Source organism: Streptomyces sp. NPDC002076, assembly GCF_053593835.1.
In genome coordinates, this window is record NZ_JBSFDI010000014.1 from 56058 (window position 1) to 170034 (window position 113977).

Genomic DNA, 113977 nt, shown 5'->3' on the forward strand with positions numbered 1-113977 from the left:
GGCCGCAAAACCGATCCGGTCATAGATCTCGCTGAACTTGTGCAGCGCACGGGACGGGTTCTCACCGACGAACACAATGCCGTCGGCATACTGCAGCACGACCAGGCTACGGCCACGGGCGATGCCCTTCCGGGCATACTCCGCCCGGTCGGCCATGGCCTGCTGGGGTGAGACATAGAACGGCGTCGACACCGGTTATCCGTCCCTTTCTGTCATGGTCACTGGATCACCTTGATAAGAACCGCGGCCCGCACTCAGAGCAGGGCGGCCTTCGGGCCGTCCGGCTCCTCCAGGCGCTTCTGCAGCACCGCACGAGCGATCTCGGAGGACTCGTCCTCCGTCAGCCGACGGAAACCGTCCTCGGTGATCACGGTGACGATCGGGTAGATCCGGCGGGCGACATCGGGACCACCGGTCGCCGAGTCGTCGTCAGCCGCGTCATACAGAGCCTGCACCACCAACGTGGTCGCCTGCTCCTCGGTCAGGTCGTCACGGAACAACTTCTTCATCGCACCACGAGCGAAGATCGAGCCGGAACCCGTCGCCGCGAAGTTCTGCTCCTCGCTGCGGCCACCCGTGACGTCGTAGGAGAAGATCCGCCCCTTCTCCCGGTCCAGGTCATACCCCGCGAACAGCGGCACGACCGCCAGCCCCTGCATCGCCATGCCCAGGTTCGACCGGATCATCGTCGACAGCCGGTTCGCCTTGCCCTCCAGCGACAGCTGCGCACCCTCGACCTTCTCGAAGTGCTCCAGCTCCAGCTGGAAGAGCTTGACCATCTCCACGGCGAGACCGGCGGTGCCGGCGATACCGACGGCCGAGTACTCGTCCGCCGGGAACACCTTCTCGATGTCCCGCTGAGCGATCACGTTGCCCATGGTGGCCCGACGGTCACCGGCCAGCACCACGCCGCCCGGGAAGGTCGTGGCGACGATGGTGGTGCCGTGCGGCGCCTCGATCACACCCTGCGTGGGCGGCAGCTGCCGGTTGCCGGGCAGCATCTCGGGCTGGTGCTCGGACAGGAAGTCCATGAAGGAGGAGGACCCAGGCGTCAGGAAGGCAGCTGGTAGACGCCCGGTGCCACGAGAGTTGGCTTCCACAAGTTTCCTTCCAGATAAGCGGCGGCTCGGCGTGCGGCCTCGGGGTCGTCACGCAACTTGCCGATGGCCGAATTGCAGTTGAAGCACAGTACGCCACGGACCCTACCCGTGTTGTGGCAGTGATCCACATGCACGGGCGGGGCAGCCAGACAGATCGCGCAGAGGCCGTACTGGGCGGCGATCATCGCGTCACGCTGGGCCTCGGTTAGGCCGTACTTACGCTTGAGGTGGTCTTGGCGCAGTAGAACCGCACGACACGCCTTGCAGCGGGTGGCCAGACCATCTGGCGCGCTGCGCTTGCGATGCCACTCGCTGTGCGGTTTGACCTCGCCACATGCCCGGCAGAGCTTGTGCCCCTCCGGAACGTCCACCTTCTCGCGGACCGTCTTCCCCTCAGCCTCCCGGCGGCGCCGGTAACGCGTGGCGCTGTACCCCGCCACACACTCCCGGCACCACACCTGGAGGCCGTCGCACCGGTTCTTGTCCCGCGCGAAGGCCGAAAGAGGCAGACCCCGCCTGCACTTCCGGCATTCCTTGGCCTTAGGCTCCTCAGCCACCCGACTCCCCCGCCAACCTTCACTTCGAAGGTAAAGTGACCAATTCGCCTTTACTCGCCACCTTTCTGCACGAACGAGCGCACGAAGTCCTCGGCGTTTTCCTCGAGTACGTCATCAATCTCGTCCAGGACGGAGTCCACGTCGTCGCTCAGCTTCTCGTGCCGCTCCTTGAGGTCCTCCGAAGCCTGCGCGTCCTGCGCCTGCTCCTCGACCTCTTCGGTCGCTCGCGTGGCCTTCTGCTGGCCGCCGCCGGTGTCCTTGGTTGCCATAACCCTCACCCCGCTCAGTTCGCCTGCCGATCGGTGATGATCAGACCCTACAAGCCGGGTCCGACATCGGCCCCGCAGTTTCTCCAACGTACGGGGGCCACCTCGATGATTCCCGGGCGGTCGGGGTTTCCACCCTGCCCGCCCGGGCCGCACCGAGTACCCCCTGGCCCGCTCACCCGCCTGACAGGACCCTGACCAGGTCTTCTGCGGTGCGGCAGCGGTCCAGCAGTTCCTTGACGTGATTTCGCGTTCCGCGTAGCGGTTCCAGGGTTGGAACGCGCTGGAGGGAGTCGCGGCCGGGGAGGTCGAAGATGACCGAGTCCCAGCTCGCCGCGGCGACGTCGTCGGCGTACTGCTCCAGGCAGCGGCCGCGGAAGTAGGCGCGGGTGTCCTCCGGTGGCTTGGTGCGGGCCTTCTCGACCTCGGACTCGTCCAGGAGGCGCTTGATGCGGCCGCGGGCGGCGAGGCGGTTGTAGAGGCCTTTCTCGGCGCGTACGTCGGCGTACTGGAGGTCGACGAGGTGGAGGCGTGCGGCGTCCCAGTCGAGGTTGTCGCGGCGGCGGTAGCCCTCCATGAGTTCGCGTTTGGCGACCCAGTCGAGTTCGCCGGCGAGGCTCATGGGGTCGTTCTCCAGCCGGGTGAGGGTGTCCTCCCAGCGGGTCAGGACGTCCTTGGTCTGGTCGTCGGCGTCGGCCCCGTAGCGTTCCTCCACGTATTTGCGTGACAGCTCGTAGTACTCCATCTGGAGCTGGACGGCTGTGAGGGTGCGTCCGCTGCGCAGTGTGATCAGGCGCTTGAGGGACGGGTCGTGGGAGACCTGGTGCAGGGTCCGTACCGGCTGGTCGACGGCCAGGTCGACCGCGATGAAGCCGTCCTCGATCATGGACAGGACCAGGGAGGTCGTGCCCAGCTTGAGGTAGGTGGAGATTTCGGAGAGGTTGGCGTCGCCGATGATCACGTGGAGGCGGCGGTATTTCTCCGCGTCGGCGTGGGGTTCGTCGCGCGTGTTGATGATGGGGCGCTTCAGGGTGGTCTCCAGGCCGACCTCGACTTCGAAGTAGTCGGCGCGCTGGCTGATCTGGAAGCCGTGTTCGTGGCCGTCCTGGCCGATGCCGACGCGGCCGGCGCCGGCGAAGACCTGGCGGGAGACGAAGAAGGGGGTCAGGTGGCGCACGATGTCGGAGAAGGGGGTTTCCCGCTTCATCAGGTAGTTCTCGTGCGTGCCGTAGCTGGCGCCCTTGTTGTCGGTGTTGTTCTTGTAGAGGTGGATGGGCTGGGCGCCGGGGAGCTGGGCGGCTCGTTCGGCGGCCTCGGCCATGATGCGTTCGCCGGCCTTGTCCCAGAGGACGGCGTCGCGGGGGTTGGTGACCTCGGGGGCGCTGTATTCGGGGTGGGCGTGGTCGACGTAGAGGCGCGCACCGTTGGTGAGGATGACGTTGGCGAGGCCGATGTCCTCGTCGGTGAGCTGGCTGGCGTCGGCGGCCTCGCGGGCGAGGTCGAAGCCTCGCGCGTCCCGTAGCGGGTTTTCTTCCTCGAAGTCCCAGCGGGCCCGGCGGGCCCGGTGCATCGCCGCCGCGTAGGCGTTGACGATCTGGGACGAGGTGAGCATGGCATTGGCGTTCGGGTGGCCGGGGACGGAGATCCCGTACTCCGTCTCGATGCCCATTACTCGCCGTACGGTCATGCGGCCCTCCTTGCCCGGCGGCACCCTCGGTCGTGGGGCCGCTCACGTACCGCTGGAGCTCCGGTGCGTGTGCGGTGCCCGTCCCCGCACTGCGCGACTCGGCGGTAGGAACGAGCCTAGAACGCCTTTGCGCTGGTGGGGAGATCATTTGCGTCATTGGCTGCTCCGGTCGTGGCCTGAAAAAGCGAGGGCTGCGGGTACCCGGTGAGGGCACCCGCAGCCGCCCTGCTGTTACAGGTACTGACCGGTGTTCGCCACCGTGTCGATGGAGCGTCCGGTGTCTGCGCCCTGCTTTCCGGTGATGAGGGTACGGATGTAGACGATCCGTTCGCCCTTCTTTCCGGAGATGCGGGCCCAGTCGTCGGGGTTGGTGGTGTTGGGGAGGTCTTCGTTCTCCTTGAACTCGTCCACGCAGGCCTGGAGGAGGTGGGAGACGCGGAGGCCCTTCTGGTTCTTTTCGAGGAAGTCCTTGATCGCCATTTTCTTGGCGCGGCCGACGATGTTTTCGATCATGGCGCCGGAGTTGAAGTCCTTGAAGTAGAGGACTTCCTTGTCGCCGTTGGCGTAGGTGACTTCCAGGAAGCGGTTCTCCTCGGATTCGGCGTACATCTGCTCGACCGCCGTCTGGATCATGCTCTGGACGGTGGTGGTCTTGTCGCCGCCGTGTTCGCCGAGGTCGTCGGCGTGCAGCGGGAGGCGTTCGGTGAGGTACTTGCCGAAGATGTCCTTGGCGGCCTCGGCGTCGGGGCGCTCGATCTTGATCTTCACGTCGAGCCGGCCGGGGCGGAGGATGGCGGGGTCGATCATGTCCTCGCGGTTGGAGGCGCCGATCACGACCACGTTCTCCAGGCCCTCGACACCGTCGATCTCGGCGAGCAGCTGGGGGACGATGGTGTTCTCCACGTCCGAGCTGACGCCGGAGCCTCGGGTGCGGAAGAGGGATTCCATCTCGTCGAAGAAGACGATGACGGGGGTGCCCTCGCTGGCCTTCTCTCGGGCACGCTGGAAGACGAGGCGGATCTGCCGCTCGGTCTCGCCGACGTACTTGTTGAGCAGCTCGGGGCCCTTGATGTTGAGGAAGAAGCTCTTGCCGGCGGCCTGGCCTGTGACCTCGGCGACCTTCTTGGCGAGCGAGTTCGCGACGGCCTTGGCGATGAGTGTCTTGCCGCAGCCGGGGGGGCCGTAGAGCAGGACGCCCTTGGGCGGGCGCAGCTCGTGCTCCTTGAACAGGTCCGGGTAGAGGTAGGGCAGCTCGACCGCGTCGCGGATGGCCTCGATCTGGTTGCCGAGTCCGCCGATGGCCTCGTAGCCGATGTCCGGGACCTCTTCGAGGACGAGTTCTTCGACCTCGCTCTTGGGGACGACCTCGTAGACGTAGCCGGAGCGGGGTTCGAGCAGCAGGGCGTCGCCGGCGCGGATGGTGACGTCCAGCAGCGGCTCGGCGAGCCGTACCACCCGTTCTTCGTCGGTGTGCCCCAGCACGAGGGCGCGCTCGCCGTCCTCGAGGATCTCCTTGAGGGTGACGATGTCGCCGACGCGCTCGAACTCCATGGCTTCGACCACGTTGAGTGCTTCGTTGAGCATGACCTCCTGGCCGCGCCGCAGGTCGTCGAGGTCGACGCTTGGGCTGACGTTCACCCGGAGTTTGCGGCCGCCGGTGAAGATGTCGGCGGTGCCGTCCTCGTTGGCCTGCAGGAAGACGCCGAAGCCGGCGGGCGGCTGGGCGAGCCTGTCGACCTCTTCCTTGAGGGCCACGATCTGGTCGCGGGCCTCGCGGAGGGTGTTGGCCAGCCGTTCGTTCTGGGCGGACACGCCGGCCAGGTTGGTCTGCAGCTCGACGATCCGCTCTTCGAGAATCCTCGTGTGTCGCGGAGAGTCGGCGAGCTTGCGTCGCAGGACGGCGATCTCCTGCTCAAGGTAGGCGATCTGCCCGGCCGGGTCGTCGGACCCTCGTCCCGGGCGGATGCCGCGGTTCATGTCGTCGTCGTGGGCTGCCACGGTCCTCACCTCCTCCAAGGGGAGCTGGACGCTTCCAGACCCTACCTGGGTGGGTGTCGATTGAAACCCCTAGATCACAGAGACTGTCAAGGTGTGTCGTCGGTCACCCGTTGCGCTCTCCCTCGCACGGAGGGGATACCCACTCAACGTGATACGGAAGCGGCTTGTTCCAGGCATCGCGTGGTCAAAACCCTTCAAGAGTGGCCGGAGTTGTCCGATCCGGGCGGGTGGGCCCGGAGGTGGGCAGACGACAGCGCGCTTGCGTGTTTCATCACGCAGAGCGACGGTGCGGGCGGAGGGTGTCACGGCCGGCCTGGCCTGAAGTGGTGGGTGTCATAGCCGGGGGTGTGTCTGTCCTGATCGAGCGCTGGTACCCGAGGGGGCGGGGGTGGAAACCCGGGGCCGGTGGAACGTGGCCGGAATGCGGGCGGGGGTAGGGTCGGGGTGTTCAACAGCCGCTGGTGCGGACCCGGCTGGCCCTGGTGGTGCCGGTTCCGCGCGGCGTACCGACGGCAGGAGAGGTGACCGTGCAGCAGGAGGCCCCGGGCGGGGAGGCGCTGGAGGTCTGGATCGACCAGGATCTGTGTACCGGTGACGGGATCTGCGCCCAGTACGCCCCTGAGGTGTTCGAGCTGGACATCGACGGGCTGGCCTATGTGAAGGGCGCGGACGAGGAGCTGTTGCAGGCGGTGGGTGCGACGGTGCCGGTGCCGTTGCCGCTGCTGGCGGATGTGGTGGATTCGGCGCGGGAGTGTCCCGGCGAGTGCATTCATGTGCGCCGGGTTTCGGACAGGGTCGAGGTGTACGGGCCCGACGCGGAGTGAGTCCGGGCCGGGCCGGGTGTCAGACGCTGTGGGCGTCGGCGGGGGTGGAGCGGATGAACGCGGTGCCGTTCCAGTGCCACTTGGTCGGGGTTTTCAGGTCGGGGCAGCAGTTGGGGACGGCGTCGGAGGAGTAGCCGAGCAGGGTGGCTGCGACGGTGCCCGCGCGTATCGAGAAGTCGGTGACGGTGAGCCGGTCCTTGGGGTCGACGAGGGTGGCGACGACGCGTGGTTGGTCGCCGTCGGTGGAGCGGGTCAGGACGTAGACGGCGTCGGGTGGTGTGCCCATGGCGGAGTCGCAGTGCAGTACTGCGACGGTTTCCGGTCTGCCGTCGCCGTCGAGGTCGCCGGTGGCTTTCTTGGCGACCACGGCTTTCACGGGTCCGCACTGCAGGGGGAAGTCCACGCCGGTGGTGCTGGGTGGTGCGACGGCGGCGGGGGCGGACTTGGTGTGTGTGCCGGTGGCGGACTGGGCGGCCGTGGCCGATCCGGGCTGGACGAACGAGGAGAGGGCCACGACGCCGGCGACGGCCGTGGCGGTGGCGACCCAGTGGATGGGTCGGGTCTGGGCGTGAGCGAGCTCCGGAACGGCGGATTGCTGCACTAGGAGTGTCTCCTGTGAGGGCTGTGCCGGTGGGGGTGGCCAGCATGGTGCCACACGTCACAGTGCGGGGGAACGGCGGGGTCGGGGATTCCCGCGGTGGGGCCGGCGCAAGTGCCGGGCGTCCGCGCTGTGGGGGCCGGGGAATCTCCTGGTGCCCTGTCAACGAAGGGGCGCCGTGCCGGAGTTCCCGTCGGTCTGCAGGAACTCCGGCACGGCGCCGTTGCGTTGTGCTGTGTGCGGGTGGGTCAGCGGCCGGAGCCGTCGGCGTTGGGTCCGGCGTAGTCCTCGCCGTAGGCGCCCTTGGCGGGGCGGCGGCGGCGCATGGGGGGCTCGACGCCGTCGGCGAGGCGGCGGGCGGTGAGCAGGAAGCCGGTGTGGCCGATCATGCGGTGGTCGGGGCGGACGGCGAGGCCCTCGATGTGCCAGTTGCGGATCATGGTCTCCCAGGCGGTCGGCTCGTTGAAGCAGCCGATCTCCCGGATGGACTCCACGGTCCGGGCGAGCTGGGTGGTGGTGGCCACGTAGCAGCAGAGGATGCCGCCGGGGACGAGTGCCTTGGAGACGGCTTCCAGGCATTCCCAGGGGGCGAGCATGTCGAGGATGACGCGGTCGACGTCGGTGTCGGACAGGTTGTCCTGGAGGTCGCCGACGGTGAGCTGCCAGGCGGGGTGGGGGCCGCCGAAGTAGCGCTCGACGTTCTGCTTGGCGATCTCGGCGAAGTCCTCGCGGCGCTCGTAGGAGTGCAGCATGCCCTGGTCGCCGATGGCGCGCAGCAGGAAGCTGCTGAGCGAGCCGGAGCCGACGCCGGCCTCGACGACGCGTGCGCCGGGGAAGATGTCGGCGAAGGCGAGGATCTGCCCCGCGTCCTTGGGGTAGACGACGGCTGCCCCGCGGGGCATGGACAGGACGTAGTCGGGGAGCAGGGGGCGCAGCGCGAGGTAGGCGACGTTGCCGGTGGTGCGGACAACGCTGCCCTCGGGAGCGCCGATCAGTTCGTCGTGCGGGAAGGAACCCTTGTGGGTGTGGAAGTTCTTCCCGGCTTCGAGCGTGAACGTGTAGTGGCGGCCCTTGGGGTCGGTCAGCTGTACCTGGTCCCCGACCTTGAAGGGCCCGCGCCTGCGGGCGGCACCGGTCGGTTCGGACATGTGACCAGCCTACCGGGTCCCGTCCGGGGGTTTGGCCGACGGAGAGGTGGGGGGCGGCGGTCCGTTCCGCACGGCGTTATGTGGCGGGCCTTGCCATCGCCCTGACGAAGGCCCGCTCCACGTCCGCCGCTGACAGGACGCCGTAGATCTCGCCGGTCTCCTCGACGACGAGGTATTCGGTGGCGGGGGTGGCGCGCAGGACGTCGAGGAGTTCTTCGCCGGCGAGCTCGGCGGAGACGCGCATGCCGTCGGTGAGGTCCTGGGCGAGGCCGCTGACGGCGACCCAGGGGCGGCGATGTTCGGGTACGCCGACGATGGCGGACTCGCGGACCAGGGAGAGGGGGTTGCCGTGGGCGTCGACGACGACGAGGGCGCGGGCGCCGGCGGCGTTGGCGCGGCGCAGGGCCTCCGAGAGCGGGGTGTCGGTCTCGACGGGGACGGCCCGCCGGGTGAGGGTGCGGGCGCGTAGTTCGGGGAGGTGTTCGCGCAGGCGGGCCATGCGCAGGCTGTTGCCGGCGCCGGTCCAGATGATGGCGGCGAGGATGGCGGCGAGCAGGGCGTCGGTGACGGTGTCCATGCCGCCCGTGTTCTCGCTGTTGCCGCCGAGGGCGCCGGACTGGTTGAGCAGCGGCAGGCCGATCAGGACGGCGACGGCGAGGGCGCGGCCGACCCAGGCGGCGGCGACGGTGCCGCTCATGGGTTTGCCGGTGATGGCCCAGACGACGGCGCGGAGCATGCGGCCGCCGTCGAGGGGGAGGCCGGGGAGGAGGTTGAAGATCGCCACGATGAGGTTGGAGATCATCAGGCCGGCCAGCAGGACGCCGGGTACGGTGCCGGGCTGGACGGGTTTCATGGCGAGGTAGAACAGTCCGGCGAGGACGAGGGAGAGCAGCGGGCCGACGAAGGCCAGGACGAATTCCCGGCCGGGAGTCTCGGCCTCCTTCTCGATCTCGGAGACGCCGCCGAAGAACTGCAGCTGGATGCGGCGGACCGGGAGCTTGAAGCGGATCGCGGCGACCGTGTGGGCCAGCTCGTGGACCAGCACGGAGGCGTAGAAGGCGACGGCGAAGAACAGGGAGACCAGGTAGCGGAGGGCGCCCAGCTCGGGCAGCACGCGGTCGAGCTGGCCGCCGAAGACCCAGGTGATGAGCGCGGCGACGAGGAACCAGCTCGGCGCGACGTAGACCGGTACGCCGAAGGGGCGGCCCATGAGGATGCCGCCACCGGGCTCTTTGGGCCGTGGCTGGGGCGGTTCGCCCTTGGCGATTCCGGAGTGGGCGAGGGTCCGGTGCTGCTCGGGCTGCCTGTCCGGCCGGCTGCCGGAGGCGTTTTCGGGTCCGGCGGAGGTGTCGGGGGTGTGGGGCTGGACGGTCGTTTCGCGGGACGGGGTCTGCGAGCCGCCGGTGTCGCCGGTGGTGGCGCTGGTGCCGATGTCCTCCGAGCCACCGGTGCGCCCCTCGGCGCCCGCCCCACCACCGGTGCCGGTGGCCTCGGGGCGGCCTTCTGCACCGGCCGCGCCCCATCCGCTGGCGCCGGTCCCGCTGGTGTCACCCGTCGCGCCGCCGGTGACGGCCGGGCCACCGGAGGTCCCCTCGGCATCCCAGCCACCGCCGGTGCCGCCCGTACCGGCCGGAGTCACAGCGGTGCCCGGAACGCCACCTGCGCTGTCCATGCCCTGCGCAGGAGCCGCGGCATCCGGACGGGCGTCGGCGCTGTCCGTGCGCTCGGGGTTCGCGGTGGTGTCCGTGTCGGGCTGGGCGGGTTGTGGGGTGGCCGGGCGGGCGGGCGCGTCTGCTTTGTCGTCGGTCTCGGCCCGGCGGTGGTCCGCGGTGGGCGTCCCGGGCTGCGGCTCCGGGCCCGCATGGTCGGTGCGGTCGGTCGTCGGGGCCGTTGGACCTGCGGGGTGCTCGGCCGGCTTTTCGTTGCCGGACCGCGGCTGCCCGCTCCCGCCGCTCACGTCCACGGTGTCCCCTCGTTCGAAGCGTCTCCCGTACCTGCCGGACGGAAGGGTCTCTGGTCGATGGTATGCGGCCTTGGTGACGCGTTCCGCCCCGGCACCCCTTGTGTTTGCCCCGCGGACGCGGGCCGGACTCGGGCGGCGGCTGGGTCACTGTCAGTGGTGGGCCGTAAGGTCTGTGGACATGGACAGCAGCATCGAGGACGCGGGAGCCCTGTCGGGCGGCGCCGAGCAGACGGATCCGGCCGAGGCGCCGCAACCGACGCCTGTGGCGGCTTCGGTGCCGGGGCCCTCGACAGCTGTGGAGGCCGCCGAGCCGGACTCGGCCGTGCCGGCTCCGCCGGAGGCCGGTGCCGAGCGCGTCGCCATCCCGCCCACCTCCCTGTCCCCGTCCCGGGCCAGTGATTTCATGCAGTGCCCGCTGCTGTACCGGTTCCGGGTGATCGACCGGCTGCCGGAGAAGCCAAGCGCGGCGGCGACCCGGGGCACCCTGGTGCACGCGGTGCTGGAGCGGCTGTTCGACGCGCCGGCGGCGGAGCGGACCGCGCCGCGGGCGAAGTCGCTGATCCCGGGGCAGTGGGACCGGCTGCGGGAGAGCAGGCCGGAGCTCGTGGAGCTGTTCGCGGACGATCCGGACGGGGAGCTGCTCGCGGGCTGGCTCACCGAGGCCGAGCGGCTGGTCGAGCGCTGGTTCACGCTGGAGGATCCGACGCGGTTGGAGCCGGCGGAGCGCGAGCTGTTCGTGGAGGCCGAACTGGACTCGGGGCTGCGGCTGCGCGGGATCATCGACCGGGTGGATGTGGCGCCGACCGGTGAGGTGCGGATCGTCGACTACAAGACGGGGAAGGCACCGCGGCCGGAGTACTCCGAGGGCGCGCTGTTCCAGATGAAGTTCTACGCCCTGGTGGTGTGGCGGCTGAAGGGGGTCGTGCCGCGGCGGCTGCAGCTGGTCTATCTCGGTAGCGGGGACGTGCTGACGTACGACCCGGTCCTCGCCGATCTGGAGCGGGTGGAGCGCAAGCTGCACGCGCTGTGGGAGGCCATCAGGCAGGCCACGGAGACCGGGGAGTGGCGGCCGCGGCCGACGAAGCTGTGCGGTTGGTGCGACCACCAGGCGCACTGCCCGGAGTTCGGCGGCACTCCCCCGCCGTATCCGTTGCCGGTGAGGGCGCGCGAGTCCGGGGGCGTGTCGCAGGGCAGAATGGGCCCGGACTAGCGAAGGAGTGTCAGGTGGCCATCCGTGTCCTACTGGTCGACGACCAGCCCCTGCTGCGTACGGGTTTCCGGATGATCCTGGAGGCCGAGCAGGACATCGCGGTCGTGGGCGAGGCCGGTGACGGCCTGCAGGCCCTCGATCAGGTGCGGGCCCTGCAGCCGGACGTCGTGCTGATGGACATCCGTATGCCGCGGATGGACGGGGTGGAGGCGACCCGGCAGATCACCGGGCCTGACCGGTCCGGTCCGGCGAAGGTGCTGGTGCTCACGACGTTCGATCTGGACGAGTATGTCGTCGAGGCGCTGCGCGCCGGGGCGAGCGGCTTTCTGCTGAAGGACGCGCCGGCCAATGAACTGGTGCAGGCGATCCGGGTGGTGGCGGCGGGTGAGGCGATGCTGGCGCCGAGCATCACGCGCCGCCTGCTGGACAAGTACGCCACGCATCTGCCCTCCGGTGAGGAGCCGGTGCCGGACACTCTGAACACCCTCACCGACCGTGAGGTGGAGGTGCTGAAGCTGGTGGCGCGGGGTCTGTCCAATGCGGAGATCGCCGCCGACCTGTTCGTCAGCGAGACCACCGTGAAGACGCACGTGGGGCATGTGCTGACCAAGCTGGGTCTCAGGGACCGGGTGCAGGCGGCGGTGTACGCGTACGAGAGCGGTCTGGTGCGTCCCGGCGCTCAGTGAGCGCGGACGTGTCCGGTAGGACGGCGAAGGGCGCCCCTCCCGCGTGGAGACGGGCGCCCTCGGTGCCAGCGGGCGTCAGCTCTTGCTGAGTTCCCAGAACCGGAACACCGTGGAGGCGTCCAGGCAGTACTCCAGGCCGTAGACGCCGTCGCGGACGACCGCGTACTGCTTGGCCTGCCAGACGGGCAGGACGGGCAGTTCGGTGGCGACGATGTTCTGCAGCTGCCCGAAGTCCTTGTCGGTGGCGGCCCGGTCGCTCTGTGCGGCGGTGTCGGGGATGAGGGTGCCGGTGATGGTGCGGTTGCTGTAGTTGTTGTCCAGCACGTTGCCCTTGCCGAAGAAGGGTGCGGTGAAGTTGTCGGCGTCCGGGTAGTCCGGCACCCAGCCCTTGACGTACACGCCGTACTTGCCGGCCGCGATGTCCTTCTCGTACTGGCCGAAGGCGACGGACTTGACGTCGGCGTCGAACAGGCCGCTGGCGTTGAGCTGTCCGGCGATGGCCTTCAGTTCCTCGTCGGTGGCGGGGCCGTAGCGCGACGGCGTGGACCACAGGGTGAGCCTGACCTTGCCGGTGATGCCGGCGGCGCGCAGTGCGGCGGCGGCCTTGGCCTGGGAGGGGCGGGCGCCGTAGGTGTCGAAGAAGGCCGTGTTGTGGCCGACGATGCCCGCCGGGATGATCGAGTACAGCGGGGTGGCGGTGCCCTGGTAGACGTTCTTGATGAGGGCGTCTCGGTCGATGAGGTAGGCCATGGCCTTGCGGACGCCGAGTTTTCCGGCGACCGGGTCGTTCATGTTGAAGACCAGGTGCTGGACTTCGGCGCTGCTGCCCTCGATGACGTCGACGCCCTTGCCCTCCTGCTGGTCGAGGCCGGCGACGTCGGAGGCGGACAGGCCTCGGTAGGCGATGTCGACCTTGCCGTCGAGGAGGGCCTTCTTCAGGGCGGCGCGGTCGCCGTGGAAGAACTTCAGGGTGACGCCGGAGTTCTTGACCTTGGCGGTGCCCTGGTAGTTGCCGTTGACGGAGAAGACGGCCTGGTCCTTGTCGAAGGAGTCCAGCTTGTAGGGGCCGGAGCCGATGGCCTTGTGGTCGGTGCGCAGGCCGTTCGCGTCGTACTGGCGGTGGTCGACGATGGAGCCGGCGCCGGAGGCGATCTTGCTGGGGAAGGTGGCGTCGGAGGACTTCAGGTGGAAGACGACCGTCTTCGCGTCGGGGGTGTCGACGCTGCCCAGCATCGGGAACATGATCGCGGGCCCCGAGGGGTCGTTGATCTTCAGCATGCGGTCGAAGGAGAACTTCACGTCCTTCGAGGTGAGCGGGTCACCGTTGCTGAACTTCAGGCCGTCCTTGAGCGTGCACTGGTAGACGGTGGCCCGGGAGTCGGCGAAGGTGCATTCCTTGGCCAGTTCCGGCTGGGGCTCGGTCCCGCCTTTGGGGAAGCTGAGCAGCGACTGGAAGACGTTGTCGAACAACAGCCAGGAGCCGGGGTCGTAGCCGGAGGCCGGGTCCGTGGCGAGGACGTCGTCGGACATCCCCATCACCATGGCGGAGCCGGTACCCCCGGAGTCACCGGATCCCGAGCCGCAGCCGGTCAACAGGCCGGAGGCCAGCCCCGCCACGATGGGCAGGACTGGCCACTGGTTGCGCATGTTCACTTGAAATGTGCCTTGTCGTCGGTTCGTCACCCCGGGGCCGCCGTCCTGGTCCCGGGCAGTCCGGGGCAGCCGTCCCTGGCCCCCGGACGAGAGAGCCGTCAGCCGCTCACACCGCGGCCGAGCTCCCACAGCTGAAGCGTCGAGGAGGAGTTGAGGGCGTAGGCGACGCCCGTGATGTCGTCCCGTGCGGCGACGTACTGCTTGCCCTGCCACAGCGGCAGGACCGGGACGTCCTCGGCGACGATGTCCTGGATCTCCGTGAGGCTCTTGGCGGCGTTGAGCCGGTCGGCCTCGCGGCGGGAATCCGGGATCAGGGTGCGCTGGATGGTGCTGTTGGAGTACGGCGAGCCGAGGAAGTTGTCCTTGTCCAGGAAGGGCGCGAGGAAGTTGTCGGCGTCCGGGAAGTCAGGGAACCAGCCCATGCCGTAGACGTCGTACTGGCCCTTCTGCTCGGCGGGCCGGAAGGTGTCCCAGGGGTGGCCCTGGATGGACGCGTCGAACAGGCCGCTGTCGTTGAGCTGCTTCTGCAGGACCTCGAACTCCTTCTTCGTGGCGGAGCCGTAGTGGTCGGTGGTGTAGTGCAGGGTCAGCTTGACCGGCGCGGTGATGCCGGCCCCGGTCAGCAGGGCCTTGGCCTTGGCGACGCTGGGGTTGCCGTACTTGTTGAAGAACGAGTTGGAGTGGCCGGTGACGGTGGCCGGGACGAGCGAGTACAGCGGCTCGGCCTGGGTGCCGTAGACCTTGGAGAGGATTTCCGCGCGGTCGATGAGCTGGGCCATGGCCTGGCGTACGGCCTTGGACTTCACGCTGGGCGCGTTGGTGTTGAAGGCGAGGTAGCGGATTTCCAGGCCCGGCATGTCGACGAGGTCGACCTTGTTGGTGCCGCCGGCGTCCAGCTTCTGGATCTGGTCGGGCGACATGGTGCGGGTCATGACGTCGATGTCACCCTTGTCGATGGCGGCGCCCATGGCGTCGGCGTCGGTGAAGGAGCGCAGTTCGACCTTGTCGTTGTTCACCTTCACGGCCCCCTTGTAGTTGGGGTTCTTGGTGAAGGTCATGGCGGTCATCGCGTTGCCGCTGACGTCGCCCTGGAAGGTGTAGGGGCCCGACCCGTCGACCTCGAAGCCGTCGCGCAGCTTGTCCTTCTGGTAGTCCTTCGGGTTGATGATGCCCGCGACCGGGGTGGACAGCTTGTACGGGAAGGTGGCGTCGGCGGTCTTGAGGTGGAAGATGACCTCGCGGTCGCCCTGGGTCTCGACGGTGTCGATGGTGTTCAGCAGGGAGGACACGCCACTGCTGGACTTGAGGCGCAGAGCGCGCTCGATGGAGTACTTGACGTCCTGGGCGGTCACCGGGTCGCCGCTCGCGAACTTCAGGCCGTCGCGGAGCTTGCAGGCGTAGCGCTCGCTGCCGCTGTCGGTGAAGGAGCAGCTCTCGGCGGCGTCCGGGACGGGGTCGCCCTCGCCCTTGGGCTGGGCCATCAGGGTCTGCACGGTCTGGCGCAGGATGTTCCAGGTGCCGACGTCGTAGGCGTAGGCGGGGTCGAGGGGCGCCGGGGCGTCGCTGGTGGTCGTGAACCGGTCCGTGGTACCGACGACGATGGCGTCACCGCTCTTGCTCCCGCTGCCGGATCCGCCACACGCGGCGAGAACCGGGGTGAGCAGGCCGGCCACCGCCGGCAGCACCAAAGTCTTGCGGTTCATGCGGGAGTTTCTCCAGAGCTGTTCGGGTCCGTGTATCCGGCATGCAGGGGTGGTGCGGCGGATCACGGGGGGTTGCGGCGATGTTCTCGCGATGAGATTAGTCCGCGCCCGCAGGAGGGTTCACGGCCCCGTGAGTTGACCCCCCATCACGCAGTGGAACCAGGTGCGGACACACCGAAAACCCGACAGCGGCAGGATTAGTGCAGCATCCCATCAATCGGGACACAAAGACCCGTCGTTCCGGGCCGAACAGGGCCGTTCAGCACACTTGACCCGGGTTGTCGAGGGTGGCCGGAGTGGGGAACGTCACACTTTCAACTGTGCCGTGAGTCAGTGGAATTCGGCCGGACGACCGGCCGTGAATTCCACTCGGGTGTACTTCCCCGGAAATTTGTCCAACCGGGCCAATGGACTTTTCACGCTGGGTGAACGGCTAGGGCATTTCCGTCATCAGGCCGCGCAGAAATGCCAGGTCGACCTCTTCCAGGGAGGTCACCACGGTGCGTCCGGCGGCCGGGCTGATGGGAGCGACGGAGGGTACGGCGACGACGCGGCAGCCCGCTGCCTCGGCGGCGGCGACACCGGTTGCGGTGTCCTCGACCACCGCGCATCTGTCCGGCCGGGCGTCGAGCCCCGCCGCGGCGAGCAGATAGGGGTCGGGGAAGGGCTTGGTGCGCGAGACCTCGTCACCGGCGATGGACAGGGCGAAGTGGTGCGCGCCGAGGATGCTCAGCACGCGGTCGATGATGCGCCGGTGGGAGGCGGAGACCAGGGCGGTGGGGATGCCGTGCTCGTGGAGTTCGGCGAGCAGGCGGGCGGCGCCCGGCATGAGCGGCAGGGCCCGGTCGATGCGGTCCTCGAAGCCCTCGTTGAGCAGCACGGTGAGTTCGGCGAGGGTGATGTCGGCGCCGGTGGCCTCGATGAGGAAGCCGGCGCTGCGGGTCATGGGTCCGCCGACCACGACGTGCCGCCAGGACTGGTCCAGGGTGTGGCCGAGGGCGGCGAAGACCTCGACCTCGACGTCCCACCAGAAACCCTCGGTGTCCACCAGGGTGCCGTCCATGTCGAGGAGCACCGCCTGCAGGGCGGAGCCTTCGGCCGTAAGGGTTCCGAGCGCGGGGACCGTGCTGGTCATCCGGGCGCACCTCCTTGAGGGACGATCAGGCCGGTTCCCGGACAGGGAACCGGCCTGGTGGACCGACCAGTGTACGTCTCCGGTGCGCAAAACGCCTCGTTTATCACTCGCGCCCGGGGGTATGCCGAAAATCACCCTCTGCGCAGGCCGGAGGGCCGTTGGTGTGTACCGTGAAGCCGCCGGCGCCGCTGCTCCGGCAGAACCCCCGGAAGGCTCAGCGGGCGTTGAAGTACTTCGCCTCCGGATGGTGGATCACGATGGCGTCCGTGGACTGCTCGGGGTGCAGCTGGAACTCCTCGGACAGGTGGACGCCGATCCGCTCCGGCCGGAGCAGGTCCGCGATCTTGGCGCGGTCCTCCAGGTCGGGGCAGGCGCCGTAGCCGAGGGAGAAGCGGGCGCCCCGGTACTTCAGGGCGAACATGTCCTCCATGTCGGCCGGGTCTTCGCCGCCGAAGCCGAGTTCGGCGCGGACGCGTGCGTGCCAGTACTCGGCGAGCGCCTCCGCCAACTGGACGGAGAGGCCGTGCAGTTCGAGGTAGTCGCGGTAGGCGTTGGCCTCGAAGAGCTTCGCGGTCTCCTCGCCGATGCGCGAGCCGACGGTGACGACCTGGAGGCCGACGACATCGGTCTCGCCGGACTCCTCCGGGCGGAAGAAGTCGGCCAGGCACAGGCGCCGGCCGCGGCGCTGGCGCGGGAAGGTGAACCGGGTGCGCTCGTTGCCCTGCTCGTCCAGGATGATCAGGTCGTCGTCCTTGGACACGCAGGGGAAGTAGCCGTAGACGACGGCGGCTTCCAGCAGGTTCTCCGTCTGGAGCCGGTCCAGCAGTCCGCGCAGCCGGGGGCGGCCCTCGCTCTCCACGAGCTCCTCGTACGACGGTCCCTCGCCGGTGCGGGCCTGCTTCAGGCCCCACTGGCCCTTGAACAGCGCGCCCTCGTCGAGCCAGCTCGCGTACTCCTTGAGCTGGATGCCCTTGACGATCCGGGTGTCCCAGAACGGCGGGGTCGGCACGGGGTTGTCGGTGGCGACGTCGGAGCGGACGTGGCCTTCCTCGGGGCGTTCGGCGACCTCGACGGCGGCGGTGGCCCGCACCCTGCGCTGGCGCAGCTCGGGCAGCTTGGCGCCCGGCACGCCGCGCTTGACCCCGATGAGGGCGTCCATCAGGCGCAGGCCCTCGAAGGCGTCGCGGGCGTAGCGGACCTCGCCCTCGTAGATCTCGTGCAGGTCCTGCTCCACATAGGCGCGGGTGAGGGCGGCGCCGCCGAGGATGACCGGGAACCGGGCGGCGAGGCCGCGCTGGTTCAGCTCCTCCAGGTTCTCCTTCATGATCACCGTGGACTTCACCAGCAGCCCGGACATGCCGATGACGTCGGCCCGGTGCTCCTCGGCGGCCTCCAGGATCGCGGAGACCGGCTGCTTGATGCCCAGGTTGACGACGTTGTAGCCGTTGTTGGACAGGATGATGTCGACCAGGTTCTTGCCGATGTCGTGGACGTCGCCGCGTACGGTCGCGAGGACGATGGTGCCCTTGCCCTCGGCGTCGGACTTCTCCATGTGCGGTTCGAGGTAGGCGACGGCGGCCTTCATGACCTCGGCGGACTGCAGCACGAACGGCAGCTGCATCTGCCCGGAGCCGAACAGGTCGCCGACGACCTTCATTCCGTCCAGCAGGGTCTCGTTGACGATGTCGAGCGCCGGGCGGTCCCGCAGGGCCTCGTCCAGGTCGGCTTCCAGGCCGTTGCGCTCGCCGTCGATGATGCGCCGCTTGAGGCGCTCCTCCAGCGGCAGCGCGGCCAGTTCCTCGGCCTTGCCGGCCTTCAGGGACTTGGCCGTTGCGCCCTCGAAGAGCTGCATCAGCTTCTGCAGGGGGTCGTAGCCCTCGCGGCGGCGGTCGTGGATCAGGTCCAGGGCCGTGGTGACCTGCTCCTCGTCGAAGCGGGCGATCGGCAGGATCTTGGACGCGTGCACGATCGCCGAGTCCAGGCCCGCCTTCACGCACTCGTCGAGGAAGACGGAGTTCAGCAGGATGCGGGCGGCCGGGTTCAGACCGAAGGAGATGTTCGACAGGCCGAGCGTGGTCTGGACGGCCGGGTGGCGCCTCTTCAGCTCGCGGATCGCCTCGATGGTGGCGAGGCCGTCCTTGCGGGACTCCTCCTGACCGGTGCAGATGGTGAAGGTCAGGGTGTCGATGAGGATGTCGTCCTCGCGGATGCCCCAGTTCCCGGTCAGGTCGTCGATGAGCCGTTCGGCGATCTCGACCTTCTTCTCGGGGGTGCGGGCCTGGCCCTCCTCGTCGATGGTGAGCGCGATCAGCGCGGCGCCGTGCTCCTGGGCGAGCTTGGTGACCTTCGCGAACCGGGAGTCGGGGCCGTCGCCGTCCTCGTAGTTCACGGAGTTGATCACAGCGCGGCCGCCGAGCTTCTCCAGGCCCGCCTGGATGACGTCGACCTCGGTGGAGTCCAGCACGATCGGCAGGGTGGAGGCGGTGGCGAAGCGGCCGGCGAGTTCCTCCATGTCGGCGACGCCGTCGCGGCCGACGTAGTCCACGCACAGGTCGAGCATGTGCGCGCCCTCGCGGATCTGCTCCCGGGCCATCTCCACACAGTCGTCCCAGCGGCCTTCCAGCATGGCCTCGCGGAACTTCTTGGAGCCGTTGGCGTTGGTGCGCTCGCCGATGGCCAGGTAGGAGGTGTCCTGGCGGAAGGGGACCGTCTGGTAGAGGGAGGCGGCGCCGGGCTCGGGGCGCGGGTCGCGGGCGGGCGGGGTGAGGCCCTGGACGCGTTCGACGACCTGGCGCAGGTGCTCGGGGGTCGTACCGCAGCAGCCGCCGACGAGGGAGAGGCCGTACTCGCGGACGAAGGTCTCCTGGGCGTCGGCCAGCTCGGGCGCGGTCAGCGGGTAGTGGGCGCCGTCCTTGCCGAGGACGGGCAGGCCCGCGTTGGGCATGCAGGACAGCGGGATGCGGGCGTTGCGGGCGAGGTAGCGCAGGTGCTCGCTCATCTCGGCCGGGCCGGTGGCGCAGTTCAGGCCGATCATGTCGATGCCGAGCGGCTCCAGCGCGGTGAGCGCGGCGCCGATCTCGGAGCCGAGGAGCATGGTGCCGGTGGTCTCGACGGTCACGGAGACGATCACCGGCAGGTCCAGGCCGAGGGCTTCCAGGCCGCGCCGGGCACCCAGGACGGCGGCCTTGGTCTGCAGCAGGTCCTGGGTGGTCTCCACGAGCAGCGCGTCGGCGCCGCCGGTGACCAGGCCCTCGGCGTTGCGCTGGTAGGCGTCGCGCAGGGTGGTGTAGGGGGCGTGGCCGAGGGTGGGCAGCTTGGTGCCGGGGCCCATGGAGCCGAGGACCCAGCGGGTACGGCCGTCCTTGGCGCTGAACTCGTCGGCGACCTCGCGGGCCACGCGGGCGCCGGCCTCGGACAGCTCGTGGACGCGCTCGGAGATGTCGTACTCGCCGAGGGCGGAGTGGTTGGCCCCGAAGGTGTTGGTCTCGACGCAGTCGACGCCCACGGCGAAGTACGCCTCGTGGACGGAGCGGACGATGTCGGGGCGGGTGAGGTTGAGGATCTCGTTGCAGCCCTCGAGCTGCTGGAAGTCCTCGAGGGTGGGGTCCTGGGCCTGGAGCATGGTGCCCATGGCTCCGTCGGCGACCACCACACGGGTGGCGAGTGCCTCTCGGAGCGCGGACACACGGGTCCGGCTGTCGGCGGAAGGGGACGGTGGCAACGAGGCCATGAAGGGGCTCCCTAGGTGCGACGGCTGTCGGCTTTGCGGTGTCCCGGACAGGCGGGGAGGCCGCACGGCGCCAGAGTAACCGGGAGTCGGCTTGGATGGGCACCGGCGTCCACGAGGCGGACGCCGGTGGCCCGTGCACCACGGGCAGGTCACATGTGATGTAACAAGTGCCGACCGACCGTTAGCGGGAGGTCGTCATGGACCGGTAGTGTTCGACATTGCCGAACGGTGTTGAATGCCGTGCGGTAGTCGAAGGGACGGAGGCAGGACGGCGATGGCACGGAACATCCAGTCGCTCGAACGGGCGGCCGCGATGCTGCGCTTGCTCGCGGGTGGGGAGCGGCGGCTCGGTCTGTCGGACATCGCCTCCTCCCTGGGCCTCGCCAAGGGCACCGCCCACGGCATTCTGCGCACCCTCCAGCAGGAGGGCTTCGTGGAGCAGGACGACGCCTCCGGGCGCTATCAGCTGGGCGCTGAGCTGCTGCGCCTGGGGACCACCTACCTGGACGTGCACGAACTGCGCGCCAGGGCCCTGGTGTGGACCGACGACCTGGCCCGTTCCAGCGGGGAGAGCGTGTATCTGGGCGTCCTGCACCAGCAGGGCGTGCTGATCGTGCACCACGTCTTCCGGCCGGACGACAGCCGGCAGGTGCTGGAGATCGGCGCCATGCAGCCGCTGCACTCCACCGCGCTGGGCAAGGTGCTGTCCGCCTACGACCCGGTGGCGCACAGCGAGGCGCTGGAGGCCGACCGGAAGCCCTTCACCGACCGCACGGTGTACGACATCGAGGACTTCGAGCACCTTCTCGACATCACACGCGCGCGTGGCTACGCGGCCGACGTCGAGGAGACCTGGGAGGGCGTGGCGTCGATCGCCGCGCCCATCCACGACCGGCGCCGTATGCCCGTGGGCGCGGTCGGCATCACCGGGGCCGTGGAACGGCTGCGCCGGGACGGGGAGCTGCGTCCCGAGCTGATCGCGGCGGTGCGCGACTGCGCCCGCGCGGTGTCGAGGGACCTGGGCGCGGGACGGTTCTGACCGCTGCCCCGAGGGCATGCCTGGATTCCCCCAGGGGCGACCGGAACGCCGGGCGGCGTTCCGGTCCTCGCCCTACCCTGAAACCGACATATCAGGCTAATGCCCACGTCAGCGTGCGAAGAGTGATAACCCGCAGCGATCAATAACGATCCTGTTTTCGACAACAGAACCCTTGACGCATGCGTAACGCCGAAGCAAGACTCCCGTCCATCGGTCGGCATTGTCGAACACCTACCGGCAATACGCGCTAGAGTGTGACAACGCCAAGGGCCGGCATCGCTCTCACCCCCGAGGGCGCCAGAACCCCGGCGGGACCCGGGGTTCGGCCCCTGGACGAAGGACAAAGGAGTCGCGGGTGTCCAGCTCCGACATCTTCATCGGCGAGACCATCGGTACCGCCACACTCATCCTGCTCGGCGGCGGCGTCTGCGCTGCCGTCACGCTGAAGGCCTCCAAGGCCCGTAACGCCGGTTGGCTCGCCATCACCTTCGGGTGGGGCTTCGCCGTCCTGACGGCTGTGTACATCTCCGGACCGCTCTCCGGTGCGCACCTCAACCCGGCCGTCACCGTCGCCCTTGCCATCAAGAACAGCGACTGGAGCAACGTTCCGGTCTACTTCGCCGGCCAGCTGCTCGGCGCGATGATCGGCGCGACCCTGGTGTGGATCGCCTACTACGGCCAGTTCCACGCTCACCTGACCGACAAGGAGATCGTCGGCGGTCCGGGCGCGCAGGCCACCGCGGCCAAGGCGGTCGAGGCCCAGGAGAAGGGCGCCGGCCCGGTCCTCGGCATCTTCTCCACCGGCCCCGAGATCCGGAACGCGGCGCAGAACCTCGCCACCGAGATCATCGGCACGGTCGTGCTGATCCTCGCGGTCCTCACGCAGGGTCTGAACGACAAGGGCAACGGCCTCGGTGTCCTCGGCGGTCTGATCACCGCGTTCGTGGTGGTGTCGATCGGTCTCTCCCTCGGCGGCCCGACGGGCTACGCCATCAACCCGGCCCGTGACCTGGGCCCGCGCATCGTGCACGCCCTGCTGCCGCTGCCCAACAAGGGCGGTTCCGACTGGGCGTACGCCTGGATTCCCGTGGTCGGTCCGCTGATCGGCGGCGCGATCGCCGCAGGCATATACAACGTCGCCTTCGCCTAGAAATCACTTCGAAGCACGCGCCGTACGCACCGCCCTATCACCACGGATCTTTTGGAGCACACAGTGACCGACGCCCACACCGCAGGCCCGTTCATCGCCGCGATCGACCAGGGCACCACGTCCAGCCGCTGCATCGTCTTCGACCGGGACGGCCGGATCGTCTCCGTCGACCAGAAGGAGCACGAGCAGATCTTCCCCAAGCCGGGCTGGGTCGAGCACAACGCCAACGAGATCTGGACCAACGTCCAGGAAGTCGTCGCCGGGGCCATCGCCAAGGCGGGCATCACTCGTGACGACATCAAGGCCATCGGCATCACCAACCAGCGCGAGACCACCGTGCTGTGGGACAAGAACACCGGCGAGCCCGTCCACAACGCCCTCGTCTGGCAGGACACCCGCACCGACGCCCTGTGCAAGGAACTGGGCCGCAACGTCGGCCAGGACCGCTTCCGCCGCGAGACCGGCCTGCCGCTGGCCTCGTACTTCTCCGGTCCCAAGGCCCGCTGGCTGCTCGACAACGTCGACGGCCTGAAGGAGCGCGCCGAGGCCGGTGACATCCTCTTCGGCACCATGGACACCTGGGTCATCTGGAACCTGACCGGTGGTGTCAACGGCGGCAAGCACGTCACCGACGTCACCAACGCCTCCCGCACCATGCTGATGAACCTGCACACCACGCAGTGGGACGAGAAGATCGCCGAGTCCATCGGCGTGCCGCTGCAGATCCTGCCCGAGATCCGCTCCTCCGCCGAGGTCTACGGCGAGGTCACCGGCGGCAAGCTCGGCGAGCTGCTCGGCGGCATTCCGGTGGCCTCCGCGCTCGGCGACCAGCAGGCGGCCCTGTTCGGCCAGACCTGTTTCTCCGAGGGCGAGACCAAGTCGACCTACGGCACCGGCACCTTCATGGTGATGAACACCGGTGACAAGATCATCAACTCCTACGCCGGTCTGCTGACCACGGTCGGCTACAAGATCGGCGACCAGCCGACGGTCTACGCCCTGGAGGGCTCGATCGCCGTCACCGGCTCGCTGGTGCAGTGGATGCGCGACCAGATGGGCCTGATCTCCACCGCCGCCGAGATCGAGACGCTCGCGCTCTCGGTCGAGGACAACGGCGGCGCCTACTTCGTGCCGGCGTTCTCCGGTCTGTTCGCCCCGCACTGGCGCTCCGACGCCCGCGGTGTGATCGCCGGCCTGACCCGGTACGTCACCAAGGCGCACCTCGCGCGCGCCGTCCTGGAGGCCACCGCCTGGCAGACCCGGGAGATCGCCGACGCCATGGTCAAGGACTCCGGCGACGAGCTGGTGGCCCTGAAGGTCGACGGCGGCATGACCTCCAACAACCTGCTGATGCAGACCCTCGCCGACGTTCTGGACGCACCGGTGGTGCGCCCGATGGTCGCCGAGACCACCTGCCTCGGCGCCGCCTACGCCGCCGGCCTGGCCGTCGGCTTCTGGTCCAGCACCGACGAACTGCGCGCCAACTGGCGCCGGGCCGCCGAGTGGACCCCCCAGATGGACGCGGACACCCGCGACCGTGAGTACAAGAACTGGCTCAAGGCCGTCGACCGGACCATGGGCTGGATCGAGGACGAGAACTGAGCCGCCCGACACAGCTCAGACATCTCTGACGAGGAGTAAGTACCCGACATGACCAGTCAGTCCACCCTGAGTTCCGTGCCTGCCCTGGGGACGCACCCGGCCTCCGGCTCCAACCCGAGCCGGGCCGAGACCAGGGAGCAACTCTCCAAGGCGTCGTACGACCTTCTGGTGATCGGCGGCGGCATCCTGGGCATCTCCACCGCCTGGCACGCCGCGCAGTCCGGCCTGAGGGTGGCTCTGGTCGACGCCGGCGACTTCGCCGGTGCCACCTCCTCCGCCTCCTCCAAGCTGCTCCACGGCGGTCTGCGCTACCTGCAGACCGGCGCGGTGAAGCTGGTGGCGGAGAACCACTTCGAGCGCCGTGCGGTCTCCCGCCAGGTGGCCCCCCACCTGGCGAACCCGCTCACCTTCTACCTCCCCGTGTACAAGGGCGGGCCGCACGGCGCGGCGAAGCTCGGCGCGGGCGTCTTCGCCTACTCCGCGCTGTCCGCGTTCGGTGACGGCGTCGGCCATCTGCTCTCGCCCGCCAAGGCGGCGCAGGACGTGCCCGAGCTGCGCACCGAGAACCTCAAGGCCGTGGCCGTGTACGGCGACGACCAGATGAACGACGCGCGCATGGCGCTGATGACGGTCCGCGCGGCCGTCGAGTCGGGCGCGGTCGTCCTCAACCACGCCGAGGTCACCGGCCTGCGCTTCACCAACGGCCGGGTCACCGGTGCCGACCTCAAGGACCGGCTGTCCGGCGAGGAGTTCGGCGTCAACGCCCGCCTGGTGCTGAACGCGACCGGCCCCTGGGTCGATCACCTGCGCAGGATGGAGGACCCGAACGCGGCGCCGTCGATCCGTCTGTCGAAGGGCGCGCATCTGGTCCTGAAGCGGACGTCGCCGTGGAAGGCCGCGCTGGCGACTCCCATCGACAAGTACCGCATCACCTTCGCCCTCCCGTGGGAGGACATGCTGCTGCTCGGCACCACCGACGAGGAGTACGAGGGCGACCCGGCGGACGTGTCCGTCAATGACAAGGACATAGCGCAGATCCTGGACGAGGCCGCGTTCTCCGTGCGCGACCAGCAGCTGCAGCGCGACCTGATCACCTACGCCTTCGCCGGACTGCGGGTGCTGCCGGGCGGCCCCGGCGACACCGCCAAGGCCAAGCGCGAGACCGTGGTGACCGAGGGCAAGGGCGGCATGCTGTCCGTCGCGGGCGGCAAGTGGACCACCTTCCGGCACATCGGCCGTACGGTGATGCAGAAGCTGGAGGCGCTGCCGGGTCACCCGCTCGGCGACGACTTCGAGCCGATCTCCTCGCTGCCGAAGAAGCTGCCGCTGCCCGGTGTCGCCAACCCGCGCGCGGTCGCCCACCGGCTGCTCGTGGACCGGCCGGCTCCGGGTCCGCGGATGGCCGCCGACACCGCCAGGCACCTGGCCACCCACTACGGCTCCCTGGCCTTCGACATCGCCCGCCTGGCGAACGAGAACCCGGAGCTGGCCGAGCGCGTCCACCCCGACGCGCCGGAGATCTGGGCGCAGGTGGTCTGGGCCCGTGACCACGAGTGGGCCGAGACCGCGGACGACGTCCTGCGCCGCCGTACGACGCTGACGATCCGGGGCCTGGCCACGGACGAGGTCCGCGCGGGGGTGCAGGACCTGCTCGACAAGAAGTAGGCCCCGGTGACGGCCGGTCCGCTCCCCTGACCGGGACCGGCCGCCACCGCAGCGCCGGACCGCCGCACCGGGTCCGGACGACCGAGAGGGGCGGCCCCACGCCGATGGGGCCGCCCCTTTCGGCTGCCCTGGGGGCGTTGTCAGTGCCGGGTGCTTCCATGGGGACATGAACGACGATCAAGCGGATCCCGGCGAACTCGCGGCGCTGCGGGAGGCCTTCGCGGTGGACGACGGCGGCGAGTCCGCTCTCGGCTGGGCGGCGGTGCGCGCGTTCGAGACGGAGCACGGGGTGGTGCTGCCGGAGCCGTACCGGACGTTCGTGGCGGAGGTGACGGACGGGTCGTACCAGGGGCCGCCGGAGTACGGGCTGGTGGGACTGGTCGCGGGCGGCGCGAAGCAGGACCTGGCCGAGCCGTTCCCGCTCTCCGGCGCATGGCTGTGGGAGGAGGACGAGGGGCCTTACGAGGATCCGGACGCAGTGATCGAGCGGGTCGGCCGCGACGGCTCGCTCATGCTCGGCACGGACGGCTGCGGCATGGACTGGCATCTGATCGTCACCGGGCCCCATCGGGGCCACATATGGCAGATCACCGGTGAGGGCGCGTTCCCCTTCGGGGCCGAGTTCGGGTGCACCACCGCCGAGTCCGGTTTCGCCGGCTGGGTGCGGCACTGGGCGGCGGGCAGGGAGTGGTTCGACGCGCCGCCCGCATAATGGCCGCTGAGACATCCGATGTCTGGGCGACCAGGGAGGCCGGTCATGGCAGTCACCGATGAGGCGATCGAGAAGATCAAGGGCATGATCGTCTCCGGTGCGCTGCGGCCCGGGGACCGGTTGCCCAAGGAGAGCGAGCTGGCCGCCGAGCTGGGGCTGTCGCGGAACTCGCTGCGGGAGGCCGTGCGGGCGCTGTCGCTGATCCGGATCCTGGACGTGCGGCAGGGCGACGGCACGTACGTCACCAGCCTCGATCCACAACTGCTGCTGGAGGCGCTGAGCTTCGTCGTGGACTTCCACCGCGACGACACCGTCCTGGAGTTCCTCGCCGTGCGCCGGATCCTGGAGCCGACCGCGACCGCGATGGCGGCCTTCCGGATCGGCGAACAGCAACTGGACGCGTTGTCCGCCCAGTTGGACGCCCTGGGTGACGAACCCTCGGTGGAGGAACTGGTCGCCGCGGACCTGGAGTTCCATCGCGGCATCGTGCGCGGCGCGGGCAACTCGGTGCTGTGCTCGCTGCTGGACGGCCTGTCGGGGCCGACCACGCGGGCCCGGATCTGGCGGGGCCTCACCCAGGAGGACGCGGTCGGCCGCACCCTGCGCGAGCACCGGGCGATCCTGGCCGCGCTGCGCGACCGGGACGCGGAGGCGGCCCGCTCCTGGGCGACCGTGCACATCGCGAGCGTGGAACAGTGGCTGCGCAGCACCCTGTGAGAGGGGGGCAGACGCCCGTGCGGATCCGGTCGGGCTCCGGGTTGACGGCGGGTGTTCGACGGTGGCGAACGGGGCAGTGATCCGGTCACTGGCCCACGCAAAGGGGCTGCGGGCGCCCCCGCCGGACGCCGTAAGGTTGGTGAGTCAAGCGAGGGCACGTCGGAAGGAGGCACTGGGTGATCGAGCTGGAGGGGGTTCCCGAGCTGATCGACCCAGTCATGGTGGCCGCGTTCGAGGGCTGGAACGATGCCGGCGACGCCGCCTCCACGGCGGTCGCGCATCTGGAACGCGAGTGGAAGGGCGAGGTCTTCGCGGCGCTCGACGCCGAGGACTACTACGACTTCCAGGTGAACCGGCCCACGGTGTTCATGGACGCCGGTGTGCGCAAGATCACCTGGCCGACGACGAGGTTGTCGGTGGTGCGGGTCGGCGGCGAGAAGCCGCGCGACCTGGTGCTGGTCCGCGGCATCGAGCCGTCCATGCGCTGGCGCTCGTTCTGCAACGAACTGCTCGGCTTCGCGCACGAGCTGGGCGTGGAGCTGGTGGTCATCCTGGGCGCCCTGCTCGGTGACACCCCGCACACGCGTCCCGTGCCGGTCAGCGGGGTGACGTCCGACCCGGACCTGGCCCAGCGGATGGACCTGGAGGAGACCAAGTACGAGGGCCCGACGGGCATCGTCGGCGTCCTGCAGGAGGCGTGCACGCACGCCGGCGTCCCGGCGGTGTCGCTGTGGGCGGCCGTACCGCACTACGTCTCCCAGCCGCCCAACCCGAAGGCCACGCTGGCGCTGCTCAACCGGCTGGAGGACCTGCTGGACCTGCGCATCCCGCAGGGCGAGCTGCCGGAGGACGCGCGCGCCTGGCAGGTGGGCGTGGACCAGCTGGCCGCAGAGGACAGCGAGGTCGCCGAGTACGTCCAGACGCTGGAGGAGGCCCGGGACACCGCCGAGCTGCCGGAGGCGTCGGGTGAGGCGATCGCCCGCGAGTTCGAGCGGTATCTGCGGCGCCGGGATGTCAGCCCGCCGGGCGGCCACGCGACGGCCGACGGCGGGGACGGTGGCTCCTTCCGCAGGGACAGTCCCGGCGGAAAGAACCGGCCGCCGAAACCGCCCAGGCCGGATGCGGCCGAGGGGGACGACGAAGACGGCTCGGAGGAGTGAGGACACCGGAAGGGGCGGTTCCCAAGGAGGGAACCGCCCCTTCCCGCCTCCATCGGAGGTGCGGGAACTAGAGCGCCACTCCCAGCAGCGCGTCCACCGCACGCGTGACCACGCCGGGCGCGCCCGTGTCAGTGCCCCCCTGCTCCTCCTGCCGGGCCGCCCAGCGGTCCACCGCCGCGAGGGCGGCGGGGGCGTCCAGGTCGTTGGACAGGGCCTCGCGGATCTCCTCGACCAGCGCGTCCGCGGGCGGGCCGTCGGGGCGGGAGACGGCCGCTCGCCAGCGGCCGAGGCGGGCCACTGCGTCCTGCAGGACCTGGTCGGTCCACTCCCAGTCGGCGCGGTAGTGGTGGGCGAGCAGCGAGAGACGGATGGCGGCGGGGTCGACGCCGTCCCGGCGGAGCTGAGAGACGAAGACCAGGTTGCCCTTGGACTTGGACATCTTCTCGCCGTGCAGGGCGACCATGCCGGCGTGGACGTAGGCCTTGGCCATGGGGAACTCGCCGGTGAGCACCTGGGCGTGCGAGGCGCCCATCTCGTGGTGCGGGAACGCCAGGTCGGAGCCGCCGCCCTGGACGTCGAAGCCCATGCCGAGATGGTCGAGGGCGATGGCCACGCACTCGATGTGCCAGCCGGGCCGGCCCCGGCCGAGGGAGCCGCCGTCCCAGCTGGGCTCGCCCTCGCGGGCCGCCATCCACAGCATCGGGTCCAGCGGGTTCTTCTTGCCCGGGCGGTCCGGGTCGCCGCCGCGCTCGGCGGACAGCAGCCGCATGGCGGCCGCGTCGAGGTTCGAGACCTTGCCGAAGTTCGGGTCGGACTCGACGGAGAAGTAGATGTCGCCCTCCAGCTCGTAGGCCGCGCCGAGTTCACGCAGCCGCTCCACGAGCGGGACGATGCCGGGTATCGCCTCCACGGCGCCTATGTAGTGCCGGGGCGGGAGCATCCGCAGGGCGGTCATGTCCTCGCGGAAGAGGACGGTCTCCTTCTCGGCGAGGGCGACCCAGTCGACGCCGTCCCGCTCCGCGCGCTCCAGCAGCGGATCGTCGACGTCGGTGACGTTCTGGACGTAGTGGACCTGCCGCTTGGTGTCGAGCCACACGCGCTGCACGAGGTCGAACGCGTTGTAGGTCGCCGCGTGACCCATGTGGGTCGCGTCGTACGGGGTGATGCCGCAGACGTAGATACGGGCGACGGGACCGGGGTCGAGGGTGACGAGGCCGCCGGTCGCGGTGTCGTGGATCCTCAGGTCGCGGCCCTGACCAGGCAGGGCGGGGACCTCGGAAGCGGGCCAGGCATGCATGTACATGAGCCTAACCGGCTGCCCGCCGCGTATACGAACGGGATCGCGCCCGTTGGCCGGTTTCGCGGTCTTGTACATCGGCGCCCGATGTGCTGATCGCGCTCACACCGGCGGCCAGGGGATGGCGGGCCACTCGCCGTTCGGCTCCGGGTGCACTCCCGTGGTGAGCAGCGCCTCGACACGCGCGCGTGTGGCGTCGATCTCGGCCGGGGTGATCAGTGCGGTCAGTCGCTCGCCCAGCGGCCCGCCGAGGGCCCCCCGCAGTCCCTGCAGGGCCTCGACGGCCTCGGCGGTCAGCGGCTCCCCGGCCCAGCCCCACAGCAGCGTGCGCAGCTTGTTCTCGACGTTGAAGGTGACGCCGTGGTCGATACCGAAGAGCCGGCCGTCGGTGGTGGGCAGCAGATGGCCGCCCTTGCGGTCGGCGTTGTTGATCACCGCGTCGAGGACGGCGAGCCGGCGCAGCCGCTCGTCGTCGGCGTGCACGAGGAGCGCGGTGCGGCCCTCGCCGACCTCGGCCAGGCCGATCGCCTTCCAGCCCGGCTCCGGTTCCTCGGCGTCCACCAGGGCGAGCAGCTCCGCCTCGGCCTGGACGTCGATCCACAGCTGGCACATGCCCTCGCCGTACGGCCCGTCGCGCAGCACGGTCGGCGGGACGAGCCCCCAGCCGGTGGCCTCGGAGACCTCGTAGGCGGCCACCTCGCGGCCGGCCAGGGTGCCGTCGGGGAAGTCCCACAGCGGGCGCTCCCCGGCCACCGGCTTGTAGATGCAGGGGGCTTCCCGGCCGTCCAGGGCGATGGTGCAGAAGAGTGCGGCGTTGGACGCCTCGCGGATCCGGCCGCGCACGGTCAGCTCACCCCGCGCGAGCAGCTCGGCGGCGGCCGAGTCGGCTGCGGCGTCGGTGGGCGTCACGCTCCGCGGCGGTATCCGTTCTGGCGCGGACATACGTGTCCTTCCGGATCGAGCGGGAGGCTGCACAGCGGACACGGCGGCCGCCCGGCGTTGACGACGTCGAGGGCGCGCTTGGCGAAGGCCCGGGCCTGCGCACCGGTCAGCCGGACCCGCAGCATCGGGGGCCCGTTCTCCTCGTCCTGGAGCAGGCGCTCCTCGGCCTCGGCGAGGTCCTCCTCGGTGTCGGCCTCCAGCTCCACCAGGGCCTGGGCCTCGACGATCATGCGCTGTTCCTCGCCGTCCCAGGCCAGCGCCATGGTGCCGACGCGGAACTCCTCCTCGATGGGGGTCTCCAGCGGCGCGGTGTCGGCGATCTCGGTGGGCGCCATCGCGGGGACGGCGGCGCTGCCGCCGCTGCGCCGTACGACCTCGTCGAGCAGTTCGTCCATGCGCTCGGCGAGGGCGGCCACCTGGGTCTTCTCCAGAGCCACGCTGGTCACCCGGGAGCCTGCGGTGGCCTGGAGGAAGAACGTACGGCGTCCGGGCAGTCCGACCGTGCCGGCCACGAAGCGGTCCGGCGGGTCGTAGAGGAACACCTGACGGGACACGTCCTGTCTCCATTGAGAGTGAGTTCGAGAGTTTCGGCGGTGCGGGCCGCCCACGGATGCGCGACTGTGTGGATCGCTTCACCCTACTGCGGCCGACGATCACGGTGCGCCCGCACCACCTCCGACCGGTGCGTCGCCCTCACCAGGTTCCTCGCGCGGGGCGAGCGAAGCGAAATCCCCGGTGTCGCCGAGGCGAACGAGAAACGGCCGCAGCCGGGTGTAGCGGATCGCGGTGACGGAGCAGGGTTCCACGGAGATCCGCTGGAACAGGTCGAGGTGGAGTCCGAGGGCGTCGGCGACCAGGGATTTGATGATGTCACCGTGGGAGCACATGAGGTAGACGGCGTCGGCGCCGTGCTCGCGCTCCACGCGCGCGTTCCACTCGCGTACGGCCTCGGCGGCGCGGGTCTGCATGGCGCGCATGGACTCGCCGCCGGGGAAGGCGGCGGCCGACGGGTGGGCCTGGACGACCTCCATCAGCGGCTCGTCCTTGAGCTCGGCGAGCTTGCGGCCGGACCAGTCGCCGTAGTCGCACTCCCCGATCCGCTCGTCGGTGTGGACGCGCAGGCCGGGGCGGGCCTCCAGCAACGGCCGAACGGTCTCCTGGCAGCGCTGCAGGGGGCTGGTGACGACCTCGGAGATCGGCAGTGCGGCGAGCCTTGCGGGCAGCGCGGCGGCCTGGGCGGCGCCGCGCTCGTCCAGGGCGACGCCTGGCGTCCAGCCGGCGAGCACACCGGAGGTGTTGGCGGTGGAACGTCCGTGCCTGACGAGGATCAGCGTGGGCATGCGGCCCAGGGTAGGCGTATCAGCACATGCACCGGTGACCGGACGAAGGGAGAATGCGCTCCGTGATCGTCGACTGCGCCATCTACCGGCACGGGCACCGCACCGAGGGCCCGGAGGACCTGTCCGACGCGCTCTCCGAGGCGCGGGCCGAGGGCGGGTTCGTGTGGATCGGCCTGTATGAGCCGTCCGAGCGGGAGTTCGACCTGGTCACCCAGGAGTTCGGGCTGCATCCGCTGGCGGTGGAGGACGCGCTCAACGCGCATCAGCGGCCCAAGCTGGAGGTGTACGAGGACTCGCTGTTCATGGTGCTGAAACCGGTCGTGTACGAGGCGGAGAGCGACACGGTCTCGGCGGGCGAGATCATGGTCTTCGTCGGCGACGGTTTCGTGGTCACCGTCCGTCATGGCGAGGGCTCGCCGCTGGCCGCCGTACGGCGCCGGCTGGAGCAGGAGCCGGAGATGCTCGACAAGGGCCCGACCGCCGTGCTCTACGCGATCTCCGACGCTGTCGTCGACCACTATCTGGAGGTGGCGACGGAGCTGGGGACCGATCTGGAGGAGCTGGAGGCGGAGGTGTTCCTGCCGGACGGCGGCGGCTCGCGGGGCACCGCGTCCCGGATCTACGGCTTCAAGCGGCAGATCCTGGAGTTCCGCCGGGCCACCGGCCCGCTGGCGCTCCCGCTGACCCGGCTGGCCGGCACCGGACCGCTGGGCGCGTCGGTGCCGTTCGTGCACGACAAGGCGCGCCCGTTCTTCCGGGACGTCGGCGACCACCTCACGCGCGTGAACGAGTCCGTGGAGGCCCTGGACCGGCTGGTGTCGGACGTCCTGTCGGCGCATCTGGCGCAGATGAGCGTGCGGCAGAACGACGACATGCGGAAGATCTCCGCGTGGGCGGCGATGGCCGCGGTCCCCACGATGATCGCGGGGATCTACGGCATGAACTTCGACCACATGCCGGAGCTGCACTGGTTGTGGTCGTATCCGGCGGTGATCCTGGCGATGGCGGCTCTGGAGGTGCTGCTGTACCGCCTGTTCAAGCATCGCGGCTGGCTGTAGGCCCGGTGCGGCTCAGGCGAACTCGGGGGCGGGGGTGGCGGGGTCGCCGAGGGGGTCGCGGCGCTCGGGCATGCGGAGGGTGACCATGCGGCGCCAGCCGGCGAGGCGCTCGTAGGCGTACACCGCGTGGATGCCGGCCGCGAGGAGGGCGTACCTGGCCCTGGACCAGCCCAGGATGCGGCCCATGCGGGCCATCACGGCGAGGCTGACGTCCCGGTGGACGCGGATCTCGGCGAGGGCGCACTCGCGCAGGGTGCGCTGGATGAGCCGGCCGTGCCCGGCGACGGCGAGCCGCAGCAGTTCCTCATGGGTGTAGGCGAGGTGGGCGTCCTCGTCGTCGGCGATCATGCGTACGGCCCTGCCGACCTCGGGATGGCCGGCGAAGTGTCCGAGCAGCAGCGCCATCTGCTCGGCGGCGCGCTGTTCGGTGACGCGGCTGTGGGAGAGGTAGACGACGATGTCCCGCTCGGTGAGCGGCTCGTCCCGCCTGAGCTTGTCGTGGGCGAGGCCGATGCCGTGCCGCTCCAGCAGCATCGTGTAGTCGGTCTCGGGCGGTACGGCGACGGGGGTGAGCCCGCGCTTCTTCATCAGGGCGGTGAAGATGCGTCCGTGCTTGTCCTCGTCGGCGCCGTGCCGGGCGATCTTCGGGGCGAGGGCGCGTTCGCCGGGCGGGACCAGCGCGGCGATGCGCCCGTTCTCCCAGCCGCCCTGGGACTCTCCGCTGGCGGCGATGGAGCAGAAGAGCCGGAAGGCCTCGTCGTTGTCGAGGATCTCCTTGAACAGACTCTTGGCCGAAAGCATGAATAGAGTCAAATGCGGACAGTGCGGGCATGCAACAGCTGTGCGTGTCCGCTCGGCCAAAAGAATGACTCCCCGGTCGTAACCGCGCGGCGCCTGGCGCGTTGTTCCCTGTGACGGCCGTGGCGGGGAAGACCCCCGAGCCCCCACCACGGCCGCTGAAACTCCTAGGCCAGCCCGGCGCGCTCCAGTGCCTCGCTGCCGGCCCGCAGGGAGGCGAGCCGCTCCTCCAGGGTGAACCCGGCCGGCGACAGGCTGAGCGTGGTGACGCCGGCGGCGGCGTAGGCCTTCATCCGGTCGGCGATGCGGTCGACGGAACCGAGCAGAGTCGTCTTGTCGATGAGGTCCTGCGGGACCGCGGCGGCGGCCCCCTGCTTGTCCCCCGCCAGGTACTTCTGCTGGATCTCGGCGGCTTCCTTCGCGTATCCCATGCGCTGGGCGAGCTGGTTGTAGAAGTTCTGCTTGGCGCTGCCCATGCCGCCGACGTACAGCGCGGTGTACGGCCGGAAGGTGTCGGCGAGCCGGGCCACGTCCTTGTCGTCACCGACGGCGATCGGCAGGGTCGGGCAGACGTCGAAGCCGTCGAGGGTCCTGCCCGCCTTCTCCCGGCCGGCGCGCAGGTACTTGAGGGTGGTCTCCTCGAGGTGTTCTGCGGCGGGGAAGATCAGCAGGGCGCCGTCGGCGATCTCGCCGGTCTGCTCCAGGTTCTTCGGGCCGATCGCGGCGATGTACAGCGGGATGTGCTCGCGCTGCGGGTGCACGGTCAGCTTGATCGGCTTGCCCGGGCCGCCGGGCAGCGGCAGCGTCCAGTGCTCGCCCTCGTAGCTCAGCCGCTCCCGGGTCATGGCCTTGCGTACGATCTCCACGTACTCGCGGGTGCGGGCGAGCGGCTTGTCGAACTTGACCCCGTACCAGCCCTCGGAGACCTGCGGGCCGGACACGCCGAGCCCGAGCCGGAAGCGGCCGCCGGACAGCGAGTCGAGCGTCGCGGCCGTCATCGCGGTCATCGCGGGCTGACGGGCCGGGATCTGGAAGATGGCCGAGCCGACGTCGATGCGCTCGGTCTGTGCGGCGACCCAGCTGAGCACCGTGGCCGCGTCGGAGCCGTAGGCCTCGGCGGCCCAGCACACGGAGAAGCCCAGCCGGTCGGCCTCCTGGGCCACGGCCAGATTGTCCCCGTCCATTCCGGCACCCCAGTAGCCGAGGTTGATCCCGAGCTGCATGGCCGAATCCCCTTACCCATGAGTAACGTCCTTGTGGAGGCGACCCTAGCGCGGGGACGGAGTCCGGGGCAGGCACAGGGCGCCTGAAAGCACCGTGCCGCGGCCCGACGCGGTTATCCACAGGCCACCCACCGCACCGGTTCTGGCCAGTAATCTCGGCCGCATGGAGCAGAGGCATCTCGGCCGTACCGGCCTGCGCGTGTCCCGGATCGGGCTCGGCACCCTCACCTGGGGCCGGGACACGGACGAGCACGACGCCGCGGACATGCTGAAGGCGTTCTGGGAGGCCGGCGGAACCCTCGTCGACACCGCCGACGTGTACGGCAACGGCGAGGCGGAGTATCTGCTCGGGCAGCTGATGGACGGCCTGGTGCCGCGCCGCGACCTGGTGATCTCCACCAAGGCGGGCAGCGTCCCCGACCCCGACCGCCGCTTCGACGGCTCCCGCGGCCATCTGCTCGCCGCCCTCGACGCCTCGCTCGCCCGCCTGGGCACGGACCACGTCGACGTGTGGCACGTCCACGCCTTCGACCACGGGACCCCGCTGGAGGAGACCCTCCAGGCCCTGGACATCGCGGTCAGCAGCGGCCGCGCCCGGTATGCGGGCGTCTCCAACTTCTGCGGCTGGCAGCTCGCCAAGGCCGCCACCTGGCAGCTCGCGGCGCCGGGCATCCGCACGCGACTGGCCAGCACGCAGATGGAGTACTCGCTGCTGCAGCGGGGCGTGGAGCGGGAGGTGCTGCCCGCCGCGCTGGATCTCGGCGTCGGCCTGCTGCCTTCCTCCCCGCTCGGCCGGGGCGTGCTGACCGGGAAGTACCGGCACACCACCCCGCCGGACTCGCGTGGCGCCTCCGAACATCTGGCGCCGTTCGTCGAGCCGTACCTGGACGACACGGCGACCCGCATCGTGGACGCGGTGACGACGGCCGCCGACGGGCTGGCCGTCACCCCGCTCCAGGTGGCCCTCGCCTGGGTCCGGGACCGGCCCGGCGTGGCCGCGCCGATCGTCGGTGCGCGCAACGCTCAGCAGCTCACGGCGGCATTGTCAGTGGAGGCCCTTAGTCTTCCTGACGAGATCTGCCGGGCGCTGGACGATGTGTCGGCGCCCGTGCACCGCTATCCCGATCACGACTGGAGCACGCTGTGAGCACGGAGCCGGAGACCACGGAGGAAGCCGGGCCGGGGACGCCGGACGCGCCCGAGGGCCAGAGCAGCACGGGCGGGGGCGAGAGCGCGGGCGGCGACACGGGGACCGAAGAGGCTGACGCCGGCCGGGCCGACGGCGGTGACGGCGCCGGCAGCCCGACCGGTGCCGGGGGCGACGGCGCCGGAGCAGCGGCGGGCGCGGGTGGCACCGAGGGCGAAGACTCAGGCTCCGGCCAGTTGTCCGAGGCCGAGGCCGAGTTGGCTGCGCAGCGGGTCGAGCGGGAGCGGATCGAGCGGCGCAAGGCCGAGAGGAAGGGCCCGATCGAGAGCGGCACCAAGCTCAGCGGCAAGGCGGCCGACCTGCTCGCGGCGGTGCGGGCGGTGGAGAGCGGCGAGAAGCCGGTGGACACGGTGTTCGCCGAGCCCGCTCCGGCGCCGCGCCGCCCGGCCCCGGAGCCCGTGCGCCGGCCGCAGCCCGCGCCCGCACCGGCCGCCGTCACGCCCAGTGCTCCGGCACCGGAGACGGTGGAGGGTGTGCGCCGGGTGCTGGCGGAGGGCGGCGCGCCCGAGACCCTGGCTCCCCAGGTGGCCGCGGCGCTCGGCGAGGGCGCCGACGCGGCGCTGCGCGAGGACCCCTGGCAGCTGCTGCGGATCAGCGGGGTAAGGCCCGACCAGGCCGACGGCTTCGCCAGGGCCCTGCTCGGCGCCGCCTGCAGCCCGGGCGACGAGCGGCGGACTCGTGCGATCACCGTCTGGCTGCTGGAGCAGGCGGCCCTGGCCGGGCACACCGCGCTGGAACTGCCCACGCTCACCGCGGCGCTGGGCAAGCAGGGCGTCCCGGACCCGGACGCGGCGGTGCAGAGCACCCTCGCGGAGGGCGAGGCCCTGGCGTTCCAGGACGCCCTGGAGGAACCGGGAGCCGCCCCGCCTCAGGCGGCGGAGGAGGGCGAGGGCGAGGAGGAGCGGCCGGTCCGGGTCCTCGTCGGCCTGGAGCGGTACGCACTGGCCGAGGAGAGCCTCGCCGACGGCCTGGCCCGGCTGGTCAACTCGCTGCCCAAGGAGACCGAGCAGGCCTGGCAGGCGGCGGTCGACGCCGTCTCCGGCGGCACCGCCGAGCTGGTCCGCGCGGTCGCCGGACACGGCCTGGTGCTGCACACCGGCGGGGAGGCGGCCCGCGCCGAACCGGCCGCGCTGCTCGGTGCCGCCCGCACGGCCGGCCTGCGGGCCTTCGCCGTCTGCCACACGCCCGACGGACGCCACCGCCTCGCCCCCCTGCTGGGCGCGGACCCGGCGGAGCACGGTGTGGGCACGGTCGCCGGCCTGCTGTCCGGCGCCGAGGGACCGGGCCGGGACACGGACGGCGCGCTGGAACTCGATCTGCTGATCGTGCTGGACGCGCCGCAGCTCGACGTGGAGAGCGCCGCGATGCTGGTGGAGTCGCTGCCCGACGGGGCCCGGCTGGTGCTCAGCGGCGACCCGGCTCTGCTGTGGTCGGCCGGACCGGGGCGGGTCTTCGCCGACCTGCTCGCCGCCCGCGTCTGCCCGCAGCTCGCCTCCCGCATCCCGGACCAGGGCCCGATCGGCGAGCTGGTCTCCGGCATCGGCATCGGCGAGCTCAACCAGGTCGCCGCTCCGGGCAAGGAGATCGTCATCGTCCCGGTGCGGGACGCGGGCGAGGCCGTGCACCGGACCGTCCAGTTGGTCGCCGACTCGGTGCCGCGTGCGCTCGGTGTCCCGGCCGACCAGACCGTGGTGATCACCCCAGGGCATGGCGGCGCCGCGGGGACCCGCGCCCTCAACGCCGCGCTGAAGGAGCGCCTCAACCCCGGCCCGGGCCGCTTCGGCGGCTTCGACCCCGGCGACCGGATCGCCTACTCCCCCGCCCCGGGCCGTGCGGTGCCGGGCGTGGTGGTGAAGGCCGACACGGACGGGCTGCACCTGTCGTGCGCGGGCGCCCCGGTGGTCGTACCGCGCGAGCGGGTGGAGGGCGCCCTGCGGCACGGCTGGGCGCTCACCGCGCACCAGGCGGCGGGCACGCGCTGGCCGGCCGCGGTCGTCGTGCTGCCCGGCGACGCCGCGCAGGCGCTCAGCAGACCCTGGGTGTACACGGCCTTCGGCCGCGCCGAGCGGCATCTGTCCGTGGTCCACGGCGTGGAACAGGCCCTGCCGAAGGCGGTGGCGGAGACACCGGCCAAGCCCCGCACGACCCGCTTGCAGTCGCTGCTGCGCACGCAGGTACCCGCATAGGTCTTCTGGATCCCCTTCCGCCGTGACGGCGCTCGGTCACAGCGGCGGAACGCGGCGGTGCCGTGCCGGTCTCAGGGCCATGGCACCGCCGGCCACCCTCATCTCTGGGCGCCCTGGACCTGGCCCTCGACCTCGTCCTCGTCCTCGACGAACTCGAGATCTTCGTCCTCGTCCGCTTCCTCGTCGTCCTCGTCGTCGAACACCGCGCTCACATCGAACCGGCACACCACTCCTTGCGGATCGATGTGCTCGAACGGCGCCTCCAGCCACTCCCCCGCCTCGGGGGCCTCGTCCGAAGCGGTGACCCAGAGTGTGGAGTCGCCCTCCTCCAGGCCGAACTCCTTGTGCCGGGAGGCGATCTCGTCCGGTTCGAACTCGCCGAACAGGATGCCCAGCGCGCCCGGTACCGTACCGGCGGCGTCCTCGGCCAGGCCGCCCGCGGCCTCGTACTCCGCCGCCTCGACCCGCTGGGCCTGCGACAGCAGCCGCTGGGGTTCCGCCACGGCGTAGTCGCGGCGGATCAGCACGCTGATCGCGTTCGGTTCCTCGGGGCCCGCGTACGGCGGCAGCTCCTCGGCACCGGGGATCTCGAAGGGCGTGACCTCGTCGTAGCGGTCGTAGAGCAGCTCGTCGTACGCCTCGGCGGCCGCGGCCAGCTCGTTGAACGCCTCCAGGACGGCCGGGTCGTCCTCACCCGACCTGCGTTCGACCGCGGCCAGATGACGGTCGAGCGCGGTCTTGATCGCCTCGGCGGCGGCGCGTACCTCGGCAGCGGTGGGCTGCGCAGCATCAGACATAGTGCAGACGCTATCCGTACCGGGCCCCAGCCCGCACAATAGATGCGATGCCGGAATACGAATTTGTCGACGTGTACGTGCCTCGCGGGGTGTCCCGCAAGGAGGCCACTCGTCTGCTGACGGACCATGCCGAGTACGGACACTGGGAGTTGGACCGACTGAGCCTGCTGCGCGACGGCAGCCGCAGGGTGCGGTTGCGCCGGCGGATCATCCGCCAGGTGCGTGCCACATGGTGAGGTCGGTCACCTGACGGAGCGGGCCCTGCCGGTCTGGCAGGACCCGCTCCGGTTCCGGCCCGGCGTACCCGGGCCGGCTACGCGCTCGCCCGCGCCTTGCGGTAGAGCACCGCGCCCGCGAGCAGCGCACCTGCGCCGACCGGCAGCGCGAGGCCCAGCGGCAGATCGCTTCCCGTGTGCGCGAGCTGGGCGTTGCTCAGGGGCTGGGCCGAGCGGCCGCCCGTCTGCTGGACCTGGCTGGACCCGTGGGGCCCCTGGGGCGTGTGACCGCCCTGGCCGGGCGGGGTCGTCGGATTCCCCGGGTGGCTCGGCTTACCGGGGTGGCCAGGATGACCCGGGTGTCCAGGGTGTCCGGGATGACCCGGGTGACCAGGGTGTCCGGGGTGTCCGGGGTGGCCCGGCTGACCCGGCGGGTTGCTGGGGCCGCCGCCCGGCGGCTGACCGTGGTGGTCGCCGCCTCCGTTGGCGCAGTCGTTGCCCGTGGTGGCATTGCCGGCCCCGATGACGTTCACGCTGTTGCCGCAGACGTTCACCGGGGCGTCGATCGGCACCTGCACGGTGTTGCCGGAGCCGACGCCGGGCGAGCCGCCGGTGTGGCCGCCCGCGTGCGAGCCGCCGGAGCCGCCCTGGCCCGCCGAAGTGCCGCCGTGGTTGGCGCATGAATTGCCCACGGCCGGGTTGAGCAGCCCGACGATGTTCACGGTGTTGCCGCACACGTTCACCGGCACGTGCACCGGTGCCTGCACGATGTTGCCGGACAGTACGCCGGGTGAGCCGCCGGCGGCGCCGGACGCGCCCGCGTCGGCGTGGGCGTAGCCGCTCGCGGCGGCGATCACACCGGTCGCGGCGGCCATGGTCATCAGGCCCTTGCGGGTGCTCTGTCGCATGGTGGGTTCCCCCCTGCCTTCGTTTCGGTTCTTCGAATCCCCGAGACCGGGTCCGAATGCGTGTGAAAAGACCGGTCGGCCTCGGAGCGCATGGCGCGCGCTCCGAGGCCGACGGCTCGTGGAAGACGCCCCCTCGGGACCAACGCCCCCTCAGGGAGCCGACGTCAGTGGTTGACGCAGGTGTTGCCGAAGGCGGGGTTCAGGAGCCCGATCACGTTGACCGTGTTGCCGCAGACGTTCACCGGCACGTGCACGGGCACCTGGATGACGTTGCCGGAGACGACGCCCGGGGACTGCACGGCGGCTCCCTGGGCACCGGAGTCGGCGACGGCGAGGCCCGCGCCCGCGAGAACCAGCCCACCGGTGGCAGCCGCAGCAGCGACGACCTTCTTGATCATTCTTCCTCCTTGTTGGCACTGCGATTCCAAGGTGCGGGATCGCATCACCTGTAACGAGGAGGGAGTAATGGAGCTACGAGCTTATGGTCGCATTCACCCTTCTCAGTCGGTCTCGTACGACTGCCCGAATCCCCAGGGCCACGGCCTGACCACGCGTCCTGCCTCGGCCCAGGGGCTCACGACGCGTCGATGAACCGGTCGAGCACCCGCACGCCGAACCGCAGCCCGTCCACCGGCACCCGCTCGTCCACGCCGTGGAACATGCCGGCGAAGTCCAGCTCCGGCGGCAGCTTCAGCGGGGCGAAGCCGAAGCCGCGGATGCCGAGGTCGTCGAAGGACTTGGCGTCGGTGCCGCCGGAGAGCATGTAGGGGATCGCCTTGGCGGTGGGGTCCTCGGCGACGAGTGCGGACTGCATGGCCTCCACCAGTGCCCCGTCGAAACCGGTCTCGACCGCCTTGTCGGTGTGCACGTCCTCGCGCCGCACATGAGGTCCGAGCAGCCGGTCGAGGTCGCCGAGGAACTCCTCCTCGTAGCCCGGCAGGAAGCGCCCGTCGATGTGTGCGGTGGCCTCGCCCGGGATGACGTTGACCTTGTAGCCGGCGTTGAGCTGGGTGGGGTTGGCGGTGTTGCTGAGGGTGGCGCCGATGAACTTGGCGATGCCGCCGAGCCGGACGAGGGTGGACTCCATGTCCTCCGGGTCCAGCTCGGTGCCGAGCGCGTCGCCGAGCTCGTCGAGGAACGCCCGGGTGGTCTTGGTGACCCGCACCGGGAACTTGTGCCGGCCGACGCGGGCCACGGCCTCGGACAGCTCGGTGATGGCGTTGTCGCGGTGGATCATCGAGCCGTGCCCGGCGGTGCCGGCCACGGTCAGCTTCATCCAGTGCATGCCCTTCTCGGCCGTCTGGATCAGATAGAGCCGGCGCTGCTCGTTCACGGTGAACGAGAACCCGCCGACCTCGCTGATCGCCTCGGTGACGCCCTCGAACAGCTCGGGGTGGCGGTCGACCAGGTGGCGGGCGCCGTACGTGCCGCCCGCCTCCTCGTCGGCGAGGAAGGCGAGCACGATGTCCCGCGGGGGCCGCCGCCCGCTCCGGAGCCGGTCGCGCACGACCGCGAGGGTCATGGCGTCCATGTCCTTCATGTCGACGGCCCCGCGCCCCCACACGCACCCGTCGGCGATCTCGCCGGAGAACGGGTGGTGGGTCCAGTCGGTGGCGTTGGCCGGTACGACGTCCAGATGGCCGTGGATCAGCAGCGCGGGCCGGGACGGGTCCTCCCCCTCGATGCGGGCCACCGTAGAGGCGCGGCCCGGGTGCGACTCGAAGATCTCCGGTTCGAGACCGACCTCGGCGAGCTTCTCGGCGACCCACTCGGCGGCCTTGCGCTCGCCGGGGCCGGAGTGGTCGCCGTAGTTGCTGGTGTCGAATCGGATCAGCTCGCGGCAGAGGTCCACGACCTCGTCCTCGCCGGTGACGCTCCTGGCCGTGTCCGTCTCGCTCACGTGCTTCCTCCCGCGCTGTCGCTGCTGGTGGTCGTCCTCATCCTCCCTCTCCCCCGCCCGCGGCCCAAGACCGGTCCCGGCCCGTCACACACCGTTCACGGGCGGCCGGTGCCGCAACCGGGGGGTGATCAGCCACCCTCGAAAGCCTGGTAATGTTTCCTTCGTCGCCGCGAGGGAAACCCCGCCGAAAGGGTTCCCCGAGCACGACAGACACCTTGTCCGGGTGGCGGAATGGCAGACGCGCTAGCTTGAGGTGCTAGTGCCCTTTATCGGGCGTGGGGGTTCAAGTCCCCCCTCGGACACCAGTGAGGGCCCCTGCTCAGCAGGGGCCCTTCGCTTTGCCCGCGAGTCGACCCGGAAGCCCCAACCACCCCGGCACACCCCCTCCTTGACGGTGTGTGAGGCATGTCTCGCCCGGCGTGAAGATCGGCAGGTCACGGCCCCGAAGCCGCGGTACTGCAGTCACCCGAACGGCCCTCTCGGGCGGCCGGACGAAGGGAGTGGACCCTAACGTCGTACTAATATTTCCGGCTTGTCACTCAGCCGGACCCGACGTGAGGACCCGATGGCAGCCATAGACGAGAGCAGCGCTCTCGGCCTGCTCGACGAAGAGATCCGCACGCAGTTCGGCGACCGGGCACGCTTCTCCGCCGGGCCCGCCGCCTCGCCGCGCACGCTGGTCGACGTCTTCGACGCGACCGTGCGGTCCCATCCGGACGAGCCGGCGCTGGACGACGGTACGACGTGCCTGACCTACCGCGCGCTGGCCGGCGAGGTGGAGCGGCTGCGGCGGCGGCTCGCCGGTGCGGGCGTCGGGCTCGGGGACCGGGTCGGTGTGCGGGTGCCCTCGGGGACCAACGAGCTGTACGTCGCCGTCCTCGCCGTCCTCGCCGTCGGTGCCGCCTATGTCCCCGTCGACGCCGAGGACCCGGACGAGCGGGCCGACCTGGTGTTCGGGGAGGCGGAGGTGCGGGCCGTCATCGGGGCCGGGCACACCATCACCGTCCAGGGCACCTCCGGCTCCCCCGCGGCGCGGCCCGGCGTCGAGCACGACGCCTGGATCATCTTCACCTCGGGGTCCACCGGGAAGCCCAAGGGCGTCGCCGTCACGCATCGCAGCGCCGCCGCGTTCGTGGACGCCGAGGCGGCGCTGTTCCTCACGGAGGAGCCGATCGGGCCCGGCGACCGGGTCATGGCCGGACTCTCCGTCGCCTTCGACGCCTCCTGCGAGGAGATGTGGCTGGCCTGGCGGTACGGCGCCTGTCTGGTGCCCGTGCCCCGGTCGCAGGTCAGGAGCGGTGCCGATCTCGGGCCCTGGCTGGTCGAGCAGGAGATCACCGTCGTCTCGACCGTGCCCACCCTGGCCGCACTGTGGGAGCCGGAGACACTCAACGACGTACGGCTGCTGATCTTCGGCGGCGAGGCCTGTCCGCCCGAGCTGGCGCAGCGCCTGGTCATCGAGGGGCGCGAGGTGTGGAACACCTACGGGCCGACCGAGGCGACCGTCGTGGCCTGTGCGGCACTGCTGACCGGTGCCGAGCCCATCAGGATCGGGCTGCCGCTCGACGGCTGGGAGCTGGCCGTCGTCGACGAGGCCGGTGAGCCGGTGCCCATGGGCGGCAGCGGGCAGCTCGTGATCGGCGGGGTCGGGCTCGCGCGGTATCTCGATCCCGAGAAGGACGCCGAGAAGTACGCGCCGCTGCACTCGCTGGGCTGGGAGCGGGCCTATCGCAGTGGTGACCTGGTCAGGGCCGAGCCCGAGGGGCTGATCTTCCTGGGCCGGGCCGACGAGCAGATCAAGCTCGGCGGGCGGCGGATCGAGCTCGGTGAGGTGGACGCCGCGCTGCAGGCCCTGCCCGGGGTCGCCGGGGCCGCGGCCGCCGTGCGCACCGCCCGCGGCGGCAATCAGCTTCTCGTCGGTTACGTGGTCACCCAGGACGGCTGGGACCATGCGGCCGCCGTGGAGAGGCTGCGGGCCGAGCTGCCCGCCGCGCTGGTGCCGCTGCTCGCGCCCGTCGCCGAGCTGCCGACCCGGACGTCCGGCAAGGTGGACCGAAACGCCCTCCCGTGGCCCCTGGAGGGCGTCGAAGCGCCCAAGGCCGAGCTGTACGGCACCGAGGCATGGCTCGCCGAGCAGTGGGCCGAGGTGCTGGGCATCCCGGTGACCAGCGCGTCCGACGACTTCTTCGCGATCGGCGGCGGCTCGCTGGCCGCCGCCCAGCTCACCACCCGGCTCCGCACCCGCTACCCGAGTGCCGCCGTCCTCGACATCTACCAGCAGCCGACCCTGCGCAAGCTGGCCCGGCGGCTGGAGGCCTCGGCGCAGGACGACGGCGGGGCCCGCACGATCGCGCCGGTTCCGGTCCGCGCCCAGGCCGTCCAGCTTCTGCTGCTGCTTCCGCTGGTCACCCTGCTCGGGCTGCGCTGGACGGTGGTCCTGGCCGCCGCCGGGAACCTGCTGACCGGCTACTCCTGGCTGCCGACCGCCCCCTGGTGGCTGCTCGCGGCCGCCGCGCTGCTGTTCTTCACCCCGCCCGGCCGGATCGCGCTCGCGGCGGGCGGGGCGCGGCTGCTGCTGCGGGGCGTGCAGCCCGGCCGGTACCCGCGCGGCGGCAGCGTGCATCTGCGGCTGTGGACGGCCGAGCGGTTGGCCGAGTTCAGCGGGGCCACCTCGCTGACCGGGTCCTGGCTGGAGCGGTACGCGCGGGCGCTGGGCGCGAAGGTCGGGCCCGAGGTGGACCTGCACTCGCTGCCGCCGGTCACCGGCATGCTCAAGCTGGGCCGGGGCGCGGCCGTGGAGTCCGAGGTCGATCTGTCCGGGCACTGGCTGGACGGCGACCGGCTGGAGATCGGCCCGGTCAAGGTCGGCGCGCACGCCACCGTCGGCACCCGCAGCATGCTCTTCCCGGGCGCCCGCGTCGGCAAGCGGGCCGAGGTGGCTCCCGGCTCGGCGGTCGGCGGGCAGGTCCCGACCGGCCAGCGCTGGGCCGGCGCGCCCGCGGTCAAGCTCGGCAGGGCCAAGCGCAACTGGCCCAAGGAGCGGCCCCAGCGGGGCACGTACTGGCGGGTGATGTACGGCATCACCGGCCTCGCGCTGAGCGCGCTGCCGCTGCTCGCGGGGGTGGCCGCGCTGCTGGTCGCCCGGGTCTTCGTGACGCCCGGAGGCTCGCTCACCGGGGCGTTGCGCGGGGCCGCGCTCGGGCTGGTGCCGGCCACGCTCGCCTACGGGCTGGCGTACGCGCTGCTGATCCTGGTCGCCGTACGCGTGCTCGGTCTGGGGCTGCGCGAGGGCACGTATCCGACGCACAGCCGGGTGGGCTGGCAGGCGTGGACCGTGACGCAGCTGATGGACCGGTCCCGGGAAACGCTGTTCCCGCTGTACGCGGGGCTGGTCACGCCGGTGTGGCTACGGCTGCTGGGGATGCGGATCGGGCGCCGTGCCGAGGTGTCGACGGTGCTCGCGCTGCCGAGCCTGACCACGGTCGGCGACGGGGCGTTCCTGGCGGACGACACGCTGACGGCGCCGTACGAGCTGGGCGGCGGCTGGGTGCGGATCGGGCGTGCGGAGATCGGGCGGCGGGCCTTCCTGGGGAACTCCGGGATGACCGGGCCGGGCCGGAGCGTGCCGGACGGCGGCCTGGTCGGCGTGCTGTCGGCGACGCCGAAGAAGGCGAAGAAGGGCACCTCGTATCTGGGGCTGCCGCCGGTGAAGCTGCCGCGCAGTGCGGCCGGCGGGGATCAGAGCCGTACCTTCGAGCCGCCGGCCCGGCTGCTGTGGGCGCGCGGTCTGGTGGAGCTGTGCCGGATCGTGCCGGTGCTGTGTTCGGCGGCGCTGGCCGCGGCGACGGTGGCGGCGCTGTGCGCGCTGGGGCCGTGGGCCTGGGCCCTGCCGGGGGCGGTGCTGCTCGGGGCGGGTGTGGTCGCGGCGGTCGTCTCGGTCGTCGCGAAGTGGCTGCTCGTGGGGCGGCACCGGGCCGGGGAGCACCCGCTGTGGAGTTCCTTCGTGTGGCGCAACGAGCTGGCGGACACGTTCGTCGAGGTGCTGGCGGTGCCGTGGCTGGCCGGGGCCGTGCCGGGGACGCCGGTGCTGACGGCGTGGCTGCGCGGGCTCGGCGCGCACATCGGCAGGGGCGTGTGGGTGGAGAGCTACTGGCTGCCGGAGACGGACCTGGTGACCCTTCAGGACGCGGCGACCGTCAACCGTGGTTGTGTGCTGCAGACACACCTCTTCCACGACCGGATCTTGCGGACGGATACTGTGGTCCTCCGTGAGGGCGCCACGCTGGGCCCTGGCGGCATCGTGCTGCCCGGCAGCACGGTCGGGGCCCGTACGACCCTGGGGCCCGCGTCGCTCGTCATGGCCGCGGAGTCCGTCCCGGACGACACCCGCTGGCTCGGCAATCCGATCGAGGCATGGCGTCCCTGAGCGCGGGCCACTCGGTTCCGGCCCCGGCACCCAGTGGTGGCACAGCGCAGGGAGCGGACACAGCAGTGGCAGTTCAGCAGTCGGCCGGACGGGACCCGTACTTCCCGGACAACGGTGACTCCCGGTACCGGGTGCACCGCTACGAACTCGCGCTGGACTACCGCCCCGGCCCGAACCGGCTGTCCGGCACGGCCCGGATCAACGCCATAGCCGGACCGGCGCCGCTCACCGAATTCCAGCTCAATCTGGCGGGCTTCAGGATCGGCCGGGTCCGGGTGGACGGCCGGCAGCCGCACTTCACGCACCGCGGCGGACGGCTGCGGATCCGCCTGGCCAAGCCCGTCCGGGCCGGTGCCGCGTTCACGGTGGAGGTCCAGTGGTCCGGCAACCCCAAGCCGGTGGCCAGCCCGTGGGGCGGGCTGGGCTGGGAGGAGCTGGCCGACGGGGCGCTGGTGGCGAGCCAGCCGATCGGGGCGCCGTCCTGGTACCCGTGCAACGACCGGCCCGCCGACAAGGCGTCCTATCTGATCTCGGTCACCGTCCCGTCCGCGTACGCGGTGGTCACGGGCGGGCGCCTGCTGACCCGTACGACGAAGGCCTCGACGACGACCTGGGTGTACGAGCAGTCCGCGCCCACGTCCAGCTATCTCGTCGGCCTGGCGATCGGCCGGTTCCAGACGGTGCTGCTGGGCGACCCCGGCCCCGGGGGCGTGCCGCAGCACGGGCACATCCCGGCGCGGCTGCTGCCGGAGTTCTCCCGGGACTTCGCGCGGCAGCCGGCGATGATGGAGCTGTTCCAGGAGCTGTTCGGGCCGTACCCGTTCGACGGCTACGCGGTCGCGGTGACCGAGGAGGAACTCGATGTGCCGGTCGAGGCACAGGGGTTGTCGCTGTTCGGCTCCAACCACGTGGACGGCGCCCGGGGTTCGGAGCGGCTGGTGGCGCACGAGCTGGCGCACCAGTGGTTCGGCAACTGCGTGACCATCGCCGACTGGCGGCACATCTGGCTGAACGAGGGCTTCGCCAAGTACGCGGAATGGCTGTGGTCCGAGCGCTCGGGCGGCCGCAGCGCGCAGCAACTGGCCGCGGCGGCACACCGGTTGCTGGCCACGCTGCCGCAGGATCTCAGGCTGGCCGATCCGGGCCGCAAGGCGATGTTCGACGACCGGCTCTACGAGCGGGGCGGCCTGGCCCTGCACGCGGTGCGCTGCGCGCTGGGTGACGACGCGTTCTTCCGCATGCTGCGCGGCTGGGTGCGGCTGCACCGGAACGGGTCGGTGACGACGGAGGCGTTCACCGGTCACGTGGCCCGGTTCGCTCAGGAGCCGCTCGACGGGCTGTTCCAGGAGTGGGTGCACGGGGCGAAGCTGCCGCCGCTGCCGGTGCTCAGGACCGTTCCGTAGAGGTTTGCCCGGATCCATGTCGGCTTTTCTAGACTTGAGGGGTGGCCCGGCCCAATGACGAGGTCGAGGCGCTCCTGCGGGAGTACGCGGACCTCATCGCGATCACCGGAGGCGACGCCTTCAAGGCGCGCGCCTACGAGAAGGCGGCGCGCGCCATCGGCGGGTATCCGGCCGACATCTCCAAGCTGGACGAGGGCGGCCTGAAGGAGATCCCGAACGTGGGGAAGTCGATCGCCGACAAGGTGGCCGAGTACCTGCGCACCGGGAAGATGGCGGTCGTCGAGGAGCGCCGGGCGAAGATCCCCGCCGGGGTCCGGGAGCTGATCACGATCCCCACGCTGGGCCCGAAGAAGGCGCTGCGGCTCTACGAGGACCTGCACATCTCGTCGGTGAACGAGCTGGCCGCGGCGATCGAGGCGGATGCGCTGGCCGATCTGAAGGGCTTCGGCGAGAAGACGCAGGACAACATCCGGCACGGCATCGAGCTGCTCCAGCGGGCGGGCGCCCGGGTGCCGCTGTCGCTGGCCCTGGACACCGCCGAGGAGATCGTCGCGGAGCTGTCCGCGGTGACCGGGTGCAAGCGCTGCGCGTACGCCGGGTCGCTGCGCCGGATGCGGGAGACCGTCGGGGATCTGGACGTCCTGGTCGCGGCGAAGAAGTCGGAGCCGTTCATGGCGGCGCTGTGCGAGCTGCCGGCCACCGCGGAGGTCATCGCGCGGGGCTCGAAGAAGACGTCGATCCGCACGGGCAAGGGGCTCCAGGTGGATCTGCGGGTGGTGCCGCCGGAGTCGTGGGGTGCCGCGCTGCAGTACTTCACGGGCTCGAAGGCGCACAACATCCGTACCCGCACCATCGCCGTGCACCAGGGGCTGAAGCTGTCCGAGTACGGCCTGTTCGACGCCGAGAGCGGGGACTCGCTGGCCTCCCGCACCGAGGAGGAGGTGTACGCCCGGCTCGGGCTGCCGTGGATCGAACCGACGCTGCGGGAGGACCGCGGGGAGATCGAGGCGGCCCTGGACGACGGGCTGCCCGAGGTGGTCACCGAGAAGGACATCCGCGGTGACCTGCACACCCACACCGACCTCACCGACGGTCTCGCCCCGCTGGAGGAGATGGTGGCGGCGGCCGCCGAGCGCGGTCACAAGTACTACGCGGTCACCGACCACGCGCCCAACCTGTACATGCAGCGCATGACCGACGAGAAGATCCTCGCCCAGCGGGAGCGGGTGCGGGAGCTGGACGGCACCCGGCACAGGATGCGGCTGCTGCACGGCACGGAGCTCAACATCGACCCGGACGGCGGGGTGGACTGGCCCGAGGAGTTCCTGGCCGGCTTCGACCTGTGCGTGGCCTCGCTGCACTCGCACTTCGACCTGGGCCGCACGGCCATGACCCGGCGGCTGGTGCGGGCCTGCGAGAACCCGTACGTCAACATCATCGGGCATCCGACGACCCGGCTGATCGGCAAGCGGCCGGGCGTCGACGCCGACTGGGACGAGGTGTTCGCGGCCTGCGCACGCACCGGCACCGCGCTGGAGGTCAACGCCCAGCCGGACCGTCTCGACCTGCGCGACGAGGACATCCTGCGCGCCCGCGAGCAGGGCGTGAAGTTCGCCGTGAACACCGACGCGCACTCCGTCCCGCACCTCGCGCAGCTGCGCTACGGCGTCGGCACCGCGCAGCGCGGCTGGCTCACCGGGGAGGACGTGATCAACACCTGGCCGCTGACCCGGCTGCGGCGGTTCCTGCAGAAGGGCCGCAAGGGCGGGTGAGGGGCGTCATTCCCGGTCCAGCCACAGGGGTGACAGGTCCTCCTCGGTGTCCGCCGCTCCCACCGCCTTGATGTCCCCGTCCGCGGCGCGCAGCAGCCTGCGGCCCATGGCGATCAGGGCGCGTCCGGCGGCGAGTTCGTCGCCTATCTCCGGTACATCGGGGTCGTAGGGGTTGCGGCGGGCCTCCGCGTGGCTCTCCAGGACGTTGTCGCCGGTGTCCAGGACGATCCGGGCGGTGGTGTCCGGGTCGTGCTCGGAGAGGTACAGGTTCAGCCGCCACTCCTTGACGGCCGGAGGACGGCTGGTCACGGGTCGGGTCATGGTCCGCCTCCCTGGGCTGCGCTGCCCTTCCACTGTGCACCCCGCCCGAGACGAACGCCTCCCCTGATGCGGGCACAATGATGGCCATGACCTCGCGCACCTGCCCCTGTGGACTCCCCGAGCCCTACGACGCCTGCTGTGGCCGTTTCCACTCGGGGGCCGCGAGCGCGCCGACCGCTGAACTGCTCATGCGCTCGCGGTACAGCGCCTTCGTGAAGGGGGACGCGGGGTATCTGCTGCGCACGTGGCATCCGCGGACCCAGCCCGCGCGGCTGGACCTCGACCCGCCGATGAAGTGGACGGGACTGGAGATCCTCGGCACCACCGACGGGTCCGCCTTCCACAGCACGGGCACGGTGACCTTCCGCGCCTCCTACCGGGGCGGCTCGCTGCACGAGCGGAGCCGGTTCGAGCGGGTCGACGGGGCGTGGGTGTACGTGGACGGGGACTTCCTGGACTGAGACCCGCGGGAGCAACCCGAACTAGGGCGCCAGGATGTCCAGTTCGTGCAGGGCACCCACGGTGATCTCCCTGGTCAGCTGTTCGGCGCGGGTCGCGTCGCCCGCGCGGACCGCCTCCGCCACCTGCACATGCAGGGTGACCGCCGCCGGGTCGGGGTCCTCGAACATGACCTCGTGATGGGTGCGGCCGGCCAGCACCTCCGCGACGACGTCGCCGAGCCGGGCGAACATCTCGTTGCCCGAGGCGTTCAGGATGACCCGGTGGAAGGCGATGTCGTGGACCAGGTACGCCTCCAGCTTGTGGCCGCGTGAGTTGGCCACCATGCCGAGCGCGCACTCGGTGAGTTCGGCGCACTGCTGCGCCGTGGCGTGCTTGGCGGCGAGGCCGGCCGCGACCGGTTCGATCGCGGAGCGCAGCACGGTCAGCGAGCGCAGTTGGTGCGGGCGGTCGGCGCCGGCCAGGCGCCAGCGGATGACCTGCGGGTCGTAGACGTTCCACTCGGACTTGGGACGGACCGTCACGCCCACTCTGCGGCGGGACTCGACCAGGTGCATGGATTCGAGCACCCGGACCGCCTCCCGCATCACGGAGCGTGACACCTCGAAGTGCTGTGCCAGCTCGTCGGTGCGCAGCACGCTGCCCGGCGGGTACTCGCCCGCCGTGATCGCGGGGCCGAGGGTGTCCAGTACATGGCCGTGCAGCCCCCGGCCCGGTGTGGTCATGCACTCAGCGTACGGCGTGGATCACCGACGGAAAAAGTCAGACTTATATGTCACAGACTCTTGAATTCGTCGTACCTAATGGGTTTCAGTGTGGCGACGCCGCTGCGGCGTCGGATGTCGAGGAAGACAGCGAGGCAGTAATGCGAACCCCCCAGGTCGTCGTCGTGATGGGCGTCGCGGGGACGGGCAAGACCACGATCGGTCCCTTGCTCGCCGCGCGACTGGGCGTCCCGTACGCCGAGGGCGACGACTTCCACCCGCAGGCCAACATCGACAAGATGTCGGCCGGGATCCCGCTCGACGACACCGACCGGTGGCCCTGGCTGGACGCCATCGGTCACTGGGCGCACGGGCGGGCCGGACTGGGCGGGGTGGTCAGCAGCTCGGCGCTGAAGCGGTCGTACCGCGACCGGCTTCGGGCCACCGCTCCCGGAGTGGTGTTCGTGCACCTCACCGGCGACCGGAAGCTGATCGAGGACCGGATGACACAGCGGCAGGGGCACTTCATGCCGACCGCGCTGCTGGACTCCCAGTTCGCGACGCTGCAGCCCCTGGAGCCGGACGAGGCGGGAGTCGCCGTGGACGTCAGCGGCAACCCCCAGGAGATCACCGAGCGTGCCGTGAAGGCACTCGAAGCGCTTCCCGACACCACCGCGTAGCACTCACCCCCGTCCCCCCGTAACGCAAGGGAACCCCCGTGACCAGACTCAGCGTCGAGATGCTGGCAGCGGACGCACCTCCGCCGATCACCTCCGCCGGACACGCCCAGCTGGGCATCGCGGTGCTGGTGGGCATCGCCGTGATCGTCCTGCTCATCACCAAGTTCAAGCTCCATGCCTTCCTGGCGCTGACCATCGGGTCACTGGCGCTCGGGGCGGTCGCCGGAGCGCCGCTCGACAAGGCCATCACCAGCTTCACCACCGGGCTCGGCACCACCGTGGCCGGCGTGGGCGTCCTGATCGCGCTCGGGGCGATCCTGGGCAAGCTCCTCGCCGACTCCGGTGGCGCGGACCAGATCGTCGACACGATCCTCGCCAAGGCCGGCGGGCGCGCCATGCCCTGGGCGATGGTGCTCATCGCCTCCGTGATCGGACTGCCGCTGTTCTTCGAGGTCGGCATCGTGCTGCTGATCCCGGTCGTGCTGATGGTCGCCAAGCGCGGCAACTACTCCCTGATGCGCATCGGCATCCCGGCGCTCGCCGGTCTGTCCGTGATGCACGGCCTGATCCCGCCGCACCCCGGCCCGCTGGTCGCGATCGACGCGGTCAAGGCCAACCTGGGCGTGACCCTGGCGCTGGGCATCCTGGTCGCCATCCCGACGGTGATCATCGCGGGTCCGCTGTTCTCCAAGGTCGCCGCCCGCTGGGTGGACGTCCAGGCGCCCGACCGGATGCTGCCGCAGCGCGCCTCGGACGAGCTGGAGCGCCGTCCCGGCTTCGGCGCGACGCTCGCCACCGTGCTGCTGCCGGTGGTGCTGATGCTCGCCAAGGCGCTGGTGGACATCGTCGTCGACGACCCCACGAACATCGACCAGCGGGTCTTCGACATCATCGGCTCCCCGCTGATCGCGCTGCTCGCCGCCGTGATCGTCGGCTTCTTCACGCTGGGCCGGCCCGCCGGCTTCAGCAAGGAGCGGCTGCAGCAGACCGTCGACAAGGGCCTGATGCCCATCGCCGGCATCCTGCTGATCGTCGGCGCCGGCGGCGGCTTCAAGCAGACGCTGATCGACTCCGGTGTGGGCCAGATGATCCTGGACATATCCAAGAGCTGGTCGATCCCGGCACTGCTGCTGGCCTGGCTGATCGCGGTCACGATCCGGCTGGCCACGGGTTCGGCGACGGTGGCGACGGTCTCGGCGGCGGGCCTGGTGGCTCCCCTCGCGGCCGACATGTCGACCACCCACACCGCCCTCCTGGTCCTGGCCATCGGCGCCGGCTCGCTCTTCTTCAGCCATGTCAACGACGCCGGCTTCTGGCTGGTCAAGGAGTACTTCGGGCTGAGCGTCGGGCAGACTGTCAAGACCTGGTCGGTGATGGAGACGATCATCTCGGTGGTCGCGGGCGGTCTGGTGCTGCTGCTGTCACTGGTCATATAGGAGCGGTACGACGATGACGGCTCACCCTCTCTTCGACATCAGCGGCCGCACCGCCCTGGTCACGGGCTCCAGCCGGGGCATCGGCCTCGCACTGGCCCGGGGCCTGGCCGAGGCCGGCTGCACGGTGGTCCTCAACGGGCGCGACCCGGACCGGCTGGCCGAGGCCGCGTCCGAACTGCCCGGCGACCGGGTCCGTACGGCGGTGTTCGACGTGACCGACGGACCGGCCGTGGCCGCCGGCATCGCGGACGTCGAGGAGCGGGTGGGCCCGCTCGACATCCTCGTCAACAACGCGGGCATGCAACTGCGCGCCCCGCTGCTGGAGTTCACCGACGCCGACTGGCACCGGATCCTGGACACCAACCTCACCAGCGCGTTCCTCGTCGGCCGCGAGGCCGCCCGGCGGATGACGGAACGCGGCCACGGCAAGATCGTCAACATCTGCTCGCTGCAGAGCGAGGTGGTCCGCCCCGGCATCGCGCCGTACGCCGCCACCAAGGGCGCGCTGAAGATGCTCACCAAGGGCATGTGCGCGGACTGGGGGCCGTACGGCGTCCAGGTCAACGGCCTCGGCCCCGGCTACATCGAGACCGAGCTGACCCGGCCGCTGGTGGCGGACGAGGAGTTCAGCGCCTGGGTCCGCCGGCGCACCCCGGCGGGCCGCTGGGGCCGCACCCAGGACCTGGTGGGCGCCCTGCTCTTCCTCGCCTCACCGGCCTCCGACTTCATGGGCGGGCAGATCCTGTACGTCGACGGCGGCATGACGAGCGTGCTCTGAAGGGGGCTGCGGGGATGCTTGGTTGTGTGATCCACGGCGCGGGCGAGCTGCGGGTGCAGGAGCTGCCGGTGCCCGAACCCGGGCCCGGCGAGGCCGTGGTGGCCGTCCGCTACGGCGGGGTGTGCGGCTCCGATCTGCACTACTGGCGGCACGGCGGCGTCGGGGACTTCCGGCTCCGGGAGCCGATGGTGCTCGGGCACGAGGTGGTGGGCACGGTGGTGTCGTACGGCGCCGGGGCCTGCGGTCCCAAGCCGGGTACGGCCGTCGCCGTGCACCCCGCGACCCCGTGCGGGCGCTGTCCGGAGTGCGCCGCCGGGCGGGCGAACGTGTGCCGGGACACCCGGTATCTGGGCAGCGCGGCCCGCTTTCCGCATGTCCAGGGCGGCTTCGCCGAGCGGATCGCCGTACCGGCCGGTCAGCTGCGGGCGCTGCCGGACGGGCTCGGGCTGCGGCGGGCCGCGCTCGCCGAGCCGCTGTCGGTGGCGCTGCACGCGGTGCGGCGGGCCGGGGACCTGTCCGGCCGGCATGTGCTGGTGACCGGGGCGGGGCCGATCGGGTGCCTGGTGGTCGCGGCGGCGAAGGCGGCGGGCGCGGCACGGGTGACGGTGACGGATCCGGTGCCTCAGGCGCTGGGTCACGCCGCCGCGGCCGGCGCCGACACGCTCGTGCGGGCCGACGATCCCGGTGATGCCGGATGGCCGGACGGGGTGGACGCGGCCGTCGAGGCGTCGGGGGTCGCGGCCGGGCTGGACACCTGTCTGCGGCGGGTGCGGCGCGGCGGTGTGGTCGTACAGCTCGGGATGCTGCCGCCGGGGCAGTCGCCGTTCGCCGGGAACCTGCTGGTGAGCCGGGAGATCGAGCTGCGGGGGGCGTTCCGGTTCGACGCCGAGTTCGACGACTCCCTGGAACTGCTGGCCGCACGGGGCGAGTTCGACGGGCTGGTCAGCGCGGTGGTTCCGGTGCGGGACGCTGCCGCTGGGTTTGAGCTGGCCGCTGACAGGAGCCGGTCCTGCAAGGTGTTGCTGGAGTTCGGGAACTAGGGTCGCCACAGCGGGTGTTCCCGCTTCGCCCACTCCCTGCTCACCGTCCCGGTGCGCAGGCCCCGTCTCGCCTCCGGATCGCCCAGGGCCATGCCGATGTGGCCGGCCAGGACCACGCCGATGGTCAGGGCGAGCCAGTCGTGGACGAAGGTCGCCGAGGTGCGCCACACCAGCGGAGTGAAGTGGGTGAACCACATCAGCAGGCCGGTGCCGAGCATGACCAGGGTGGCGCCGGCGATCCAGGCGGCGTAGACCTTCTGGCCGGCGTTGAACTTGCCCGCCGGGCGGGACGAGCGGCGTTTGTCGCGGACCAGCGCGGCGCGCAGCCAGACCTTGTCGTGCGGGCCGAAGCGGTTGAGGAAGCGCAGGTCGGCGCGGAAGGCTCGGGAGGCGAGGCCCAGCAGGACCGGCACGGGGAGGGCGAGCCCGGCGCACTCGTGGACGCGGACGACCAGTTCCCGGCGGCCGACCAGCACCGCCAGCTCGGGGATGTAGAGCACAGCCGCCGTGACCACGCAGATCCCCATCAGCGCGGCCGTCGTGCGGTGGACCCAGCGTTGGACCGGGCCGAAGCGGCGGATGCGGGCGCTCGGCGGGGCCGGGGTGTCAGTTCGTAGGCTCATCGGTCCGTCCGTTCGACCGGCCGACCCAGGCGTCGACGTCGTAGCCGAGGCGCTCCCAGTAGCCGGGCTCGACGCTGTCGGTGACCGTGATACCGGAGAGCCACTTGGCCGACTTGTAGAAGTACATGGGGGCGACATAGAGGCGGACCGGGCCGCCGTGGTCGTGGGAGATGTCCTTGTCCTGCATGCGCAGGGCCACCAGGACGTCCGGTCGGCGGGCCTGGTCGAGGGTGAGGCTCTCGGTGTAGGTGCCGTCGAAGCAGGTGAAGTGGATCGCCTTCGCACCGGCACGGACCCCGGCCGCGTCCAGGAGGTGGGAGAGGCGTACGCCCTCGAAGGGGGTGCCGGGGACCCGCCAGCCGGTGACGCACTGGACGTCCTTGACCAGCCGGGTCTGCGGCAGGGCGCGCAGATCGGCCAGGGTGTAGGTGTGCGGGCGGTCGACCAGGCCGCCGATCTTCAGGTGGTAGTCGGTGGCGTTCAGACGCGGCACCGACGCGGCGACGGAGTAGTAGCGGAAGCCGCCGCCGTTGGGCAGCAGGCCGGTCAGGCCCGTGGGGTCCTTGCCGGCCACCGAGCCGAGGAAGCCCTCCAGACCGCGTTGCAGCGAGGGCGCGGCGACCACGCCGAGCGCGCCCAGGCCGAGGGTGCCGAGGAAGACCCGGCGGCCGATGGGCTTGCCGTCCCGCTCCTCGGATTGTTCAGAGTTCACGCGTTCATTCGAGCACTCGGGGCCCGAGGGGGCCAGGGGATCCGGTCAGTGGTCAGGGTTCTGTAATCACTTCTTACGTACGTGCCGCAGGGGTGAGCCGTTCAGCGCCCGAGCGCACGGGTGCGGGCGGTCCGGAAGGCGGCGCGGGGGTCGCGGCGGGCGTAGGACCAGGGTGCCGGGGTGGCGTGCCGGCCGATGCGCCGGAACAGGGCCGCCGCCTCGGCCGGGCGGCCGGCGCAGGACAGGGCGAAGGCGAGGTGGTTGAGGTCGATGTGGCGGCGGGGGTGTTCGTCGTGCTCCCACTCCAGCCACCAGTCGAAGCAGGCGCGCAGGATGCGGCGGGCCCGGGGGCCGGACCAGTGCCCGGAGGCGGCCGGGTCGGCCGGTGCCAGTCCGGTGGCGGCGAGGACCCGGTAGCGCTCGGCGTAGGCGACGACCGGCAGGACGGCGAGCGGGGAGTCGGCCGGGGCCTCGGCGGCGGCCAGCTCGGCCAGGTCGTACACCTCGTGGTCCTCGGCCGCCCGGCCGCCGGAGGGCCGTTCGGCGAGGCGGGCGAGGAGCAGATGGTGGGCGTGGTGGTGCTCGGGGTGGCGGCGGCGCAGCTCGGTGAAGGTGCCGAGCACCTCGCGCTCCGGGCCGAGGGCGCGGGCCAGCAGGAGTGAGCCGAGCCAGGGGGTGGGGTCGTCGGGGGCGAGCGCGGCGGCGGTGGCGCAGGCCTCGCGGGCCCGGTCGGGGTCCTCCTTGCCGCGCAGGGCGCGCTGGACCAGGGCGAGGGCGTACAGTGCGGCGGCGTCGGCGGAGCCGGGTTCGGCGTGCAGCCAGTCGCGGGCCCAGGCCACGGCGTACGGCTCCCGGGCGAGCACGGTGAGGCGGTGGCCGCGGCGGTCCCAGTCGTCGCCGGTGTGCCGGAGCAGGGAGCGGGCGGCCTGCCGCCGGCCCTGGGTGAACGCGGCGCGTGCGGTGCGCAGTTCGGCGTCGTCGAAGGTGTCGTCGAAGACGGCGGCAGAGCCGTCGTCGAAGGCGCCGGAGTCGTCCGGGGCGGTGTCGCCGGACTGGTCCGTGAGGGCCCGGCGGTCGCCGAGCAGAGGTGGGAGAGGGGGCACCGCGGGACTTCCTGTTTCTCGGGCTGCCATCGGCCGATCACGCACAGCAAACCCTCAGCCAAGGTTTGCGTCAAGCGGAACGGGGCTGTTGGTGGGTTCAACTACATTGGCATGCAGGGAAGTTGAGGAAGTCCGCCCAGGTGGGCCGGGGCCCGGGCGGGGGTGCGGGCGGCCCGCTGTGGCGTACGCCATGGCGCGGGGCCGGCCGGCCCCGGAGCATGGCGAGTCAACCGCCCTGTTCCGCGCACTTACGGGTCATTGCCGTCCCGGGGGCGCTACAGTCGGCCACTACGCACCCGTGGTCCGGCCGGATGATCGAGGTACGCAGCGTGTCCGTTCTGGTTCTCCTTCTCGCCGTGAGTGCTGCCTGCTGCCTGGGCTTCGGGTTCGTACTCCAGCAGAACGCGGCGCAGAAGGCACCACTGAGCGACTTCCTGTCCTTCCGGCTGCTGCTCGACCTGATGCGGGTGCCGCGCTGGCTGGGCGGGCTCGGCCTGATGATCGCCGGCATGGTGCTCGGCGCGATGGCCCTCGGTAGGGGCGAGATCTCCCTGGTCGAGCCGCTGCTCGCGACCAATCTGCTGTTCGCGCTCGCCCTCTCCCGGCACCAGACCAGACAACCCCTGGGCCGCCAGGGCTGGGCGGGACTGCTGCTGCTCGCGGGCGGGGTGAGCGCGTTCATCATGGCGGGCGAGCCCCGGGCCGGCAGCGCCATCTCGGATCCGCTGCGGCACTGGCTGATCATCGGCGCGATGGTCGGCGCGGCCCTGGTGCTCACGACGTACGGCAAGCGCTCCCGGCTGAGCTGGGGCCCGGTGCTGCTGGCCACCGCCGCCGGGCTGCTGTACGGGGTGCAGGACGCGCTGACCCGGGTGAGCGGCACCCGCTTCGCCGAGGGCGGCCTCACCGAGCTGTTCACCGGCTGGCAGCCGTACGGCGTGCTGGTGTGCGGGGTCACCGGTCTGGTCCTGGTGCAGAGCGCCTTCGAGACGGCTCCGCTGCGCATGTCGCTGCCGGCGCTCACCGCGGCCGAGCCGCTCGCCGGGATCCTGTGCGGCGTCGGCTTCCTCGGTGACCGGCTGCGCACCGACACCGGGGCGCTGGCCTGGGAGGCCGCCGGGCTCGCGGCGGTGGTCGCGGGCATCGTGCTGCTCGGGCTGCATCCGGCGATGCCGTGCGGCACGGGGGAGACGGAACCGTCGGCCCGGGACCTCCAGCGGCGCTGAGCGGGCGCCTGCTTGGATGAATGGCATGAACCCTGCTGACGAGATCCTCGACATCGTCGACGAGAACGACCAGGTGATCGGCCAGTCCCCGCGCGGCGAGGCGTACGCCCGAGGACTGCGCCACCGGTGCGTGTTCATCCAGGCCCGGGACGCGGCCGGCCGGCTCTTCGTCCACCGGCGCACCGCGACCAAGCTGGTCTTCCCGGCCCTGTACGACGTGTTCGTCGGCGGCGTCGTCGGAGCGGGCGAGTCCTACGACGAGGCCGCGCTGCGGGAGGCCGAGGAGGAGCTGGGGGTGACGGGGCTCCCCCGGCCGACGTACCTCTTCAAGTTCCTGTACGACGACGGGGCCGGGAACAGCTGGTGGTCGGCGGTGTACGAGGTGCGGTGCGAGCTGCCCGTACATCCGCAGGTGGAGGAGGTCCAGTGGCACGACTTCCTGCCCGAGGAGGAGGTCGAGGGGCGGCTCGGCGCGTGGGAGTGGGTGCCGGACGGGCTGGCGGCGTACGAGAGGCTGAGGGAGTTCCGGGCGGGCCGGTGACCGCCGGGTAGGGTCGGCCGCGTGAGCGATTTCGTACGGAACATCCGGCTGTGGTTCGCGCCGGAGCAGGTGCGGGACGAGGGCGGCACGCCCGACTACCGGTTCTCGCTGGCCAATGAGCGCACCTTTCTCGCCTGGCTGCGTACGGCGCTCGCGCTGATCGGCGGCGGATTCGCGGTGGACCAGTTCCTGCCGGACCTGCGCTGGGCGTGGCGGGTCGGGCTCGCGCTCGCCCTGCTCGGCGCCGGGGTGCTGTGCTCGCTGCGCGCGGTGAACCACTGGGTGCGCTGTGAGCGGGCGATCCGGCGCGGTGAGGACCTGCCCGCGTCCCGGTTCCCGGCGCTGCTGAGCCTGGTCGTGGCGGTGGTGGCGCTGGCCATGGTCGTGGTGGTGCTGGCCGGATGGGCGGGGTGAGCACGGCCGGGCGCGACCCCGGGCTGCAACCGGAGCGCACCCGGCTGGCCTGGCGTCGTACGACCCTCTCGGCCGCCATGGCCGCCGTACTCGCCGTCAAGACCGCCCTGCACGGCGGCGCCTCGGCCACCGGAGTGACCGTGTGCGCCCTGTGCTGTGTGCTCTTCCTGGGCTTTCTGGCGGTGGCCCACCGCCGGATCCGGGCCCTTGCGACCGGTCCCCGCCCGCGTGCGCTCGCTCCCCGGCACGCGACGGCGGCGGCGCTGTGCGCGGTGGCACTGGCCTTGTGTGCGGCGGCGCTGGTGGTCTAGAAGGTGCCCTCCTGACTCCTGCGGTAGAGGGTGCCCTCTTCTCCCCTGGTCCAGATCGCGCCCTCCTCTTCCTCCCGGCCCACTGTGACCACGATCTTGCCGCGGGTGCGGCCCGTCTGGTTCGTCCGGTGCGCGTCCGCCGCCCGCTCCAGCGGGAAGGTCTCCTGGACGTGCACCGAGACGACACCCTGTTCGGCCAGCCGGGAGAGCGTGCTCAGGTCCTGGGCGTCCGGGCGGACGAAGTAGTAGCGGCCGCCGAGACTCACCACCCCCGGGTCGGCGATCGACGCCAGCCGGCCCTCCGGGGCGAGCAGGTTGGCCGAGGTCTTCAGGGTGTCCCCGCCGACGGTGTCGAAGACCGCCTCCACGCCGTCCGGGGCCAGAGCGCGCACCCGTTCGGCCAGGCCCTCGCCGTAGGTCACCGGCAAGCCGCCGAGGCCGCGCACGAAGTCGTGGTTGCGTTCGCTCGCCGTACCGATGACCCGGGCGCCGAGGTGGGCGGCGATCTGGACGGCGAGGGAGCCGACCCCGCCGGCCGCCGCGTGCACCAGCACGGTCTCGTCGCGCGCCACCTCCAGCACCTTGACGAGCACCTGATAGGCGGTGAGCCCGGCGAGCGGCAGGCCGGCGGCCTCCTCGAAGGACAGGTTGCGCGGCTTGCGGGCCAGGGTGCGCACGGGCGCGGCGATGTACTCGGCGAAGGTGCCGCGGCAGAGGAAGTCCTCGCGGCAGTAGCCGATGACCTCCTCGCCGACGCCGAACTCCGTGACGGAGGCGCCGGGCTGGACGACCACCCCGCTGACGTCCCAGCCGGGGATCACCGGGAAGACGGCGTCCAGGATCGCGTCGAGATGGCCCTCGCGGCACTTCCAGTCGACCGGATTGACGGCCGCGGCACGGACCTTGACGAGCACCTGGTCGGGGGCGACCTTCGGGTCGCGCACCTCGCCGTACTCCAGCACCTCGGGTCCGCCGTAGTGGCGGTAGCTGATGGCCTTCATGTCCTCGACCCTCCGGGGTACTCGGACGCCACGCAAGCCGTATGCACCGATATGCAGTGATTCGCCCCATAGCCTGTCCGTCGCCGACACCCCCGTACCTCCGAAGGTGAGCACCATGACCACCCTTCACCAGGAACACACCGAACACGGCGCGCATCGCCACGGCCCGGACTGCGGGCACAACGCCGTGCCGCACGGCGACCACGTGGACTACGCACACGACGGGCATCTGCACCGCGAGCACGAGGGCCACTGGGACGAGTGCGAGCCGTCGGAGCACACCGTCCACCAGGGCCATGAGCACGTGCACTACGACGAGTGCGGGCACGCCCAGGTGCCGCACGGCGATCACATCGACTATCTGCACGGCGGTCACCGGCACGCCGAGCACGACGGCCACTGGGACGACCACTGACGCAAGGCCGCGACGGGGCCGACGGCTTCCCGGGCAGCGCACCGGGGGCCGTCGGCCTATCGTGGCTCCGGTCACGTTTGACCGCGTGATCGCTCCGCGCACTGGACTCCATACCGACCGGTCGGCATCATGAGTCGGGTCCTGTTCACCCGTTCATAGGAGTGATGCATGAGCGCCGACCACCCGCCCGGACTCGACCTGGACCGGCTGCGCGCCCACCTCGACCGCGAGCGCCCCGGACTGGTGACCGGCCCCCTCACCGGCCGGCTGATCGAGGGCGGACGGTCGAACCTCACCTACGCGCTCTCCGACGGCACCGCCAAGTGGGTCGTACGCCGGCCCCCGCTCGGCCATGTCCTGGCCACCGCGCACGACATGAAGCGCGAGCACCGGGTGATCAGCGCCCTGCACCCGACCCGGGTTCCGGTCCCCCGCCCGGTGCTGCTGTGCGAGGACGAGGAGGTGCTCGGGGCGCCGTTCTACGTCATGGAGTTCGTCGAGGGCACCCCGTACCGCACAGCCCAGCAGCTGGCCCCGCTGGGCCCCGAGCGCACCCGGAACGCGGTGCTGTCCCTGGTGGACACGCTGGTCGAACTGCACGCGGTCGACCCCGCCGACGTCGGACTCGCGGACTTCGGCCGCCCCGAGGGCTTCCTGGACCGGCAGCTGCGCCGCTGGGGCAAGCAGCTGGACGCCTCCCGCAACCGCGAACTGGCCGGCATCGACGAACTGCACGCCGCCCTCGGCCGCTCGCTGCCCGCCTCCCCCGCCCCGGCCGTCGTCCACGGTGACTACCGGCTCGACAACGTCCTGATCGGCGACGACGACAAGATCAAGGCCATCCTCGACTGGGAGATGTCGACCCTCGGCGACCCGCTCACCGACCTGGGCCTGCTGGTGATGTACAGCCGGCCGCTGGGCATGGCCGAGTCCCCGGTCTCCACCACGGCCGAGGCCCCCGGGCACCCGTCCCCGCGAGAGCTGATCGAGCGGTACGCGGAGCGCTCGGGACGCGATGTCTCCGGCGTCTCCTGGTACACGGCGTTCGCCTGGTTCAAGCTCGCCGTGATCCTGGAGGGCATCCACTACCGGTACACGCTGGGCCAGACGGTCGGCCGCGGCTTCGACCGGATCGGCGACCTCGTGCCCGTCTTCATCGACCACGGACTGACCACTCTTCAGGAAGGCTGATCCGGACATGGACTTCGCGTTCGACGCGCGCACCGAGGAGCTGCGCGCCAAGCTGCTCGCCTTCATGGACGAGTACGTCTACCCGGCGGAGGCGGTCGCCGAGGAGCAGCGTGCCGCGCTCGCCTCCCCGTGGGACACCCCGGCCGTGGTCGAGGAGCTGAAGGCCGAGGCCCGCAGGCAGGGCCTGTGGAACCTCTTTCTGCCCGACGCCGAGTACGGCGCGGGACTCACCAACCTCCAGTACGCGCCGCTCGCCGAGATCACCGGCCGCTCCCCGCATCTGGCGCCCACCGCGACCAACTGCGCCGCGCCCGACACCGGGAACATGGAGGTGCTGGCGCAGTTCGGCAACGAGCAGCAGAAGAAGCAGTGGCTGGAGCCGCTGCTGGCCGGTGAGATCCGCTCGGCGTTCGCGATGACCGAGCCGGAGGTGGCCTCCTCGGACGCCACCAACATCACCACGCACATCGAGCGGGACGGCGACGACTATGTCATCACCGGCCGCAAGTGGTACATCTCCGGCGCGATGAACCCGGACTGCAAGATCTTCATCGTGATGGGCAAGACGGACCCGGACGGCGCCGACATCCGCCGCCAGCAGTCGATGGTCCTGGTGCCGCGCGACACCCCTGGCGTCACCGTCAAGCGCGCCATGCAGGTCTTCGGCTACGAGGACCACTCGCACGGCGGCCACGCCGAGGTGGTCTTCGACCACGCGCGCGTGCCGGTCACCAACCTCATCGGCGAGGAGGGCGGCGGCTTCGCCATCGCCCAGGCCCGGCTCGGCCCCGGCCGGATCCACCACTGCATGCGGCTGATCGGCATGGCCGAGCGGGCCATCGAGCTGATGTGCCGGCGGGCCGTGTCCCGTACGGCGTTCGGCAAGGCGCTGGCCCAGCAGGGAGTGGTCCAGAACTGGATCGCCGACGCCCGGGTCACCGTGGAGCAGCTGCGGCTGCTGGTGCTGAAGACGGCCTGGCTGATGGACACCGTCGGCAACAAGGGCGCCCACACCGAGATCCAGGCCATCAAGATCGCCACGCCGCGCGCGGTGGTCGGCATCCTGGACCGCGCGATCCAGCTGCACGGCGCGGGTGGGGTGAGCCAGGACTTCCCGCTGGCCGAGCTGTACGCGAGCGCCCGCACCCTGATGCTGGCCGACGGCCCGGACGAGGTGCACCAGCGGTCGCTGGCGCGGCGGGAGTTGAAGAAGTACGTCTGAGCTGCGCTGCTCGGCAGGGGCTTGGGAAACCTGTGGCTTTGGAGCGTGCCGAATCGGCGCGCTCCACATCTACAAGGGTTCCAGCGGGGTACCCGGCCGGGGGTCCGGGGGTTGTCCCCCGGGCAGACACAGCACCGCCGCCGCACGCGCCGAGCCCGTCGTGCGGTCCGCGCTCAGCACCTCCGTCCGGAATCTGGAACGGGAGCTGGGCGCCGACCTGTTCGACCGTACGGGCCGCCGGGTGGTGCTCACCGAGGCCGGCCGGGCCCTGCTCCCCCAGGCGCGTGCGCTGCTCGCCGGCGCCGAGGCGGCCCGGGACGCGGTCGCGGCCGTGGCGGGACTGGCCGTGGGCCGGGTGTCCGTGGGGACGATCCAGACGCTGACCTGCGTCGACCTGCCCGCCGAACTGGCCGCCTTCCACCGGGAGTTCCCCGGCATCCAGGTGTCCGTGCGGGACGCGACCGTCGCCGAGCTGACCGAGGCGCTGCGAGCCGGCGAGCTGGACCTGGCGTTCGTCGCCCCGGAGGCGCGGGGCCTGCCCGAGGGGCTGCACGTGTACGCCCGCTGGCACGAGGAGCTGGTGCTGATCACCGCACCGGGGCATCCGCTGGCCGAGGCGGGCCGCACGCTCATCAAGGATCTCGCCGAGGAGGCGTTCGTCGACTTCCGCGCGGGCACCGGGCTGGAGACGGCCGTACGGCGGCTCGCGGCGCACTGCGGCCTGGACCGCCGCATCACCTGTGACGTCACCCAGATCGGGCTGCTGGTGGACCTCGTCCGGGCCGGGATCGGGGTGGCGTTCGTGCCCCGGGCCATCGGCGAGCGGGCCGGGCTGCCGTGCGTGCGGATACGGCAGCCGGAGCCCGGCCGTGCGGTCGTCCTGGCCGGACGCGGCGAGCGGCCACGGAACCCGGCGGACGCCGCCCTCGTCCGTCACCTCACGGACGGTGCCTCCACGGACGGTCGCCTCATGGACGCAGTGCCCGCAGCAGCAGGTCGGCGAGGTGGTCGGCGACCTGCTGAGGGGTGAGGGGGCCGTTCGGGCGGTACCAGGTGGACAGGTGGTGGACGGAGCCGAAGTGGTAGTCCACGACCAGGTCGGCCGGGGTCGCCGTGGAGAAGACGCCTGCCTTCTGGCCCTCCTCGATGAGCGCGCGGAACCGTTCGTGGTAGCGCCGGCGCTCGGCGCGCACCTGCTTGTTCTTCTCCGGGCTGAGGTGGTGCATGGACCGGAAGAAGATCATCGCGTCGTCGAGGTTGTCGATCGTGGTGACGACCACGTCCGCCGCGGCGGCTCTGAGCCGTTCCTCCACCGGCGCGTCCATCTCGGCGAAGTGGTCGAGCCGCTCCTGCTGGACGCGCAGCACGCGCGCGTACACCTCGTGCAGGAGGTCGTCCTTGGAGCCGAAGTAGTGGTACAACGCCCCCTTGGTGACGCCGGCCGCCTCCACGATCTCCTGCACGGAGGTGCGGTCGTAACCCTGCTCGGCGAAGAGCCGGGTGGCGGCGGCCAGCAGCCGCTGCGGAACGGGCGTCCCGTCTCCGTCCGTCGTCCTGGGCACTGCCGCCACCTGCCTTTCCGTGATGCTTACCGAATGTCCTGCGCGAGGTCCTGCACGAGGTCCTGCGCGCGGGAACGCAGTTCCCGCCGGAGGATCTTCCCACTCGCCGTCTTGGGCAGGTCGGGCAGGATCTCCACCTGACGCGGGTATTTGTAGGCGGCCAGTCTCTCCTTGCAGTACACCGCGAGTTCATCCGGGGCCGCCTCCGCGCCCGGACGCAGGCTGATGTACGCCTTCACGGTCTCGCCACGGTAGCCGTCGGGGACACCGACGACGGCCGCCTCGCGCACCGCCGGGTGGGTGTACAGCACGTCCTCGACCTCGCGGGGCCACACCTTGAAGCCGGACGCGTTGATCATGTCCTTCTTGCGGTCGACGACATAGAGCCAGCCCTGGGCGTCCATGAAACCGATGTCGCCGGTGCGCAGCTCGCCGTCCGGGAAGGACTCGGCGGTGGCGTCCGGGCGCCGCCAGTAGCCGGGAACGACCTGGGGCCCGCGGACGACGATCTCGCCCTGCGCCCCGAAGGGCACCTCCTCGCCCTGCTCGTCCACGATCCTGACGACCGTGTCGGCGCCGGGCAGGCCCACCGACAGCGTCCCGGAGACGGGGTCCACGGGCGCCTCCAGGCCGGGCGGGACCGAGGCGCAGGGGGCGGTGCACTCGGTGAGTCCGTAGCCGACCCGGATGTACGGCCCGAAGCGCTCGCGGAAGCTCTCCACCAGGGCGGGGGGTACGGGCGCGCCGCCGGAGGACATGTTCACGAAGGAGGCGAAGTGCTCGCGGGTGGCGTCCGGGTGGGCGGCGAGCGCCATGTAGGCGGTGGAGGGGCCGACCGTGTAGTGCGGGCCGTGCTCGGCGAAGGCCTCCAGGACGAGTCCGGGCTCGAAGCGGTAGGTGAGCACGAGGGTGCCGGCGCTGTTCAGGCAGGCGCCGAACTGGCACACCATACCGGTGATGTGGAACAGCGGCGCGAGCGCGTAGTAGACGGGCGGCTCGGGCAGCGCGAGCCCGGTCCGCTGCCGCTCGGCGTTGTGCATGATGTTGCCGTGCGTGTTGGTGGCGCCCTTGGGGGTGCCGCTGGTGCCGGAGGTGTAGCTGATCAGCGCGATGTCGTCCGGGCGCGGGTCACGGCCCTCGGGCGCCTTGCCGCCCTGCCGGGCGACGGCCACGAGGTCGTCGGCGTCCGGCGCCTTTGGCAGCCGCTCGAAGCCGAGCACGCGCGCGTCGTTGCGAGTTTGGAAGTCCAACTCGCTCGCGGTGAGCACGACCCGCACCGGCGAGTCGGCCGCCGTCTGCCTGAGGTACGACTCCCAGGCCCGCTCGGAGCAGATCAGCGCGGCGACATCTCCGTCCCGCAGGATGTGCCCCATCTCGGCCGACTTGTACATGGGGTTGACCGGGACGACGGTCGCGCCGGCCTTCCAGGCGCCGAGGACGGCGAGCACGAAGTGCGGGGAGTTCTGCAGCAGCACCGCCACCCGGTCCCCGCGCTCCAGCCCCCGCGCGGCGAGGTGGGCGGCGACGGAGTCGCTCAGCTCGTCCACCTCGCGGTAGCTCAGCCGGGCGTCGAAGTAGGCGAGGAACGCGCGCTCGGGCGCCTCGGCCACGGCCGCCCGCAGGGCGTGCACCAGCGAGTCCGCGGGGTCGATCGGGGCACGCTGGGCGTCGTCGAGCAGGGCCAGCCAGGGCCGTGCGGCGTACCGCGAGGTGCTCACCGCGCCTCCTCCCACTTGCGCTGGAGGTGGTTCATGCCGCTCAGCCAGCGGTCCGGATCGCCGGCCCGCGCCTGGTAGTACCCGGCCACCTCGGGGTGCGGCAGGATCAGGAAGCGGTCCTCGGCGATGCCCCGGAACAGGGCGTCGGCGACGGCCTCCGGTGCGATCGCGGTCGGCTGCAGCACCAGGTCCCCGGCACTGCCGGTGGCGGCCAGCATGTCCGTGCGCACGCCCTGCGGGCAGATCGCGTGCACCTTCAGGCCCCGGTGGCGGTACGTCAGGGACAGCCACTCGGCGAAGGCGTAGGCGCCGTGCTTGGTGACGCTGTAGGAGGGCGCGCCGATCATGGTGAGCAGCCCGGCGGCGGACACGGTGGACACGAACCGCCCGGCACCCCGCTCCAGCCAGGAGGGCAGCAGCTCGTGGGCGGCGCGGACGTGCGCCATCACATTGACGTCCCAGGCGACCGCCCAGGACCGTTCGTCGAGCGGCCCGCCCGCGTCGCCGTCCTCGAAGGCGACCCCGGCGTTCGCGCAGTAGACGTCGATGGTGCCGCCGAGTGCGTCACGGGCGTCGCCGACGATCGCGGAGGCGTCGCCCGGCACGGCGATCCCGCCGATCTCCGCGGCCACCGCCTTGGCCTTCTCGCCGTCGAGGTCGTTCACGACGACCCGGGCCCCCTCGGCGGCGAACCGCCGGGCCAACGCGGCTCCGATCCCCCCGCCGGCCCCGGTGACGACCACTCCCGCATCCTGCACGGCTTCCACCATCGGTCTCCTTCGACACGACTCAGCGCGGCGCGCATCGGCTCTGGCCGGGTCAGACTAACCGGTCGGTATGTGTGAAGGAAGGGCCACCGCACCAACCTCTAGCCATGCATCTGTCTCGACGGAACCTCCTCGCATCGGCCTCGTTGGCGGCCCTGCCGGCCGCCCCCGGACACCGCGAAGAACTGCGCACCGGCTTCGAGAGACTCGCCGCCGACGGTTACTCCCTGTTGAAGGGCCGGCGCGTCGGCGTCGTCACCAACCCCACCGGCGTCACCCGTGACGTCCGGCACATCGTCGACGTCATGCACGCCGACCCCCGGGTGAACCTGACGGCCGTCTTCGGCCCGGAGCACGGTTTCCGGGGCACCGCACAGGCCGGCGGCTCCGAGGGCCGCTACGACGACCCGGCGACCGGACTGCCCGTCTACGACACATACCTGAAGAGCGGACAGCAGCTCGCCGACATCTTCACCGCCTCCGGCGTCGACACGGTCGTCTTCGACATCCAGGACGTCGGCGCCCGCTTCTACACGTACATCTGGACGCTCTACGACTGCATGGAGGCCGCGCAGCTCGCCGGCAAGCGGTTCGTCGTCCTGGACCGGCCCAATCCGGTGACCGGCCGTGAGGCCCAAGGCCCGGTCCTGCACAAGGAGTTCGCCACGTTCGTCGGCCGGCAGCCGATCGCGCAGGCGCACGGGATGACCGTCGCGGAGCTGGCGCGGCTGTTCAACGGGGAGTTCCTGAGCAAGCCCGTACCGCTGGACACCGTGCTGATGACGGGCTGGAGGCGGACGCAGTTCTACGACGCCTCGGGGCTGCCCTGGGTGCCGCCGAGCCCGAACATGCCGACCCCGGACACCGCTCTCGTCTACTCCGGCACCTGTCTGTTCGAGGGCACCAACGTCTCGGAGGGCCGGGGCACGACCAGGCCGTTCGAGCTGCTCGGCGCCGAGGGCGCCGATGGCCGCTGGGCCGCCGCCGTGAACGAACTGGCGCTGCCCGGCGTGCGGTTCAGGGAGGCCTACTTCGCGCCCACCTTCTCCAAGTTCCAGGGCAAGACGGTCGGCGGGGTGCAGATCCATGTGGACGACCGGGCCGCCTACGATCCGGTCCGCACCGGGACCGCGCTGCTTGTCACCGTCAGGAAGGTCTGGGACGGCTTCGCGTGGCGGTCGGACGACTGGATCGACAAGCTCACCGGCTCCACCCGGGTGCGCACGATGATCGACGCGGGGGCGGGCACCGACGAGGTGACCGGTGCCTGGCAGGAGGAGCTGGCCGCGTTCCGGCGGGTTCGAAAGGAATATCTCCTCTACAGGTGAGGCGCGGTGTATGGCCAACCTTGCCCCGGAGCAGGACGATGCGTCCGCAGCACAGCGTTACGCATCGTTTCCGGCGGGACGAGGGAGCCTGGCATGGCGGATCCCGGGATGAGCGTGACTCCCTACTGGGAGCTGACCTTCGACGCGGACGGGGACGTGGACGGTCCCGAACGCGACGATCTGATGACGCAGGTCACGGCGCACGGCGTCCGTGACCTGCTCGTCTTCGCACATGGCTGGAACAACGACCGCTCGGGTGCGACCGCCCTGTACCGGAGCTTCTACGCACCGGTCCCGGCGCTCGCGCCACGGGCCCGGCTCGGGTACGTCGGCGTGATCTGGCCGTCGATGCGGTTCAGCGACGAGCCGATCCCGGACTTCCCGAAGTCGGTGGCGGCGGTGGCGGCGGAACCGGCACCGGGTCCGGCGCTCGACAAGGACACCCGGCGCGCCCTGCTGGAGACCTTCCCGGGGCGGGCCCCGGTGATCGACCAGCTGGCGCGGATGCTGGACGAACGGCCGGGCGGCGCCGGTCATCTGGCCGAGTTCGGGCGGCTGGTGCGGCTGCTGGTGGACGACGGGCGGCGGCTGGGCGTGGCCGACACCGACGAGGAGGGCGAGCCGACGGTGTTCACCGAGGACCCGGCGACCGCCTGCGACGAGTTCGCCGAGGCGCTCGCCGCCGTCCGGTCGCCCGGCGCACCGGCCGGGTTCAGCATCCCGAACCCCTGGGAGGGCGCCAAGGAACTGCTGCGGCAGGCTACGTACTTCACGATGAAACGGCGGGCCGGGACGGTCGGCGAGCACGGGCTCGGGCCGGTGATCGGCCAGTTGGCGCAGGCGGCGGCCGCGGTGCGGGTGCATCTGATCGGCCACAGCTTCGGCGGGCGGCTGGTGTCGTTCGCGCTGCGCGGGCTGCCGGACGGGGTGGACACGGTGAAGTCCGTGACCCTCCTCCAGGGTGCCTTCTCCCACTACGCGTTCGCGGACCGGCTGCCGCAGGACCCGGCCAAGGCGGGGGCGCTCAAGGACCGGCAGCGGCGGATCGACGGCCCGCTGGTGTGCTGCTACTCGCACTTCGACGCGGCGCTCGGCACGTTCTATCCGCTGGCCTCCCGGCTGTCCGGGGACGACCGCTCGTGTGCGGGCAGCGCGATCGCGGCCGTGCTGGGGCCTGAGTGGGGCGCCATGGGGCACGACGGGGTGCAGGCGGTGCCGGGCACCGCCCGGCTGGACCTCGCGACGGCCCTCGCCGGACCGCTGCCCGCGTCGGGGTGCGTGAACGTCGACGCCGCCGCGGTCGTCTGCCACGGCGGCCCGCCGTCCGGGGCGCACAGCGACATCGTCCACCCCGAACTGGCCCGGCTGGTGCTGGCGGCGGCCCGCGTCATCTGACCCGCCGCCAACGGTCGTTGGCCCACTGATGTTTGCCAACGACCGATGGCCTACTGGTGTTGGCCAACGACCGTGGGCTGCCAGCGGCGGCCAACAAGCGTTGACCTGACGGGCGACGGCCCACCGGTGTTGACCCACCGGCCTTGGCAAACCCGCGTTGGCCCACCGGCGTTGGCCCACCGGCGTTGGCCCACCGGCGTTGGCCAACAGCTGTTTGCCGACGCCGGTTTGCCACCACTTGGTCACCGATGCGACGTGTACTCCACCACCTGCTGGAACGTCGGCCGGTTCTGCCAGCTGATCTTGCCGTGCTTGATGCCGCCCAGGGTGCGCTGGACGATCGAGTCGGCACACCACTGATCGCCGGCCGAGCACTGGTCGTCGCCCGGGTAGACCTGGGCCGCGGTCATCTGGGCCGCCTGGTCGAGGGTGCTGATCAGGGCGTCCCGGCAGGCGCTGAGGCTGCCCCCGCCGCAGTACTTCTCGGCGAGCCCGCCCTGCACGTTCTCCCCCAGCACCGCCCGGATGTCCTTGTCGACATAGCTCCACCAGCCGTACTGGAAGGAGCTGCCGGCATGCGAACCGGTCGGGCCGTGGCCGGCGGACGGGGCCTCGTCGATCGGCAGGTCGTTGGTGAAGGCCGTGTACAGGTCACTGCCGAGGCCCGGTTCGAACTCCGCCTTGACCAGCAGCGGCCACCAGGCGTCCAGGATGCGGATCGCGTCGGCGTCGGCGTACGCCTTCGAACCGCCGGAGGTCTCCGTGCGCCTGGCGCCCTTGTCCACCCACGCCTGCAGCTTGCTCACCGCCACGGCGGCCGTGGAGTCGGTCACCGCCGAGGAGTCGATCACCTTGAGCAGCTTCGGCAGCACGTCCTCGGCGCGCAGGTCGGAGAGGGCCGCGTCCGCCATGGCCTGCACCAGCTTGGTGCGGGTCACCCCGCCGGCCGCGACCAGCCTCTTCACCCGGTCCTGGAGCAGGTTGCCGCGGTGCACGGAGCCGTCGCCCCAGGACGCGGTCGTGTAGTCCTTGGCCTGCTTGTTGTTCCAGGAGATGTAGTAGTCCTGGTCGATGGAGTTGGGATGGGCCGAGGCCGGGGTGTAGTCGGCGGTGTTGGTGGCCGGGTCCCAGTTCTGCCACTCGTACGCCGGCTGCGCCCAGACCGGGAACTCGGCGTCGACGCCGGCCGCCCGGACCGGGTTGTCGCCGCTGTTGTAGTACGCGGTGTGCTGGGAGTCGGCGTAGAACCAGTTGAAGGTGTAGTTGATGTGCTGCGCCGCGCTCTGGAAGTCCTTCGGGCCCTTGACGTAGTCGGGGTCGTTCAGCATCTGGAAGCCGATGATCGAGTCGGCCTCGTGCAGATACGAGGAGCGCAGCGTGGTGTAGGCGACCTTCTTGCCGCCGACCGTCGCGCGGTACTCCACCGGACCGTACTTCGTCCGCCACACCCGCATGGTGTACGACCCCGCCGGTGTGCTGTCGGCCGTGGTCGGCGACCAGGAGTTCTTCTGCTCGACCTCGTCCATGGCCGTGCAGGTGCCGTGGTACAGGTAGTGGTGGTCGTCCTGGCACAGCTCGACGGCGTAGGTGTCGATGATGTCCTGGCCGGAGGTGGTGGCGCTCCAGGAGTAGTCCTGGCCGCGGCCGAGTTCGACGTACATGCTCAGACCCGCGAAGGAGGCCCCGCGGGCACTGATGCCCGGTCCCTGGATCTCCTGGAGCATGAGCAGCTGCGGGGCGAAGTAGCCGGTCTGGGGTCCGAAGACGGCGATCGGATGGCCGCTGGCGGTGTACTTGCCGCTGACCACGAGCGCGTTGGACATCCCGCGCTTGGCGGAACCGAGCGTGGTCCTGGCGGCCGTGGCCGAGGTGCTCTTGGCCGCCGCGGTGGCCGCGCTGCCCGTACGGTCGTAGACCAGCGGTTCCTGGGTGACCGAGCCGGCGTCCGGGAGGGCCTCGCCCTTGGCGTCGGCGGGCTTGCCGCCGTACGGGAAGCTCGTGCCGTCATGGACGGTCAGGGCGGCCTCGGGGTCGTTGCGCTCGCGGAAGGACTCCCAGACCTTGGTGCCCTCCTCGACGCCGTACTTCTGCTGGGCCGCGAGCAGGGAGAGGGCGTTGCCGACCTCGCCACCGCCGCCGGAGCCGAACAGCGAGCCGATCACGGAGGCCAGTGCCACGAGGTCGGTGACCTTGAAGTGATCGATGGTGCCGGCGTTGGTGATCGGGTCCTTGTGGCCGGTGAGGTCGTACTCGCCGGGGAAGTAGCGGCCGCTGTCGGAGGCGTCGATGTAGGCGTTGACGCCGTCGAGATAGGCGTTGACGTCGGCGAGGGCCTGTCGGCCGCGGGCGCCGTTCTTCGCGACGGCGTTGTCGATCTGCGCCTGCAGGTCGGCCTCGGTGTAGGGCGCGTTGCGGTAGAACTGCTGCTCCAGGCCCTGGTTGGCGGCCGCGCCGCCGGCGAAGGAGGTCAGCTGGCCGCGGCCGACGTGCCGGAAGACGTCCATCAGCCACAGCCGGTCCTCGGCCGCCGCGAAGCCGGCGCCGTACTCGGTGCCGTAGCGGGTCGTGCCTGTGATGTGCGGCACACCGGTCTTCTTGTCCCGGACGATCGTCACGTCGCCGCGTCCGCCCGGCTTCTCGGTGGAGGCGACCTGGTCGGACGGGACGCCGAAGGAGGCGTCGTTGAAGAAGTTGTTGATCGTGGAGTCGGTCAGGCCCGAGTAGCCGGTCGCCAGGTTCGCGTACGGGCCGAGCTGGTCCTCGGCGTGCGAGGGCTGGGTGCCGAAGGCCTGGTTGAGCAGGATCTGGGCGAGCGTGGCGTTGCCGTTCTCACCGGGCGGCAGGATGTCCGAGCACTGGCCGCCGCAGTAGTCGTTCGAGGCGGTGGCGGTCGCGGCGCCCGCCGTCTGGGTGAGGGGGGAGAGAAGTCCGGCGACGAGAACGCATATCGACGCCGTCTTCAGGAACCCGGAGAAGCGGCGGGACGTTCTCAGTCTGTCAAGGGTGATACGTGGGGTTCGCCGTGGCATGGCAGCTCCTAGCGACAGGGGTGGCCGAAGGTTACCGCCGGTATCCCCAGCTTTAAAGATGAACATGCGTCAGTTTCCGGAGTCCGCAAGGAGAACGCATGAGAAGACCACGAGAAGAGATGGAGCCGAATCGCCTGTCGATACGTCTATTCGGCGACGTCCGTGCGACGACGCCGAAGTGACCGAAGTACAGGTGCAGGTGTGACGGAGGTGCAGGGCGATGGCCGGTTTCCGAAGTCTGGCGAGACAGGTACGCGATCCGGACTGCGATCTGGCACTGCGGCGCTACTCACTGCGCAAGTGCCTTGAGAAGTTCGCCCCTTACGGGCATCGGGCGACCTGGGACCATCTGTGCTCCCGGGCGGGCTTCGGCCCCGAGGACCGCTCCCCCGACCCGGCGCGGCTCGTGGCCGCACTGGAGGAGCTGGAGGAGGCGCGGTCCGTCTGGCTCGCCTATGAGACCGACTTCACCGAGCGGCGCAGGAAGGAGAAGCACGACGGGCTGCGCCGGCCGGGCAGCGTGGACGACTGGCACCGGCTGACCTGGGGAGGGTTCGGGGTCGCCTGGTGCGACGACCCGCGGGTCCACCCCGACGAGCCGCTGGCCGAGGTGCTGCGCCGGCTGATCGCCGCCCTGCAGCGGGAACCGGGCTCGGGCTGCCCGGTGTGCGGTGGGCACCGCCTGGTCTGGCGATACGGCCTGGACCACGAGCCGTCGTCCGGCCCGGTCTGCACGGACTGCGGCATCCTGGTGCCGCGTCCGGTACTGACGCCGCAGGCACTGGAGTTCGCGAGGCGGGGGCGGCTGCTGATGTCGGCCTGAGCAGCGAGGTACCAACGGGGGGCATGTCCGGGGGGTGCGTTGGGGGATGCCGCGCCCCCTCTGTGCGGTGGCCGGGGGCCGTTGTCGGTGGTGGCTGGCACCATCGACAGCATGGTGCAGGTGTGTCTCAATGGAAGCCGTTCGGCCGCCGACGGCGCGGGGCTGCCGATGTCGCCCGAGGAGATGGCCCGTTCCGCGGCGCAGGCCGTGGCGGTCGGGGCCACCTCGGTCCACGTTCATCCGAAGACGCCGTGCGGACACGACAGCCTCTCGCCGCGCGTCCTCGCCCCGACCCTGGAGGCGATACGGGCGCGGGTGCCGGTGCCGGTCGGGGTGACCACCGGTGCCTGGGCGGAGCCCGATCCGGCAGAAAGGCTCGCACGGGTGCGCAGCTGGTCCGTGCTGCCCGACTTCGCCTCGGTCAACTGGCATGAGCCGGGCGCCGAAGCGGTCGCCGAACAGCTCATCGCCATGGGCGTGGGCATCGAGGCCGGCATCTGGTCCGGCACCGACGGCGCGGCCCGGTTCGCGGCCTCGCCCCTCGGCCCGCGGGTGCTGCGCGTGCTCGCGGAGGTGACCGACCCGGACCCGGCTACCGCGGAGGCCTCGGCGCCGGCCCTGCTGGCCGAGCTGGACTCCACCCACGGCCGCCCGGTGCTGCTGCACGGCGAGGAGGGCGGCACCTGGCCGGTGCTGCGGCTGGCCGGTCGCCTGGGCCTGGCCACCCGGATCGGCCTGGAGGACACGCTGTTCCTGCCGGACGGCACACGGGCGGCGGGGAATGCTCAGCTGGTCGCGGAGGGGCTGGTCCAGTACGGGTCGTTCCAGCGCTCGTCGTAGGGCAGGCCCACGAGCCGGGCACGGGTCGCCAGATCCGGCTCGCCCCGGGCCCGCAACCGCTCGGGGGCGTGCCGGGCGAGCCAGGACCGCAGTTCGGCGACAGCGGCGGCCTCGTCCTCCGGCTCCCACCAGGTGAACGGCCAGTCGTCGCTGACCAGGTCGTACAGCCAGGAGCGGGCGCAACCGACGAGGTGGGCGTCGGCAACGGGACCGGTCGGCCACCGGTCGAGCAGCGGGGTGATCGTGCGCAGGATCGAGGCGCAGGTCTCGAAGACGTGCTCGGGGCTGTACGGCGGCTCGGGCGCCGCGAGCACGTCCTCCCACCAGGCGGGCACGAACGCCTCGACGGCCGAGGCCTGCTCGGCCGGCCAGGATCGCCAGTCCACCCGGCTCAGCCCGTGCGGAGCCCAGCCGACGTCGTCCAGGGTGCCGTCCGCCATCGCGTGCGCGCACTGGGGCAGCAGGCGCCGCATGACGGCGGCGTGGTCCTCGAAGTGGTCGGGCACCTTGCGGACGAAGCGGCTCAGCAGGTCGGGCGGGAGACGGGTGTACGGCGTGCGCAGGTACGCCGTCTCCTCCGGCGCGAAGCAGCGCTCGCAGCCGGTCTCCGTGGGGCTGGAGAAGCCGTTGAAGACGGCGTCGATGTCCGCGAGCGCGGCGGCAAGGGCGGGCGTGGGCAAGGGAGTCGGGCCCCGTTCGGTACTCCGTGCGCGGCCCCGGGGCCGCCCGAAGGGGCCGACGCTATCAGCCGTAAATCGGCTCGCTCCACCCGATTCCCGTCCGGACAGTGGAGCCGATGAAACCGAACCCATGAACAACACGGGGAGTCCCATGTCCACGCTGCGGGTCACCGCCGAAGTGCTGACCGTCCACGAGCATCCGAACGCCGACGCGCTGGAGTTGGCCCAGGTGGGTCTGTACCGGGCCGTCGTCGCCAAGGGCGCGTACCGTACCGGTGAGGCCGCCGTCTACATCCCCGAGCAGTCCGTGCTCCCGCCCGACCTGATCGAGGAGCTGGGACTGACCGGACGGCTCGCGGGCGGCGAGGCGAACAGGGTCAAGGCGGTACGGCTGCGCGGCGAGCTGTCGCAGGGCATCGTGTGCCGGCCGAAGGCGCTGGCGGACGTGGACCTGGCGCGGGCGGCGGCCGAGGGGACGGACTTCGCCGAGCGGCTGGGTATCGCCAAGTGGGTGCCGCCGATCCCGCCGACCATGAGCGGCGAGGTGGAGTCCGCTCCCGACCTGCTGCCGTGGGTCGACATCGAGAACATCCAGCGTTACCCCGACATCTTCACCCCGGGCGAGCCCGTCGTCCTGACGGAGAAGCTCCACGGCTCGGCCTGCCTGCTGACGTACGTCGCCGGCGAGGATCGGGTGTACGTCTCCTCCAAGGGCTTCGGCGCCAGGTCGCTGGCCCTGAAGGAGGATCCGCGGAACCTGTACTGGCGGGCGATCCGGGGCCACGGGGTCGCCGAGGCGGCGGCCCGGCTGGCCGAGCGGCTCGGCGCGCGCCGGGTCGGCATCTTCGGGGAGGTGTACGGCGCGGGGGTGCAGGACCTGTCGTACGGCGCGGACGGACGCCGGGAGACGCTGGGATACGCGGCGTTCGACGTCTCGGCGGACGTGGACGGCACTGTGCGCTGGCTGGACGCGGCGGAGTTGCTGGAGGGGGAACTGCCGGTGGTGCCCCGGCTGTACGCGGGGCCGTACGACATCGAGCGGGTGCTGGAGTTCGCGAGCGGACGGGAGACGGTGTCCGGACGGGGGCTGCATCTGCGGGAGGGCGTGGTGATACGGCCGGCCGTGGAGCGGTACAGCACGGTGACCGGGGGGCGGGCGATCGCGAAGGCGGTGAGCCCGGCGTACCTGACGCGCAAGGGCGGCACCGAGTACGAGTGACCGGTCGCCCGGCGCGGTGGCCGGGCGCCGGATCTCACCGCCCCTCCGCGAACAGCCGCGACCCCGTGAGCCGGTCGCCGAACACGTCGTCCGGGTTGGACAGGACACAGTTCTCCAGGGACAGACACCCGCACCCGATGCAGTCGGCCAGGTGGTCGCGCAGACGGTTGAGCTGCTTGATGCGTTCTTCGAGCTCCGACCGCCACTTCTCCGACAGTCGCGCCCAGTCCTCCCGGGTCGGTGTCCGTTCCTCGGGAAGCTCGGCCAGGGCGTCCCGGATCGTGGCCAGCGGGATGCCGACCCGCTGTGCCGCCCGTACGAAGGCGACCCGGCGCAGGGTGTCGCGGCTGTACCGGCGCTGGTTGCCGGGCGTGCGGCGGCTGCTGATCAGGCCCTTGGACTCGTAGAAGTGCAGCGCGGAGACGGCGGCGCCGCTGCGCGCTGACAACTGGCCGACGGTCAGCTCGTGGATCTTCTCGGGGATCTGGGGCACCCCTCAGAGCCTAGTCGCCCGGCGCCGGTCACGGTCCGTTGACAGGCGCCCCTCGCCCGACCATGCTAAGCAGTTGCTTAGAGGCGCGAGAGAGACGCGACCGAGACGCGAGCGAGAGGCCGGGAACATGGCAGAACCGAGGACCTTCACCTCCCCCGACGAGCTGAAGGCGGCCGTGGGCGAGCAGCTGGGCTACACCGACTGGCTGGAGGTCGACCAGAAGCGCATCGACCTGTTCGCCGAGGCCACCGGCGACCACCAGTGGATCCACGTGGACCCGGAGAAGGCAGCCGCGGGGCCCTTCGGGACGACCATCGCGCACGGCTATCTCACCCTCTCGCTGCTCCCGCTCTTCGGCCCGCAGCTGATCCGGGTCGAGGGCGTGAAGATGGGCGTGAACTACGGCACCAACAAGGTCCGCTTCCCCTCCCCCGTCCCCGTCGGCTCCCGGCTGCGCGCCACCGCGACGATCAGCGGCGTCGAGGACGTCGCCGGCGGCGTCCAGGTGACGGTGGCCTTCACCGTGGAGCGCGAGGGCGGGGACAAGCCGGTGTGCGTCGCGGAGTCGGTGGCCCGGTACTACCTGTGACCCGGTGGGCGCCCTACCTGGCACCCACCATCCGGAGCACGAGGTCGGCGTAGAGCGCGCCGACCTCGTCGGGGGTGAACGGGCCGTCCACGTTGAACCAGCGGGCCACGTCGATGCACAGCGACAGCACGGCGAGCGTGGTCCCCTTGACGTCGAGCACGTCGAACTCGCCCGAGGTCACGCCGTCCTCGATGATCCCGCGCACCTCGGCGTCGACCTGGTGGCGCAGCGCGACGATCTCGGCGCGGGCCTCGGGGCCGAGGGCGTCGAGTTCGTACTGCACGACCCGGGCGGTGGTGCGCCGCCCCGCGTGCCAGCGGACGAAGGAGCTGACCGCGTCGGCCAGCCGCTCGGTCGCGGTGCCCTCCCGCCGCGCGGCCGTGCGCAGGATGTCGAGGGCCTTGTCGTGACCGATGCGGCTGATCCGGTGGAGCAGCTCTTCCTTGGTCTTGTAGTGGATGTAGAGCGCGGCCGGGCTCATGCCGGCCCGGCCCGCGATGTCCCGGGTGGTCGTCGCGTGGTAGCCGCGCTCGGCGAAGGCCTCCACGGCAGCGACGAGCAGCCGCCGGGCCGCGTCCGGGGTGACCTCTTCCCACGGCTCCACTTCGCCGCCGGTCGTCTCCTCCGCCGTACTCATCGCTCGCTCGCCCCTCTCGGTGACAGGAGCACCACCATACCGCCGACGGTGAGCGAGCGCTTAGCGCGCCTGCTCAGATCTTCTCGAAGGGGTCGTGCTCGGCGAGGAGCTTCTCCAGCCGCGCCTGGTCGACCCGGCTGACGATCTGCCCGGCCTCCTGGCGGTCCCGGATCACCTTGGCGAGGGTGAAGGCGGAGGTGACGAGGTACAGCACCGCGATCGCGAGGAAGGCCCGGACCCAGGCGCTGGTGTCCAGCTGGTAGATGCCGACGGCCGTGGCCGCCATGGCGATGGAGAAGGAGGCGACGGCCTGACCGTAGAAGGCGGCCGTGCTCTGCTGCTTGACCGGTGTGTCACTCATGGGAGAAGCATCGGCGGACGTGGTCCGCGCCACATCCGCCGAAGTACTCAGACGCGTACTCAGACAGAGGCGCTCAGAACGCCGAAACCCCGGTCAGGGCACGGCCGATGAGCAGCTTCTGGATCTGGCTGGTGCCCTCGTAGAGGGTCATCACGCGGGCGTCGCGCAGGAGTTTGCCGGCCGGGTACTCGTCGATGTAGCCGTAACCGCCGAAGACCTGCAGGGCGTTGTTGGCGGCGCGGACAGCGGCCTCGGAGGCGAACAGCTTGGCCTTGGAGGACTCGACGGCGAACGGCTGCCCGCGGTCGATCAGATCGGCGACCCGCCAGGTGAGCAGCCGGGCAGCGTCCACGTCGACGGCGATGTCGCTGATCAGTTCCTGCACCAGCTGGTGGTGGGCGATCGGCCTGCCGAACTGCTCGCGCTCACCGGCGTACCGCACGGCCGCGTCCAGTGCGGCCTGGGCGATGCCGACGCAGCCCGCAGCCACCGACATCCGCCCCTTGGCCAGTGCGGACATGGCCACGGAGAAGCCCTTGCCCTCCTGGCCGAGCATCGCCGACGCCGGCACCCGCACGTCCTGCAGGACCAGCTCGGCGGTGGCCTGTCCGCGCAGGCCGAGCTTGCCGTGGATGGTGCGGCGGGTCAGACCGGGGGTGTCGGTGGGCACCAGGAAGGCGGAGACGCCCTTGTGGCCGGGGGCGTCGGTGGAGCGGGCGAAGAGCAGCACCACATCGGCCCAGGTGCCGTTGGTGATGAACATCTTGGCGCCGTTGATGACGTAGTCGTCGCCGTCGCGTACGGCGCGGGTGGTGAGGTTGCCCGCGTCCGAGCCGGTGCCGGGCTCGGTGAGGCCGAAGCAGCCGACGTACTCGCCCGCGGTCAGCCCCGGCAGCCAGCGCCGCTTCTGCTCCTCGTCGCCCCAGGCGGCGATCGTCTTGGCGACGAGTCCGAGGGACACGGACACGATCCCGCGCACGGAGGAGTCGCCGCGCCCCAGTTCCTCGGTGACCAGGCAGTAGGCGAGGTGGTCGCCGCCCGAGCCGCCGTACTCCTCGTCGACGGTCAGCCCGAGGAAGCCGACCTCGCCCAGCTTCTTCACCACGCCCCGGTCGACCTCCTCACTCCGGTCCCATGCCACGACGTGCGGGGCGATCTCGCGCTCCACGAAGTCCCGGGCGAGCTGCCGTACGGCGGCCTGCTCCTCGCTCAGCTCCAGGTTCACCACGTGATCACCCCACACAGAAAGGATCCATCGACGGATCTTGAAAGCCGTACATTTAAATTAGCACTGCTAGTTTCCGGTCGCAGCCCTACTATGTGCGCCATGGCCCGACCGCGCAAGCCCCTCCTCAGCACCGACCGGATCGTCGAGACGGCCCGGGAACTCGTGGACCGGGAGGGCCTGGCGGCCGTCTCCACCCGTCGGCTCGCCGCCGAGCTGGGCGTGAGCGGGCCCTCGCTCTACAACCACTTCCGCACCAAGGACGAGATCCTGGAGGCGGTCGCCGACTCGGTGAGCGCTCTGGTGGACCTGTCGATGTTCGAGGACGGCCGGGACTGGCGCACCGCGCTGCACGACTGGGCCGTCTCCTACCGGGCCGCCCTGCGCGACCACCCGAACATCGTCCCGGTACTGGCCAGAGGTCCGGGGCGCCGCCCGGCCGCACTGCGACTGGCCGACGCCGTGTACGGCGCGATGGTCGACGCCGGCTGGCCGCCGGCCCAGGCGACCTCCATCGGCGCGCTGATGCGGTACTTCATCATGGGCTCCGCGCTCGGTTCGTTCGCCGGGGGCTTCGTGGACGACGCGAGCGCGTACGACCCCGCCGACTATCCCCACCTCGGCCAGGCCCATCTGCTCGCCGAGCAGCAGGAGAAGATCGACGAACGGGCCTTCGAGACCGGTCTGACGGCGCTGCTGGACGGGCTGGCGCAGCAGTACGAGCAGGTACGGCAGCAGGTGCAGCAGGGCGTGCAGCGATAATTCGGTGAGCGCCGAAGTGTCCGTACCGCATGCTGGGCGGTATGACCGCCAAGGACCCACAGGCGGCCGGCCTGGCCGCGCTCGCCTCTCTGATCGCCGACGAGACCCGCGCCGCCTGTCTGCTGGCGCTGCTCGACGGGCGGGCCTGGACGGCCGGTGAGCTGGCCCGGCGCGCGGGGGTCGCCGCGTCGACGCTCAGCGAGCACCTGGGCAAGCTGGTGGCCGGCGGCCTGCTCACGGAGGAACGGCAGGGGCGGCACCGCTATGTACGGCTGGCCGACACGCGGGTGGCCGCACTCGTCGAGGATCTCGCCGCGCAGGTGCCTCCGGCGGCTGTACGGCAGTCTCCTCGCAGCCTGCGCGAGTCGAGTGCCGGGTCGGCCATGGCTCGGGGGCGTACCTGTTACGACCATCTCGCGGGGCGGCTCGGGATCGCGGTCACGGACGCGCTGACCGTGCGGGGGTTGCTGCGGCAGGACACCGGGTTCGCGCTGACGGACGCGGGCGTGGAGTGGTTCCGTGCGGCAGGGATCGCCCTTGAGGTTTCGGGGCGGCGTCCGCTGGCCCGCGCGTGCCTGGACTGGACCGAGCGGCGGCCTCATCTGGCGGGCGCGGCGGGGGCCGCGCTGTGCCGGCATGCGCTGGATGCGGGGTGGTGCGTGCGGATCGGGTCGGAGCGGGCGGTGAAGGTGACTCTGTCGGGGGAGCGGGAGTTGGCGTCCTTGCTGGGTATCTCGCGGGAAGAGCTGTGCTGATGGCGGCTACTGGGGTGCGGCGTCTTCTCGTCTGCCGGGTGCGGGGGCGTCGTGGCCGGTCGCGCGGTTCCCCGCGCCCGTTCGGGGCGCTTCACCGTCCGATTTCCGCCAGCCCCGGCAACGACCGAAACCTAACCTCGGGAGCATGATGAGCACCGTCCCACGTCAACGTCTTCTCCCCGCCGGCGCCGCCTGCGTGACCGTCGTGCTCTGGGCGTCGGCCTTCGTGGCGATCCGGAGCGCGGGGCAGGAGTACTCCCCCGGCGCGCTGGCCCTGGGGCGGCTGGCGTCGGGGGCAGTGGCTCGGGGAAGGCGACATCGCGGACTCCCCCAAGGGTGTCATCGGAAAACCCCCGCGCGAGGACGCTTGTCCGCGCTACGCTTTCTGGCCTCGACAGCAACAACCAAGCTGTTGAGGCGCATTGAGTGGGTCTCGGACCCGCTTCGGTTGCCGGGAGGGCAGTCGTAAGGCGGACCCAAGCGCCGTCCAACCCGCCGGAGCGATCCAGGTGGGAATCCCGCGTCCTGCGCGGGAGAGCTCCAAATGGTCGTCCTGAACTGGCGAGGTCCGCGTGGCCCGGTCCCGAGCACAGCTCGGGACCGCCGCCGTCGCGTACGCCTCCGGTGTCGTCGCGCAGAAGCCGGCCCTGGGGCAGGCGAGTGCCCTGCAGGTGACGACGTTCGGGTGTCTGGTCGGGGCGGTGGCGTGTCTGCCGTTCGCCGGGCAGCTGGCGCACGAGATGGCCCATGCGCCCGCGTCGGCGACCCTGAACATGGTCTACCTGGGCGTGTTTCCGACCGCCCTGGCCTTCACCACCTGGGCCTACGCCCTGGCCCGCACGACCGCCAGCCGGATGGGCGTGACGACGTACGCCGTGCCCGCGCTGGTGGTGCTGATGTCGTGGCTGGTGCTCGGCGAGGTGCCGGGCGTGCTCACGCTGGGCGGCGGTGTGCTGTGTCTCGCGGGTGTCGCGGTGTCGCGGTCCCGCGCCCGTGGTGGCCGGACGGTGCGGGTCGCGGCCGGTGAGAAGCCGCGACCCGAGAAGGTCACCTGAACCTCAGAACACCACCAGCGCCCGGCCGCCCTTGCCCGCGAGCATGTTCTCGAAGGCGGCCGGGATGCCCTCCAGGGCGATCCGTTCCGTCACCAGCGCCGAGAGGTCCAGGCGGCCTTCCCTTACGTGCTCGGCGAGCACCGGCACATCGCGGGCGGGATCGGTGTTGCCGTAGACGCAGCCGGAGAGGGTGCGGCCCCAGTGGAAGAGCTCCAGGGCGTTGAAGGTGACCTCCTGGTCCTTGCCGCCGATGCCGACGACCGTCGTACGGCCGCCCCGGCGCGTGGAGTCCCAGGCCGCGCGGATCGACACCGCGCGGCCCACGCACTCGACCGCGGCGTCCACGCCCTGCTTGCCGGTGAGGGCACGGATCTCACGCGGTGTGTTCTCGGAGGCGAGGACGTAGTCGGTGGCGCCGGCGGCGCGGGCCAGCTCCTCCTTCGCCGGGGAGACGTCTACGGCGATGATCCTGGACGCGCCCGCGATGCGCGCCGACTGGAGGGTGGCGAGGCCGACGCCGCCCGCGCCGAAGACGGCCACCGTCTCGCCCTGGCGGACCTTCGCCGAGTGGTGGACGGCGCCGTAGCCGGTCAGGACGGCGCAGCCGAGGAGGGCCGCGTCCACCAGCGGCACGCCCTCCGGCAGGGGCAGCACGCAGGAGGCGGCGACGACCGTCTCCTCGGCGAACGCGGCCACGTTGAGGCCGGGATGCAGGTCGGTGCCGCCGGTGGTGCGGGCGTAGACGTCGGCGGCACCGTTCAGGGCGTTGGCGCACAGCCAGACCTCGCCGAGCGTGCAGGCGTGGCAACTGCCACAGGACGGGGCCCAGTTGAGGACGACGGGGTCGCCCTCGGCGACATGGGTGACGCCCTCGCCCACGGCCACGACCGTGCCGGCGCCCTCGTGGCCGAGGACGGCCGGGACCGGTACGCGCATGGTGCCATTGGACAGGGACAGGTCGGAGTGGCAGACACCGGCGGCGGCGAGGCGGACCCTGACCTGTCCGGGGCCCGGGTCGGGCAGCTCGATGCCGGTGATCTCCAGGGGTGCGCCGATGGCGGGCAGGACGGCGGCTCGTACGGCCATGGCTCGGGTACTTCCTTAGAACTGGAGGGACTTGGTCTGGAGGTACTCGGAGAGTCCGTGCGCGCCGAGTTCGCGGCCGACTCCGGACTGCTTGTAGCCGCCGAAGGGGGCCAGGGGGTTGAACCGTCCGCCGTTGATGTCCACCTGGCCGGTGTCCATGCGCCGGGCGAAGGCCACCGCCTCGGCCTCGTCGCCGGCCCAGACGGCGCCGGCGAGGCCGTAGACCGTGCCGTTCGCGATGCGCAGGGCGTCCTCCTCGTCGTCGTACCGCAGAATCGACAGGACCGGGCCGAAGATCTCCTCCTGGGCGATGGTCATCTGCGGGGTCACGTCCGCGAAGACCGTGGGGCTGACGAAGTAGCCCTTCTCCTGCGGGCATTCGGGGCCGCCGGCGACCAGGCGGGCGCCCTCGGCGATGCCCTTCTCGATGTAGCCGCGCACCCTCGCCTGCTGCTTGGCGTTGACGACCGGGCCGATGCGGTCCCCGTACTTGGCGGCGGCCGCGGCGGCCAGCTCGACCGCCTCGTCGTACCGGTCGCGGTGGACCAGCATGCGGGTCCAGGCGCTGCAGGTCTGCCCGGAGTTGGACATCACGTTGGCGACGCCGACGTTCACCGCCTTGGCGAGGTCGGCGCTCGGCAGGACGACGTTGGCGGACTTGCCGCCGAGTTCGAGGGCCACCTGCTTGACGGCCGCGCCCGCCACCGCGCCGATCTGCCTGCCGACCGCGGTGGAGCCGGTGAAGGAGACCAGGTCCACGCCGGGGTGCTCGGCGAGCGCCTGGCCGGCGACCGGGCCGAGGCCGGTGACCAGGTTGAACACACCGGCCGGCACGCCCGTCTCGTGCACGGCCTCGGCGAAGAGCTGGGCGGTGAGCGGGGTGTCCTCGGCGGGCTTGAGGACCACCGTGCAGCCCGCGGCGAGCGCCGGGGCGGCCTTGGCGACGATCTGGTGCAGCGGGTAGTTCCAGGGGGTGATCGCGGCGACCACCCCGACCGGCTCGTGCAGGATCGTGGAGTTGCCGACCTTCTCCTCGAAGGAGTGGGTCGCGGCCAGCTCGGCGTAGGAGCCGGCGACCGCGATCGGCACGGCCGCGTGCACGGCCTGGGAGAACTGCAGCGGGGCGCCCAGTTCGGCGGTGATCGTCTCGGCGATCTCGTCCTTGCGGGCCACGAGGACGTCACGGAGGGCGGTGAGGCGCGCGGCGCGCTCGGCCGGCGGTGTGGCGGCCCAGGCGGGGAGGGCGGCGCGGGCCGCGCGTACGGCGGTGTCGACGTCCAGGGCGCCGCCCGCCGGGACCCTGGCGATGACCTGCTCGTCGGCCGGGTTCACGACCTCGATGACATCCGTGCTCTCGGCGGGGCGCCAGGCGCCGTCGATGTACAGGCCGTCGTGTGCCTTCATGCTGCTTCCTCCCGGCGGGTCTGCGTCGTCCGGCACACAAACTAGCGACGTTAGTTTTTTGGCGCCAGCGGTTGCCGGACGTACCCGGACATCATCGCCGGGGCCGGTGCCCACTCGTGCAGGTGGGGCAGCTCACTCGTCCAGGTCGGGCAGCCGGTCGGGCGACGGGCAGATGCGGTCGCCCTGCTGGTCGAAGACGAAGAGATGGGCGAGGTCGACGAGGAGCGGGACCTGCATGCCGTGGTGCAGCCGGAGGTCCGGGGTGGTGCGCACCACCAGGTCGCCGGGGAGCCGGCCCTCCGGGGGCGCGGGCTCGGGCCCGCCCTCTCCCCCGTGTTCGAGCACGACCACCGGCCCGGCGCGCCGCGCTCCGGCCCGTTCCCGCAGCCGGTCCAGTGCGGAGGGGCCTTCCCTGCGCCGCCGTCGCGTCGGCCGGGCGGCGGGGCGCGGGGCCTCCAGTTCGGGTACGACGGCGGGCCGGGAGCCGGTGTCGAAGTGGACCAGGATCTCGTGCCCCTGGAACTCCACGTGCTCCACGAGCCCGGTGATCGCCACCTCCCCGGGCCGGGCGGAGCTGTGCTTGGCGATTCGCACCGCCTCCGACCGCAGTCCCACGATCACTTCGCGGCCCTGCTGCACGCGCAGCAACTGGTGGTCCAGGCAGAGCGGTTCGGGCAGCCGCAGGGCCTGTTTGCCCAGGCTGATGGTCATGGCGCCGTCCAGCGGGGCGCGGACCAGGCCGCGCAGCAGGTTGATGCGCGGGGTGCCGATGAAGGCGGCGGTGAAGACGTTGCGGGGCAGGGCGTAGACCTGGCGCGGGGTGCCGACCTGCTGGAGGAGGCCGCCGCGCAGCACGGCGACCCGGTCGCCGAGGGACATCGCCTCGGCCTGGTCGTGGGTGACGTACACCGTGGTGACGCCCAGCTCTCGGGTGAGCTGGGACATCTCGGCGCGCAGGTGGTTGCGCAGCTTGGCGTCGAGGTTGGACAGCGGCTCGTCCATCAGGAAGGCGGAGGGGTGGCGCGAGATGGCCCGGCCCATGGCGACCCGCTGCCGCTCGCCGCCGGAGAGCTGGCTCGGGAAGCGGTCGAGCAGTTCCTCGATGCCCAGCATGCGGGCGGTGGCCGAGACGCGGGGGGCGGGATCCGCGCCGGGGTCCTCGATGCGCAGCGGGAAACCGATGTTGTCGCGGCTGGTCATGTTGGGATAGAGGGCGAAGTTCTGGAAGACCATGGCCATGCCCCGCTCGGAGGGCTGCCAGTGGTTGGCGTACTCGCCGTCGAGCAGCAGCTCGCCCTCGTCGATGTCCTCCAGTCCGGCGATCATCCGCAGCACGGTGGACTTGCCGCAGCCGGACGGGCCGAGCAGGACCAGGAACTCGCCGGGCGCGATGTCCAGCGAGAGCCCGTCGACCACGCGCGGGCCGCGTGCGTAGGACTTGCTCACGTCGTGCAGTTCGATGGCGCGTGTCATGCCTGCCGCCCCCGGGGGCTGTCCGGAGCGCCGCTGCTCCGTGGTCCGAAGACCCCGCGCGGGTCGAACGGGGCCTGTGGGTCACGGAAGTTAACGGATTGTGCCCGGCCGGGGGAAGACATCGCGCGGCCCTGCGCGTCACTTGGTCGCGGTCAGGTGGGCGAAGACCACCACGTTGCTGGTGTAGCCCGTCCGCCGGGTGTAGAGGCCGCCGCAGGTGAGCACGCGGAGTTCGGGGCGCCGGGTCCGGCCGTAGACCTCCTGGTCCGGAAACCCCGCCTTGTCGAAGACCTTCACCTGGTCGACGCTGTAGACGGCGGTACGGCCGTCGGCGCGCCTGACCTCGATGGGATTGCCGGGTTTGACGAAGGCGAGCGCGGCGAAGACGGCGGGTCCGGTCCTGGTGTCGCGGTGGCCGACGGCGATCGCGGTGCCGGACTCGCCCGGTGTGGGGCCGCCCTCGTACCAGCCGACCAGCTTGGGCCGGTCGACCGGCGGCGTCTCCAACTGCCGCTCCCCGTCCAGCCGGACGGCCGCGACCGGGGCGTCGATCCCCAGCGAGGGGATGCGGAAGGACGTCGGCCGGGACCGGGGCAGCGGACGGGGCGGGGGCGTGGGGCGTCCGTCGGCACTGGAGACGCCCGGACCGGCGGCCGCCAGCCCGTCCGGGCCGCCGGCCTGGCCGGCCCCGCCGCGCCCCCCGCACCGGCTCCCGGCCGTCACCAGGACGGTCACCAGCAGGGCCGTCCTGGTGAGGCGGTAGGCGCGGGTCCGGTACCACGGCCTGCGTCTGCGCCTACGCGGCGCCATGGGGCCGCCGGCGGTTCCGCCGGACGTACACGGCACCGCCGACCGCGGTCAGGCCCACGGCGCCCGCGGCGGCCACCGGTGAGTACGCCGCGGCGGTGTCGATCAGCCCGCCGCCGCCCGCGTGCACGCCGCCCCTCGGGTCGTAGTGGTCGCCACGCCCCCATGTTGCGTCGTCCCGGTGGTCGTCCGAGATCTGACCGCCCGGTTCGTGTTTCTCCTCGTGTCTCCTGCCATGGCAGCTGACCCGGAAGATCTTCTCCTTCGTGGCGCCGGACACGACCCAGGTGAGCGTGTACTGCCCGTCGGCGAGCCCGATCGTGTCCGTGTGACCGGCGCCGCCGCCGAGTTGGATGGTGCCGGTGGTCGTGGCCGCCGTGGGCAACGGGGGCTGCGCCGTGATGGTGTAGGGGATGGTGGGCAGAGCGTCGAAGTTGATGGCGTCCAGGTAGAACTTGCACACCACCGGGGCGTCCGTCGTGTTGTCGGGGCCCGCCGGGCCCACGGGATGGATCCTGATGTCGCCGTTCTCGCCGGCCTGGGCCGCCGCGGTCGGTGCCGCCACCCACGACACAACCGCCGCGGCGAGGGCGGTGAGGACAACAGTGGCGCCCGCACGGGAACCGAAGGCACGTGGTGAGGTCAGGGTGGGCATGCACATTCCTCCGCGTCAGACGATTTTCATACAATCCCTCTTTCGTCTGGACTGTGCTTTATGCGCCGCATATCTGACGAACCGACACCCGGCGCGTCGTCAGAGATCGCTCGTGCGGCGCAATGCCGAGCGCAGCGGCCTCCGACGCGCGGTCCGCCCCTCGCCCTCCGTCTCCTCCGGCTTCTCCGGCTTCTCCGGCGACCGCAGCGCCACCCCCGCGGACAGCAGCAGCAACGCCCCCAGCAGGACGAATGGCGCCGCGACCCCCGCCAGGCCCGCGACCAGGCCCGCCGCGGCCGGCGCGGCCACCTGGCCGAGCCGGTTGCCGGTCAGGCGCAGCGCGAGCGCCGTGGAGCGGGCCTCCGCCGGCGCCGCCTGCACCACCGTCGTCATCGACAGCGGCTGGCCCACTCCGAGACAGAAGCCCAAAAGCGTGAGCATCAGACCCAGCACCCACACCGGCACGGGCACCGCGACCCCCGCGCACAGCACCGCCGCCAGGAAACAGGTCAGGGTGAGCAGCGCGGGGCGGCCCAGCAGCCGGAGCAGCGGGGTGAGCACCAGACGGCAGGCGATCGTGGCGCCCGCGCGCAGGCTGAGCAGCACGCCGACCACCGAAGGGGCGACGGCCCGGTGTTCGCCGACCACCGGGAGGTACGCGGTGAGGATGTCCGTCGCGGACAGGACGGAGAGGCTGATCAGCATGCCCGCGGGCACTCCACGGACGCGCAGGATGCGGCCCACCGGCACGCGGTCGCCCTGCCGCGCACCGGACTTGACGGCCGTACGGTCCTCGATGCGCCACAGCGAGGCGAAGGCGACGGCCGCGCCCGCGCCCGCCACGACCAGGGCGAGCGCGCTGCTGTGCGCCATGACGGGGCCACCGATCAGGGCGCCGGCGGCGACGGGGCCGATGAGCTGGCCGAGGGAGGCGCCGATGGTGAAGTGCCCGAAGTTGCGGTCCTGTTCGTGCGGCGCGGACTTGCGGGCGACGAGCGACTGGGCGCCGATGACGAAGCAGAGGTGGCCGAGGCCCATCACCCCGCTCCACAGGGCCATCGCCCAGAGGGAGCCGGCCAGTCCGCTCAGCGCGCAGCCGCCGGAGATCAGGACCACGCCCGCCGGCAGCAGGGGTGCGCAGCGGCCGTGGTCGGTGCGCCGGCCGAGCGGTACGGCGGCGAAGAGGGGCAACAGGGCGTAGACGCCCGCGATGACGCCGACCGCCCGTTCGTCGGCGCCCAGGGCGAGGGCCCGGTAGGAGACGGCGGGCCGGGCCATCGACACCGCCCCCTGCGCGAGGCCGAAGGCGAGGACGAGGCGGAGCAGCCAGCCGCGGTTCCCACCGGGCGCCATGGAAAGTCCCTAGATGTTGACGTGTGAGCAATAAGCGCGAAAGTCCAGGTCACAGGCTTGCGGCGAGCTGGACGGGGACGCCGTTGAGGACCGCGTTGCCGGAGAGCGGGTCGAGCAGGCTGCCGTCGAGGAGCTGGTTGACGTTGACTCCGGGGGTGGTGGTGGCGTGGCCGAGGCGGGTGCCGGGGCGGTCGTGGCCCCAGCCGTGCGGCAGGCTCACCACCCCGGGCCGTACGGCGTCGGTGACCTCGGCCGGCGCCACCACCTCTCCCCCGGCGCCCTTCACACGTACGTCCGCCCCGTCCCGGACGCCGAGGCGGGCCGCGTCCTCGGGGTGGATGTGCAGGGTGCAGCGGTTCGAGCCGCCGGTGAGGGCGGGCAGGTTGTGCATCCAGCTGTTGTTGGAGCGAAGGTGGCGGCGGCCGACGAGGACGAGTCCCTCGGGGCGCTCGCGCAGGGCCTGACGGAGCCGCGGCAGGTCGGCGGCGATCGGCTCGGGCAGCAACTCCACCTTGCCGCTGCGGGTCTTCAGCGGCTGCGGCAGGCGCGGGCGCAGCGGGCCGAGGTCGATGCCGTGCGGGTGGACGAGCAGCCTGTCCAGGGTCAGCCCGTCGGGCCGTACGCCGAAGCCGTCGCCGTACGGGCCGAGGCGGAGCATCAGGTCCAGCCGCCGCTCGGGGCCGGTCTCGCCGGTGAGTTCGGCGGCGAGTTCCTTGGGGTCGCGGCCGTACACCGGCGAGTGCTTCTCCTGTACGGCCTTGCCGAGGGTCTGGTCGACGACCATGGCGTCGACGGCGGCCGGGTCGGCGCCGTGCATGCCGGTGGCCGCGAGGATCAGCCGGGCGAGGATCTCGCTCTCGGCCATACGGCCGGGCTCCAGCGGGACGGCGGGGCGGCTGTAGCGGACCTGGTTGCGCACGGCGAGGGTGTTGAAGGCGAAGTCGTGGTGCGGGCTCTGGGAGGGCGGGGGCGGGGGCAGCACGACGTCGGCGTGGCGGGAGGTCTCGTTCAGGTACGGGTCGACGCTGACCATGAAGTCCAGGGAGTCCAGGGCCTTGTCGAGGCGGTCGCCGTCGGGCGCGGACAGCACCGGGTTGGCGGCCACGACGATCAGGGCGCGGATCGGTTCGCCCTGGTCGGTGCCGGTGTCGATCTCCTCGGCGAGCGCGGAGAGCGGCAACTCGCCCTTGGCCTCGGGGAGTTTGCGCACCCGGGAGTGCCAGCGGCCGAGCGCGAAGCCGCGGCCGGGGCCGGCCGGGCGGGGCGTCCTGTCCGTGGCGGCCTGCGGGAAGAGGGCGCCGCCGGGCCGGTCCAGGTTGCCGGTGAGGATGTTGAGGACGTCCACCAGCCAGCTGGCCAGGGTGCCGTGCGGGACGGTGCAGCTGCCGATGCGGGCGTAGACGGCGGCGGTGGGGGCGGCGGCGAGTTCGCGGGCGAGGGTGCGGATGGTCCGCGCGTCGACGTCACAGGCCTCGGCCACGGCTTCGGGGGTGAAGTCCTGTACTGCTTCCCGGAGTTCGGCGAGCCCCTGGACGTGCGGGGCGAGGTCGGCGAGGTCGACCAGGTCCTCCGCGAAGAGGGTGTGCGCCATCGCCGCGAGCAGCAGGGCGTCGGTGCCGGGGCGGATCGCCAGGTGCCGGTCGGCGAGCTTCGCGGTGCGGGTGCGGCGCGGGTCCACCACGGTGAGGTGTCCGCCGCGGGCCTTGAGCGCCTTGAGCTTGCCGGGGAAGTCGGGGGCGGTGCACAGACTGCCGTTGGACTCCAGCGGGTTGGCGCCGATGAGCAGCAGATGGCCGGTGTGGTCCAGATCCGGTACGGGGATGGCGTTCGCGTCGCCGAAGAGCAGCCCGCTGGAGACGTGCTTGGGCATCTGGTCGACCGTGGAGGCGGTGAACAGGCTGCGGGTGCGCAGGCCGGCGAGAAGGACCTGCGGGTAGAGGGCGCCGGCCACGGTGTGCACGTTGGGGTTGCCCAGGACCACGCCGACGGAGTCCGGGCCGTGGCCCTCCACGACGGGCCGGAGCCCGGCGGCGACCGCGTCGAAGGCCTCCTCCCAGGTGGCCTCGCGCAGTTCGCCGTCCTTGCGCACAAGCGGGGTGCGCAGCCGGTCGGGGTCCGAGTCGACGGCCCCGAAGGAGGCGCCCTTGGGGCAGATGAACCCCTCGCTGAAGACGTCCTCGCGGTCACCGCGGGCGCCGGTGACACGGGTGCCCTCGATGGTGAGGGTCAGCCCGCAGGTGGCCTCGCACAGGGGGCAGATTCGCAGGGCGGTGCGGGGCACGGGTCCTCCCGGGGGTCGGCGGCGGTGCCTGGTGTGCGCGGCACGGCTCGGGGCGAGCATACCGACCGGTACGCATGGAGGGGAGGTCTCTTGCCGTGAACGATGGCGGGGAGGGTCAGTCGAGCACGCGCGCCAGATACGCCCGCAGCAGCTCCCGGGTCTCCGTGATGATCGCCTCGTCGCCGTCCGGGTCGGTCCGGAAGGCCAGCTGGACGAGGGTGTCCGCGCTCTCCACGGCGACCAGGAAGACCCGGCGCAGGTCGTCGTCGGGGGTGCGGCCCAGGTAGCCGGAGAGCAGGTCGGTGAGGCGGTCGGCGACGCGGGTGTTGGGCTCGGTGTGCCGGGCGCCGACCGGTATCTGGTTGCCGAAGTCGACCAGGGAGAAGCCGGGCGCGGTGCGCTTCATGGCCAGGTACTCGTCGAGGACCGCGTCCATCGCGGCCCGCCAGTCTCCCCGATGCCCGGCTGCGCCGGCGCGGGAGGTACCCCCACCGCCCGCCTTCCTCAGCCGCTCGGTGACCCGCTCGGTGTACCGCTCCAGGTTGCGCTGGGCGAGGGCGTCGGCCATCTGCCGCTTGTTGCCGAAGAACCGGTAGACGGAGCCGATGGGCACACCGGCGCGCAGGGCGACCGCGCGGGTGCTCAGGGCGTCGTAGCCGACCTCGTCGAGAAGTTCGGCGCAGGCGTCGAGGATCCTGGTCAGCCGTTCGGCACTGCGCCGCTGGACCGGCGCGCGGCGGAGCGATGTCGCGTGGGGCACGGACTTCATGATGCCTCTCCGCCGGGGCCGGGTGAACCTCGCCCTCCAGTACGGAGAAGAGTGGCCGGTGCACTCAATTCCTGGCGGCCGGGGTCGCCGTGCCGGTCTAGGCCCTGTCGTCAAATTCCCGTCGTCCGCCCGCAGGGCGGGCTCGGCGGCGTCTGGTGCGTGCGATCGCAAGGCGCCGGAGCGCCCACGTGGGCGGTTCGGCAACGCGGCGAGCGTGCGTGCCAGACGCCGCCGAGCAGGCGGGAATTTGACGACAGGGTCCTAGGGCCGGGCCGGCGCCGTCTCCGCGTCCGACACCGTTATGTCGGCGGTGCTCTGCACCGGCTTGCCGTGCACGGCCCACACGGTGCCGTCGTCGGCGTACAGGCGGGCGGTGACGTGGTGGGTGCCGTGCGGGACGAGACCGTGGGGCAGGTGGTACTCGTGGGAGCGCAGCCGGGTGATCCGGTGGCCGTCGACGAAGAGGTACACGAGCCCGCGCCCGGGCACCGCCGTGGCCCCGGCGCCGGGTGCGGAGCAGCGGAAGTGGTGGAACGTCAGCCGGACGTCCCAGCCGCCGACGGAGTCCGGGGTGACCTCGACGCCGACCTGCGGCGCGTTCTTCCTGTCGACCTCGCGCAGATGCCGGCCGGTGGAGTCGGTGTCGTCCAGGACCTTGCCGACCGGCGAGGGCGAGACCGTGCCGCCGCGGGTGTGCCCGGTCGTGCAGGCCGCCGTGCCGAGCGGCAGCAGGACGGCCGCCGCGAGCGCGGCGAGCGTCCTGCGGGTCCACGACGTCCTCGGCATGCCCCGGAGAGTAGAGCAGGCCTCCGGTCTTCCGAATCCGCCTCAAGTCTGGTTCTGTCCGCTCGGTGAGGTCCCCTTGGGGGAGTACGCGCGGCCGGGTCCGGACGCACTCGCGGTCGGCGTCGGGGCGGATGCGGGCGGCGAGCCAGTCGCTGTAGGCGCGCTTGGAGGTGATCAGCATGGCGAACAGATGGCCGAGCATCCTACTGCGGCGCATGCGTGCCTCGTCCGGCCAGTCGGTCCGTACCGCCAGCACGCCCAGCCGCTCCGCGCCGTCGACCAGAGGCATCCAGATGATCACGCCGTCGTCGGTGTCGGCCACCCGCGGGGAGAGGGTGCGGTACGCCCAGCCGGCCGACGAGTCGGCCACCGGCAGCGGCTCCAGGGCCTCGTCCAGCGGGATGAACTGCCGTTGTTGCAGGTCGACGAGGTAGATCAGCGCGCTGTCCAGGCCGAGAGCCGAAGCGCACCGGTGCGCCAGGGCGGGCAGTTCGACCGGCAGGGCCGTCTGCGCCTCGACGATCAGCTCCTCCAGCCGCCTCTCGTCGACGGCGGCGTCGAAGCCGACGGACGCGTGCGGTGGGCCCGACACGGAATCACCCCTTCCGCGCCCAGTCTCACACCGATCCCGCCCCCTCTCGCGCCAGGGACGGTCCGGCCGGAACAGGGTCTTTCCGCATGCGCCCGCTCGCCGGCGGAGCACGGCGGCCCTCTTGCGCCCGCCCCCGCGTATTCCTACGGTGATACATAGGAATAAGGAGCGATCAACAGCGCGATCAGAAGCGCAAGGGAGCGATCATGAGCGATGGGGGTACCTCCCGCGCGAGCGTGTTCGAGCGCGGGGAAGCACGGAAGGCCGCCGCGGGACTGTCGTATCTGACCGGATTCGGCAACGAACACGCCTCGGAGGCGGTGCCGGGCGCACTGCCCGAGGGCCGCAACTCACCGCAGCGAGCCCCGCTCGGGCTGTACGCGGAGCAGCTGAGCGGCACGGCGTTCACCGAGCCGCGGGCGCACAACCGCCGCTCCTGGCTCTACCGCATCCGCCCCTCGGCCGCGCACCCGGCGTTCACCCGCACCGACAACGGCACGATCCGCACGGCCCCCTTCACCGAGACCGTGCCCGACCCCAACCGGCTGCGCTGGAAACCGCTGCCCGAGCCGCCGGCCGGCACCGACTTCCTCGCCGGCCTGTGGACCCTCGGCGGCAACGGCGACGCCACCCAGCGCACCGGCATGGCCGTGCACCTGTACCACGCCAACACCTCGATGGAGCGCGTCTTCTCCGACGCCGACGGCGAGCTGCTGATCGTGCCGGAGCGCGGCGGACTGCTCCTGCACACCGAGTTCGGCCGGCTCGCTGTGGAACCCGCACATGTGGCGCTGATTCCCCGTGGGGTGCGCTTCCGTGTGGAGCTGCTGGATGATTCCGCGCGCGGTTATGTGTGCGAGAACTACGGCGCACCGTTCCAGCTGCCCGACCTCGGCCCGATCGGCGCCAACGGCCTCGCCCACGCCCGGGACTTCCGGGCACCGGTGGCGGCGTACGAGGACGTGGCCGGCCCGGTGGAGGTGGTGAACAAGTTCTGCGGCAACCTGTGGACGGCCACCTACGACCACTCCCCGCTCGATGTGGTCGCCTGGCACGGCAACCATGTGCCGTACGTCTATGACCTGCGCCGTTTCAATGTGATCGGCACCATCTCCTACGACCACCCGGACCCCTCCATCTTCACGGTCCTGACGTCCCCGTCGGACACCCCGGGCCTGGCCGGCGTCGATTTCGTCGTCTTCGCCCCGCGCTGGCTGGTGGGCGAGGACACCTTCCGGCCGCCGTACTTCCACCGGAACGTGATGAGCGAGTACATGGGCCTGATCGAGGGCGCGTACGACGCCAAGGCGGAGGGCTTCGTGCCCGGCGGCGGCTCGCTGCACAACATGATGTCGGCGCACGGCCCGGACCGGGAGACCTTCGACAGGGCCAGCGCGGCCGAGCTGAAGCCGCAGAAGATCGACGACGGTCTGGCCTTCATGTTCGAGACCCGCTGGCCGGTGACCCTCACCCCGCACGCGGCCGGCGCGGACCACCTCCAGCAGCGCTACGACGACGTGTGGCAGGGGCTCCAGCGCCATTTCCGCGGATGACGCCTCTGTTGCGCTTGACGTTCATCGACAGGTACGGATAGCCGCGTGACCTCCTTCGCCCCGGATTCGATCGTCCTGAACCGCAAGCTGCCGCTGTGGTACCAGGTGTCGCAGTCGCTGCGCGCCTCGATACTCGGCCGCTCCCCCGAGGACCCGCTGCGGCTGCCCACGGAGGAGCAGCTGGCGGAGCACTACGGCGTGAGCGTACTGACCATGCGGCAGGCGCTGAAGGAGCTGGAGGACGAGGGACTGATCAGCCGCCACCGGCGGCGCGGCACGTTCATCGAGCCCGACGTCCGGCGGGGCGCGCCCGTCCGGCTGCTGGGCTCGGTGGACGCGATCGTGGCCCAGCAGTCCGGGATGACGACGGAACTGCTGGACCACGGCATGACACCGGTGCCGGCCGGTGTCACCGAGTACTTCCCGGGCCTCGCACAGGTGATGACGTACCACCGCCTACGCAGCGACGAGAAGACGGGCGAGCCGACCAACCACGCCGTCAACCACGTACGCCCCGAACTCGCCGCGCGCATCGACCTGGAGGACCTGGTCCGCTGGCCGATGACGAAGGTGCTGCGGGACGTGGTCGGGGCGGACATCAGCCGCATCACGGACACCGTTGAGGCACGGCTCGCGGACCCGGAGACGGCGCGGCTGCTGCAGGTGCCGCTGCTCAGTCCGATCCTGCACTACACAGGGGTGACGTATGACAGCGGCGGGCGGGTGCTGGATGTGGCGGTGATTCAGTATCGGGGGGACCGGTTCTCGTTCACGGTCACCCTGGATGCGTGAGCGCTCCGCGGGGTTCCGCCGCGATGGGGTGCCGCATCGTGTCGTCGGGCGCCTGCGGGTTCGTTGTGGCTGGGCGCGCCCACGCGGCGGAGCCGCACGTCGGACACGGCCTCGCGCCCCTTAGGGGCGCGACCCTGCAGGACGCTGTCGTACCATGCCCCGCGTGACGCACGACGACGCTCCGCCGCTGGCGGACCTCATGCCGTGGTCCGTCGCACCGCTGCGGCCCGGCCGCACCTGGCCGACGGCACCCGATCCCGGCTCCCTGAAGGCCCGCTGGGAGGCCCTGCTCAGGGCCGAGGGACCGGATCGCGAGGCCCTCTTCGAGCCGACCCGGGCCCGCACGCCGAACTCCGCGGTGAGCCAGCTCCCCGGCCAGTCCACCGGTACCGAGCGGCTGGCCCGCGCCGAGGGCCCCTGCGCCGAGCCGGTTCGCGTCCTGGCGGCGCCCTTCGACGAACAGTGGCTGATCCCCGACCACCGGCTGATCGACGCCGCGCGCCCGGAGTTGTGGCGGGTGGCGGACGCGCACCAGGTCTTCACGGTGGAGAGCGGAGACGAGAACGGCCCGCTCCTGGTGACCTCCCTGCTGCCCACCCTGCGCTCGGGCCGCGTCCGCCCGCTGTACCGCCGGCCCGGCGGCACGGAACCGAACCTCGCGTCAGGCCTCACGGCCCACCTCGCCGACCGCCTGGGCGAGTCCCCCACTCCGGTCGACGTCCTGTCCTGGATCCTGGCGGCCGCCACCGGCGACCTGACCGTCCCGCTCACGGACGACCCGGACGTCTGGTCGACCGGCGTCGAACTGGGCCGCCGCATGCTGTGGCTGATGCGCCGCGACGGCGAACGCCCCAAACTGCCGGGCGGCCGCCGCCCCTACGTCCGCGCGCCCCTGCCGGTCCGGCCCCTCACCCTGCACTACGACCAGGACGAGGAGACCCTCCACGTCGACGAGGGCCGCATCTCCCCCGTCCCACCGGAGGCATGGGACTACGAGGTGGCCGGGGCCCGGATCCTGGAGTCCTGGTTCACCACCCGCACGGCACCGGCCGAACCCGGCACCCTGGCGGCGATCCGCCCGGCCGGCTGGCCGCAGACCTGGACGTCGGAACTGCTCGAACTGATCACGGTCCTGTCCCTGCTGGCCGAACTGCGGCCGCAACGGGCCGAGTTGAAGGTGACGACCTCGATCACGGCGACCGACCTCCGGGAGGCGGGCATCCTCCCGGTACCGGAGGCGTCCCGCCGCCCCGCCTCGGTCCTGGACCATCACGAGGAGGGCCCGGAGGGCCAGTTCGCCCTGATCTAGCGGCGCCGCAGAGCGGCTTCCGGGCGGGCGATGTCCTCGACGTCCTTCACCCGCCGGGGCCGGGACGGATCCCGGACGGGCACGAGGGCGCGGGGAACTGCGCGCTCGGCCACGGCCAGGGTGGCGGATGCCGCACTGCTGACAAACCCGCCGGTCACGGGCCATGATCCGGGCATGGAACAGCCCACGGATCAGCAGCCCCTGCCCCTGGACGGCATCACCGTCGTCGCCGTCGAACAAGCCGTGTCCGCGCCCTTCGCGACCCGGCAGCTCGCCGACCTGGGAGCCAGGGTCATCAAGGTGGAGCGGGTCGACGGCGGCGACTTCGCGCGCGGGTACGACACCGCGGCCCGCGGTCTCGCCTCGCACTTCGTGTGGTGCAACCGCGGCAAGGAGTCCCTCGCGCTGGACCTGAAGGACCCACGCGGCCTGGAGGCCGTACGGCGGCTGATCGCGGACGCGGACGTCTTCGTGCAGAACCTCGCCCACGGGGCGGCGGCGCGGCTCGGCCTGGACGCGGCCACGCTGTGTGCGGCGCATCCGCGGCTGATCGCCGTGGACATCTCGGGGTACGGCTCCTTCGGCCCGTACGCGGACAAGCGGGCGTACGACATGCTCGTGCAGTGCGAGGCGGGGCTCGTGTCGGTGACCGGGACGCCGGAGCAGCCCGTGAAGGCGGGCGTCCCGGCGGCGGACATCGCGGCGGCCATGTACGCGTTCTCGGGCGTCCTGGCGGCTCTCGTCCGGCGCGGCACGACCGGGCGGGGCGGGCCGGTGGAGGTGTCGATGCTGGAGGCGCTGGCCGAGTGGCTGGGGCATCCGCTGCACCATGCGATGCACGGGGGTGAACCCCCGGCGCGCACCGGCCTGGCGCACGCCGTCATCGCGCCGTATGACGCCTATTCGACGGCGGACGGCGGACGCGTGCTGTTGTCGGTGCAGAACGACCGGGAGTGGCGGCGGCTGGCCGAACAGGTCATAGGGCGCCCGGAATTGGGGACGGACCCGACATACGCCACGAACGCGTCACGGGTCGCCAACCGGGAGAAGACGGACGAGCTGGTGGCGCGGGCCCTCGGCGTACTGGACGCCGAGGAGGCCCTGGCCCGGCTGGAGAAGGCGGGCCTCGCCTGCGCCCGGCTGCGTGACCTGCATGAACTGGCGGGGCATCCGCAGCTGGCGGCCCGGGAGCGGTGGCGTGAGGTGGGATCGCCGGTCGGGCCGCTGAAGGCACTGCTGCCTCCGATCACACTGCCGGGCGGGGACGAGGCGCGGATGGGTGATGTGCCCGCGCTGGGCCAGCACACCGGGGCGCTGCTGCGTGCCGTGGGGATGACGGACGACGAGATCGCAGCGATGCGCCGGGACGGCGTGGCGGCCTGAGCGCGCGGCGCGCTCAGTGTCGGTGGCCGCCGAACAGCGAACGGCGCAGTCGACGCAGCGGGGCGAAGAGCGAGACCCGGCTCACCCGGGCACCCCGGCCCGTACGCTCGTGCGTGGTGTCACGCGCCGTCAGCTCACGCATCAGCGAGGTCGCCTCGACCGTCTCCCGCTGCGGTATGGCGGGACCCGCCAGCACCGACAGATGGCGGTCGAGGCGCGAACTGGTCGCGCTGCTGCCGCAGGTGATCGCAGGGACCCTGGCCCTGCTGCGCACTGTTATCTGCTCCATGTCACTCCCCACCCGTACGAGTCCACCCGGCCCGGGCAGAGTAACCCTATCGCCCCAGAGGGGCACGCGTGTATCGCGCCCACAGGATTCACCTTCCCTGCAAGGGTGTTGACCATCCCTCTTTGACTACTCTCCGAATCCGACCGATTTCAGGGTGAGTTGGACAATGGGCTGGCTGGTGGGTTGCGCTGAGCCGCCGTCAGGCTCGACGGTCACCGCGAGTGACGTCGAGGAGGTGTCGAGACCTTTCGCGACCAAGGGCGTGTCGGCCGCGAAGAGCCCGAGGGAGCGCGGTTGCGCGCGGGGGCGCATGAGCCAGAGCTGACGGACGCGGCCGGCGGGCGGGCTGCCGTATCCGCTGAGGGTGACGACAGCCTCTCCCTCCGAGGCGGAAGCGATCACTCCGAACGCCCGGCCCTGGGCGTCCTTGCTGGTGGTGGCGCGGGCGTCGGGCGCGGCCAGAACGTGGGCGATCTCACGTCCCCGGACCCGCTCCGCGTCCAGCCGGTCCTGGGTGCGCTGGGCCTGCACGGCGAAGAGCGAGGCGACGACGAGGGCCGCCGCCGCGGTGGCCGTGGCGAACGGCACGAACAGGGGGCGCGTGCGGGGCGTACGGGTGCGGCCCGGCGGGGGCTGGGTGCCCCAGACATGCGGCGGCAGCTGGGGCGTGCGCTCCCGGGTCGGCGCCTTGGCTTCCTCCTGCGGGATCGTCTGTACGGCGGCCAGTACCCGCTCGCGCAGGGCGGGGGGCGCGTGGGCGGCCGTGGACCAGGCGAGGCGCACCGCGTCCTCGGCCAGTTCCCGCACCTCGGCGGCACAGCGGTCGCACCCTTGCAGGTGTTTCTCGAACCGGCGCCGCTCGCCCGGTTCGAGGGCGTCGAGGGCGTAGGGCGCGGCGAGGGAGTGCAGGTCCTCGCGGCGCAGCAGCTTGCCGAGGAAGCTCACGCGGCACCTCCCAGGCACTCGCGGAGCCGGGTGAGCCCGTCGCGCATCCGCGTCTTGACCGTGCCGAGCGGCAGCGAGAGCCGCTCGGCCACCTCACGGTAGGTGTAGCCGTCGTAGTAGGCGAGGGTCACGGACTGGCGCTGCAGGTCCGTGAGCCGGCGCAGACAGCGGCGCACCCACTCGCGCTCCATGCCGGCCTCGACCTCCTCGGCGACCTGGTCGAAGGCGGGCTCCCCGGCCCGCAGGGCCTCCCGCTGCTCGCGTTCGCCGGCCGCGCGGGCGCTGCGCACCCGGTCGACGGCACGGCGATGGGCGAGGGTGAGGATCCAGGACAGCGCGCTGCCCCGGCCGGGGTCGTACCGGGCGGCCGAGCGCCATGTCTCCAACAGCACCTCCTGGGCGACCTCCTCGGACTGGGCGGGGTCGCGCACCACCCGTCGTACGAGTCCGTACACCGGCCCGGACACCAGTGCGTACAGATCCTCGAACGCCCGCTGGTCGCCGCCCGCGACGAGCACCAGCAGCTCGTCCGCCCGCATGCGGGCCCCCTCTCCGTGGCCACAGCCGGCCCTACCGCGCACTCCACGCATCCGCACGACCGCACACCTCCCGCCGGAGATACGGATCGGCGGACCGAAAACGCGGGTCGGAGCGGGCCCAAAGTTTTTCCGCGGATTTTCTCCGTCCGACCAATCCGATCCGCGGGCCCGCTCCGAAGACCCGTCCGTCAAAGGCAAGTCGGCACTGAGGACGGACGGCATGACACCTCTCTTCTCCAGGGGGCCCTTCGCAAGGAGCGGCACGGGACGCACGGGCCTGGCCGCGCTCCTTTGCGGTGCGCTGGCGGCCGGAGGGCTCGCGGCGGCCGGCGCCGCCGCGCTGGAACCCGGGGCGGCCTCCGCCTCCTCCCACCGCGAGGCCCCGCTGATCTCGGGGACCCCGCAGTACGACAACACCGACCTGTACGCGTTCGTCAGCCCGGACAAACCCGACACGACGACGATCGTGGCGAACTGGATCCCGTTCGAGGAGCCGGCGGGCGGGCCGAACTTCTACACGTTCGCCGACGACGCCCAGTACGACATCCACATCGACAACAACGGCGACGCCCAGGGCGAGTTGGTGTTCCGCTACACCTTCAAGACCCATACGAAGAACGGGAACACGTTCCTGTACAACACGGGCCCGGTAACCAGCCTGGCCGACCCCGACCTCAACATCACACAGACGTACGACATCGATCTGATCCGGCTGAAGAACCAGCACGTGGTGGCGGACACCAAGCTCGCGGACGATGTGCCGGTGGCGCCGTCGGACGTCGGCAAGGCATCCATGCCGGACTACGGCAAGCTGCGTGCGCAGGCCGTGTACAAGACGGCGGGCGGTGCCGCGACCTTCGCCGGGCAGGCGGACGACCCGTTCTTCGCGGACCTGCGCGTCTTCGACCTGCTGTACGGCGGCAACCTCAGCGAGGTCGGCCGGGACACCCTGAAGGGCTACAACGTCAACACCATCGCCCTGCAGGTGCCGAACGACCTGATCCGCGAGTCGGCCGGGCAGCCGATCGTCGGCATCTGGTCCACCACGCAGCGCCGCAACGCGCAGGGGTACTACACACAGGTCTCGCGCCTGGGCAACCCGCTGGTCAACGAGGTGGTGAACCCGCAGAAGGACAAAGACAGGTTCAACGCCTCCCAGCCCTGGTACGACGCCCAGTTCCTGAAGAACGTCACCAACCCCGAACTGCCCAAGCTCATCGAGTCGATCTACAAGATCAAGGCGCCCAGTGAGCCGCGCAACGACCTGGTCGACGTCTTCCTGAAGGGCGTGAAGGGCCTCAACCAGCCCCCGAACGTGCGCCCTGCGGAGGAACTGCGGCTGAACACCTCCATCAAGCCGGCCATGCACCCCAAGCGTCTCGGCGTACTCGACGGCGACAACGCGGGCTTCCCGAACGGGCGCCGGCTCACCGACGACGTGATCGACGAGGCGTTGCAGGTCGTCGAGGGCGAACTGGTCGGCTCGAAGAACGACTTGGGCGACGCGGTGGACAAGAACGACAAGGGCTTCGAAAAGTACTTCCCGTACGTCGCCGAGCCCACCTCCGGTTCGCGCGGCCCGCTCGCCAAGGGCACGACGGCAGGCACGGACGTCCGAAGCCAGCTGGGCGACGCCCTGCAACCGGCCGGGTCCTCCGGCGGCTCCGGCAACACAGTGCTGATCGCCGCGTCGGCGGCCTCGGGCGCGGCCGGAATCCTGCTCCTCGGCACGGCCGTCGGCTGGTGGCGCCGACGCATGCGCCGCCCGTACTGACCCGCCCCACCCCAGACCGGCGCGGCCCGTATCTTCCCCTCCCCCACGACGGGCCGCGCCTTCCACACGACCGACGCACGCAGGAGACGGCATGGGCCCGCGCAGACAGGACGACGACATGGACGGGCGGAAGGGCGCCACCGGGCGGAAGGCCGACGCAGGGCACAGCGGTGACGCGGAGCAGCAGGCGAGCAGCGGGCGTCAGGACAGCCCCGGCCAGGAGGACAACACCGACGAGGAGGCGAGCAGCGGGCGGACGGGCAAGGCCGCACAGGAGGCGAGCGGCCGGCGTCAAGACAGCGCCGGCCAGGAGAACAACGCCAACCAGGAGGCGAGCAGCGCGCGGACGGGCAACGCTGTGCAGGAGGCGAGCAGCGCGCGGACGGGCAACGCCGCGCAGGAGGCGAGCAGCCGGCGTCAGGACAACGCCGGCCAGGAGGCGAGCAGCGCGCGGAGGGGCAACGCCGCGCAGGAGGCGAGCAGCGCGCGGACGGGCGACGCCGCGCAGGAGGCCGGCGGCCGCCGTCGGGACAGCGCCGGCCAGGAGGACAACGCCGGCCAAGAGGCGAGCGGCGGGGGTCAGGACGGCGCCGGGCCGATGGTGAGCGGCGGTGACGGCGATGTGCCGGAGGCTGCCGATCAGGGCCGCTCCGGCGCCGAACGGGTGGAGGTCGGTTCCGAGGCGGCTCCGGCCCCCGGAGCCGATGAGCGTGTGGCTGCCGTGCGGCGGTTTGCCGCTGCCGGGCGGCGTTGGCGGGCCGCCCGGCTCATCGGCTGTGCGGCGCTGTTGGCCGTGGCGGTGACCGGTGGGGCCGTCGCGCTCGGGGACAGTCGGACGCCCGTCACCGTGCCGGTCGCCTCGACCGCGGTGGATCCCGGGGTGCTCACCGGCGGTGGCCTGGACGCGAGCATCGCGGCGCTTCAGGCGCATCTGCGGACCCAGCCCAAGGACTCCGGCGGCTGGGCGACGCTGGGGCTGGCGTACGTCGAGCAGGCGCGGACCAAGGGGGACCCCGCGCGCTATCCGCAGGCGGACAAGGCACTGGGGCGGTCCCTCGCCCTGGTGCCGGACAACGATCAGGCGCTGGCCGGCCGCGCCGCCCTCGCCGCCGCCCGGCACGACTTCAAGGACGCCCTGACCTACGCGGACCAGGCCCTGCGGCAGAACCCGTACAGCGAGCGGGCGCTGTCCTCCCGTATCGACGCCCTGGTCGAACTCGGCCGGTACGCCGAGGCCTCGAAGGCCGCCGAGACCGCCGACGCCCGCAAGCCGGGTGTGCCGGTCTTCACCCGGTACGCGTATGTACACGAACTGCGGGGTGACGTGGTGACCGCACGCCGGGTCCTCAAGCAGGCGCTGGCGGGCGCCACCTCCCCGGGCGACATCGCGTACGTGTCCGCCCAGCTCGGTCAACTCGCCTGGAACCAGGGCGACTACAGGACCGCGCTCACCTACTACGCCCGTGCCCTCGCCGCCGACGACACCTACCTGCCCGCGCTGGAGGGCCGGGCGCGGGCGCAGGCGGCGAGCGGGGACCGCGCGGCGGCGATCAAGGGGATGGAGACCGTGGTGTCCCGGTATCCGCTGCCCGGTCCGCTCGTCGAACTGGGCGAGCTGTACGAGGCGCGTGGCGCGGCCGGCGACCGGACCAGGGCAAGGCAGCAGTACGCGCTCGTGGACGCCTGGATCGCGCTGGCCCGGGCCAACGGCGTCAACGCCGATCTCGACACCGCGCTGGCCGCCGCCGACCACGGCGACAAGGCGGCCGCCCTGCGCGCGGCCCGCGCCGAATGGGCCCGCCGGCACACCGTGCACACCGCGGACGCGCTGGCCTGGGCGCTGCATGTGAACGGCCGGGACGCCGAGGCGCTGCCATACGCCCGCCGGGCCACCGCCACCGGTTACCGCAACGCCGCCTTCCTGTACCACCGCGGCATGATCGAGCTGGCCACGGGCCACCGCACGGCCGGCCGCGCGTCCCTCACCTCGGCCCTGCGCCTGAACCCCGGCTTCTCCCCGCTCGGCGCGGCCGAGGCCCGCAAAGCCCTGGAGGCCACGCAGTGAAGCGACGCCTGCCCTTCCTCCTCCTCGCCGGGTGCGCGCTCGCGCTGCTGCCGGCCGGCCCGGCGAGCGCGCACCCGCTCGGGAACTTCACCGTCAACCGCTACGACGGCCTGGTCGCCGCCCCCGGACAGCTCCGCGTGGACCACGTCGAGGACCTCGCCGAGATCCCGGCGACCCAGGCCGGGCCCGACCTCCGGCGGTTGGGCACGGCCGAGTGGGCCCGGCAGCGGTGTGCGCGGGCCGCCGAGGGCAGCAGGCTCACGGTCGACGGCCGTACGGCCCCGCTGACCGCCGTCGGCGCCACGGCGCGGCTGCGTCCCGGTCAGGCCGGACTGCACACCCTGCGCGTGGAGTGCCGGCTGACCGCCCCGCTCCCCCGCGGCGCCACCGTGACCCTCGGCTTCCACAGCGCGGGTGCCACCGGGGGACCCGGCTGGCGGGAGATCACCGCGCGCGGCGACCGCATGACACTCACCGCGACCGACGTGCCGAAGACATCGGTCTCGCACGAACTGACCACGTATCCGAAGGACTTGCTGTCCTCTCCGGCGGACACCACCGCCGCCTCCGTGCGCCTGCGTCCCGGCGGCCCGGCCCTCGCCGAGGAGCGGCAGGCGGAACCGGGTGCCGCGATCCTGCCGCGGGGCGCCGACCGCTGGACCCAAGCGCTGGACGGCCTCGTGGCCCGCCACGACCTCACCGTCGGCTTCGCCGCGCTCGCGCTGCTCGTCGCGGTCGTCCTCGGCGCGCTGCACGCGCTCGCGCCGGGTCACGGCAAGACCCTGATGGCCGCGGCAGCGGCGGCCCGTGGGGGCCGGGCGAGGCTTCGGGACGTGCTGCCGCTGGCCGCCTCGGTCACCGTCACCCACACCCTCGGGGTGGTCGCCCTGGGCCTGCTGGTCACCGCCGGCTCCGCCGCCACGCCGTCGGTGATCGCCTGGCTGGGCATCGCGGGAGGGGCACTGGTCCTGGTGGCCGGTGCGGGCCTCGTACGGAGGGTGTGGTCCGCCCGCCACCATCACCCCGCGCACCAGGTGGGGCACACCCATGGGGGACACGCCCACAGCCACAGCCACAGCCACTCCAGTCACACCCACACCCACACCCACACCCATGAAGGCCACACCCACACCCACGGCGGTCACACCCACACCCACCCCACCGCCCCCACCCTCCGTGGCACCCTCCTGCTCGGTTTCGCGGGTGGGCTGGTGCCCAGTCCCTCCGCCGTGGTGGTCCTGGTCGGTGCCGCCGCGCTCGGGAAGGCCTGGTTCGGGCTGCTGCTCGTCGTGGCCTACGGCGCCGGGCTCGCGCTGACCCTCACCGCGGCCGGATTCGCCGTGGTGCGGTTGGGGTCGGGGATGAGCCGGGTGCTGGAGCGGCGTCCGCGCTGGACCAGCCACCCGGTGGCCGCGCTGGTACGCCGCTCCGTACCGCTCGCGTCGGCCCTGGTCGTCATGGCTCTGGGCGCCGGATTGGTACTCAAGGGGGCCGCATCCGCGCTCGGCTGAGCTAACTTGGGGTGAAATCACGCGACGGGGAGAAATCACGCGACTTGCCTTGGGGGCGCCGTGTCCGAAGAGCCGGGCCGCGAACGTGTGATCGCGGGCCGCTACCGACTGCTGTCCGCGCTGGGCGAGGGCGGCATGGGCACCGTGTGGCGCGCCCGGGACGAGGTGCTGCACCGCGAGGTGGCCGTCAAGGAGGTGCGGGCCCCGGCCGGGCTGCCGGCCTTTGACGTGGAGCGGATGTACGCGCGCCTGGAACGGGAGGCGTGGGCGGCCGCCCGGGTCGCGGGCCGCAACGTGGTCACGGTGTACGACGTGGCCGTGGAGGGCGGCCGGCCGTGGATCGTGATGGAGCTGGTACGCGGGCTGTCGCTCGCCGAGCAGCTGGAGGCGGAGGGTCCGCTGTCGCCGCAGCGGGCCGCGCACATCGGCGCCGAGGTGCTGTCCGCGCTGCGCGCCGCGCATGCCGCAGGGGTGCTGCACCGGGACGTGAAGCCGGCCAATGTGCTGCTCTCCAACGACGGCCGGGTGGTGCTGACGGACTTCGGGATCGCCTCGGTCGAGGGCAGCTCCGCGCTGACCATGACCGGCGAGGTGATCGGCTCGCCCGAATTCCTCGCCCCGGAGCGGGCGTTGGGGCGGACGCCGGGCCCGGAGTCGGATCTGTGGTCGCTGGGGGTGCTGCTGTACGCGGCGGTGGAGGGCGTCTCGCCGTTCCGGTACGACACCCCGATCAGCACCCTGCGCGCCGTGGTGGACGAGGAGTTGCCGCCGCCGCACCGGGCCGGTCCGCTCACCCGGGTCATCGAGGGGCTGCTGCGCAAGGACCCCGCCGAGCGGCTGGACGCCGAGCGGGCGGAACACGAGCTGCGGATCGTAGCGGCCGGGGGTGCCCCCTCCGGGGGAGGTGCGCCCCGGGCGGCCACGATGCCGGTGCCACCGTACGCCACCCCGACGGTCGCGGCCCCGCACCGACCGCCCTCCCCGACCCCGCCGCTGCCCATGCCCGGCACCACGGCGTCCACGGCGTCCGACGAGCCGCGGCGCAACCGGCGGGCGGGCGCGGTGCTGGTGGCGGGCCTGCTCCTGGTCGCGCTGGCGCTGGCGGGGCTGACGTACGGGCTGCTGAACCGTGACAACGGCGGTGGCAAGGGAAACGCGGGCGGCGACACCCGGACGAGCGGTGGTGCGCGGACGCCGACGGCGCAAGGCAGCACACAGTCGGGCACGACCGCGCCGCCGTCGGCGAGCAGCAGCACGTCGGCGAACACCCAGCCCGCGCAGTCCGTGCAGGTCACCGTGGCCGGCACGGACACGACCTACTCCGGGACCTGCCCGCCGCCGGACGCGCGGACGCCCACCTTCACGGCGACGTTCACGGTGGGGCGGCTGCCCGCGCAGGTGGAGTACCGGTGGGTGACGACACGCGGATCGGTGTCCGACCCCGGATGGCACACGCTGTCGTTCCCGGACGGCGGCGGGAAGAGCCGGCAGGTGCGGGTGACACTGACGGTGTATCACGGCAGCGGGACGACCGAGGACCGGATCGGCGTGAAGGTGCGCGCTCCCGTGCAGACCACGTCGAACGCGGTCCCGTTCTCGGTGAGCTGTACGACGGCCACGGCGACGGAGACCCCGTCGGGCGGGGCCTCCGCTTCGGCATCGGGCTCACCGCCGAGTTCACCCTGAGGGGCGAGCCCGTTCGGATCACGCGTTGTTCGTGAACACCGGCAGATAGCCGCCGGAGTGGCCGGCCGCGGTGGGGTGGTACGACTCGCTGATGTCGAGCCAGTTGACGCTGTGCAGCCACGAGTCGCCGGAGCAGATCTCGTGGGTGGAGAAGGCGGTGCGGACGTCGCCGAAGACGAAGCCGTGGGCCTGGGCGCGCTTCTGGATGGCGGCGTCGATGTAGTCGGCCGCGCCGTTGATCGCGGACCGCTTGGTGTCGGAGAGTCCGAGGCAGGTCTGGCCCAGCAGGTAGAAGCGGGGGTAGCTGAGCACGACCACCCGGGCATTGGGTGCCTTGGCACTGATCGCGTTGTAGACGGTGTCCAGCTTGCCGGGGAGCGTGGAGTCGACGTACGCCTTCGCGGTGTTGATCCGGTCGATGCAGGCGCTGTCGGACTGGATCACACAGGTCGTCATGACGTCGGAGAATCCCGCGTCGTTGCCGCCGATGGTGATGGACACCAGTGAGGTGGCGGAGTTCAGGGAGCCGAGCTGGCCCGCCATCACGTCGTCCGTCGTGGCGCCCGAGCAGGCGTTGAAGGCGAACGAGGACGGGCTGTGGGCGGCGTTCCACAGGTACGGGTACGCCTTGGTGCTGCGGTCGCAGGAGCCACTGGAGCTGATGTAGCTGCCCGCGCCGACTCCGGAGGAGTAGGAGTCGCCGAGTGCCACATAGCCACCGGTCGCGGCGGTCGCATGGCCGGCGCCCGTGAGACCGAGGCCGGCGGCGAGGAGGAGCGAGGTAACGAATCCGGTAAGTCGGGAACGTCTCATGGAACCTCCCTTTAGCAGGATCTCTGCCTCAACCGTCGTAGCAACTACGCGTGTTGACGGGAAGTGTCCATGCCAAGACTTTTGCGGTCTCAACGGGATCAACGCGAAACGTTCACCGCTCATCTATTGCATGGACATGCCACTTCTGTTGACGGTTCGACAACCGCCTTCTTGACGACCCCACATGAACTGCGCCACATTGAAGCCCGGCATCCGGCGCGTCGGGGGGCAAAGTCGCCAATGCAGACCATACGCAACAAGACATCTTCATTGCCGCTGCTCGCGGGGGCCGCGACCGCCGTGGCGCTGACCGGCGCGCTGCTCGCTCTCATCGACGCGGCCTCTCCGCTGCGCGGCCCGTGCACTCTGCTCTTCCTGCTGACGGCGCCGGCGGTGGCACTCGCCGCAGCTCTGCGCGGGCTGGATCCCTTCGGCCGTGCACTCTGTGCGCTTGCGGGCTCGGTCGTCGTCAACATGCTGGTCGCCCAAGGCATGCTCGCGGTCCACCGCTGGTCGGTGCGCGGCGGGGTGGTCGCGATGACCGTACTGAGCCTGCTGCTTCTGCTGCTGGTCGTGCTCCGGGAACGAATTTCCGGAAAACGCACACAAGACCGAGCAACTCCGGCCAAAGTTGTGTAACGACCAAACCAACAAAATCGTGAGGCAGCCACACAGGGGTTGCCTTTAGGGTTCAATCGTCAATACCGTCGTACATCTCACCCGCACCGGCACGTCGGCACTCGGCACCAGGGGAGGGCTCAGGGGCCGTGGCGTCCACCGGCGCGGGGCGCGGTAGGGGGGTGCCGTGCTCGGTGACCGCAACTGTGACCGAGTCGTGCCGCGCGACCGGCTGCCGTCTTTCTCCGGCGGACCGGCCAGCTTTGCCAGCTCATCGGCGTGCACGGAGATCATTTCACCGCGCCGAAGATGAGAACCCCCCTTTCGAACCGGACACAGAGCCGGGCCGCCCGGGGGTGGGCGGTCCACCGGACGAGAGGGAAAAGACTCATGAGTTCCGTCCTGCGCCCGCCGAGTTCGGGGCAAGATCCTTTAATCGCCGCGCACTACCGGCCGATCTCCTCTCACCTCGCGATCACTCCGCCGGTGAGCGTGGTGATTCCCGCCATGAACGAGGCGGAGAATCTGCCCTACGTCTTCAAGACGCTTCCGGACTGGATACACGAAGTCGTCCTGGTGGACGGCAATTCCACGGACGACACCGTCGAGGTGGCCCGGTCCCTGTGGCCGGACGTCAAGGTCGTCGAACAACGGGGCAAGGGCAAGGGGGATGCCCTGATCACCGGGTTCGAGGCCTGCAGCGGCGACATCATCGTGATGGTCGACGCGGACGGCTCCGCCGACGGCAACGAGATCGTGTCGTACGTCTCCGCGCTGGTCTCCGGCGCCGACTTCGCCAAGGGCTCGCGCTTCGCCAACGGCGGCGGCACCGACGACATGACCTTCATCCGCAAGCTCGGCAACTGGGCGCTGTGCACGGTCGTCAACCGCAAGTTCGGCGCCCGCTACACCGACCTGTGCTACGGCTACAACGCGTTCTGGCGGCACTGCCTCGACAAGATCGACCTCGACTGCACCGGCTTCGAGGTCGAGACGCTGATGAACATCAGAGTGGTCAAGGCCGGCCTGAAGGTGCAGGAGATCCCGAGCCACGAGTACCTGCGCATCCACGGCACCAGCAATCTGCGGGCCGTGCGCGACGGTTTCCGGGTGCTCAAGGTCATCCTCGGGGAACGCTCCAACCGGCGCGAACTGCGCCGCCAGGAACACCACTCGCCGATGCTCGACACGGTCCGGGGAGAGGTGTCTTGAGAGATCCCGGCATCTCCGTCGTGATCTGCGTGTACACCGAGGACCGCTGGGAGGACATCCTCGCGGCGGTCTCCTCGGTGCGCGCGCAGTCGTACCCGGCGCTGGAGACGCTCCTGGTCGTGGACCACAACCCGGCCCTGAAGGACCGGCTGGAGCGCGAGTACAAGGAGGCCGGCGGCGTCCGGGTGCTGGCCAACGCGGGCCCGCGCGGCCTGTCCGCCGGCCGCAACACCGGCATCGCCGCCTCCCACGGCGAGGTCATCGCCTTCCTGGACGACGACGCCGTGGCCGAACGCGACTGGCTGCGCCGCTTCGCCGAGTGCTACGCCGACCCGCGCGTCATGGCGGTCGGCGGCCGCACGGTGCCCGTCTGGGCCTCGGGCCGGCGGCCGGCCTGGTTCCCGGAGGAGTTCGACTGGGTGGTGGGCTGCACCTACAAGGGGCTGCCGCCGGGCCGGGTCCAGGTCCGCAACGTACTGGGAGGAAACGCTTCCTTCCGGCGTACGGCGTTCGAGGCGGCGGGCGGCTTCGCCACCGGGATCGGCCGCGACGGCGACCGCCGCCCGCTGGGCTGCGAGGAGACGGAGCTGTGCATCCGCCTCACCCGGGCCCGCCCCGACGCCGTCCTGCTCATCGACGACCGCGCGGTGATCCATCACCGGGTGCCCGAGCCCCGCGAGCACTTCGCCTACTTCCGCACCCGCACCTACGCCGAGGGCCTGTCCAAGGCGCTGGTCGCGAAGAGCGTCGGCGCAGACAAGGGCCTGGAGTCCGAACGCCGGTACACCACCAGGGTGCTGCCCGCGGGGGTCGCTCGCGGCCTGCGGGACGCGCTGCTGGCCCGGCCGGGCGGCGCGGGGCGCGCGGGCGCGATCGTCGCCGGGGTGCTGAGCGCCGCCGGCGGCTACGCGCTGGGCAGCCTGCGGGCGGCGCGACGGGGCGGTACGACGTTCTCGGTGGCGCCCATCGAAGGGGGAACAGGTGAGTGACACGCCCGTACCGATCCTCATGTACCACTCCGTCGCCACCGCGCCCAACGACGCCACCCGTGCCCTCTCGGTCGCGCCGGAGGCGTTCGCGGAGCAGATGGCGCTCATCGGCGACCTGGACCTGACGCCGGTCACCGCCGCCGACCTCGCGGCCCGCTGGCGCTCCGGCCGCCCGCTGCCCGCCCGGCCGGTGCTGATCACCTTCGACGACGGCTACGAGGGCGTGCACCGGCACGCGCTGCCCGTCCTCGCCAAGCACGGCTTCCCGGCCACCCTGTTCGTCTCCACCGGCTGGATCAGGGGCGCTCACGACACCGGGGGCGGCCTGGACACCATGCTCGACTGGGGGCAGGTGCGCGAACTGGCCGCCGCCGGCGTCGAGATCGGCGGGCACAGCCACACCCATCCCCAGCTCGACCAGCTGGGCGACGCCGTGCTGCGCACGGAGCTGACCCGCTGCACGGAGATCGTCCGGGACGAACTCGGCAACCGGCCGGCGTCTTTCGCCTACCCCTACGGCCACTCCGACCGCAGGGTCCGCCAGGCCGTGCGCGAGGTGGGGTACGGCCAGGCCCTCGCCGTCGGCAACGGCCTCGCCCGCCGCCGCCAGGGGCCGTACGCCCTCCAGCGGGTCACGGTCCGGCGCTCCACCAGTGTGGAGGAGTTCGAGCGGCTGCTCCACGGCCGGGCCATCGCCCGCACCTTCGCCAGGGATCGCGCCCTCACCAAGGGCTACGCCCTCGTCCGCAGAGCCCGTCAGGTCCGCCGGAAGGCCATCCGTTCCCGTGTCTGACACGACCACCACGACCGAGTCCACGACGACCGGCGCCGAGACATCCCAGAAGTCCGGGCGCCGCCTCCGCCTGCCCGGCACCGGCCGGTCCGCCGGCGGCAGCCCGCTGTTCCGCAACGCCTACGCGCTGATGCTCAACACCGGCATCTCCGCCGTCCTCGGACTCGGCTTCTGGCTGGCCGCGGCACGCTACTACTCCGAGTCGGCGGTCGGGCAGGGCTCGGCCGCCATCGCCGCGATGAAGTTCCTCGCCGGGCTGACGGCGGTGACCCTGACCGGCGCCCTGGCCCGGTTCATCCCGGTGGCCGGCAGACGCACCGGCCGGCTCGTCTTCGGTACGTACGCGGGCAGTTCCCTGCTCGTGGCGCTCGCGGCGGGTGTCTTCCTGCTGACCCTGGACACCTGGGGGCCGTCGTACCGCTTCCTGCACGGGACGGTCAACGGGCTCGGCTTCATCGCGGCCGTCATCGCCTGGAACGTGCTCACCCTGCAGGACGGTGTGCTGACCGGGCTGCGCAGCGCGACCTGGGTGCCGGTGGGCAACACCGTGTTCTCGGCGGTGAAGCTGGCCCTGCTCGTCGCGTTCGCCGTCGCCATCCCCACCACCGGTGTCTTCGTCTCCTGGGTGGCCGCGATCGCCACCTCGGTGGTGCCGCTGGGCTGGCTGGTGTTCCGCCGGCTGGCGCCCCGGCACGTCAAGGCGACCGAGGGACGCGCCGAGCCGCCGACGCTGAAGCAGGTCGGCAGGTTCCTGGCCGGGGACTACACCGGCTCGCTGTTCTCCCTCGCGGTGATCTACCTGGTTCCGGTGCTCGTCGCCTCGCAGGTCAGCTCCGCGGAGAACGCGTACTTCTACATCGCCACCACCATCGGCGGCACGACCGATCTGCTCGCCATCAACATGGGCGCGTCGCTCACGGTCGAGGGCTCGCACGACCCGGCACGGCTGGCCGCCTACACCCGCGCCGCGCTGAAGCGGATGGCCCGGATCATGCTGCCCATCGCGGCCCTGTGGATCATCGGCGCGCCCTGGATCCTCGGCGTGTTCGGCGCGGGCTACGCGCAGGCGGCGACCCCGCTGCTGCGCTGGCTCGCGATCGGCTCGGTGCTGCGGGTGGTGATCGAGACCTACTTCGCGGTGCTGCGCGCGCGCAGCCGCACCGCCGGACTCGCCTGGCTCCAGGGCCTGTTGTGCGCCCTGACGCTGAGCCTGACGCTGCTGCTCCTGCCCCGGATGGGGCTGACCGGCGCGGGCCTCGCCGAGGCCGCGAGCCTCGCGGTGATCGCCGCGATCGCCGCGCCGAGGCTCT

102 protein-coding genes, 1 tRNA gene and 2 pseudogenes (2 of these 105 only partly in view) are annotated in these 113977 nt (G+C 71.5%); 53 read left to right on the top strand and 52 right to left on the bottom strand.

Annotation, left to right across the window (positions count from 1 at the left end):
- The 6 genes from prcA to arc all read right to left on the bottom strand — a co-directional run.
- On the bottom strand, positions 1–192 hold the start of the coding sequence (gene prcA / locus ACWCQS_RS27680) for a proteasome subunit alpha (RefSeq protein ID WP_388626376.1). It extends 564 nt beyond the left edge of the window; the window shows 192 of its 756 coding nt (coding positions 1–192); the start codon lies at positions 190–192; the stop codon falls past the left edge of the window.
- A gap of 62 nt (positions 193–254) precedes the next feature.
- The gene (prcB, locus tag ACWCQS_RS27685) at positions 255–1100 is read right to left on the bottom strand and encodes a proteasome subunit beta (RefSeq protein ID WP_451006965.1); all 846 of its coding nucleotides are present in this window, start codon (positions 1098–1100) and stop codon (positions 255–257) included.
- Positions 1052–1657, bottom strand: coding sequence for an endonuclease VII domain-containing protein (locus ACWCQS_RS27690; RefSeq protein ID WP_451006966.1), 606 nt, complete (start codon positions 1655–1657; stop codon positions 1052–1054). The genes prcB and ACWCQS_RS27690 overlap by 49 nt, the downstream gene beginning before the upstream one ends.
- A gap of 50 nt (positions 1658–1707) precedes the next feature.
- A complete protein-coding gene (locus tag ACWCQS_RS27695; protein ID WP_153544461.1) occupies positions 1708–1926 on the bottom strand; it encodes a ubiquitin-like protein Pup in 219 nt (72 codons plus the stop codon).
- Between the two features lie 172 nt (positions 1927–2098).
- On the bottom strand, positions 2099–3610 hold the full coding sequence (gene dop, locus ACWCQS_RS27700; protein WP_451006967.1) for a depupylase/deamidase Dop: 1512 nt from the start codon (positions 3608–3610) through the stop codon (positions 2099–2101).
- A 231-nt stretch (positions 3611–3841) separates the two neighbouring features.
- On the bottom strand, positions 3842–5608 hold the full coding sequence (arc, locus tag ACWCQS_RS27705) for a proteasome ATPase (RefSeq protein ID WP_451006968.1): 1767 nt from the start codon (positions 5606–5608) through the stop codon (positions 3842–3844).
- Between the two features lie 521 nt (positions 5609–6129).
- On the opposite strand from arc, the gene ACWCQS_RS27710 reads away from it, so the two are divergent.
- Complete coding sequence (locus tag ACWCQS_RS27710) at positions 6130–6432, top strand: ferredoxin (RefSeq protein ID WP_351206632.1); 303 nt, start codon at positions 6130–6132, stop codon at positions 6430–6432.
- A 19-nt stretch (positions 6433–6451) separates the two neighbouring features.
- On the opposite strand, the gene ACWCQS_RS27715 is transcribed toward ACWCQS_RS27710, so the two are convergent.
- From ACWCQS_RS27715 to ACWCQS_RS27725, 3 genes are all read right to left on the bottom strand, one after another.
- Complete coding sequence (locus ACWCQS_RS27715) at positions 6452–7033, bottom strand: hypothetical protein (protein WP_451006969.1); 582 nt, start codon at positions 7031–7033, stop codon at positions 6452–6454.
- Positions 7034–7278: 245 nt separating this feature from the next.
- Positions 7279–8178 (bottom strand): tRNA (adenine-N1)-methyltransferase, encoded by a 900-nt coding sequence (locus ACWCQS_RS27720; protein WP_451006970.1) that lies wholly within the window; start codon positions 8176–8178, stop codon positions 7279–7281.
- A 76-nt stretch (positions 8179–8254) separates the two neighbouring features.
- Positions 8255–10141, bottom strand: a complete 1887-nt coding sequence (locus ACWCQS_RS27725; protein WP_451006971.1) for a site-2 protease family protein — start codon at positions 10139–10141, stop codon at positions 8255–8257.
- Positions 10142–10319: 178 nt separating this feature from the next.
- Between ACWCQS_RS27725 and ACWCQS_RS27730 the strand changes: the two genes are divergently transcribed.
- Together ACWCQS_RS27730 and ACWCQS_RS27735 are read left to right on the top strand one after the other, a co-directional pair.
- The gene (locus ACWCQS_RS27730; RefSeq protein ID WP_451006972.1) at positions 10320–11351 is read left to right on the top strand and encodes a PD-(D/E)XK nuclease family protein; all 1032 of its coding nucleotides are present in this window, start codon (positions 10320–10322) and stop codon (positions 11349–11351) included.
- Between the two features lie 14 nt (positions 11352–11365).
- A complete protein-coding gene (locus ACWCQS_RS27735) occupies positions 11366–12037 on the top strand; it encodes a response regulator (RefSeq protein ID WP_228618649.1) in 672 nt (223 codons plus the stop codon).
- A 75-nt stretch (positions 12038–12112) separates the two neighbouring features.
- Here ACWCQS_RS27735 and ACWCQS_RS27740 read toward each other — a convergent pair whose 3' ends face one another.
- From ACWCQS_RS27740 to metH, 4 genes are all read right to left on the bottom strand, one after another.
- Complete coding sequence (locus tag ACWCQS_RS27740; RefSeq protein ID WP_451006973.1) at positions 12113–13690, bottom strand: ABC transporter substrate-binding protein; 1578 nt, start codon at positions 13688–13690, stop codon at positions 12113–12115.
- Between the two features lie 98 nt (positions 13691–13788).
- Positions 13789–15393 carry an ABC transporter substrate-binding protein gene (locus ACWCQS_RS27745; RefSeq protein ID WP_451006974.1) on the bottom strand — a complete coding sequence of 535 codons (1605 nt, stop codon included), beginning with the start codon at positions 15391–15393 and terminating at the stop codon, positions 13789–13791.
- A 433-nt stretch (positions 15394–15826) separates the two neighbouring features.
- On the bottom strand, positions 15827–16528 hold the full coding sequence (locus ACWCQS_RS27750) for an HAD family hydrolase (RefSeq protein WP_450982408.1): 702 nt from the start codon (positions 16526–16528) through the stop codon (positions 15827–15829).
- 214 nt (positions 16529–16742) lie between these two features.
- Entirely contained in the window at positions 16743–20258 is a 3516-nt protein-coding gene (metH, locus tag ACWCQS_RS27755; RefSeq protein ID WP_451006975.1) for a methionine synthase, read from the bottom strand.
- 274 nt (positions 20259–20532) lie between these two features.
- Between metH and ACWCQS_RS27760 the strand changes: the two genes are divergently transcribed.
- The 7 genes from ACWCQS_RS27760 (at position 20533) to ACWCQS_RS27790 (ending at position 28303) form a co-directional block, all read left to right on the top strand.
- A complete protein-coding gene (locus tag ACWCQS_RS27760; RefSeq protein WP_451006976.1) occupies positions 20533–21297 on the top strand; it encodes an IclR family transcriptional regulator in 765 nt (254 codons plus the stop codon).
- A gap of 355 nt (positions 21298–21652) precedes the next feature.
- The gene (locus tag ACWCQS_RS27765; RefSeq protein WP_451006977.1) at positions 21653–22447 is read left to right on the top strand and encodes an MIP/aquaporin family protein; all 795 of its coding nucleotides are present in this window, start codon (positions 21653–21655) and stop codon (positions 22445–22447) included.
- Positions 22448–22510: 63 nt separating this feature from the next.
- Positions 22511–24049, top strand: coding sequence for a glycerol kinase GlpK (gene glpK, locus ACWCQS_RS27770; protein WP_451006978.1), 1539 nt, complete (start codon positions 22511–22513; stop codon positions 24047–24049).
- Positions 24050–24097: 48 nt separating this feature from the next.
- Positions 24098–25714: an FAD-dependent oxidoreductase gene (locus ACWCQS_RS27775; protein ID WP_451006979.1), complete on the top strand. Its 1617-nt coding sequence runs from the start codon at positions 24098–24100 to the stop codon at positions 25712–25714.
- A gap of 166 nt (positions 25715–25880) precedes the next feature.
- The gene (locus tag ACWCQS_RS27780; RefSeq protein WP_451006980.1) at positions 25881–26426 is read left to right on the top strand and encodes an SMI1/KNR4 family protein; all 546 of its coding nucleotides are present in this window, start codon (positions 25881–25883) and stop codon (positions 26424–26426) included.
- Between the two features lie 45 nt (positions 26427–26471).
- On the top strand, positions 26472–27143 hold the full coding sequence (locus tag ACWCQS_RS27785) for a FadR/GntR family transcriptional regulator (RefSeq protein ID WP_451006981.1): 672 nt from the start codon (positions 26472–26474) through the stop codon (positions 27141–27143).
- A 176-nt stretch (positions 27144–27319) separates the two neighbouring features.
- Positions 27320–28303, top strand: a complete 984-nt coding sequence (locus tag ACWCQS_RS27790) for a PAC2 family protein (RefSeq protein WP_451006982.1) — start codon at positions 27320–27322, stop codon at positions 28301–28303.
- Between the two features lie 67 nt (positions 28304–28370).
- Here ACWCQS_RS27790 and mshC read toward each other — a convergent pair whose 3' ends face one another.
- From mshC to ACWCQS_RS27810, 4 genes are all read right to left on the bottom strand, one after another.
- The gene (gene mshC / locus ACWCQS_RS27795; protein WP_388626412.1) at positions 28371–29600 is read right to left on the bottom strand and encodes a cysteine--1-D-myo-inosityl 2-amino-2-deoxy-alpha-D-glucopyranoside ligase; all 1230 of its coding nucleotides are present in this window, start codon (positions 29598–29600) and stop codon (positions 28371–28373) included.
- Between the two features lie 102 nt (positions 29601–29702).
- Positions 29703–30542 (bottom strand): SCO1664 family protein, encoded by an 840-nt coding sequence (locus ACWCQS_RS27800; protein WP_451006983.1) that lies wholly within the window; start codon positions 30540–30542, stop codon positions 29703–29705.
- On the bottom strand, positions 30506–31096 hold the full coding sequence (locus tag ACWCQS_RS27805; protein WP_388626415.1) for a DUF3090 domain-containing protein: 591 nt from the start codon (positions 31094–31096) through the stop codon (positions 30506–30508). The genes ACWCQS_RS27800 and ACWCQS_RS27805 overlap by 37 nt, the downstream gene beginning before the upstream one ends.
- Before the next feature lie 99 nt (positions 31097–31195).
- A complete protein-coding gene (locus ACWCQS_RS27810; RefSeq protein ID WP_451006984.1) occupies positions 31196–31882 on the bottom strand; it encodes a histidine phosphatase family protein in 687 nt (228 codons plus the stop codon).
- A gap of 62 nt (positions 31883–31944) precedes the next feature.
- On the opposite strand from ACWCQS_RS27810, the gene corA reads away from it, so the two are divergent.
- A complete protein-coding gene (gene corA / locus ACWCQS_RS27815; protein ID WP_451007117.1) occupies positions 31945–32940 on the top strand; it encodes a magnesium/cobalt transporter CorA in 996 nt (331 codons plus the stop codon).
- 12 nt (positions 32941–32952) lie between these two features.
- On the opposite strand, the gene ACWCQS_RS27820 is transcribed toward corA, so the two are convergent.
- Both ACWCQS_RS27820 and ACWCQS_RS27825 read right to left on the bottom strand, forming a co-directional pair.
- Positions 32953–33741 (bottom strand): ferritin-like domain-containing protein, encoded by a 789-nt coding sequence (locus ACWCQS_RS27820; RefSeq protein WP_451006985.1) that lies wholly within the window; start codon positions 33739–33741, stop codon positions 32953–32955.
- A gap of 164 nt (positions 33742–33905) precedes the next feature.
- Complete coding sequence (locus ACWCQS_RS27825; RefSeq protein ID WP_451006986.1) at positions 33906–34961, bottom strand: LLM class F420-dependent oxidoreductase; 1056 nt, start codon at positions 34959–34961, stop codon at positions 33906–33908.
- 163 nt (positions 34962–35124) lie between these two features.
- On the opposite strand from ACWCQS_RS27825, the gene ACWCQS_RS27830 reads away from it, so the two are divergent.
- Together ACWCQS_RS27830 and ACWCQS_RS27835 are read left to right on the top strand one after the other, a co-directional pair.
- On the top strand, positions 35125–36108 hold the full coding sequence (locus ACWCQS_RS27830; RefSeq protein ID WP_451006987.1) for an aldo/keto reductase: 984 nt from the start codon (positions 35125–35127) through the stop codon (positions 36106–36108).
- Positions 36105–38354: a helix-hairpin-helix domain-containing protein gene (locus ACWCQS_RS27835; RefSeq protein ID WP_451006988.1), complete on the top strand. Its 2250-nt coding sequence runs from the start codon at positions 36105–36107 to the stop codon at positions 38352–38354. Before ACWCQS_RS27830 ends, ACWCQS_RS27835 begins: the two co-directional genes overlap by 4 nt.
- Positions 38355–38452: 98 nt before the next feature.
- Here the strand turns inward: ACWCQS_RS27835 and ACWCQS_RS27840 are convergent, their stop codons facing one another.
- Positions 38453–39151, bottom strand: coding sequence for a hypothetical protein (locus tag ACWCQS_RS27840; protein WP_451006989.1), 699 nt, complete (start codon positions 39149–39151; stop codon positions 38453–38455).
- 47 nt (positions 39152–39198) lie between these two features.
- Between ACWCQS_RS27840 and ACWCQS_RS27845 the strand changes: the two genes are divergently transcribed.
- Positions 39199–39387, top strand: a complete 189-nt coding sequence (locus tag ACWCQS_RS27845) for a DUF5703 family protein (protein WP_014671721.1) — start codon at positions 39199–39201, stop codon at positions 39385–39387.
- A 77-nt stretch (positions 39388–39464) separates the two neighbouring features.
- Here the strand turns inward: ACWCQS_RS27845 and ACWCQS_RS27850 are convergent, their stop codons facing one another.
- The 3 genes from ACWCQS_RS27850 to ACWCQS_RS27860 all read right to left on the bottom strand — a co-directional run bounded on the left by ACWCQS_RS27850 (position 39465) and on the right by ACWCQS_RS27860 (position 42174).
- On the bottom strand, positions 39465–40274 hold the full coding sequence (locus ACWCQS_RS27850) for a chaplin (RefSeq protein WP_451006990.1): 810 nt from the start codon (positions 40272–40274) through the stop codon (positions 39465–39467).
- Between the two features lie 164 nt (positions 40275–40438).
- Positions 40439–40672, bottom strand: coding sequence for a chaplin ChpH (chpH, locus tag ACWCQS_RS27855; RefSeq protein ID WP_388626431.1), 234 nt, complete (start codon positions 40670–40672; stop codon positions 40439–40441).
- A gap of 176 nt (positions 40673–40848) precedes the next feature.
- Positions 40849–42174: a M20/M25/M40 family metallo-hydrolase gene (locus ACWCQS_RS27860; RefSeq protein WP_451006991.1), complete on the bottom strand. Its 1326-nt coding sequence runs from the start codon at positions 42172–42174 to the stop codon at positions 40849–40851.
- A 217-nt stretch (positions 42175–42391) separates the two neighbouring features.
- Between ACWCQS_RS27860 and ACWCQS_RS27865 the strand changes: the two genes are divergently transcribed.
- The 4 genes from ACWCQS_RS27865 (at position 42392) to polX (ending at position 49775) form a co-directional block, all read left to right on the top strand.
- A tRNA-Leu gene (locus ACWCQS_RS27865) sits at positions 42392–42479 on the top strand.
- Between the two features lie 260 nt (positions 42480–42739).
- A complete protein-coding gene (locus tag ACWCQS_RS27870; protein WP_451006992.1) occupies positions 42740–46600 on the top strand; it encodes a Pls/PosA family non-ribosomal peptide synthetase in 3861 nt (1286 codons plus the stop codon).
- 65 nt (positions 46601–46665) lie between these two features.
- Complete coding sequence (locus ACWCQS_RS27875) at positions 46666–48003, top strand: M1 family metallopeptidase (protein WP_451006993.1); 1338 nt, start codon at positions 46666–46668, stop codon at positions 48001–48003.
- 41 nt (positions 48004–48044) lie between these two features.
- On the top strand, positions 48045–49775 hold the full coding sequence (gene polX, locus ACWCQS_RS27880) for a DNA polymerase/3'-5' exonuclease PolX (RefSeq protein ID WP_451006994.1): 1731 nt from the start codon (positions 48045–48047) through the stop codon (positions 49773–49775).
- A 6-nt stretch (positions 49776–49781) separates the two neighbouring features.
- Here polX and ACWCQS_RS27885 read toward each other — a convergent pair whose 3' ends face one another.
- Positions 49782–50096 (bottom strand): dsRBD fold-containing protein, encoded by a 315-nt coding sequence (locus ACWCQS_RS27885; protein WP_450982386.1) that lies wholly within the window; start codon positions 50094–50096, stop codon positions 49782–49784.
- 86 nt (positions 50097–50182) lie between these two features.
- Here ACWCQS_RS27885 and ACWCQS_RS27890 point away from each other — a divergent pair, with 86 nt between their 5' ends.
- Positions 50183–50557 carry a YchJ family protein gene (locus ACWCQS_RS27890; RefSeq protein ID WP_451006995.1) on the top strand — a complete coding sequence of 125 codons (375 nt, stop codon included), beginning with the start codon at positions 50183–50185 and terminating at the stop codon, positions 50555–50557.
- Between the two features lie 21 nt (positions 50558–50578).
- Here ACWCQS_RS27890 and ACWCQS_RS27895 read toward each other — a convergent pair whose 3' ends face one another.
- Complete coding sequence (locus ACWCQS_RS27895; protein WP_388626443.1) at positions 50579–51280, bottom strand: FadR/GntR family transcriptional regulator; 702 nt, start codon at positions 51278–51280, stop codon at positions 50579–50581.
- Between the two features lie 140 nt (positions 51281–51420).
- Here ACWCQS_RS27895 and ACWCQS_RS27900 point away from each other — a divergent pair, with 140 nt between their 5' ends.
- Genes ACWCQS_RS27900 through ACWCQS_RS27915 form a run of 4 tightly spaced genes read left to right on the top strand, consistent with a single transcriptional unit; the run spans position 51421 to position 55193 of the window.
- Positions 51421–51939 (top strand): gluconokinase, encoded by a 519-nt coding sequence (locus ACWCQS_RS27900; RefSeq protein ID WP_451006996.1) that lies wholly within the window; start codon positions 51421–51423, stop codon positions 51937–51939.
- 38 nt (positions 51940–51977) lie between these two features.
- Positions 51978–53375: a GntP family permease gene (locus tag ACWCQS_RS27905; protein WP_451006997.1), complete on the top strand. Its 1398-nt coding sequence runs from the start codon at positions 51978–51980 to the stop codon at positions 53373–53375.
- Positions 53376–53388: 13 nt separating this feature from the next.
- A complete protein-coding gene (locus tag ACWCQS_RS27910) occupies positions 53389–54153 on the top strand; it encodes an SDR family oxidoreductase (protein WP_451006998.1) in 765 nt (254 codons plus the stop codon).
- A gap of 14 nt (positions 54154–54167) precedes the next feature.
- Positions 54168–55193 carry an L-idonate 5-dehydrogenase gene (locus tag ACWCQS_RS27915; protein WP_451006999.1) on the top strand — a complete coding sequence of 342 codons (1026 nt, stop codon included), beginning with the start codon at positions 54168–54170 and terminating at the stop codon, positions 55191–55193.
- Here ACWCQS_RS27915 and ACWCQS_RS27920 read toward each other — a convergent pair.
- From ACWCQS_RS27920 to ACWCQS_RS27930, 3 genes are all read right to left on the bottom strand, one after another.
- On the bottom strand, positions 55190–55816 hold the full coding sequence (locus tag ACWCQS_RS27920) for a cytochrome b/b6 domain-containing protein (protein ID WP_451007000.1): 627 nt from the start codon (positions 55814–55816) through the stop codon (positions 55190–55192). The genes ACWCQS_RS27915 and ACWCQS_RS27920 overlap by 4 nt on opposite strands.
- Positions 55800–56528, bottom strand: coding sequence for a molybdopterin-dependent oxidoreductase (locus ACWCQS_RS27925; RefSeq protein WP_451007001.1), 729 nt, complete (start codon positions 56526–56528; stop codon positions 55800–55802). The genes ACWCQS_RS27920 and ACWCQS_RS27925 overlap by 17 nt, the downstream gene beginning before the upstream one ends.
- Positions 56529–56629: 101 nt before the next feature.
- Positions 56630–57631: a hypothetical protein gene (locus ACWCQS_RS27930; RefSeq protein ID WP_451007002.1), complete on the bottom strand. Its 1002-nt coding sequence runs from the start codon at positions 57629–57631 to the stop codon at positions 56630–56632.
- Between the two features lie 329 nt (positions 57632–57960).
- On the opposite strand from ACWCQS_RS27930, the gene ACWCQS_RS27935 reads away from it, so the two are divergent.
- From ACWCQS_RS27935 to ACWCQS_RS27950, 4 genes are read left to right on the top strand one after another with little or no spacing between them, the layout of a single operon-like run.
- A complete protein-coding gene (locus ACWCQS_RS27935; RefSeq protein WP_451007003.1) occupies positions 57961–58857 on the top strand; it encodes a DMT family transporter in 897 nt (298 codons plus the stop codon).
- Positions 58858–58882: 25 nt separating this feature from the next.
- Positions 58883–59398 (top strand): NUDIX domain-containing protein, encoded by a 516-nt coding sequence (locus tag ACWCQS_RS27940; protein ID WP_451007004.1) that lies wholly within the window; start codon positions 58883–58885, stop codon positions 59396–59398.
- 21 nt (positions 59399–59419) lie between these two features.
- Entirely contained in the window at positions 59420–59812 is a 393-nt protein-coding gene (locus ACWCQS_RS27945; RefSeq protein WP_451007005.1) for a YidH family protein, read from the top strand.
- Positions 59800–60123: a DUF202 domain-containing protein gene (locus ACWCQS_RS27950; RefSeq protein WP_451007006.1), complete on the top strand. Its 324-nt coding sequence runs from the start codon at positions 59800–59802 to the stop codon at positions 60121–60123. Before ACWCQS_RS27945 ends, ACWCQS_RS27950 begins: the two co-directional genes overlap by 13 nt.
- Here the strand turns inward: ACWCQS_RS27950 and ACWCQS_RS27955 are convergent.
- A complete protein-coding gene (locus ACWCQS_RS27955; RefSeq protein ID WP_451007007.1) occupies positions 60120–61124 on the bottom strand; it encodes an NADP-dependent oxidoreductase in 1005 nt (334 codons plus the stop codon). The genes ACWCQS_RS27950 and ACWCQS_RS27955 overlap by 4 nt on opposite strands.
- 115 nt (positions 61125–61239) lie before the next feature.
- Here ACWCQS_RS27955 and ACWCQS_RS27960 point away from each other — a divergent pair, with 115 nt between their 5' ends.
- From ACWCQS_RS27960 to ACWCQS_RS27975, 4 genes and pseudogenes are all read left to right on the top strand, one after another.
- Positions 61240–61539 (top strand): hypothetical protein, encoded by a 300-nt coding sequence (locus ACWCQS_RS27960; protein WP_451007008.1) that lies wholly within the window; start codon positions 61240–61242, stop codon positions 61537–61539.
- A gap of 168 nt (positions 61540–61707) precedes the next feature.
- Complete coding sequence (locus tag ACWCQS_RS27965; RefSeq protein WP_451007009.1) at positions 61708–62730, top strand: phosphotransferase family protein; 1023 nt, start codon at positions 61708–61710, stop codon at positions 62728–62730.
- 7 nt (positions 62731–62737) lie between these two features.
- On the top strand, positions 62738–63952 hold the full coding sequence (locus ACWCQS_RS27970; RefSeq protein ID WP_451007010.1) for an acyl-CoA dehydrogenase: 1215 nt from the start codon (positions 62738–62740) through the stop codon (positions 63950–63952).
- A gap of 133 nt (positions 63953–64085) precedes the next feature.
- Positions 64086–64982, top strand: a pseudogene (locus ACWCQS_RS27975) (LysR family transcriptional regulator); the annotation flags it as partial.
- On the opposite strand, the gene ACWCQS_RS27980 reads toward ACWCQS_RS27975, so the two are convergent.
- The 3 genes from ACWCQS_RS27980 to ACWCQS_RS27990 are packed head-to-tail and all read right to left on the bottom strand — an operon-like array spanning position 64921 to position 68002.
- Positions 64921–65514 (bottom strand): TetR/AcrR family transcriptional regulator, encoded by a 594-nt coding sequence (locus tag ACWCQS_RS27980; protein WP_451007011.1) that lies wholly within the window; start codon positions 65512–65514, stop codon positions 64921–64923. The pseudogene ACWCQS_RS27975 and the gene ACWCQS_RS27980 overlap by 62 nt on opposite strands.
- A 26-nt stretch (positions 65515–65540) precedes the next feature.
- Positions 65541–67232 carry a class I adenylate-forming enzyme family protein gene (locus tag ACWCQS_RS27985; RefSeq protein ID WP_451007012.1) on the bottom strand — a complete coding sequence of 564 codons (1692 nt, stop codon included), beginning with the start codon at positions 67230–67232 and terminating at the stop codon, positions 65541–65543.
- The gene (locus ACWCQS_RS27990; protein ID WP_451007013.1) at positions 67229–68002 is read right to left on the bottom strand and encodes an SDR family oxidoreductase; all 774 of its coding nucleotides are present in this window, start codon (positions 68000–68002) and stop codon (positions 67229–67231) included. Before ACWCQS_RS27990 ends, ACWCQS_RS27985 begins: the two co-directional genes overlap by 4 nt.
- A gap of 104 nt (positions 68003–68106) precedes the next feature.
- On the opposite strand from ACWCQS_RS27990, the gene ACWCQS_RS27995 reads away from it, so the two are divergent.
- The gene (locus ACWCQS_RS27995; RefSeq protein ID WP_451007014.1) at positions 68107–69327 is read left to right on the top strand and encodes an exo-beta-N-acetylmuramidase NamZ family protein; all 1221 of its coding nucleotides are present in this window, start codon (positions 68107–68109) and stop codon (positions 69325–69327) included.
- Positions 69328–69420: 93 nt separating this feature from the next.
- Entirely contained in the window at positions 69421–70722 is a 1302-nt protein-coding gene (locus ACWCQS_RS28000) for a serine-threonine protein kinase (RefSeq protein WP_451007015.1), read from the top strand.
- Positions 70723–70964: 242 nt separating this feature from the next.
- Here ACWCQS_RS28000 and ACWCQS_RS28005 read toward each other — a convergent pair whose 3' ends face one another.
- On the bottom strand, positions 70965–73751 hold the full coding sequence (locus ACWCQS_RS28005; protein WP_451007016.1) for a penicillin acylase family protein: 2787 nt from the start codon (positions 73749–73751) through the stop codon (positions 70965–70967).
- A gap of 220 nt (positions 73752–73971) precedes the next feature.
- Between ACWCQS_RS28005 and ACWCQS_RS28010 the strand changes: the two genes are divergently transcribed.
- Both ACWCQS_RS28010 and ACWCQS_RS28015 read left to right on the top strand, forming a co-directional pair.
- Positions 73972–74574: a hypothetical protein gene (locus ACWCQS_RS28010; protein WP_451007017.1), complete on the top strand. Its 603-nt coding sequence runs from the start codon at positions 73972–73974 to the stop codon at positions 74572–74574.
- Positions 74575–74685: 111 nt separating this feature from the next.
- Complete coding sequence (locus ACWCQS_RS28015; protein WP_451007018.1) at positions 74686–75414, top strand: 3-keto-5-aminohexanoate cleavage protein; 729 nt, start codon at positions 74686–74688, stop codon at positions 75412–75414.
- Here ACWCQS_RS28015 and ACWCQS_RS28020 read toward each other — a convergent pair.
- Positions 75360–76094, bottom strand: coding sequence for a hypothetical protein (locus ACWCQS_RS28020; RefSeq protein WP_451007019.1), 735 nt, complete (start codon positions 76092–76094; stop codon positions 75360–75362). The genes ACWCQS_RS28015 and ACWCQS_RS28020 overlap by 55 nt on opposite strands.
- Before the next feature lie 151 nt (positions 76095–76245).
- Here ACWCQS_RS28020 and ACWCQS_RS28025 point away from each other — a divergent pair, with 151 nt between their 5' ends.
- Entirely contained in the window at positions 76246–77313 is a 1068-nt protein-coding gene (locus ACWCQS_RS28025; protein WP_451007020.1) for an RNA ligase (ATP), read from the top strand.
- Between the two features lie 34 nt (positions 77314–77347).
- On the opposite strand, the gene soxR is transcribed toward ACWCQS_RS28025, so the two are convergent.
- On the bottom strand, positions 77348–77806 hold the full coding sequence (gene soxR / locus ACWCQS_RS28030; protein WP_451007021.1) for a redox-sensitive transcriptional activator SoxR: 459 nt from the start codon (positions 77804–77806) through the stop codon (positions 77348–77350).
- Positions 77807–77933: 127 nt separating this feature from the next.
- On the opposite strand from soxR, the gene ACWCQS_RS28035 reads away from it, so the two are divergent.
- Positions 77934–78395 (top strand): MaoC family dehydratase, encoded by a 462-nt coding sequence (locus ACWCQS_RS28035; protein WP_450982358.1) that lies wholly within the window; start codon positions 77934–77936, stop codon positions 78393–78395.
- A gap of 13 nt (positions 78396–78408) precedes the next feature.
- Here the strand turns inward: ACWCQS_RS28035 and ACWCQS_RS28040 are convergent, their stop codons facing one another.
- The 3 genes from ACWCQS_RS28040 to ACWCQS_RS28050 all read right to left on the bottom strand — a co-directional run bounded on the left by ACWCQS_RS28040 (position 78409) and on the right by ACWCQS_RS28050 (position 80618).
- Positions 78409–79032, bottom strand: a complete 624-nt coding sequence (locus ACWCQS_RS28040) for a TetR/AcrR family transcriptional regulator (RefSeq protein WP_451007022.1) — start codon at positions 79030–79032, stop codon at positions 78409–78411.
- A 73-nt stretch (positions 79033–79105) separates the two neighbouring features.
- The gene (locus ACWCQS_RS28045) at positions 79106–79393 is read right to left on the bottom strand and encodes a YiaA/YiaB family inner membrane protein (protein ID WP_388626491.1); all 288 of its coding nucleotides are present in this window, start codon (positions 79391–79393) and stop codon (positions 79106–79108) included.
- A gap of 73 nt (positions 79394–79466) precedes the next feature.
- Positions 79467–80618, bottom strand: coding sequence for an acyl-CoA dehydrogenase family protein (locus ACWCQS_RS28050; RefSeq protein WP_451007118.1), 1152 nt, complete (start codon positions 80616–80618; stop codon positions 79467–79469).
- Between the two features lie 102 nt (positions 80619–80720).
- On the opposite strand from ACWCQS_RS28050, the gene ACWCQS_RS28055 reads away from it, so the two are divergent.
- The 3 genes and pseudogenes from ACWCQS_RS28055 to ACWCQS_RS28065 all read left to right on the top strand — a co-directional run bounded on the left by ACWCQS_RS28055 (position 80721) and on the right by ACWCQS_RS28065 (position 83190).
- Positions 80721–81380: a TetR/AcrR family transcriptional regulator gene (locus ACWCQS_RS28055; protein WP_055705771.1), complete on the top strand. Its 660-nt coding sequence runs from the start codon at positions 80721–80723 to the stop codon at positions 81378–81380.
- A gap of 41 nt (positions 81381–81421) precedes the next feature.
- Positions 81422–82135, top strand: coding sequence for an ArsR/SmtB family transcription factor (locus ACWCQS_RS28060; protein ID WP_451007023.1), 714 nt, complete (start codon positions 81422–81424; stop codon positions 82133–82135).
- 148 nt (positions 82136–82283) lie between these two features.
- Positions 82284–83190, top strand: a pseudogene (locus ACWCQS_RS28065) (DMT family transporter).
- Positions 83191–83193: 3 nt separating this feature from the next.
- Here ACWCQS_RS28065 and ACWCQS_RS28070 read toward each other — a convergent pair.
- The 9 genes from ACWCQS_RS28070 to ACWCQS_RS28110 form a co-directional block, all read right to left on the bottom strand.
- Entirely contained in the window at positions 83194–84276 is a 1083-nt protein-coding gene (locus tag ACWCQS_RS28070; protein WP_451007024.1) for a Zn-dependent alcohol dehydrogenase, read from the bottom strand.
- 15 nt (positions 84277–84291) lie between these two features.
- A complete protein-coding gene (locus ACWCQS_RS28075) occupies positions 84292–85680 on the bottom strand; it encodes an aldehyde dehydrogenase family protein (protein WP_451007025.1) in 1389 nt (462 codons plus the stop codon).
- A 132-nt stretch (positions 85681–85812) separates the two neighbouring features.
- Complete coding sequence (locus ACWCQS_RS28080) at positions 85813–87153, bottom strand: ABC transporter ATP-binding protein (RefSeq protein ID WP_451007026.1); 1341 nt, start codon at positions 87151–87153, stop codon at positions 85813–85815.
- A gap of 138 nt (positions 87154–87291) precedes the next feature.
- Positions 87292–87963 carry a class F sortase gene (locus tag ACWCQS_RS28085; protein WP_451007027.1) on the bottom strand — a complete coding sequence of 224 codons (672 nt, stop codon included), beginning with the start codon at positions 87961–87963 and terminating at the stop codon, positions 87292–87294.
- Complete coding sequence (locus tag ACWCQS_RS28090; protein WP_451007028.1) at positions 87950–88615, bottom strand: hypothetical protein; 666 nt, start codon at positions 88613–88615, stop codon at positions 87950–87952. The genes ACWCQS_RS28085 and ACWCQS_RS28090 overlap by 14 nt, the downstream gene beginning before the upstream one ends.
- A 99-nt stretch (positions 88616–88714) precedes the next feature.
- Complete coding sequence (locus tag ACWCQS_RS28095) at positions 88715–89968, bottom strand: MFS transporter (RefSeq protein WP_451007029.1); 1254 nt, start codon at positions 89966–89968, stop codon at positions 88715–88717.
- Positions 89969–90017: 49 nt separating this feature from the next.
- Positions 90018–92249, bottom strand: coding sequence for a molybdopterin oxidoreductase family protein (locus ACWCQS_RS28100; protein WP_451007030.1), 2232 nt, complete (start codon positions 92247–92249; stop codon positions 90018–90020).
- Positions 92250–92364: 115 nt separating this feature from the next.
- Positions 92365–93018, bottom strand: a complete 654-nt coding sequence (locus ACWCQS_RS28105) for a TetR family transcriptional regulator (RefSeq protein WP_451007031.1) — start codon at positions 93016–93018, stop codon at positions 92365–92367.
- Between the two features lie 261 nt (positions 93019–93279).
- A complete protein-coding gene (locus tag ACWCQS_RS28110) occupies positions 93280–93804 on the bottom strand; it encodes a hypothetical protein (protein WP_451007032.1) in 525 nt (174 codons plus the stop codon).
- Positions 93805–94602: 798 nt separating this feature from the next.
- On the opposite strand from ACWCQS_RS28110, the gene hmgA reads away from it, so the two are divergent.
- The 3 genes from hmgA to ACWCQS_RS28125 all read left to right on the top strand — a co-directional run bounded on the left by hmgA (position 94603) and on the right by ACWCQS_RS28125 (position 98050).
- Complete coding sequence (gene hmgA / locus ACWCQS_RS28115; RefSeq protein WP_451007033.1) at positions 94603–95949, top strand: homogentisate 1,2-dioxygenase; 1347 nt, start codon at positions 94603–94605, stop codon at positions 95947–95949.
- Between the two features lie 45 nt (positions 95950–95994).
- Positions 95995–96741, top strand: a complete 747-nt coding sequence (locus ACWCQS_RS28120) for a GntR family transcriptional regulator (protein ID WP_451007034.1) — start codon at positions 95995–95997, stop codon at positions 96739–96741.
- Between the two features lie 154 nt (positions 96742–96895).
- Entirely contained in the window at positions 96896–98050 is a 1155-nt protein-coding gene (locus tag ACWCQS_RS28125; protein ID WP_451007035.1) for a type ISP restriction/modification enzyme, read from the top strand.
- Here ACWCQS_RS28125 and ACWCQS_RS28130 read toward each other — a convergent pair.
- Positions 98047–98208 (bottom strand): hypothetical protein, encoded by a 162-nt coding sequence (locus ACWCQS_RS28130; protein ID WP_451007036.1) that lies wholly within the window; start codon positions 98206–98208, stop codon positions 98047–98049. The two genes, ACWCQS_RS28125 and ACWCQS_RS28130, sit on opposite strands and share 4 nt — an antisense overlap.
- Before the next feature lie 16 nt (positions 98209–98224).
- Between ACWCQS_RS28130 and ACWCQS_RS28135 the strand changes: the two genes are divergently transcribed.
- On the top strand, positions 98225–99433 hold the full coding sequence (locus ACWCQS_RS28135; RefSeq protein WP_451007037.1) for a CaiB/BaiF CoA transferase family protein: 1209 nt from the start codon (positions 98225–98227) through the stop codon (positions 99431–99433).
- 13 nt (positions 99434–99446) lie between these two features.
- On the opposite strand, the gene ACWCQS_RS28140 is transcribed toward ACWCQS_RS28135, so the two are convergent.
- The 3 genes from ACWCQS_RS28140 to ACWCQS_RS28150 all read right to left on the bottom strand — a co-directional run bounded on the left by ACWCQS_RS28140 (position 99447) and on the right by ACWCQS_RS28150 (position 101206).
- The gene (locus ACWCQS_RS28140) at positions 99447–99722 is read right to left on the bottom strand and encodes a hypothetical protein (RefSeq protein WP_330340950.1); all 276 of its coding nucleotides are present in this window, start codon (positions 99720–99722) and stop codon (positions 99447–99449) included.
- A gap of 126 nt (positions 99723–99848) precedes the next feature.
- Positions 99849–100667, bottom strand: a complete 819-nt coding sequence (locus ACWCQS_RS28145; RefSeq protein WP_451007038.1) for an anti-sigma factor — start codon at positions 100665–100667, stop codon at positions 99849–99851.
- Positions 100664–101206 carry a sigma-70 family RNA polymerase sigma factor gene (locus tag ACWCQS_RS28150; RefSeq protein WP_388626520.1) on the bottom strand — a complete coding sequence of 181 codons (543 nt, stop codon included), beginning with the start codon at positions 101204–101206 and terminating at the stop codon, positions 100664–100666. The genes ACWCQS_RS28145 and ACWCQS_RS28150 overlap by 4 nt, the downstream gene beginning before the upstream one ends.
- Positions 101207–101426: 220 nt before the next feature.
- On the opposite strand from ACWCQS_RS28150, the gene ACWCQS_RS28155 reads away from it, so the two are divergent.
- The 4 genes from ACWCQS_RS28155 to ACWCQS_RS28170 all read left to right on the top strand — a co-directional run bounded on the left by ACWCQS_RS28155 (position 101427) and on the right by ACWCQS_RS28170 (position 108242).
- Complete coding sequence (locus ACWCQS_RS28155; RefSeq protein WP_451007039.1) at positions 101427–102980, top strand: DUF4331 domain-containing protein; 1554 nt, start codon at positions 101427–101429, stop codon at positions 102978–102980.
- Positions 102981–103071: 91 nt separating this feature from the next.
- Positions 103072–105045 (top strand): hypothetical protein, encoded by a 1974-nt coding sequence (locus ACWCQS_RS28160; RefSeq protein ID WP_451007040.1) that lies wholly within the window; start codon positions 103072–103074, stop codon positions 105043–105045.
- Complete coding sequence (locus tag ACWCQS_RS28165; RefSeq protein ID WP_451007041.1) at positions 105042–106556, top strand: nickel transporter; 1515 nt, start codon at positions 105042–105044, stop codon at positions 106554–106556. Before ACWCQS_RS28160 ends, ACWCQS_RS28165 begins: the two co-directional genes overlap by 4 nt.
- 60 nt (positions 106557–106616) lie before the next feature.
- Positions 106617–108242, top strand: a complete 1626-nt coding sequence (locus ACWCQS_RS28170; protein WP_451007042.1) for a serine/threonine-protein kinase — start codon at positions 106617–106619, stop codon at positions 108240–108242.
- Between the two features lie 18 nt (positions 108243–108260).
- On the opposite strand, the gene ACWCQS_RS28175 is transcribed toward ACWCQS_RS28170, so the two are convergent.
- Positions 108261–109055 (bottom strand): SGNH/GDSL hydrolase family protein, encoded by a 795-nt coding sequence (locus ACWCQS_RS28175; protein ID WP_451007043.1) that lies wholly within the window; start codon positions 109053–109055, stop codon positions 108261–108263.
- Between the two features lie 240 nt (positions 109056–109295).
- Between ACWCQS_RS28175 and ACWCQS_RS28180 the strand changes: the two genes are divergently transcribed.
- From ACWCQS_RS28180 to ACWCQS_RS28200, 5 genes are all read left to right on the top strand, one after another.
- Entirely contained in the window at positions 109296–109694 is a 399-nt protein-coding gene (locus tag ACWCQS_RS28180; RefSeq protein WP_451007044.1) for a hypothetical protein, read from the top strand.
- A gap of 369 nt (positions 109695–110063) precedes the next feature.
- Positions 110064–110885 (top strand): glycosyltransferase family 2 protein, encoded by an 822-nt coding sequence (locus ACWCQS_RS28185; protein ID WP_450982334.1) that lies wholly within the window; start codon positions 110064–110066, stop codon positions 110883–110885.
- Entirely contained in the window at positions 110882–111874 is a 993-nt protein-coding gene (locus tag ACWCQS_RS28190; RefSeq protein WP_451007045.1) for a glycosyltransferase, read from the top strand. The genes ACWCQS_RS28185 and ACWCQS_RS28190 overlap by 4 nt, the downstream gene beginning before the upstream one ends.
- Positions 111867–112667, top strand: a complete 801-nt coding sequence (locus ACWCQS_RS28195) for a polysaccharide deacetylase family protein (protein ID WP_451007046.1) — start codon at positions 111867–111869, stop codon at positions 112665–112667. Before ACWCQS_RS28190 ends, ACWCQS_RS28195 begins: the two co-directional genes overlap by 8 nt.
- On the top strand, positions 112660–113977 hold the beginning of the coding sequence (locus ACWCQS_RS28200; RefSeq protein ID WP_451007047.1) for a lipopolysaccharide biosynthesis protein. It continues 2501 nt past the right edge of the window; the window shows 1318 of its 3819 coding nt (coding positions 1–1318); the start codon lies at positions 112660–112662; its stop codon lies beyond the right edge, outside the window. The genes ACWCQS_RS28195 and ACWCQS_RS28200 overlap by 8 nt, the downstream gene beginning before the upstream one ends.

Bases quoted from the DNA above. Each gene is read 5' to 3' on its own strand.
- ACWCQS_RS27995 (WP_451007014.1), top strand. From the start codon at position 68,107: ATGCATCTGTCTCGACGGAACCTCCTCGCATCGGCCTCGTTGGCGGCC.
- ACWCQS_RS27760 (WP_451006976.1), top strand. From the start codon at position 20,533: ATGGCACGGAACATCCAGTCGCTCGAACGGGCGGCCGCGATGCTGCGC.
- ACWCQS_RS27845 (WP_014671721.1), top strand. From the start codon at position 39,199: ATGCCGGAATACGAATTTGTCGACGTGTACGTGCCTCGCGGGGTGTCC.
- ACWCQS_RS28140 (WP_330340950.1), bottom strand. From the start codon at position 99,722: ATGGAGCAGATAACAGTGCGCAGCAGGGCCAGGGTCCCTGCGATCACC.
- ACWCQS_RS27910 (WP_451006998.1), top strand. From the start codon at position 53,389: ATGACGGCTCACCCTCTCTTCGACATCAGCGGCCGCACCGCCCTGGTC.
- mshC (WP_388626412.1), bottom strand. From the start codon at position 29,600: ATGCATGCCTGGCCCGCTTCCGAGGTCCCCGCCCTGCCTGGTCAGGGC.
- ACWCQS_RS28015 (WP_451007018.1), top strand. From the start codon at position 74,686: ATGGTGCAGGTGTGTCTCAATGGAAGCCGTTCGGCCGCCGACGGCGCG.
- ACWCQS_RS28125 (WP_451007035.1), top strand. From the start codon at position 96,896: ATGCCCCGCGTGACGCACGACGACGCTCCGCCGCTGGCGGACCTCATG.
- chpH (WP_388626431.1), bottom strand. From the start codon at position 40,672: ATGATCAAGAAGGTCGTCGCTGCTGCGGCTGCCACCGGTGGGCTGGTT.
- metH (WP_451006975.1), bottom strand. From the start codon at position 20,258: ATGGCCTCGTTGCCACCGTCCCCTTCCGCCGACAGCCGGACCCGTGTG.
- ACWCQS_RS28010 (WP_451007017.1), top strand. From the start codon at position 73,972: ATGGCCGGTTTCCGAAGTCTGGCGAGACAGGTACGCGATCCGGACTGC.
- ACWCQS_RS27775 (WP_451006979.1), top strand. From the start codon at position 24,098: ATGACCAGTCAGTCCACCCTGAGTTCCGTGCCTGCCCTGGGGACGCAC.
- ACWCQS_RS27900 (WP_451006996.1), top strand. From the start codon at position 51,421: ATGCGAACCCCCCAGGTCGTCGTCGTGATGGGCGTCGCGGGGACGGGC.
- ACWCQS_RS28075 (WP_451007025.1), bottom strand. From the start codon at position 85,680: ATGAAGGCACACGACGGCCTGTACATCGACGGCGCCTGGCGCCCCGCC.
- ACWCQS_RS27820 (WP_451006985.1), bottom strand. From the start codon at position 33,741: ATGCTTTCGGCCAAGAGTCTGTTCAAGGAGATCCTCGACAACGACGAG.
- ACWCQS_RS27800 (WP_451006983.1), bottom strand. From the start codon at position 30,542: ATGTCCGCGCCAGAACGGATACCGCCGCGGAGCGTGACGCCCACCGAC.
- ACWCQS_RS27990 (WP_451007013.1), bottom strand. From the start codon at position 68,002: ATGGTGGAAGCCGTGCAGGATGCGGGAGTGGTCGTCACCGGGGCCGGC.
- ACWCQS_RS27830 (WP_451006987.1), top strand. From the start codon at position 35,125: ATGGAGCAGAGGCATCTCGGCCGTACCGGCCTGCGCGTGTCCCGGATC.
- ACWCQS_RS28105 (WP_451007031.1), bottom strand. From the start codon at position 93,018: ATGAAGTCCGTGCCCCACGCGACATCGCTCCGCCGCGCGCCGGTCCAG.
- ACWCQS_RS27720 (WP_451006970.1), bottom strand. From the start codon at position 8,178: ATGTCCGAACCGACCGGTGCCGCCCGCAGGCGCGGGCCCTTCAAGGTC.
- hmgA (WP_451007033.1), top strand. From the start codon at position 94,603: ATGAGCGATGGGGGTACCTCCCGCGCGAGCGTGTTCGAGCGCGGGGAA.
- ACWCQS_RS28060 (WP_451007023.1), top strand. From the start codon at position 81,422: ATGACCGCCAAGGACCCACAGGCGGCCGGCCTGGCCGCGCTCGCCTCT.
- ACWCQS_RS27955 (WP_451007007.1), bottom strand. From the start codon at position 61,124: ATGAAGGCCATCAGCTACCGCCACTACGGCGGACCCGAGGTGCTGGAG.
- ACWCQS_RS28070 (WP_451007024.1), bottom strand. From the start codon at position 84,276: ATGGCCGTACGAGCCGCCGTCCTGCCCGCCATCGGCGCACCCCTGGAG.
- ACWCQS_RS28090 (WP_451007028.1), bottom strand. From the start codon at position 88,615: ATGCCCACCCTGACCTCACCACGTGCCTTCGGTTCCCGTGCGGGCGCC.
- ACWCQS_RS28035 (WP_450982358.1), top strand. From the start codon at position 77,934: ATGGCAGAACCGAGGACCTTCACCTCCCCCGACGAGCTGAAGGCGGCC.
- ACWCQS_RS28180 (WP_451007044.1), top strand. From the start codon at position 109,296: ATGCAGACCATACGCAACAAGACATCTTCATTGCCGCTGCTCGCGGGG.
- ACWCQS_RS27895 (WP_388626443.1), bottom strand. From the start codon at position 51,280: ATGACCACACCGGGCCGGGGGCTGCACGGCCATGTACTGGACACCCTC.
- ACWCQS_RS27750 (WP_450982408.1), bottom strand. From the start codon at position 16,528: ATGACCAGCACGGTCCCCGCGCTCGGAACCCTTACGGCCGAAGGCTCC.
- ACWCQS_RS28000 (WP_451007015.1), top strand. From the start codon at position 69,421: ATGGCGGATCCCGGGATGAGCGTGACTCCCTACTGGGAGCTGACCTTC.
- ACWCQS_RS28110 (WP_451007032.1), bottom strand. From the start codon at position 93,804: ATGCCGAGGACGTCGTGGACCCGCAGGACGCTCGCCGCGCTCGCGGCG.
- ACWCQS_RS28040 (WP_451007022.1), bottom strand. From the start codon at position 79,032: ATGAGTACGGCGGAGGAGACGACCGGCGGCGAAGTGGAGCCGTGGGAA.
- ACWCQS_RS27840 (WP_451006989.1), bottom strand. From the start codon at position 39,151: ATGTCTGATGCTGCGCAGCCCACCGCTGCCGAGGTACGCGCCGCCGCC.
- ACWCQS_RS28025 (WP_451007020.1), top strand. From the start codon at position 76,246: ATGTCCACGCTGCGGGTCACCGCCGAAGTGCTGACCGTCCACGAGCAT.
- ACWCQS_RS27890 (WP_451006995.1), top strand. From the start codon at position 50,183: ATGACCTCGCGCACCTGCCCCTGTGGACTCCCCGAGCCCTACGACGCC.
- ACWCQS_RS27950 (WP_451007006.1), top strand. From the start codon at position 59,800: ATGGGCGGGGTGAGCACGGCCGGGCGCGACCCCGGGCTGCAACCGGAG.
- ACWCQS_RS27960 (WP_451007008.1), top strand. From the start codon at position 61,240: ATGACCACCCTTCACCAGGAACACACCGAACACGGCGCGCATCGCCAC.
- ACWCQS_RS28055 (WP_055705771.1), top strand. From the start codon at position 80,721: ATGGCCCGACCGCGCAAGCCCCTCCTCAGCACCGACCGGATCGTCGAG.
- ACWCQS_RS27870 (WP_451006992.1), top strand. From the start codon at position 42,740: ATGGCAGCCATAGACGAGAGCAGCGCTCTCGGCCTGCTCGACGAAGAG.
- ACWCQS_RS28045 (WP_388626491.1), bottom strand. From the start codon at position 79,393: ATGAGTGACACACCGGTCAAGCAGCAGAGCACGGCCGCCTTCTACGGT.
- ACWCQS_RS28155 (WP_451007039.1), top strand. From the start codon at position 101,427: ATGACACCTCTCTTCTCCAGGGGGCCCTTCGCAAGGAGCGGCACGGGA.
- ACWCQS_RS27825 (WP_451006986.1), bottom strand. From the start codon at position 34,961: ATGCAGCTCGGGATCAACCTCGGCTACTGGGGTGCCGGAATGGACGGG.
- ACWCQS_RS27780 (WP_451006980.1), top strand. From the start codon at position 25,881: ATGAACGACGATCAAGCGGATCCCGGCGAACTCGCGGCGCTGCGGGAG.
- ACWCQS_RS28080 (WP_451007026.1), bottom strand. From the start codon at position 87,153: ATGACACGCGCCATCGAACTGCACGACGTGAGCAAGTCCTACGCACGC.
- ACWCQS_RS28095 (WP_451007029.1), bottom strand. From the start codon at position 89,968: ATGGCGCCCGGTGGGAACCGCGGCTGGCTGCTCCGCCTCGTCCTCGCC.
- ACWCQS_RS27885 (WP_450982386.1), bottom strand. From the start codon at position 50,096: ATGACCCGACCCGTGACCAGCCGTCCTCCGGCCGTCAAGGAGTGGCGG.
- ACWCQS_RS27965 (WP_451007009.1), top strand. From the start codon at position 61,708: ATGAGCGCCGACCACCCGCCCGGACTCGACCTGGACCGGCTGCGCGCC.
- ACWCQS_RS28150 (WP_388626520.1), bottom strand. From the start codon at position 101,206: ATGCGGGCGGACGAGCTGCTGGTGCTCGTCGCGGGCGGCGACCAGCGG.
- ACWCQS_RS27785 (WP_451006981.1), top strand. From the start codon at position 26,472: ATGGCAGTCACCGATGAGGCGATCGAGAAGATCAAGGGCATGATCGTC.
- ACWCQS_RS28185 (WP_450982334.1), top strand. From the start codon at position 110,064: ATGAGTTCCGTCCTGCGCCCGCCGAGTTCGGGGCAAGATCCTTTAATC.
- dop (WP_451006967.1), bottom strand. From the start codon at position 3,610: ATGACCGTACGGCGAGTAATGGGCATCGAGACGGAGTACGGGATCTCC.
- ACWCQS_RS27730 (WP_451006972.1), top strand. From the start codon at position 10,320: ATGGACAGCAGCATCGAGGACGCGGGAGCCCTGTCGGGCGGCGCCGAG.
- ACWCQS_RS28085 (WP_451007027.1), bottom strand. From the start codon at position 87,963: ATGGCGCCGCGTAGGCGCAGACGCAGGCCGTGGTACCGGACCCGCGCC.
- ACWCQS_RS27970 (WP_451007010.1), top strand. From the start codon at position 62,738: ATGGACTTCGCGTTCGACGCGCGCACCGAGGAGCTGCGCGCCAAGCTG.
- ACWCQS_RS27920 (WP_451007000.1), bottom strand. From the start codon at position 55,816: ATGAGCCTACGAACTGACACCCCGGCCCCGCCGAGCGCCCGCATCCGC.
- ACWCQS_RS28175 (WP_451007043.1), bottom strand. From the start codon at position 109,055: ATGAGACGTTCCCGACTTACCGGATTCGTTACCTCGCTCCTCCTCGCC.
- ACWCQS_RS28005 (WP_451007016.1), bottom strand. From the start codon at position 73,751: ATGCCACGGCGAACCCCACGTATCACCCTTGACAGACTGAGAACGTCC.
- ACWCQS_RS27915 (WP_451006999.1), top strand. From the start codon at position 54,168: ATGCTTGGTTGTGTGATCCACGGCGCGGGCGAGCTGCGGGTGCAGGAG.
- ACWCQS_RS27810 (WP_451006984.1), bottom strand. From the start codon at position 31,882: ATGCCCACGCTGATCCTCGTCAGGCACGGACGTTCCACCGCCAACACC.
- ACWCQS_RS27695 (WP_153544461.1), bottom strand. From the start codon at position 1,926: ATGGCAACCAAGGACACCGGCGGCGGCCAGCAGAAGGCCACGCGAGCG.
- ACWCQS_RS28135 (WP_451007037.1), top strand. From the start codon at position 98,225: ATGGAACAGCCCACGGATCAGCAGCCCCTGCCCCTGGACGGCATCACC.
- ACWCQS_RS27940 (WP_451007004.1), top strand. From the start codon at position 58,883: ATGAACCCTGCTGACGAGATCCTCGACATCGTCGACGAGAACGACCAG.
- ACWCQS_RS27745 (WP_451006974.1), bottom strand. From the start codon at position 15,393: ATGAACCGCAAGACTTTGGTGCTGCCGGCGGTGGCCGGCCTGCTCACC.
- ACWCQS_RS28160 (WP_451007040.1), top strand. From the start codon at position 103,072: ATGGGCCCGCGCAGACAGGACGACGACATGGACGGGCGGAAGGGCGCC.
- ACWCQS_RS27850 (WP_451006990.1), bottom strand. From the start codon at position 40,274: ATGCGACAGAGCACCCGCAAGGGCCTGATGACCATGGCCGCCGCGACC.